At 38.0% G+C, this 115,343-nt stretch carries 112 protein-coding genes, 3 pseudogenes and 1 riboswitch (1 of these 116 running past the window's edge); of the genes and pseudogenes, 79 read left to right on the top strand and 36 right to left on the bottom strand.

Features of this window, described 5'->3' with window-relative positions; all coding sequences use genetic code 11:
- The 5 genes in view from J7E66_RS02370 to J7E66_RS02350 are tightly spaced (at most 45 nt apart) and all read left to right on the top strand, a layout consistent with a single transcriptional unit that may run on beyond the window.
- Nucleotides 1-971 carry the 3' portion of a hypothetical protein gene (locus J7E66_RS02370; protein WP_214997852.1) on the top strand. Its footprint begins 1 nt before the window's first position, so the window shows 971 of its 972 coding nt (coding positions 2-972); the start codon is cut by the window's left edge — 2 of its three bases fall inside, at nucleotides 1-2; it ends in the stop codon at nucleotides 969-971.
- A gap of 45 nt (nucleotides 972-1,016) precedes the next feature.
- On the top strand, nucleotides 1,017-1,175 hold the full coding sequence (locus J7E66_RS02365) for a hypothetical protein (protein WP_214997851.1): 159 nt from the start codon (nucleotides 1,017-1,019) through the stop codon (nucleotides 1,173-1,175).
- The gene (locus tag J7E66_RS02360; protein WP_214997850.1) at nucleotides 1,172-2,407 is read left to right on the top strand and encodes a glycosyltransferase family 4 protein; all 1,236 of its coding nucleotides are present in this window, start codon (nucleotides 1,172-1,174) and stop codon (nucleotides 2,405-2,407) included. Before J7E66_RS02365 ends, J7E66_RS02360 begins: the two co-directional genes overlap by 4 nt.
- Before the next feature lie 21 nt (nucleotides 2,408-2,428).
- Nucleotides 2,429-3,568, top strand: a complete 1,140-nt coding sequence (sat, locus tag J7E66_RS02355; RefSeq protein WP_214997849.1) for a sulfate adenylyltransferase — start codon at nucleotides 2,429-2,431, stop codon at nucleotides 3,566-3,568.
- 21 nt (nucleotides 3,569-3,589) lie between these two features.
- On the top strand, nucleotides 3,590-4,453 hold the full coding sequence (locus tag J7E66_RS02350; RefSeq protein ID WP_214997848.1) for a sulfite exporter TauE/SafE family protein: 864 nt from the start codon (nucleotides 3,590-3,592) through the stop codon (nucleotides 4,451-4,453).
- 165 nt (nucleotides 4,454-4,618) lie between these two features.
- On the opposite strand, the gene J7E66_RS02345 is transcribed toward J7E66_RS02350, so the two are convergent.
- Nucleotides 4,619-4,999, bottom strand: a complete 381-nt coding sequence (locus tag J7E66_RS02345; protein ID WP_214997847.1) for a DUF4183 domain-containing protein — start codon at nucleotides 4,997-4,999, stop codon at nucleotides 4,619-4,621.
- A gap of 278 nt (nucleotides 5,000-5,277) precedes the next feature.
- Here J7E66_RS02345 and J7E66_RS02340 point away from each other — a divergent pair, with 278 nt between their 5' ends.
- From J7E66_RS02340 to J7E66_RS02320, 5 genes are all read left to right on the top strand, one after another.
- Entirely contained in the window at nucleotides 5,278-6,531 is a 1,254-nt protein-coding gene (locus tag J7E66_RS02340; protein ID WP_214997846.1) for a glycosyltransferase family 4 protein, read from the top strand.
- The gene (locus J7E66_RS02335; protein ID WP_214997845.1) at nucleotides 6,506-7,471 is read left to right on the top strand and encodes a hypothetical protein; all 966 of its coding nucleotides are present in this window, start codon (nucleotides 6,506-6,508) and stop codon (nucleotides 7,469-7,471) included. Before J7E66_RS02340 ends, J7E66_RS02335 begins: the two co-directional genes overlap by 26 nt.
- Nucleotides 7,472-7,629: 158 nt before the next feature.
- Nucleotides 7,630-8,271, top strand: coding sequence for a DUF1796 family putative cysteine peptidase (locus tag J7E66_RS02330; RefSeq protein ID WP_214997844.1), 642 nt, complete (start codon nucleotides 7,630-7,632; stop codon nucleotides 8,269-8,271).
- 19 nt (nucleotides 8,272-8,290) lie between these two features.
- Entirely contained in the window at nucleotides 8,291-9,274 is a 984-nt protein-coding gene (locus J7E66_RS02325) for a polysaccharide biosynthesis protein (RefSeq protein WP_214997843.1), read from the top strand.
- A gap of 23 nt (nucleotides 9,275-9,297) precedes the next feature.
- Entirely contained in the window at nucleotides 9,298-10,200 is a 903-nt protein-coding gene (locus tag J7E66_RS02320) for an NAD-dependent epimerase/dehydratase family protein (protein ID WP_214997842.1), read from the top strand.
- A gap of 169 nt (nucleotides 10,201-10,369) precedes the next feature.
- Here J7E66_RS02320 and J7E66_RS02315 read toward each other — a convergent pair whose 3' ends face one another.
- Nucleotides 10,370-11,815, bottom strand: a complete 1,446-nt coding sequence (locus J7E66_RS02315) for a DEAD/DEAH box helicase (RefSeq protein ID WP_214997841.1) — start codon at nucleotides 11,813-11,815, stop codon at nucleotides 10,370-10,372.
- A gap of 375 nt (nucleotides 11,816-12,190) precedes the next feature.
- Here J7E66_RS02315 and desA point away from each other — a divergent pair, with 375 nt between their 5' ends.
- On the top strand, nucleotides 12,191-13,222 hold the full coding sequence (gene desA / locus J7E66_RS02310) for a Delta(5) desaturase DesA (protein WP_214997840.1): 1,032 nt from the start codon (nucleotides 12,191-12,193) through the stop codon (nucleotides 13,220-13,222).
- An 82-nt stretch (nucleotides 13,223-13,304) separates the two neighbouring features.
- Nucleotides 13,305-13,820, top strand: coding sequence for a response regulator (locus J7E66_RS02305; protein WP_214997839.1), 516 nt, complete (start codon nucleotides 13,305-13,307; stop codon nucleotides 13,818-13,820).
- 61 nt (nucleotides 13,821-13,881) lie between these two features.
- On the opposite strand, the gene J7E66_RS02300 is transcribed toward J7E66_RS02305, so the two are convergent.
- The 6 genes from J7E66_RS02300 to J7E66_RS02275 form a co-directional block, all read right to left on the bottom strand.
- Nucleotides 13,882-15,489, bottom strand: coding sequence for a ribonuclease J (locus J7E66_RS02300; RefSeq protein WP_374103820.1), 1,608 nt, complete (start codon nucleotides 15,487-15,489; stop codon nucleotides 13,882-13,884).
- A 215-nt stretch (nucleotides 15,490-15,704) separates the two neighbouring features.
- The gene (gene dapA / locus J7E66_RS02295; RefSeq protein WP_214997837.1) at nucleotides 15,705-16,592 is read right to left on the bottom strand and encodes a 4-hydroxy-tetrahydrodipicolinate synthase; all 888 of its coding nucleotides are present in this window, start codon (nucleotides 16,590-16,592) and stop codon (nucleotides 15,705-15,707) included.
- Nucleotides 16,593-16,722: 130 nt separating this feature from the next.
- Nucleotides 16,723-16,903: riboswitch (Lysine riboswitch) on the bottom strand.
- 98 nt (nucleotides 16,904-17,001) lie between these two features.
- A complete protein-coding gene (locus J7E66_RS02290; RefSeq protein WP_088085274.1) occupies nucleotides 17,002-17,196 on the bottom strand; it encodes a hypothetical protein in 195 nt (64 codons plus the stop codon).
- A gap of 92 nt (nucleotides 17,197-17,288) precedes the next feature.
- Complete coding sequence (locus J7E66_RS02285) at nucleotides 17,289-18,503, bottom strand: MFS transporter (RefSeq protein WP_214997836.1); 1,215 nt, start codon at nucleotides 18,501-18,503, stop codon at nucleotides 17,289-17,291.
- A 13-nt stretch (nucleotides 18,504-18,516) separates the two neighbouring features.
- Nucleotides 18,517-18,900, bottom strand: a complete 384-nt coding sequence (locus tag J7E66_RS02280) for a MarR family winged helix-turn-helix transcriptional regulator (protein ID WP_214997864.1) — start codon at nucleotides 18,898-18,900, stop codon at nucleotides 18,517-18,519.
- 410 nt (nucleotides 18,901-19,310) lie between these two features.
- A complete protein-coding gene (locus J7E66_RS02275; RefSeq protein WP_214997835.1) occupies nucleotides 19,311-20,063 on the bottom strand; it encodes an SAM-dependent methyltransferase in 753 nt (250 codons plus the stop codon).
- Nucleotides 20,064-20,361: 298 nt separating this feature from the next.
- Here J7E66_RS02275 and J7E66_RS02270 point away from each other — a divergent pair, with 298 nt between their 5' ends.
- The 11 genes from J7E66_RS02270 (at nucleotide 20,362) to J7E66_RS02220 (ending at nucleotide 29,764) form a co-directional block, all read left to right on the top strand.
- Nucleotides 20,362-21,327, top strand: coding sequence for a quinone oxidoreductase family protein (locus tag J7E66_RS02270; protein ID WP_214997834.1), 966 nt, complete (start codon nucleotides 20,362-20,364; stop codon nucleotides 21,325-21,327).
- A gap of 371 nt (nucleotides 21,328-21,698) precedes the next feature.
- Nucleotides 21,699-22,562, top strand: coding sequence for a ParM/StbA family protein (locus J7E66_RS02265; protein WP_214997833.1), 864 nt, complete (start codon nucleotides 21,699-21,701; stop codon nucleotides 22,560-22,562).
- Nucleotides 22,555-22,788, top strand: a complete 234-nt coding sequence (locus tag J7E66_RS02260; protein WP_214997832.1) for a hypothetical protein — start codon at nucleotides 22,555-22,557, stop codon at nucleotides 22,786-22,788. The genes J7E66_RS02265 and J7E66_RS02260 overlap by 8 nt, the downstream gene beginning before the upstream one ends.
- Nucleotides 22,789-23,074: 286 nt before the next feature.
- Complete coding sequence (locus J7E66_RS02255) at nucleotides 23,075-23,842, top strand: sugar phosphate isomerase/epimerase family protein (RefSeq protein WP_214997831.1); 768 nt, start codon at nucleotides 23,075-23,077, stop codon at nucleotides 23,840-23,842.
- Nucleotides 23,830-24,789, top strand: coding sequence for a sugar kinase (locus tag J7E66_RS02250; RefSeq protein ID WP_214997830.1), 960 nt, complete (start codon nucleotides 23,830-23,832; stop codon nucleotides 24,787-24,789). The genes J7E66_RS02255 and J7E66_RS02250 overlap by 13 nt, the downstream gene beginning before the upstream one ends.
- 1 nt (nucleotide 24,790) lies before the next feature.
- The gene (locus tag J7E66_RS02245; RefSeq protein WP_214997829.1) at nucleotides 24,791-26,074 is read left to right on the top strand and encodes an MFS transporter; all 1,284 of its coding nucleotides are present in this window, start codon (nucleotides 24,791-24,793) and stop codon (nucleotides 26,072-26,074) included.
- An 81-nt stretch (nucleotides 26,075-26,155) separates the two neighbouring features.
- Nucleotides 26,156-26,788, top strand: a complete 633-nt coding sequence (locus J7E66_RS02240; protein WP_214997828.1) for a bifunctional 4-hydroxy-2-oxoglutarate aldolase/2-dehydro-3-deoxy-phosphogluconate aldolase — start codon at nucleotides 26,156-26,158, stop codon at nucleotides 26,786-26,788.
- Nucleotides 26,789-26,966: 178 nt separating this feature from the next.
- Entirely contained in the window at nucleotides 26,967-27,944 is a 978-nt protein-coding gene (locus J7E66_RS02235) for a LacI family DNA-binding transcriptional regulator (RefSeq protein ID WP_214997827.1), read from the top strand.
- 141 nt (nucleotides 27,945-28,085) lie between these two features.
- Complete coding sequence (gene hxlA, locus J7E66_RS02230; RefSeq protein WP_214997826.1) at nucleotides 28,086-28,727, top strand: 3-hexulose-6-phosphate synthase; 642 nt, start codon at nucleotides 28,086-28,088, stop codon at nucleotides 28,725-28,727.
- Entirely contained in the window at nucleotides 28,721-29,269 is a 549-nt protein-coding gene (gene hxlB / locus J7E66_RS02225) for a 6-phospho-3-hexuloisomerase (RefSeq protein ID WP_214997825.1), read from the top strand. Before hxlA ends, hxlB begins: the two co-directional genes overlap by 7 nt.
- A gap of 153 nt (nucleotides 29,270-29,422) precedes the next feature.
- A complete protein-coding gene (locus J7E66_RS02220) occupies nucleotides 29,423-29,764 on the top strand; it encodes a zinc ribbon domain-containing protein YjdM (RefSeq protein WP_214997824.1) in 342 nt (113 codons plus the stop codon).
- A gap of 39 nt (nucleotides 29,765-29,803) precedes the next feature.
- On the opposite strand, the gene ilvA is transcribed toward J7E66_RS02220, so the two are convergent.
- The 3 genes from ilvA to J7E66_RS02205 all read right to left on the bottom strand — a co-directional run bounded on the left by ilvA (nucleotide 29,804) and on the right by J7E66_RS02205 (nucleotide 34,674).
- Nucleotides 29,804-30,976: a threonine ammonia-lyase gene (ilvA, locus tag J7E66_RS02215; RefSeq protein ID WP_251032720.1), complete on the bottom strand. Its 1,173-nt coding sequence runs from the start codon at nucleotides 30,974-30,976 to the stop codon at nucleotides 29,804-29,806.
- Between the two features lie 313 nt (nucleotides 30,977-31,289).
- Nucleotides 31,290-33,323 carry a Na+/H+ antiporter gene (locus J7E66_RS02210; protein ID WP_214997822.1) on the bottom strand — a complete coding sequence of 678 codons (2,034 nt, stop codon included), beginning with the start codon at nucleotides 33,321-33,323 and terminating at the stop codon, nucleotides 31,290-31,292.
- A gap of 280 nt (nucleotides 33,324-33,603) precedes the next feature.
- Nucleotides 33,604-34,674, bottom strand: a complete 1,071-nt coding sequence (locus J7E66_RS02205) for a branched-chain amino acid aminotransferase (protein ID WP_214997821.1) — start codon at nucleotides 34,672-34,674, stop codon at nucleotides 33,604-33,606.
- Between the two features lie 369 nt (nucleotides 34,675-35,043).
- Between J7E66_RS02205 and J7E66_RS02200 the strand changes: the two genes are divergently transcribed.
- Nucleotides 35,044-35,478, top strand: a complete 435-nt coding sequence (locus tag J7E66_RS02200) for an SRPBCC family protein (protein ID WP_214997820.1) — start codon at nucleotides 35,044-35,046, stop codon at nucleotides 35,476-35,478.
- 64 nt (nucleotides 35,479-35,542) lie between these two features.
- Here the strand turns inward: J7E66_RS02200 and J7E66_RS02195 are convergent, their stop codons facing one another.
- The gene (locus J7E66_RS02195) at nucleotides 35,543-35,707 is read right to left on the bottom strand and encodes a hypothetical protein (RefSeq protein ID WP_168241813.1); all 165 of its coding nucleotides are present in this window, start codon (nucleotides 35,705-35,707) and stop codon (nucleotides 35,543-35,545) included.
- A 134-nt stretch (nucleotides 35,708-35,841) separates the two neighbouring features.
- On the opposite strand from J7E66_RS02195, the gene J7E66_RS02190 reads away from it, so the two are divergent.
- The 3 genes from J7E66_RS02190 to J7E66_RS02180 all read left to right on the top strand — a co-directional run bounded on the left by J7E66_RS02190 (nucleotide 35,842) and on the right by J7E66_RS02180 (nucleotide 38,110).
- Nucleotides 35,842-36,228 (top strand): hypothetical protein, encoded by a 387-nt coding sequence (locus tag J7E66_RS02190; RefSeq protein ID WP_214997819.1) that lies wholly within the window; start codon nucleotides 35,842-35,844, stop codon nucleotides 36,226-36,228.
- Nucleotides 36,229-36,435: 207 nt separating this feature from the next.
- Entirely contained in the window at nucleotides 36,436-36,795 is a 360-nt protein-coding gene (locus J7E66_RS02185; RefSeq protein WP_214997818.1) for a P-II family nitrogen regulator, read from the top strand.
- Between the two features lie 4 nt (nucleotides 36,796-36,799).
- Nucleotides 36,800-38,110, top strand: a complete 1,311-nt coding sequence (locus J7E66_RS02180; RefSeq protein WP_214997817.1) for an ammonium transporter — start codon at nucleotides 36,800-36,802, stop codon at nucleotides 38,108-38,110.
- Between the two features lie 161 nt (nucleotides 38,111-38,271).
- On the opposite strand, the gene J7E66_RS02175 is transcribed toward J7E66_RS02180, so the two are convergent.
- Complete coding sequence (locus tag J7E66_RS02175; RefSeq protein WP_214997816.1) at nucleotides 38,272-39,264, bottom strand: metal-dependent hydrolase; 993 nt, start codon at nucleotides 39,262-39,264, stop codon at nucleotides 38,272-38,274.
- Nucleotides 39,265-39,315: 51 nt separating this feature from the next.
- A pseudogene (locus J7E66_RS02170) lies at nucleotides 39,316-40,458 on the bottom strand (glycosyltransferase family 4 protein).
- A gap of 183 nt (nucleotides 40,459-40,641) precedes the next feature.
- On the opposite strand from J7E66_RS02170, the pseudogene J7E66_RS02165 reads away from it, so the two are divergent.
- A pseudogene (locus J7E66_RS02165) lies at nucleotides 40,642-40,800 on the top strand (alkaline phosphatase); the annotation flags it as partial.
- Nucleotides 40,801-41,084: 284 nt separating this feature from the next.
- Here the strand turns inward: J7E66_RS02165 and J7E66_RS02160 are convergent.
- Nucleotides 41,085-42,794 carry a PucR family transcriptional regulator gene (locus J7E66_RS02160; RefSeq protein ID WP_214997814.1) on the bottom strand — a complete coding sequence of 570 codons (1,710 nt, stop codon included), beginning with the start codon at nucleotides 42,792-42,794 and terminating at the stop codon, nucleotides 41,085-41,087.
- 228 nt (nucleotides 42,795-43,022) lie between these two features.
- Between J7E66_RS02160 and J7E66_RS02155 the strand changes: the two are divergent.
- The 5 genes and pseudogenes from J7E66_RS02155 to J7E66_RS02135 form a co-directional block, all read left to right on the top strand.
- Nucleotides 43,023-43,352, top strand: a pseudogene (locus J7E66_RS02155) (DUF1116 domain-containing protein); the annotation flags it as partial.
- A 93-nt stretch (nucleotides 43,353-43,445) separates the two neighbouring features.
- Nucleotides 43,446-44,609, top strand: a complete 1,164-nt coding sequence (locus J7E66_RS02150; RefSeq protein WP_251032714.1) for an ankyrin repeat domain-containing protein — start codon at nucleotides 43,446-43,448, stop codon at nucleotides 44,607-44,609.
- Nucleotides 44,610-44,785: 176 nt separating this feature from the next.
- Nucleotides 44,786-46,255: an amidohydrolase family protein gene (locus J7E66_RS02145; RefSeq protein ID WP_214997812.1), complete on the top strand. Its 1,470-nt coding sequence runs from the start codon at nucleotides 44,786-44,788 to the stop codon at nucleotides 46,253-46,255.
- Nucleotides 46,256-46,381: 126 nt separating this feature from the next.
- Entirely contained in the window at nucleotides 46,382-47,947 is a 1,566-nt protein-coding gene (locus tag J7E66_RS02140; RefSeq protein WP_214997811.1) for a glutathione ABC transporter substrate-binding protein, read from the top strand.
- A 78-nt stretch (nucleotides 47,948-48,025) separates the two neighbouring features.
- Nucleotides 48,026-49,249, top strand: a complete 1,224-nt coding sequence (locus J7E66_RS02135; protein ID WP_214997810.1) for an amidohydrolase — start codon at nucleotides 48,026-48,028, stop codon at nucleotides 49,247-49,249.
- A gap of 27 nt (nucleotides 49,250-49,276) precedes the next feature.
- Here the strand turns inward: J7E66_RS02135 and J7E66_RS02130 are convergent, their stop codons facing one another.
- The 8 genes from J7E66_RS02130 to J7E66_RS02095 form a co-directional block, all read right to left on the bottom strand.
- Complete coding sequence (locus tag J7E66_RS02130) at nucleotides 49,277-50,728, bottom strand: cytosine permease (protein WP_251032713.1); 1,452 nt, start codon at nucleotides 50,726-50,728, stop codon at nucleotides 49,277-49,279.
- Nucleotides 50,729-50,772: 44 nt separating this feature from the next.
- Nucleotides 50,773-52,080, bottom strand: a complete 1,308-nt coding sequence (locus J7E66_RS02125; RefSeq protein ID WP_214997809.1) for an SLC5/6 family protein — start codon at nucleotides 52,078-52,080, stop codon at nucleotides 50,773-50,775.
- On the bottom strand, nucleotides 52,077-52,769 hold the full coding sequence (locus J7E66_RS02120; RefSeq protein WP_214997808.1) for a response regulator transcription factor: 693 nt from the start codon (nucleotides 52,767-52,769) through the stop codon (nucleotides 52,077-52,079). The genes J7E66_RS02125 and J7E66_RS02120 overlap by 4 nt, the downstream gene beginning before the upstream one ends.
- A gap of 13 nt (nucleotides 52,770-52,782) precedes the next feature.
- On the bottom strand, nucleotides 52,783-53,523 hold the full coding sequence (locus tag J7E66_RS02115) for a sensor histidine kinase (RefSeq protein ID WP_214997807.1): 741 nt from the start codon (nucleotides 53,521-53,523) through the stop codon (nucleotides 52,783-52,785).
- 90 nt (nucleotides 53,524-53,613) lie between these two features.
- Entirely contained in the window at nucleotides 53,614-54,609 is a 996-nt protein-coding gene (locus tag J7E66_RS02110; RefSeq protein ID WP_251032712.1) for an ABC transporter ATP-binding protein, read from the bottom strand.
- The gene (locus J7E66_RS02105) at nucleotides 54,609-55,631 is read right to left on the bottom strand and encodes an ABC transporter ATP-binding protein (protein WP_214997806.1); all 1,023 of its coding nucleotides are present in this window, start codon (nucleotides 55,629-55,631) and stop codon (nucleotides 54,609-54,611) included. The genes J7E66_RS02110 and J7E66_RS02105 overlap by 1 nt, the downstream gene beginning before the upstream one ends.
- 13 nt (nucleotides 55,632-55,644) lie before the next feature.
- The gene (nikB, locus tag J7E66_RS02100) at nucleotides 55,645-56,565 is read right to left on the bottom strand and encodes a nickel ABC transporter permease (RefSeq protein WP_214997805.1); all 921 of its coding nucleotides are present in this window, start codon (nucleotides 56,563-56,565) and stop codon (nucleotides 55,645-55,647) included.
- 22 nt (nucleotides 56,566-56,587) lie between these two features.
- Nucleotides 56,588-57,490 (bottom strand): ABC transporter permease, encoded by a 903-nt coding sequence (locus J7E66_RS02095; RefSeq protein WP_214997804.1) that lies wholly within the window; start codon nucleotides 57,488-57,490, stop codon nucleotides 56,588-56,590.
- A 294-nt stretch (nucleotides 57,491-57,784) separates the two neighbouring features.
- Between J7E66_RS02095 and J7E66_RS02090 the strand changes: the two genes are divergently transcribed.
- The 5 genes from J7E66_RS02090 to fabF all read left to right on the top strand — a co-directional run bounded on the left by J7E66_RS02090 (nucleotide 57,785) and on the right by fabF (nucleotide 66,198).
- Entirely contained in the window at nucleotides 57,785-59,362 is a 1,578-nt protein-coding gene (locus J7E66_RS02090; protein ID WP_374103819.1) for a glutathione ABC transporter substrate-binding protein, read from the top strand.
- Between the two features lie 92 nt (nucleotides 59,363-59,454).
- On the top strand, nucleotides 59,455-60,693 hold the full coding sequence (locus J7E66_RS02085; RefSeq protein WP_214997803.1) for an amidohydrolase family protein: 1,239 nt from the start codon (nucleotides 59,455-59,457) through the stop codon (nucleotides 60,691-60,693).
- A gap of 21 nt (nucleotides 60,694-60,714) precedes the next feature.
- Nucleotides 60,715-61,935, top strand: a complete 1,221-nt coding sequence (locus J7E66_RS02080; protein ID WP_214997802.1) for an amidohydrolase — start codon at nucleotides 60,715-60,717, stop codon at nucleotides 61,933-61,935.
- Nucleotides 61,936-62,184: 249 nt separating this feature from the next.
- The gene (locus J7E66_RS02075; RefSeq protein WP_214997801.1) at nucleotides 62,185-63,378 is read left to right on the top strand and encodes a nucleoside transporter C-terminal domain-containing protein; all 1,194 of its coding nucleotides are present in this window, start codon (nucleotides 62,185-62,187) and stop codon (nucleotides 63,376-63,378) included.
- A 1,578-nt stretch (nucleotides 63,379-64,956) separates the two neighbouring features.
- Nucleotides 64,957-66,198, top strand: coding sequence for a beta-ketoacyl-ACP synthase II (gene fabF, locus J7E66_RS02070; protein WP_214997800.1), 1,242 nt, complete (start codon nucleotides 64,957-64,959; stop codon nucleotides 66,196-66,198).
- A 305-nt stretch (nucleotides 66,199-66,503) separates the two neighbouring features.
- On the opposite strand, the gene rlmN is transcribed toward fabF, so the two are convergent.
- Together rlmN and J7E66_RS02060 are read right to left on the bottom strand one after the other, a co-directional pair.
- Nucleotides 66,504-67,571 carry a dual-specificity RNA methyltransferase RlmN gene (gene rlmN / locus J7E66_RS02065; RefSeq protein WP_214997799.1) on the bottom strand — a complete coding sequence of 356 codons (1,068 nt, stop codon included), beginning with the start codon at nucleotides 67,569-67,571 and terminating at the stop codon, nucleotides 66,504-66,506.
- Between the two features lie 80 nt (nucleotides 67,572-67,651).
- Nucleotides 67,652-68,602, bottom strand: a complete 951-nt coding sequence (locus tag J7E66_RS02060) for a TRM11 family SAM-dependent methyltransferase (protein WP_214997798.1) — start codon at nucleotides 68,600-68,602, stop codon at nucleotides 67,652-67,654.
- A gap of 187 nt (nucleotides 68,603-68,789) precedes the next feature.
- Between J7E66_RS02060 and J7E66_RS02055 the strand changes: the two genes are divergently transcribed.
- Nucleotides 68,790-69,242, top strand: a complete 453-nt coding sequence (locus J7E66_RS02055; RefSeq protein ID WP_214997797.1) for an NUDIX hydrolase — start codon at nucleotides 68,790-68,792, stop codon at nucleotides 69,240-69,242.
- A gap of 79 nt (nucleotides 69,243-69,321) precedes the next feature.
- Here the strand turns inward: J7E66_RS02055 and J7E66_RS02050 are convergent, their stop codons facing one another.
- Complete coding sequence (locus J7E66_RS02050; protein ID WP_214997796.1) at nucleotides 69,322-69,717, bottom strand: hypothetical protein; 396 nt, start codon at nucleotides 69,715-69,717, stop codon at nucleotides 69,322-69,324.
- Between the two features lie 337 nt (nucleotides 69,718-70,054).
- Here J7E66_RS02050 and J7E66_RS02045 point away from each other — a divergent pair, with 337 nt between their 5' ends.
- Both J7E66_RS02045 and bioB read left to right on the top strand, forming a co-directional pair.
- A complete protein-coding gene (locus J7E66_RS02045; protein ID WP_214997795.1) occupies nucleotides 70,055-70,915 on the top strand; it encodes an alpha/beta hydrolase in 861 nt (286 codons plus the stop codon).
- A 354-nt stretch (nucleotides 70,916-71,269) separates the two neighbouring features.
- On the top strand, nucleotides 71,270-72,268 hold the full coding sequence (gene bioB, locus J7E66_RS02040) for a biotin synthase BioB (protein WP_214997794.1): 999 nt from the start codon (nucleotides 71,270-71,272) through the stop codon (nucleotides 72,266-72,268).
- 71 nt (nucleotides 72,269-72,339) lie between these two features.
- On the opposite strand, the gene J7E66_RS02035 is transcribed toward bioB, so the two are convergent.
- Nucleotides 72,340-73,173: an RMD1 family protein gene (locus J7E66_RS02035; RefSeq protein ID WP_214997793.1), complete on the bottom strand. Its 834-nt coding sequence runs from the start codon at nucleotides 73,171-73,173 to the stop codon at nucleotides 72,340-72,342.
- Between the two features lie 180 nt (nucleotides 73,174-73,353).
- Here J7E66_RS02035 and J7E66_RS02030 point away from each other — a divergent pair, with 180 nt between their 5' ends.
- Nucleotides 73,354-73,917 (top strand): LOG family protein, encoded by a 564-nt coding sequence (locus J7E66_RS02030; protein WP_214997792.1) that lies wholly within the window; start codon nucleotides 73,354-73,356, stop codon nucleotides 73,915-73,917.
- Nucleotides 73,918-73,994: 77 nt separating this feature from the next.
- Here the strand turns inward: J7E66_RS02030 and J7E66_RS02025 are convergent, their stop codons facing one another.
- On the bottom strand, nucleotides 73,995-75,158 hold the full coding sequence (locus J7E66_RS02025; RefSeq protein ID WP_214997791.1) for a Gfo/Idh/MocA family protein: 1,164 nt from the start codon (nucleotides 75,156-75,158) through the stop codon (nucleotides 73,995-73,997).
- A gap of 146 nt (nucleotides 75,159-75,304) precedes the next feature.
- Here J7E66_RS02025 and J7E66_RS31530 point away from each other — a divergent pair, with 146 nt between their 5' ends.
- From J7E66_RS31530 to gucD, 11 genes are all read left to right on the top strand, one after another.
- On the top strand, nucleotides 75,305-75,583 hold the full coding sequence (locus tag J7E66_RS31530; protein ID WP_251032710.1) for a phosphodiester glycosidase family protein: 279 nt from the start codon (nucleotides 75,305-75,307) through the stop codon (nucleotides 75,581-75,583).
- Between the two features lie 199 nt (nucleotides 75,584-75,782).
- On the top strand, nucleotides 75,783-76,556 hold the full coding sequence (locus tag J7E66_RS02015) for an IclR family transcriptional regulator (RefSeq protein ID WP_214997790.1): 774 nt from the start codon (nucleotides 75,783-75,785) through the stop codon (nucleotides 76,554-76,556).
- Nucleotides 76,557-76,572: 16 nt separating this feature from the next.
- Nucleotides 76,573-77,346 carry an SDR family NAD(P)-dependent oxidoreductase gene (locus J7E66_RS02010; RefSeq protein WP_214997789.1) on the top strand — a complete coding sequence of 258 codons (774 nt, stop codon included), beginning with the start codon at nucleotides 76,573-76,575 and terminating at the stop codon, nucleotides 77,344-77,346.
- Nucleotides 77,347-77,369: 23 nt separating this feature from the next.
- Nucleotides 77,370-78,311: a fumarylacetoacetate hydrolase family protein gene (locus J7E66_RS02005; protein WP_214997788.1), complete on the top strand. Its 942-nt coding sequence runs from the start codon at nucleotides 77,370-77,372 to the stop codon at nucleotides 78,309-78,311.
- 69 nt (nucleotides 78,312-78,380) lie between these two features.
- The gene (locus J7E66_RS02000) at nucleotides 78,381-79,388 is read left to right on the top strand and encodes a C4-dicarboxylate TRAP transporter substrate-binding protein (RefSeq protein WP_214997787.1); all 1,008 of its coding nucleotides are present in this window, start codon (nucleotides 78,381-78,383) and stop codon (nucleotides 79,386-79,388) included.
- 143 nt (nucleotides 79,389-79,531) lie between these two features.
- Entirely contained in the window at nucleotides 79,532-80,062 is a 531-nt protein-coding gene (locus J7E66_RS01995; protein ID WP_214997786.1) for a TRAP transporter small permease, read from the top strand.
- Nucleotides 80,059-81,342 carry a TRAP transporter large permease gene (locus tag J7E66_RS01990; RefSeq protein WP_214997785.1) on the top strand — a complete coding sequence of 428 codons (1,284 nt, stop codon included), beginning with the start codon at nucleotides 80,059-80,061 and terminating at the stop codon, nucleotides 81,340-81,342. Before J7E66_RS01995 ends, J7E66_RS01990 begins: the two co-directional genes overlap by 4 nt.
- Nucleotides 81,343-81,400: 58 nt before the next feature.
- Nucleotides 81,401-82,303, top strand: coding sequence for a fumarylacetoacetate hydrolase family protein (locus tag J7E66_RS01985; protein ID WP_214997784.1), 903 nt, complete (start codon nucleotides 81,401-81,403; stop codon nucleotides 82,301-82,303).
- Nucleotides 82,304-82,329: 26 nt separating this feature from the next.
- The gene (locus J7E66_RS01980; RefSeq protein ID WP_214997783.1) at nucleotides 82,330-82,635 is read left to right on the top strand and encodes a UxaA family hydrolase; all 306 of its coding nucleotides are present in this window, start codon (nucleotides 82,330-82,332) and stop codon (nucleotides 82,633-82,635) included.
- On the top strand, nucleotides 82,622-83,794 hold the full coding sequence (locus J7E66_RS01975; RefSeq protein ID WP_251032709.1) for a UxaA family hydrolase: 1,173 nt from the start codon (nucleotides 82,622-82,624) through the stop codon (nucleotides 83,792-83,794). The genes J7E66_RS01980 and J7E66_RS01975 overlap by 14 nt, the downstream gene beginning before the upstream one ends.
- 111 nt (nucleotides 83,795-83,905) lie before the next feature.
- Entirely contained in the window at nucleotides 83,906-85,378 is a 1,473-nt protein-coding gene (gene gucD, locus J7E66_RS01970) for an alpha-ketoglutaric semialdehyde dehydrogenase GucD (protein WP_214997861.1), read from the top strand.
- Nucleotides 85,379-85,619: 241 nt separating this feature from the next.
- Here the strand turns inward: gucD and ppnP are convergent, their stop codons facing one another.
- Nucleotides 85,620-85,934 carry a pyrimidine/purine nucleoside phosphorylase gene (gene ppnP / locus J7E66_RS01965; protein WP_214997781.1) on the bottom strand — a complete coding sequence of 105 codons (315 nt, stop codon included), beginning with the start codon at nucleotides 85,932-85,934 and terminating at the stop codon, nucleotides 85,620-85,622.
- Between the two features lie 473 nt (nucleotides 85,935-86,407).
- Here ppnP and J7E66_RS01960 point away from each other — a divergent pair, with 473 nt between their 5' ends.
- The 7 genes from J7E66_RS01960 to J7E66_RS01930 all read left to right on the top strand — a co-directional run bounded on the left by J7E66_RS01960 (nucleotide 86,408) and on the right by J7E66_RS01930 (nucleotide 93,215).
- Nucleotides 86,408-87,355 carry a sugar phosphate isomerase/epimerase family protein gene (locus tag J7E66_RS01960; RefSeq protein WP_214713673.1) on the top strand — a complete coding sequence of 316 codons (948 nt, stop codon included), beginning with the start codon at nucleotides 86,408-86,410 and terminating at the stop codon, nucleotides 87,353-87,355.
- Nucleotides 87,356-87,445: 90 nt separating this feature from the next.
- Nucleotides 87,446-88,522: a sugar ABC transporter substrate-binding protein gene (locus J7E66_RS01955; RefSeq protein WP_214997780.1), complete on the top strand. Its 1,077-nt coding sequence runs from the start codon at nucleotides 87,446-87,448 to the stop codon at nucleotides 88,520-88,522.
- Between the two features lie 68 nt (nucleotides 88,523-88,590).
- Nucleotides 88,591-90,102 carry a sugar ABC transporter ATP-binding protein gene (locus tag J7E66_RS01950; protein ID WP_214997779.1) on the top strand — a complete coding sequence of 504 codons (1,512 nt, stop codon included), beginning with the start codon at nucleotides 88,591-88,593 and terminating at the stop codon, nucleotides 90,100-90,102.
- Nucleotides 90,095-91,102: an ABC transporter permease gene (locus tag J7E66_RS01945; RefSeq protein WP_214997778.1), complete on the top strand. Its 1,008-nt coding sequence runs from the start codon at nucleotides 90,095-90,097 to the stop codon at nucleotides 91,100-91,102. Before J7E66_RS01950 ends, J7E66_RS01945 begins: the two co-directional genes overlap by 8 nt.
- Before the next feature lie 2 nt (nucleotides 91,103-91,104).
- Nucleotides 91,105-92,022, top strand: a complete 918-nt coding sequence (locus tag J7E66_RS01940) for a ribokinase (protein WP_214997777.1) — start codon at nucleotides 91,105-91,107, stop codon at nucleotides 92,020-92,022.
- A 36-nt stretch (nucleotides 92,023-92,058) separates the two neighbouring features.
- Nucleotides 92,059-92,799, top strand: coding sequence for a DeoR/GlpR family DNA-binding transcription regulator (locus J7E66_RS01935; protein WP_214997776.1), 741 nt, complete (start codon nucleotides 92,059-92,061; stop codon nucleotides 92,797-92,799).
- A 113-nt stretch (nucleotides 92,800-92,912) separates the two neighbouring features.
- Nucleotides 92,913-93,215, top strand: a complete 303-nt coding sequence (locus J7E66_RS01930) for an NUDIX hydrolase (RefSeq protein WP_214997775.1) — start codon at nucleotides 92,913-92,915, stop codon at nucleotides 93,213-93,215.
- A gap of 405 nt (nucleotides 93,216-93,620) precedes the next feature.
- On the opposite strand, the gene J7E66_RS01925 is transcribed toward J7E66_RS01930, so the two are convergent.
- The 3 genes from J7E66_RS01925 to J7E66_RS01915 all read right to left on the bottom strand — a co-directional run bounded on the left by J7E66_RS01925 (nucleotide 93,621) and on the right by J7E66_RS01915 (nucleotide 96,439).
- A complete protein-coding gene (locus J7E66_RS01925; protein WP_214997774.1) occupies nucleotides 93,621-93,872 on the bottom strand; it encodes a DUF2535 family protein in 252 nt (83 codons plus the stop codon).
- Nucleotides 93,873-94,071: 199 nt separating this feature from the next.
- Nucleotides 94,072-95,199, bottom strand: a complete 1,128-nt coding sequence (gene nspC / locus J7E66_RS01920) for a carboxynorspermidine decarboxylase (RefSeq protein WP_214997860.1) — start codon at nucleotides 95,197-95,199, stop codon at nucleotides 94,072-94,074.
- 1 nt (nucleotide 95,200) lies between these two features.
- Entirely contained in the window at nucleotides 95,201-96,439 is a 1,239-nt protein-coding gene (locus J7E66_RS01915) for a saccharopine dehydrogenase family protein (RefSeq protein WP_214997773.1), read from the bottom strand.
- A gap of 1,091 nt (nucleotides 96,440-97,530) precedes the next feature.
- Between J7E66_RS01915 and J7E66_RS01910 the strand changes: the two genes are divergently transcribed.
- The 9 genes from J7E66_RS01910 (at nucleotide 97,531) to J7E66_RS01870 (ending at nucleotide 105,241) form a co-directional block, all read left to right on the top strand.
- On the top strand, nucleotides 97,531-98,790 hold the full coding sequence (locus J7E66_RS01910) for an MFS transporter (RefSeq protein WP_214997772.1): 1,260 nt from the start codon (nucleotides 97,531-97,533) through the stop codon (nucleotides 98,788-98,790).
- 26 nt (nucleotides 98,791-98,816) lie between these two features.
- On the top strand, nucleotides 98,817-99,998 hold the full coding sequence (locus tag J7E66_RS01905; protein WP_214997771.1) for a M20 metallopeptidase family protein: 1,182 nt from the start codon (nucleotides 98,817-98,819) through the stop codon (nucleotides 99,996-99,998).
- A 143-nt stretch (nucleotides 99,999-100,141) separates the two neighbouring features.
- Nucleotides 100,142-101,257, top strand: coding sequence for a M20 metallopeptidase family protein (locus J7E66_RS01900; RefSeq protein WP_214997770.1), 1,116 nt, complete (start codon nucleotides 100,142-100,144; stop codon nucleotides 101,255-101,257).
- 88 nt (nucleotides 101,258-101,345) lie between these two features.
- Nucleotides 101,346-101,732: a PfkB family carbohydrate kinase gene (locus J7E66_RS01895; RefSeq protein WP_214997769.1), complete on the top strand. Its 387-nt coding sequence runs from the start codon at nucleotides 101,346-101,348 to the stop codon at nucleotides 101,730-101,732.
- A 60-nt stretch (nucleotides 101,733-101,792) separates the two neighbouring features.
- The gene (locus J7E66_RS01890) at nucleotides 101,793-101,957 is read left to right on the top strand and encodes a hypothetical protein (protein WP_214997768.1); all 165 of its coding nucleotides are present in this window, start codon (nucleotides 101,793-101,795) and stop codon (nucleotides 101,955-101,957) included.
- 120 nt (nucleotides 101,958-102,077) lie between these two features.
- The gene (locus J7E66_RS32530; RefSeq protein ID WP_308162443.1) at nucleotides 102,078-102,206 is read left to right on the top strand and encodes a hypothetical protein; all 129 of its coding nucleotides are present in this window, start codon (nucleotides 102,078-102,080) and stop codon (nucleotides 102,204-102,206) included.
- Between the two features lie 225 nt (nucleotides 102,207-102,431).
- Entirely contained in the window at nucleotides 102,432-102,872 is a 441-nt protein-coding gene (locus J7E66_RS01880; protein ID WP_214997767.1) for a YaiI/YqxD family protein, read from the top strand.
- 136 nt (nucleotides 102,873-103,008) lie between these two features.
- Nucleotides 103,009-103,920: an AEC family transporter gene (locus J7E66_RS01875; protein WP_214997766.1), complete on the top strand. Its 912-nt coding sequence runs from the start codon at nucleotides 103,009-103,011 to the stop codon at nucleotides 103,918-103,920.
- Between the two features lie 136 nt (nucleotides 103,921-104,056).
- Nucleotides 104,057-105,241 carry a sulfite reductase subunit alpha gene (locus tag J7E66_RS01870; protein WP_214997765.1) on the top strand — a complete coding sequence of 395 codons (1,185 nt, stop codon included), beginning with the start codon at nucleotides 104,057-104,059 and terminating at the stop codon, nucleotides 105,239-105,241.
- Nucleotides 105,242-105,373: 132 nt separating this feature from the next.
- Here the strand turns inward: J7E66_RS01870 and J7E66_RS01865 are convergent, their stop codons facing one another.
- The gene (locus J7E66_RS01865) at nucleotides 105,374-105,988 is read right to left on the bottom strand and encodes a DUF2306 domain-containing protein (RefSeq protein WP_214997764.1); all 615 of its coding nucleotides are present in this window, start codon (nucleotides 105,986-105,988) and stop codon (nucleotides 105,374-105,376) included.
- A 21-nt stretch (nucleotides 105,989-106,009) separates the two neighbouring features.
- Nucleotides 106,010-106,444, bottom strand: coding sequence for a DUF2269 family protein (locus J7E66_RS01860; protein ID WP_214997763.1), 435 nt, complete (start codon nucleotides 106,442-106,444; stop codon nucleotides 106,010-106,012).
- A 229-nt stretch (nucleotides 106,445-106,673) separates the two neighbouring features.
- Here J7E66_RS01860 and J7E66_RS01855 point away from each other — a divergent pair, with 229 nt between their 5' ends.
- Together J7E66_RS01855 and J7E66_RS01850 are read left to right on the top strand one after the other, a co-directional pair.
- Entirely contained in the window at nucleotides 106,674-107,360 is a 687-nt protein-coding gene (locus J7E66_RS01855) for a response regulator transcription factor (protein ID WP_214997762.1), read from the top strand.
- Between the two features lies 1 nt (nucleotide 107,361).
- Nucleotides 107,362-108,678 (top strand): sensor histidine kinase, encoded by a 1,317-nt coding sequence (locus tag J7E66_RS01850; RefSeq protein ID WP_214997761.1) that lies wholly within the window; start codon nucleotides 107,362-107,364, stop codon nucleotides 108,676-108,678.
- 195 nt (nucleotides 108,679-108,873) lie between these two features.
- Here the strand turns inward: J7E66_RS01850 and J7E66_RS01845 are convergent, their stop codons facing one another.
- Nucleotides 108,874-109,506 (bottom strand): MOSC domain-containing protein, encoded by a 633-nt coding sequence (locus J7E66_RS01845; RefSeq protein WP_214997760.1) that lies wholly within the window; start codon nucleotides 109,504-109,506, stop codon nucleotides 108,874-108,876.
- 149 nt (nucleotides 109,507-109,655) lie between these two features.
- Nucleotides 109,656-110,516 (bottom strand): diaminopimelate epimerase, encoded by an 861-nt coding sequence (gene dapF / locus J7E66_RS01840; protein ID WP_214997759.1) that lies wholly within the window; start codon nucleotides 110,514-110,516, stop codon nucleotides 109,656-109,658.
- A gap of 371 nt (nucleotides 110,517-110,887) precedes the next feature.
- Here dapF and J7E66_RS31525 point away from each other — a divergent pair, with 371 nt between their 5' ends.
- The 8 genes from J7E66_RS31525 (at nucleotide 110,888) to J7E66_RS01805 (ending at nucleotide 115,242) form a co-directional block, all read left to right on the top strand.
- The gene (locus J7E66_RS31525; RefSeq protein WP_251032706.1) at nucleotides 110,888-111,034 is read left to right on the top strand and encodes a GntR family transcriptional regulator; all 147 of its coding nucleotides are present in this window, start codon (nucleotides 110,888-110,890) and stop codon (nucleotides 111,032-111,034) included.
- A gap of 88 nt (nucleotides 111,035-111,122) precedes the next feature.
- Entirely contained in the window at nucleotides 111,123-112,310 is a 1,188-nt protein-coding gene (gene pdxR, locus J7E66_RS01835; protein ID WP_483861495.1) for a MocR-like pyridoxine biosynthesis transcription factor PdxR, read from the top strand.
- Nucleotides 112,311-112,386: 76 nt separating this feature from the next.
- A complete protein-coding gene (locus tag J7E66_RS01830; RefSeq protein WP_214997758.1) occupies nucleotides 112,387-112,554 on the top strand; it encodes a hypothetical protein in 168 nt (55 codons plus the stop codon).
- The gene (locus tag J7E66_RS01825; RefSeq protein WP_214997757.1) at nucleotides 112,508-112,975 is read left to right on the top strand and encodes a 2-thiouracil desulfurase family protein; all 468 of its coding nucleotides are present in this window, start codon (nucleotides 112,508-112,510) and stop codon (nucleotides 112,973-112,975) included. Before J7E66_RS01830 ends, J7E66_RS01825 begins: the two co-directional genes overlap by 47 nt.
- A 131-nt stretch (nucleotides 112,976-113,106) precedes the next feature.
- Nucleotides 113,107-113,655, top strand: coding sequence for an SMI1/KNR4 family protein (locus J7E66_RS01820; RefSeq protein ID WP_214997756.1), 549 nt, complete (start codon nucleotides 113,107-113,109; stop codon nucleotides 113,653-113,655).
- 182 nt (nucleotides 113,656-113,837) lie between these two features.
- A complete protein-coding gene (locus tag J7E66_RS01815) occupies nucleotides 113,838-113,981 on the top strand; it encodes a hypothetical protein (protein ID WP_214997755.1) in 144 nt (47 codons plus the stop codon).
- Between the two features lie 164 nt (nucleotides 113,982-114,145).
- Nucleotides 114,146-114,379, top strand: a complete 234-nt coding sequence (locus J7E66_RS01810) for a hypothetical protein (protein ID WP_214997754.1) — start codon at nucleotides 114,146-114,148, stop codon at nucleotides 114,377-114,379.
- Between the two features lie 95 nt (nucleotides 114,380-114,474).
- Nucleotides 114,475-115,242 (top strand): DUF2750 domain-containing protein, encoded by a 768-nt coding sequence (locus J7E66_RS01805; protein ID WP_214997753.1) that lies wholly within the window; start codon nucleotides 114,475-114,477, stop codon nucleotides 115,240-115,242.
- Nucleotides 115,243-115,343 lie beyond the last annotated feature (101 nt).

The following is a 115,343-nucleotide window of genomic DNA, read 5'->3' as shown; positions in this document are numbered from 1 at the left end:
TGGAAAAATTCTATATTGTCGGAGCGAAGCAAAAAAACCAAATCCTTAAAGACTGGGAACAATACAAAATGGGATTAATCTTGAAAGTATGTCCAGAACAAGATATAGCTGAAAAATGTGTTGAATATATATCTCCCTCAGGAGTTTGCAGCGAAGAAAACCCCTCTATCTTATTTTCAGCTGGTACAGATCATAATAATTTATTATATGTGGGCACGCAAACAGAAATTTTAGTATACTATCTTCCTGATTTCAAACTAGTCAACTACCTCTCGCTCCCATGTTTTAATGATGTTCATCATGTCCGTCCGACTGCAGAAGGGAATTTATTGGTTGTCATTACCGGCTTAGATACGGTTCTTGAAGTATCTTTTACAGGAGAAATTTTAAACGAGTGGAATGTATTAGGCGGAAATACCTGGGAGCGATTCTCCCGTAACATTGATTATCGTAAAGTCGCATCTACAAAGCCTCATCAATCACACCCAAATTATGTATTTAAAATCAATGATGATATTTGGGCCACCCGCTGTTTACAAAAGGATGCCATATGCTTAACTAACTCCAATAAGCGCATCGATATTGGACGAGCGCTGGTACATGATGGCGTTGTCTTCGAAGACTCCCTTTACTTTACCCAGGTTGATGGACATGTCGTCAAAGTTGACCTTCATAATCATGAAGCCAAACAAACGTATAATTTAAACAATATGACAAACACAAATAATCCACTCGGCTGGTGCAGAGGAATTAAAGTGTTGAATTCTGATAAAGTGGTTGTCGGTTTTACAAGAATACGGCCGGTAAGAAAAACTGCATCTGACGGGAAAGTATTTTGGGAAGGTGAGTACGGAGTTCTTCCGACCAGAATTGCTTGCTATGATTTAAAAAATGAAAAATTACTATGGGAACAGCAACTTGAGGATTATGATATGAACGCTATTTACTCCATTCACAGCGCCAATGAATGACCAATAATAAAATATACAAAGTTATTTAATGAAAGGGTGGCTTAAATGACAGAACAGCAGCAACCTGCGAATTTATCCGTAAAGGATTTTGATCTTTGGAAACATTTAAAGGATAGTTCGGCATTGGAGCTTACTATTCCTGATCCACAACTAGCAGAAACGATCAAAAAGTTTTATCCCCCAAATGAGGGTTTAATAAAATGAAAGTCTTATTGATTTCTTACTATCCACTTCCTGCACTTGGCGGGATTTGGAGGTTTGTATCGCAATTAAAAAATCGGCTTGAACAATTAGGACATACCGTAGATGTACTCAGTCACAACCCTGAAGCTACCAAGTATCGCATCATTGGACGTCAGCCAGAAGTTGAAATCTCCCAGCTTTCTCCTTATATTAAGGAAAAATTAACAGAGGCCTTCCCCACATTACACTCCAACTATTGGATTTACCATACTGAGTTATATCGTTACAGCCTGGAATTATCATCATTGTATTACGGCCTTCACCAATACGATATTATCCATGCACAGGATGTCATAGCGGCACTTGCCATGAGCAGGGTAAAACCAAAGCATATTCCTTTAGTTACCAGTGCACACGGCAACCTCTCAGGGGCAATATTCTACCATTTAAAAACGGGGAACCGCTATTTAACCGAAAATCAAATTAAAGACAGGTTTGAGTATGAGTATCATAAAGCTTTAGAATATTCGGGTTACCATTGTAGTGATTATATCCATACTCAATCAAACTGGATGCGTGAAAAAATTATAAATGAATTTTCCGTTTCAGCTGACAAGCTGTTTACTTTTCCATACGGAATGGATATTGAAGGCTATTTTAAACGTTCAGAAGTCGAAACGTCCATTAGCCGTCCACCTAATAAAAAGGTAATCCTTTTTACAGGCCGCCTGGTTTACCTTAAAGGACTACAGCATCTTATTGAGTCACTTTCTATTTTAAAACTTCACAGAAGTGATTGGGAGTGCTGGATTCTTGGTGAAGGATTGTTACAGAATGAGTTACAAGCACAATGTATTAACATGGGCCTTGAGGGCGATGTCAAGTTTTTAGGAGTATCGGATAATGTCCCGCATTTTCTTAGACAAGCAGATATTTTTGTTCTTCCCGGTCTGCAGGATACTCAGCCGCATTCTGTCATGGAAGCACAACTTAGTGGAGTTCCGGTAATCGTCAGCGATGCAGCAGGACTGCCTGAAATGGTTATAAACGGGGAAAATGGATTAGTGGCAGCGGCAGGAAACAGCCATCAATTATACTTGCACTTAAATTATCTTCTCGACAATCCCGACATCAGGACACAGTTTGCAAACTCCGCGAAGGAATGGGCAAAGGACAGATGGTCAATCGATAAAATGGTGAACAATTTCGTTGCTTTGTATAAGCACGCGATTTCATCGAATGACCATAAATAAACTATGATTGGAGGGCTATACATGAGCCAAATTGCTCCACATGGGGGAACATTGGTACAGTTATTCAATCCAACTTTTGATTATGATTCTATTAATCAAGAAATTGAAATGGATAATATGGCTTTAAGTGATCTGGAACTAATCGGAAATGGAGCCTATAGTCCACTAAAGGGTTTTTTAAATGAAAAAGATTATAACTCAGTTGTAAACTGTATGCGCCTGGCTGATGGAACTGTTTGGAGCATCCCAATTACCCTGCCTATAAGCAATGAGAAAGCAGAGCAGCTAATGGTAGGTGAATGGGTAAAATTGGTGAAAGATCAGACTGTATATGGCGTGTTAAAACTGGAACAATTATATATTCCTGACAAGAAGAAAGAGGCTCAGCAAGTTTATAAGACGAGCGACCTGGCTCATCCAGGTGTTAAAAAATTATTTGCACGACCTACTGTTTATGCGGCTGGTCAAATCCGGCTTGTGAGGAAAACTGAAAAGGGAAAATTCGCTTCTTATCATCTAGATCCCGCAGAAACAAGAAATAAGTTCAAGGAACATGGATGGAATACCATAGTTGGATTTCAAACAAGAAATCCCGTTCACAGAGCACATGAATACATTCAAAAATCAGCGCTCGAAACGGTCGATGGACTTTTTTTAAATCCTCTTGTTGGTGAAACGAAGGCAGATGACATTCCTGCCGATATTCGAATGGAAAGTTATGAAGTTTTATTAGAAAAATATTACCCTCAAAACAGGGTATTCCTGTCAGTGTTTCCAGCAGCAATGCGATACGCTGGTCCTCGTGAAGCGATTTTCCATGCCTTAGTACGCAAGAATTTCGGTTGTACCCATTTTATTGTTGGCCGTGACCATGCAGGGGTGGGAAGATATTACGGAACATATGAAGCCCAAAAAATTTTTAGTAACTTTGAAAATGAAGAGCTCGGTATCACCCCTCTCTTCTTCGAGCATAGCTTTTACTGCAAAAAATGTGAAGGTATGGCTTCTACCAAGACATGTCCACATCCCTCAGAAGATCACGACATACTGTCAGGGACTGCGGTAAGAGAGTTGTTAAGAAATGGTGAATTTCCACCAAGCACATTTAGCCGAAGAGAGGTTATCGAGGTATTGATAAGAGGTTTACAAAAAGGGATTTGACACTTTGAGAGGAGGATGAAATTGAAAAAACTGATAATTTTCGCTTTTATCGGCTTCTTAGCGCAGCTTATAGATGGATCTTTAGGTATGGCTTATGGGGTTACTTCAACTTCATTGTTGTTAGCCTTTGGAGTAACCCCTGTAGTTGCATCTTCATCTGTACACTTGGCTGAAGTAGTAACTACTGCAGCCTCTGGCATTTCCCATATAAAATTTGGTAATGTTGATCGCCGGGCTGTATTTAAATTGATAATACCAGGTTCTATTGGTGCATTTGCTGGGGCTTGTTTTTTAAGCAACCTGCCAGGGGAAATAATAAAACCATATATCTCTTTGTTTTTATTATTTCTTGGAGGTTATGTCCTTTTCCGCTTTATGTTTAAGTTCAATTATACTTGCGAGGATAGATCAATTTCCCTTTCCCATACACAATCGATTTCCTTAGGGTTGGTTGCCGGGTTTGCAGATGCCACTGGCGGTGGTGGTTGGGGACCAATCACAACTCCAATTCTGTTATCTAGAAATGGGATTTCAGCCAGGAAAGTTATTGGTACTGTGGATACAAGTGAGTTTGCCGTTTCTGTTTCAGCCACTTTAGGCTTTCTCATTTCAATAGGTTGGGATGAAGTTGACTGGTTTTGGGTATTAACGCTTATGTTAGGAGGAGTCATTGCAGCACCCATTGCTGCATGGCTAGTAAGAAAATTACCTTCGTATTTATTAGGAGTCATTGTCGGAGGGTTTATTATACTGACCAATGCTCATGCTTTAGTTAATGCATTTTCAATAATGAAACTATGGATGATTATTATTTACTCTTTAATATTAATTTGTTGGACATCAGCCATTATCTATACAGTGCGAAATAACAAAAGAACTTCATAAATAACTGATCATGGTAAAGTCTAACGCAGAAGACCCGTAGGAAAATACTTTAATAGTCTAATATTTTTGAAAAAAATAAGGCTAACTCAAAAGGTGTATATAACGCTTTTTTTAGTAGCCTTTATTTCCTATTCATTTATTTATTTTATGTCATCTTGTGAAGTGTTATGTCTCAAAAGTGGTCTTAAGGGAGGGGTTAAAGTTTATAACTTCTAAAATGATAGGAGTTCCTGCAGCAATCTCCGAACCATCTGGAATTGAAATGAGAAGGTTCCCAATACCTTCTTCGCCAGCTGTATAAGCGAAATTATCATCCATTTGCAAAACACCATTGATATAAACATTAAAATAGCTATTATTTAGATTTAAGGATGGTAATGAATCAACATTATGACCAGAGTCATCTAAAAATCCAGCAGCATCGATTCTCAAAGTGGTTATTTGTGACAAAGGCTCAAGCACTTCATAAAAAAAACGTGTAACTGTGGGGGATATAGCAATTTTAGTATCAGATGTAACGGCAAGCTTAATAATTTTTAGGCCCATTATATTTCCTCCTTATAATATTTCAATACAACATATGTAAAATATATAAAATGAGATATAGATAGACGAGTTGAATTTTATTAAGTTAATACATATGCCCATTTTGCACTTATTCCCTTTGAAATAAAAATAATGGATTATTAAAAAGGGACATCGTTTTTATAAGTCGTTTAAATAAAAAATATATAATATAAAACTAAACTAAGTTAACGGCCTATACCATATTGAGTATCTTCCCATATTGTTATGATATATCAATAGATATAGGAGAGATGTAAATGAAAATACTGCTTGCAACCTATTGGCCTATTCCACATGTAGGAGGAGTATGGAGTTATATGGTTCAACTTAGGAAAAAGCTTGAATCATTGGGTCATGAGGTTGATATGCTTGGTTATGATGAGGATAATATTTCTGTTTACATTGTAAATGAAAACCGAAAAGTAGATAGCGATAAGCTTCTCCCATTATTAAATGCAAAACTAAACGAAAAAACCTACCCCGCAATTTATGCAAATGATTTAGTAAAATATACTGAATTTCACCGATACGTCTATGAGTTAAGCGCTGCCTATTTAGGGTTGGAAAAATATGATGTGATTCATACACATGACGTAATCTCAACTGCCTCCATAGATAGGGTTAGGCCTGAAAAATCCGCTCTGGTTGCTACTCTTCATGGTTCTGTAGCTCATGAAATAAGGCATCAATTGAATACAATTCATAAATCAAATACATCGTATATGGCTAGAGTATATTATGATGAGCTAGAGCGGCTAGGAGCTACATCTGCAGAAGTCACCATTGTTGCAAATGAGTGGCTAAAAAATATATTAACAAATGAATTCCAGGTTCCAAATGAACAAATTAAAGTACTGCATTATGGTTTTGATACTGAGAATTTTATTAAACGGTCGAAGCAAAAATCATCCATAATACGTCCGAAGGACAAAAAAGTAATTATTTATTCGGGCAGGTTGGTAGAACTAAAAGGGGTCGATCATTTAATATCTGCTTTAGGTGAATTAAAAAAAATACGTAAAGACTGGGTATGCTGGATTGTTGGTAACGGCGATAAACAAGCTGAATTAAAAGTACAAAGTAAAAACCTTGGTTTGGAAGATGACATTTTGTTTTTTGGAAAAAGAGATGATATTCCATCCTTGTTAGCAAAATCAGATATCTTTGTTCTGCCTAGTCTCCTAGAAAATCAGCCTTTATCTGTAATAGAAGCCCAAATTGCTGGTAAAGCCATAATTGTTAATGATGTAGGTGGATTGCCAGAAATTGTTGAGGATGGAGTTACAGGGTTGATAACTCCTGCAGGAGATATTAAAATCCTTTGCAAAAAAATAAATTTGTTGCTTGGAGATGAAAAATATCGAAATAGACTTGGGGCCAACGCAAAAAAATGGGGTATGACTCATTGGTCTTTAGATAAAGGAGTTAAACATTTAATCGAAATTTATAAGGGTGCGATTTCCAAACGTGGGAAGGACGAGAGTAATGGAGCATCTGAACCTATTAATTAATCAATATCTACTCGTTTGTTTCTCCAATTGTAAGATTTGGTTGAAAAAAGCCTGGTCAAAGTCTCAAAAAACTTGGTCAAGAACCCAAAAAACGGTGCAATTTAGTCAGCCTTTCGATGATAACTCCAAAATATTTTTAATAAATTCGGATGAATATAATTCTTTGTTTTCTATCCCAGTCTCAAGTCCAAATGTTTTTGTTTCCAGCCTAGAATGGGAAAAAATTATCGATTCGGTTCCCAAAAAGTTAGTTTTCCCTAATCCAGACACATTGAATGCCTTTAAAAAATTAAGAGGCGATGTTTATCATTCCCTTTTTCACACAATGGTACCTTCTCCTAAAGTATTTGTAGATCCTCAAATATGGGAATCTATTGTAAATACTACTCCTGATAACTATATACTGCCAAATCCTTTTATTGAGAGAACCTATAAATCTATGGAAGCCGATTCCTATTCTTCGATGTTTTCAACACCTATAAAATCACCAGAAATATTCGTGGATTCAGAGGTTTGGAAAACCATTAAACATTCTGTGCCTGAAAAATATTTACTTCCCAACCCATTTGCGGAGATGACGTTCAAACCAATGAACAGTGCTTTGTATCATTTATTATTTTCCACAAATACTCCTACACCAAATATATTTGTGGATTCTAAAGTTTGGGAACCAATTAAGGGAGTCTTGACTGAAGACTTTAAGTTACCTAATCCAAAGACCCTACAAATCTTTGAGCCCATGAAAGCCGACCAATATAATTCTTTGTTTGAATCAAAAGTATTCAATCCAGAAGTCGTAGTTGATCATCAAGTCCTTAAGCAAATTAAAGATACCGTACCTGATGATTATCGACTTCCTAACCCATTAATTATGGAGATAACAAGTAGAAAATTTATTAGAAAACATATTAATCAAAACACGAAAAAATTTAATCCTTAAAAAGGTCCGTTATCACTATAAAGTGATAACGGTCTTATATTTTTTATATTAAATTTTTTGAATACAGCGTATTAGCCCTATCATTTATTTTATTTTTGCATTTAATAACACAGGTAAATATTTAATATTTTATTAATGTAAGGAGCTGATTACTTTTTATGAGATTAGAAGATTTAAAAGGAACTTACGATGCGATATATAGTTTGGGGGATTTGTGCCTTGCAGCCCTTCAACTAAGACAAAACAATTTAAGACCTTTCGCGGGACCATTGGACTGGATGTCATCCCCTTCATTGTCTAGCGTTAGTAGTCTATTGAAAAATCGATTCATTGGTTATATGGACCTGCCAAATTTAATACCTTCAGGCTATGCTACTGGTGTAGACAGCTCCGAACCCCATTTTGTTGTAACTGATATGGCCTATCAGATCGTTTCAAGTCATGATTTTAAAGCAAACAAAAACACATTTACAAATTTAGCCACTTACCCTGAGGTAAGAGCCAAATTTGACCGAAGAATTCAGAGATTCTTAGATATACTTTCCAACGGAAAACGTATCCTGTTTATTAGAACAGAAGGAACCTTTGAAGAATTGCTGGAACTTGAGTCAGTGTTATCGAAATTGGTGAAAAATGAATTCCATATTCTTCTTGTAAACCATACGAATACCAAAGACCTTATTGAAAAAGACTGGCCTGTGAAAAATGTATGTGCCATAGAGCTTCCTAATGAAGAAAAATGGCATGGCAATGACCATTACTGGGAAGCCATTTTTAAAGGTATTAATATTAAAGCTTAATTAATAGGAGGATTTATAGATGTTTAAAGACGCAGTCATTTTAGTAACTGGGGGGACAGGTTCCTGGGGGAAGGAGCTTACACTCCAATTATTAACCTATAATCCAAAAGAAATAATCATTTTTTCCCGTAACGAAGATAGTCAAGTTAAGATGAGAAGAGAAATTGAAGACTCAAGGTTAAGTTTTCGGATAGGGGATATACGGGATAGGGATGCTTTATTCCAGGCTTGTAAAGGTGTCGATTATGTTTTCCACCTTGCGGCCTTGAAGCATGTTCCAGTTTGTGAAGAATTCCCTAAGGAAGCACTTAAAACAAACGTTACGGGCACTCAAAATGTGATTGATGCAGCTATATTTAATGAAGTAAAAAAGGTGATTAATGTATCAACTGACAAAGCGGCAGATCCAGCAAATTTCTATGGTTTTACAAAAGCAATAAGTGAAAAATTAATTATACATGCAAATCTATTTAGTACAAAAACGAAGTTTGTTTGTGTAAGAGGTGGTAACGTTCTCGGAACAAACGGAAGTGTTCTCCATTTATTTATCGATCAAATAAAAATTAAAAATGAAATTACCATTACGGATAAACGGATGACACGATTCTTTTTAACTAAAGAAGATGCAATCAAGCTTTTATTAAAGGCCGCTACTGATGGTAAGGGCGGGGAGATCTTTGTCATAAATATGCCAGCATGCAGAATAATTGATTTAGCCGAAGTTTTAATTGAGCATTTTGGAAAAGAAGTCAATATTATTGAAACTGGTTCAAGACCAGGAGAGAAACTGCATGAAGTACTTGTATCAGACCATGAAATAGAGGATACAGTTGTTTATAACCAAGAATATTTGGTTGTTCTTCCTGAGGTAAACATTTCAGAAGTAAGGGAACTGTACTCAAACTGTCAACCAATAAATATGTCATCTTATAGTTCGAATGATGATTTAATGAACCATGAGGAAATAAAAAAATTGTTGATTAAATCAAAATTTTTACAGTAATTTTATCATATGGAGGCAGAATGATGAATCAGAGGCCAAAGTTGCTAATTACTGGGGCAAGTGGTTTTACCGGAGAACATGCATGTAAACATTTTTCCGGATTAGGATATGACATAACAGCTGTTACTAGAAACCGACCTTTTGATGGATGTAAAGGGATAAAAACAGAATACTGTGAACTAACAAATATGAATGATGTGAATCATTTAATAAAAAAAGTAAAACCTGATTTCTTATTACATTTAGCAGGACTCAACCATGTTGGTGATTCTTGGATTGATCCGATTACAACATTAGAAACCAACTTGTTATCATCACTATATATCATTGATGCTACCCGGCAACTAAATCCAACTTGTAAAATTGTCATGGTCGGTTCTTCTCTCCAAACTAGCCCCAACGAAATATCAAATCTCACACATCCCTATAGCCTTAGTAAGACACTTCAGGTACTAATTTCACAAGCTTGGGTAAAATTGTACAAAATGAACATCGTAATTGCAAAACCATCTAATATAATAGGACCAGGTAGTTCTAATGGTGTTAATTCCATTTTTGCCAATAAAATTGCTCAAATGGAAAAGAACATGTTAGACAAAGTGTTGGTAGTAAACAATTTAAATTCTAAACGTGATTTCATAGATGTTCGCGATGTTATAAGCGCTTATGAAGTGCTCTTTAATAAAGGGATTGCAGGGGAAGTTTATGAAATATGCTCAGGAAAAAGCCATTCAATTAGGGATTTGATTCAAATATATAAAAACTTAACAGATATAGACTTTGAGGTTAGAGCGCTAACCGATGGTGTTGATGATCTGGTTGTTGAAGAAAAACCTTTAAAACTAATCCAATTAGGCTGGAGTCCAATATTTTCTATCAATTCTTCCTTAATTGATACTCTTAATTATTTTCGACAAAAAAGTTAAAAAAAGGAAAAACTAATCAAACGTATGATTAAATCAGGTTGAAGCCGTGGTATTAAATAGAGTATTCATATTCTGTTTTATAAATCCCTGCATGAAATTTTTCATGCAGGGATTTATAAAACTCTAAAGGACAATTATGGTCCCATAATCGTCCATAATAAAGCATTTATTATTTAATTGCCTTGCTAACCTTTAACTTCTTTCCTTTAATCGTTGCATTCTCCATCGCCTGTAAGACGAGTGAGCCTTTTCCATTAAGAATATCAACATAGGTCATTTGATCCTGAATAGTGATAATGCCAATATCATCGGCAGTAACTCCTGGAATTTTTGCGATTGTTCCAACGAAATCAACCGCGCGCATCTTCTTCTTTTTACCACCGTTGAAATGGAGTTTCGTGATGCCTTGGTTAATCCGAGCGGTTTTATTATTTCTTACGACGCGTCGTCCGCTGATTTTTTCCTCGAAAGCCTCTTTTGCTCTAGCCACTTCAGCCGGTTTTGGAGCCTCCATTTTAGGAATCTCAAAGCCAATATATCTTTCAATTGCTCGGACAAATTTTCCTTCATACGGTGTGGCGAACGTAATCGCTTTTCCTTCATTACCCGCACGGCCCGTTCTTCCTGTTCGGTGGACATAGCTTTCTTTCTCCATTGGGACGTCATAATTGATGACCAGGGTTACATTATCAATATCAATTCCTCGTGCGGCAACATCCGTTGCGATGAGGTAACGGAAATTCCCCATTTTGAAGCCATCCATAACCGCAAATCGATCTTGCTGTTCCAATCCACCATGGAGTCGTTCACAAGAATAATTGGAGCTTTCCAATTCCGAATATACGGTATCCACATGTTCTTTTGTTCGGCAAAAAATAAGACAGCTGTCTGGATTTTCAACGACCGTCACATCTTTTAGAAGCGATAGCTTGTCTTCTTCTTTTCCTTCAATTAACAGATGTTCGATCGTTTCTGTTGTGATCCCGGTAGAAGCAATTTCGACATTCACAGGATTTTTCATATATTTATGACAGAGGTTTTCAACATCCTTTGGTAAGGTAGCCGAGAATACCATCGTGACTCTGTCTGATGGAAGCTCTTTTATGATGGCTTCCACTTCGTCGATAAAACCCATATTCAGCATCTCATCCGCTTCATCAATAATAAGATACTTTATTTCGTCAAGAACGAGGGTCTCTCTGTCAATATGGTCCATGACACGTCCGGGTGTACCAACCACGACATGGGTTTTTTGCTGCAATTCTTCTTTTTGCTTCGAAAAAGGTTCTTTTCCATAAACGGCCATCGCTTTAATTCGCTTAAAACGGCCGATGTTGGTTACATCTTCACGAACTTGTACTGCAAGCTCTCTAGTTGGGGTAAGAATTAAGGCCTGTGGCTTTCTTTCTTCCCATTCCATCATGTCACAAATAGGTATCGCAAAGGAGGCGGTCTTGCCGCTGCCAGTTTGCGACTTTACGACCAGGTCCTGATTATTCAAAGCTAATGGAATGACTTCCGTTTGAACGTCAGTAGGAGTGTCGTATTTTAAAATGGCAAGTGCTCTTGTGATTTCTTCACTTAAATTATAATCCGTAAAACTTTTTTCGCTCATATATTAACCTCGTTTATTTGTATTATCCGGCTTATCTATAGGATTTCTCGCAAAGAAATATCGTATGCATAATCTGAATATGCTCCATTATACTTGATATACTGTAAAAAACGAACAGTGACTAGCACTGTTCGCTCTAATTTAAATTGGGAAGCGAATTTTTCTGGCCAAAGAAAAGGAAAAATTTATTTTATCAAAAAAAGTGTCATGACCCAGAAGTGCTGCTGCGTCTGGTGTCAGGCACTTTTTTGATGAAAAATTTATCGAAATGTGACATTTGTCATACCCTGTACATGACACCTGCTACTAACATGGACAAATTCCTTCATTTATACTTTGGTTAATAACGAAACGAAGGAAGGGAATTCAAATAAAATGACCTTACAAAATACGAAAACTCTAAAAAAACAAGTTGCTCCCTTTGAACAATCAACGACAAAAGAAAGTGTATGGCAAATTATTAACACGGTTCTACCATTTATTGGCTTGTGGTACCTTGCCTATTTAAGTCTATCCGTTTCCTATTGGTTAGCATTAGTTCCAATTGTGGTAGCGGCAGGATTTTTAACGAGAATTTTCATCATCTTTCATGATTGTACCCATCATTCCTTCTTTAAAAGCCGCCGGGCCAACCGAATCGTTGGAACTGCGATGGGTGTGTTAACGGTTTTCCCGTTTGATCAATGGGGACATGAGCATTCTGTCCATCATGCGACAAGTGGTAACTTGGATAAACGCGGAACCGGTGATATTTGGACACTTACTGTAGATGAATATTTAGCTGCACCAATTAGACTTCGTCTAGCCTACCGTTTTTACCGTAATCCATTGGTCATGCTTGGATTAGGTCCGATTTATGTGTTCCTTCTTAAAAATCGATTTAACCGCAAAGGTGCAAAACAGAAGGAACGTAACAACACTTATTTAACGAATGTTCTAATCGTTGCTTTGATTGCCTTGCTTTGTTGGGCAATCGGATGGCAGGCGTTTCTACTAGTACAAGGTTCAATTTTTATGATTTCCGGAGCTGCTGGTATTTGGTTGTTTTACGTACAGCACACTTTTGAAGATTCTTATTTTGAAGAGGACAAAGAGTGGGAATATGTAAAAGCCGCAGTAGAGGGTAGTTCTTTCTATAAGCTTCCAAAAGTTTTGCAATGGCTCACTGGGAATATTGGTTTCCATCATGTTCATCATTTAAGCCCACGGGTGCCTAACTATAAATTGGAGGAAGCACATAATAATACGCCTCCGTTACAAAACGTACCAACCATTTCTCTTGCTACAAGCTTAAAGTCAATACGTTTCCGCTTGTGGGATGAGGAAAGAAAGAACTTTGTGAGCTTTAGAGAAGTCAAAGCTTTAGCTAAAAAGAGGTTTTCCGTACAAGTTAAACCTGAAATCTAACTAGATCAATCAAGGCTTGCTCCCCTTAATTTAAGGGGAGTTGTTACTTACATAACAGCTGACAGATAAGGAGGGAACTTATATGATTCGAATTGTTATTGCTGAGGATCAGGAAATGCTGCTAGGGGCAATTGGTTCTCTCCTCAATTTGGAAGAGGATATGGAAGTAGTCGGGCAGGCTAGCAATGGGGAAGAAGCCCTTGCACTAGTGCACCGGTTGCAGCCAGATGTTTGTATCATGGATATTGAGATGCCTGAAATGAGCGGTCTTGAGGCAGCTGAGTCTTTAAAGGCATTTGGTTGTAAGGTTATCATCCTAACAACCTTTGCCAGGAGTGGGTATTATGGAAGGGCCTTACAAGCGGATGTAAGCGGGTATTTATTGAAGGATAGCCCGAGTGAGGAATTAGCAGGATCGATTCGCAGCATCATCAATGGACAGCGAATATACTGCCCCGAACTAATCGATGAAGACTCAAACCAAAACGAACAGAACATCGAAGAGTTCCAACCGCTAACCGAGAGAAAAACAAAAATTAGCACAGTCAGAAATTACCTGACAACCATCTTAGATAGAATAAAATTACCAACTGGATAAAAAATGAGGTGTCAGGCACCATGTGAAATCTTCACATGGTGCCTGACACCATTTTTTTGTTTTAAATTTCAATAATAATAGGAAGGATCATTGGCTTTCTCTTTGTTTGGGTGAATACATATTGTCCGACTGATTTTTTTATGTTCTGTTTGATTACATTCCATTGCCGGATATTCTCGCTTTGCAGGTCATTAATGGTTTTCTTAGCAAGGCGGTTAATCTCTTTTAGAAGTTCATCCGAATTTCTTGCGTACACGAAACCACGTGTAATGGTGTCAGGTCCGGATATAATCCTTCGGTCACCTTTACTAATGGTTATCACAATTACGAGCATGCCATCCTCAGAAAGCTGTTTACGGTCTCGTAATACAATGTCCCCGACATCGCCAACGCCCATCCCGTCCACATAGGTATCTCCGGCTGGAATCGACCGAGTCTGACGGGCCACCTGGTTTTCAACATCGACGACATCACCATTTTTGATAATGAAGGTATTTCCCTTCTCTACTCCAACGGACTCAGCTAACAAACGGTGGTGGTGCAGCATTCGATATTCACCGTGAATCGGAATGAAGTAGGTCGGCTTCATTAAGGTAAGCATCAGTTTTAAATCTTCCTGATAGCCATGACCAGAAACATGCATACCGGTTGAACTTCCGGATCCATAGATAACTTTGGCTCCCAGTTGAAATAAATTGTCTATGATCCGAGAAACGTCCTTTTCATTTCCTGGTATTGGAGATGCGGCTAAGATAACGGTGTCTCCGGGATAAACGGAGACATCACGAAAGTTTCCGCTCGCTAGACGAGAAAGGGCAGCCATTGGCTCTCCTTGACTCCCCGTACAAAGGATAACCACCTTTTCAGGAGAAAGTCGATCGACTTCACGTGGTTCGATGATCATCCCATCGGGAATAGTTAAATAACCACGTTCAATCGCAACAGAGACCACATTTACCATACTCCTGCCAAGAAGAGCGATCTTTCGATTGGCCTTTATCGCCGCGGCAACGACCTGTTGAACCCGATTAACATTCGATGCAAAAGTGGAGATAAAGATTTTCCCGTCAGCTTTCATGAAGGCTTCATCCAAATTGCCACCAATCATTTGCTCGGACGGTGTTAGCCCCTTACGCTCAGCGTTCGTACTTTCAGATATTAAAACTAACACACCTTGCTGACCGATATTGGCCATTTTATGAATATCTGAATGTTGATTATTCACAGGCGTTAAGTCAAACTTGAAATCCCCGGTATGAACGACATTACCCTCAGGTGTATGAAAGACAATACCGAGACAATCAGGAACACTATGACTTACTCTGAAAAAAGATACAGTGGTTTCTCCAAACTCAAGTTTTGAATTAGAGTCAATTGTCATGAGTTTGGTGTTTCCATGGAGACGATGCTCGTCAATTTTTAATTCAATTAAACCAAGTGTAAAATGGGTAGCGTAGATAGGGATATTTAATTTTCTTAAGATATAAGGAATACCGCCAATATGATCTTCGTGCCCATGGGTCACAATTAGAGCACGGATTTTCTCCTGATTTTCTTCTAAGTAAGTAATATCGGGGATAATCAAATCAATTCCTAATAAACTTTCATCTGGAAACTTACCGCCGCAGTCAATGATAAAAATATCATCTGCGTACTGAACCACATACATATTTTTACCGATTTCATTTATGCCGCCTAAGGCGAAAATAGATAATTTATTATCATTAGTTCGCAAGTTAATATCCTCCTTATTCCAAGTAAATAAGAATAGTATGCCCCTTTGGATTTACTTTATCGGATAAGGGAGGTAAAACTTTTGTCGACAAAAAAAAACTGCCAAATACCCGGTTTTTTACGGAGTTTGGCAGCTATTCTTATCGGTATTTAGATTAATACTTTAACATTGCTTGCTGGTAGAACACCTTGTAGTGTTCTTTGCTCTTCGGTGGTTAACGGGAGCAATGGCAGGCGAAGACCTCCAACGTTCACTCCATTCATATTCAATGCGGCTTTTACCGGTGCTGGGTTTGGTGCCGCAAATAATGCTTTCATAATCGGGAGAAGACGGCGATGGGCACTAGCTGCATCTTGGACATTCCCATTTTTAAAATGATTAATCATTTCTTGTATTTCATTACCAATGACATGGGAAGCAACGGAAACCACTCCAGCTCCACCAATGGCTAAAACCGGCAATGCTAAACCATCATCACCACTATAAAGGGTAAAATCACTTGGTGCTTGGCTAATAATTTCAGCCATGGCATCTAAGTTACCGCTTGCTTCTTTTAAGGCGACAATATTCTGAATCTGTGAAAGTCGAACAATGGTCTCTACCGGCAGGTTGACCACACTTCGGCCGGGGATATTATAAAGCATAATCGGTAATGGTGTAGATTCAGCAATCGTTTTGAAGTGCTGATACATGCCTTCTTGGGATGGTTTGTTGTAATAAGGAGCAACAAGCATAATCCCATCGACTCCTGTTTCTTCAGCCAGCTTTGTTAAGCTGATGGAAGCTCTCGTGTTATTTGAGCCAGTTCCAGCGATAACCGGAACTCTTCCATTGACAGCGTCGACAACAAATTTAAATAATGCCACTTTTTCTTCCGTTGTTAATGTAGGAGATTCTCCGGTTGTACCAGCAACTACGATTCCATCGGTACCATTTTCGATTAAATAATCTACAAGTATTCTTGTTGCGTTAAAATCTACTTCACCATTTTGATCAAATGGCGTAACCATTGCGGTTAAAACTTGGCCAAAATTCATCATTTCTCACCCTTTAATTAAAATTTTTATAAAATTTAGAGGTGGGTAAAGGCCATTCATAATTTAACGCAAAAAAGCAACAACGAGGGTTCGCTGTTGCAGTAGAAACATAAGAAAAATAAGTTCCCGTGCGTAAGATAGCCCTCCATATAGTTTCCTATATGACAGTTCTGTATTTTTTCAATAGCAGAACCAGCTTCAAGACCAATGAGATTCATTGAAGCTTCGGCAAATTCCCCTTTTCACAATCATCATTGGATCTCATTATCCTCATATTGTGTACTAATGGTCTTTGCGCCTCTATCCTCACTTCAAAAAACAAGAAGTAAGAAAATATTTATTTGATAGTAAATATATCAGAATATTCCTTTTGGTTCAAGGGCAATTGGAACTTTATTTGAAATTCACACTATATTTCTGCCGTTTCTAAACTCAGTTTATCCTTTTCAACTTCTAAGGCAGATACAATATAAGCAAACCCGTTCATAACAAAGTAAATAACATTAGATTGGACCCGTTCCTTTTCTCCCAAATAAGTATTTATGATAATACTGAAGGAAAAAAAGACAACAAATGATAATGCAATTTTATTAAAAATTATCATATCTACCGACCCCTTTAATTAGGATTCTTATGTTTATCATATTGGCTATAAACCGGTTTTATGCGTGCCTTCGATCGGCCGGTTACCTGAAATCAATTAGGGTCGGGGGTTGGTCCAGTCATAATCGTCCTTCCTGAACGTTCTTTCTTGCCGTGCAGAAAATAGTAAAGAATTGAGGTTGCCAGAGCGACAATACCTAAGATTACATACAGGCTGCTAAAGCCGGTTAATGGAATAATGAATCCAAGGATATATGGACCGAATCCAAGTCCTGCATCAAGAAAGATAAAGAAGGTCGATGTCGCCAAACCCATCCGATGCGGAGGAGTTACTTTAACGGCCACTGCCTGGGTGCTTGACTGCATGTTACCGAAACCAAGGCCAATTAGAACTCCTGCTACCAATAAAGTGATGCTAATACTTGCTGAACTTAATAGAAATAAGCCGGCTGCTAAGAGGACAAAGCCCGGATACATTATATAGTTTGCACCCTTCAGGTCCATTAAGCGGCCTGTGATCGGGCGTGATAACAATACTGCGATAGAATAGACTAGGAAGAAGAAACTCGCCGTACTAACTAAGTCGATTTCAATCGCATAGAAGTTAATAAAAGAAAGAACGCTGGAATAACAAAAAGCTACTACCAGTGTAATAACAGCGATAGGCAGTGCTTTTGGCTCAATATAGTTGGAAAGCTTAAATCCCTTTACTTCAGATGTTTTTACAGATACAACTAATGGAGGCACATCGACGAAGAATGCAGTGATCAAACTAATTACCCCTAAAGCAAGGGAGAAGATAAAAATCATTTGGAAATCTGTATGTTGGGTCATATAGAGTCCGATGAATGGCCCGATAGCGGTAGCGAGTGTTGCACTCATGCTGAAGTAGCCAATCCCTTCCGCTTTTCGAGCAGCCGGGATAATCTGGGCCACAATCGTACCTGTAGCAGTCCCGACCATTCCGCCTGCAATCCCATGGAGTAAGCGGGTAATAAGCAGGAAGGTAATCCCGAAGTTCACAAAATACAAAAGAAGCGTCAAAATAAATAAAATGACACCAATGAATAACGTTTTCTTTCGGCCAATTGACTCAATAAACCGGCCAATCAACAACCGGCCAATTAAAGACCCGACAATAAATATTCCTGTTACAAGCCCTGCTTGACTTGTAGAAGCACCAAATTCATCGACTGCATAAACACCGATGATTACGATTAATAAATAAAAGACTAAAGTTACGAAAAAATTGACCGCAGAAACAATAGTGAAATCCTTTGTCCACAGTTTAGCTCTAGGTTGAGTCACTTTTTAAAACCCCTTATTTAATAATATTTTTACGAATTTCCCCCATAATGCGGATAGCCTCGAGCTGTTCATGCTCTGAGATGCCTTTTAAAATGTCCGTTTCATACTGATCAATCGTCACACGGACTTCCGTATATACTTTTCTCCCAAGCTCTGTCAGCTGTGTTCTTTTTTCACGTTTATCATTGCTCGGAACCTGCTCGACATAGCCCAATTCTTCCAAGCGGTTCATGGTCCGGGTGACCGTGGGCTTCTCTACATATAAATAATGAGAGAGTTCCACTAGCGTTGCCGGGCCATTATTGAATAAGTAGTAAAATATGGACCATTGCGCTCTGTGGAGATTATGCTCGGCGAGATGGAAATTTAGTTTATTCTCAAACGGACGGTACAACATCAGGAATTGGTGGAAAAATTTTTGAGAAGTATTTATTTGAAACACCCCTTGTTAAATGGTTAGTTAGAGTAATAATTACCTTGGGTAACTATTATAGTATAACAGAGATGATAACAAAATGTCTAATGTCAGAGGTGGGATGATACTAATTAAACGTTTGATTGGAACGAGATGAGGCCTTGGTGTATATGGATTTTTGGAGGTTAAGGTTTTTTCTGGATAACTAATCAAACGATTGATTAAAAGGGTCTGAGACCTTGGTGTATAAGGTTTTAATGAGGTTGGTAATTTATTATGAAAAAAAATTAATCAAACGATTGATTAAAAAAAGCAGAAAATTTACTTGAAAAAACTAATCAAACGTTTGATTAAATGTGGATGAAGCCTTGGTATAGCTCTATTTTTTCCTATTAGTTATTTCGATACAAATACAAACCAAAGCCTAAGGTATCTCTGCCCCATGTCAAATAGGTCCGGCGCCATGTACGAATTCGCTGCAGCATCGCTTCACAATCGGGATCATCTGAATTTTCAAGACAATAATTCTCGACCGACATCGAATAAAGCCATTCGTAATCATCCCAGTCATCATCATTAGCAACATAAGACCAAAGTGGGATTAAACCTAATTCTTCACCAGCCTTCACAGTGCCTGCATGGCTTTTACATTCCGACTCGTTTGCACCGCCAAGCGCCTCTAAATACTCAGGACTGGGAGTCTGCTTCCAATAGCCTTCACCTATTAAAATATGGCCATTTTTCTTTACAAGACGTTTTAGTGTTTTAAGTGTGGGGTCCATTCCGCCCAAGGCGTGGGTAGATCCGATACAAATCCCAAAATCATACCCGTCTGGCTCACATCTCTCGACCGCCGTACTGGCATCTTCCACGATAAATTCAATACTGCCATCAGGAATTCTATTACTAGCATTCCGCTTTGCTTCCTCAATGGACCCGTTATACAATTCTATTGCAGTGGCGGTTACCTGGTAGTTTTCCACCAACCGAATTAACAATTCGCATTTCCCAGCCCCAATATCAATCACCTTATCTGATGCTTTAGGCGATACAATTCTGAGCATCTTCATGATCTTTGCTTCGCTAATTGGATTACTAAATGCATGGTTACGATGAGCAATTGCTGAAAATTTGTTTCTATCCATAGATAATGTCTCCTTTTCTACTACAAGTGGATGTGGATTATACCTAACGCTAGTCTATTTCATTTATTATCTTTATCCCTTGAATGTCAACATATAAATGTAATCTTCATGTTTTAGAAGACATCGAACCCTTTGAAGTTTATTTTCAACTATAATAAACCAAGCATTCGATTAGGAGGTAATTGTACCCTTGAGTGCGGGAAATTAGAAATAACGGTAACGATTATTTGCATTACCTTTCACGATCTTATTTAATATAAGCGAGTCATAAAAATTTAAATAAGATGAGGTAATTCATTTGAAAGCACTTATGTTCAAAACATTTGGCGGCCCAGAAGTCCTCGAATATGGTGATATAGAGGAACCTGTGATTGGTTCGGACGAAATACTGCTAAGCATGAAAGCAATTGGTCTGAATTTTGCTGATATATATAGAAGAAAAGGAAACTATCATCTAGCCGGAGAGCCACCCTTTATCTTAGGGTATGAAGGGGCTGGAATCGTAGCAAAGACGGGATCAGATGTCCAAGGTATCAGCATTGGCGACCGGATGGCATTTGCCGATGTACCATATGCAAATGCCGAGCTAGTAGCCGTTCCAGTTGAAAAAGCTATACCAGTGCCTGACACCATTTCATTTGCGGAAGCGGCATCCGTATTGCTTCAAGGATTAACGGCTCATTATTTAACGAAGGATAGCTATGCGGTGAAAAAGAATGATACAGTGCTGGTACATGCTGCAGCAGGCGGTGTGGGGCAGCTTCTTGTTCAAATTGTAAAATTACTTGGAGGCACGGCAATTGGCTTAACTTCCTCCATTGAAAAAAGCGCTGCAGCAGTAGAAGCGGGAGCGGATCAAGTCTTTTTATACAAGGATGACTGGAAGGAACAAGTACTCGAGGAGACGAATGGCAAAGGCGTAGACGTGGTCTACGAATCAGTAGGTTCTACTCTTCAAGATAGCTTTGAGGTTACTCGCACCGGTGGAACGGTCGTATTTTACGGAATGGCAGGGGGCGACCCAGCGTTGGTTGACCCAAGGATGCTTATGGATACATCAAAAACTCTGACAGGCGGAGACTTATGGAATGTGCTGACGTCCAGAGAAGAACGAATAGCTCGTTCAAATGAGTTGTTTCGGTGGATGGAGGAAGGAAAATTAATAGTTTCCGAACCAACAGCCTTCCCGTTGCACGATGGCCAAGAAGCACACCGTTATCTAGAAAGCCGTAAGAGCATAGGGAAAATTTTATTAATTCCTTAAAGAAAAAAAGAGGGTCAGGTATCAGTATTATGGCCCAAACTAACCATAGGAAAAGGCGAATATAAAATAAAAACAACTATAAAAGCGGTGTGTTTCTCAGATGAATCACACTGCTTTTTGCGCGTTATATAGGAAGATTATGTTAAAATTTTAAGTTTTAAGATTCCTTTTCGGTATTTCAAAGATGTAAGAATCTAAGCCTTTCATGATTGAGGGATATCCTGCTTTATTGTTTTTTCTTTTTTCCAATCAACAGTATTGTATGACTTGTGTGTGTCACATTTGGGCCTCCACTCATATACTAAGTTTGAAAAAGATTAGTTGTATGACATAGGTGCACTTTCAAAATATTGTTAAAAGGGGTAGAAAAAATGACTCACAAATGGATATTAGCGATTGATGCCGGCGCATACGAGGTGAAAGGAAGAACAAGGGACGATGTGTTTAAGTTTAGGTCAACAATTGGACCTTACCGCCATCTTCATTTGGTGAATGCAGATAGCAGCCAAATGGAAGCCGGCGACTACATCGTCGAGTACGGGGACGAGAAGCTGTTTGTGGGGAATATCGCCTGGCGGGAATGTCATGCAATAAGAGAGCCGAGAGATATTTCGAAGGCGCACGAAGAAACAAAGATCAGGGTACTGGTGGCAGTTCATCAGTATGGTAAAACGGAAGGGAACTGTGTAGTGATTGGGCAGCCGATCCGTGGAATGGTGAATAGAGACAGGGAAAGTATGGAGAAGATGCTGAAAGGGGAACACACGATCACGGTGAACAATGTTAGGAAGACGTTTTACATCGAGGAAGTAAAAGTCGCTCCTGAAGGGTCTGGGGCATACTTCAGCATGGAAGACAGGCCGGAGGACATTGCGAACATCATCGACGCTGGAAGTGGTACCTTCAACTATTTAAGAGTGGAAGATGGCTACTTTATTGACAGGAAAAGCGGGACCCTTGCTTTCGGTGCTGAAACAGACATGGAAATGACAGAAAAACAAATGGCAGTAGCCATCCTGGCGGAACTTCGGGGCAAGTGGAACTTATACGAACCGACCTATCTTTGCGGAGGAATTGCTGAATATCTTTTGCCACATATTAAAGAGCATTTTAGTAATATCAAGCTAATCAGACCCGTCCTCTACCGGACAAATGGACACAAAGCATACAGTCCGCAATATGCCAATGCTTTCGGATTTTATTCTATGGGGAAAGCGGTCTTTGTTGATGAATGAACTGAATCGAAAGATCAAGTCCGTCCCTTTCAACCTCGATGACCCTTATGAAAGAGAGCTTCTAGAACATTGTAACCAGTACATTCACTTTGCGACATATATCAAACGCCTGATCCAACGAGATATGGAACAGGGTGTCGGAGTCATTCGTAAAGAATATGAAAAGGTAGAAATGAAACTAGAAAAATCTATCGACAAGTTGAAGTTGAAAAGCTTCGGTCTCTAACTCCTATATGGGGTCTTTTTTTTGGATTCTATACTTAGGGGTTCCGTACCTTTTACCTTTTCTACATTTTCCTCAAAGTAATTTGAATCCATTTTATGGTGTCAGGCACCAGAGTGAATTATCTATTTTTTAAGGTGTCAGGCACCACAATGGATTATCAATTAAAGAAAAAAAGTTTTTCTTGCAAAAACGCTTTCATTGGGATTATAATATGAATAAATCGATTTACTAAACCGATTTACTAAAACGATTTATCAGAATTACTTTTTAAAAAGGGGTCTTCGTTATGGAAAATGTAATTGTCCCGTTAAATGCTTATGATAGATTTGAAGTGTTGAAGAAGGGGCAAACTTCATTCATTAGGCACATTGCCGAGTCCGGTGCTTTTGGAATTGAAATTCGCCGTGAATTATTGTCGGACCAAGATCTACCTCTAGATAGCATTAGAAAAGAAATAGAACAATATCAACTTTTTACTGTGTACTCGGCTCCGATTGAATTATGGAAAAAAGATTACGGTTTAAATGAAAAGGAATTAAACGAGATCTTTCACGAAGGAATAGCACTTGGAGCTAAATGGATAAAAGTATCACTAGGGCATTTTCATAAAGGTCAATCAAATGTCATCGAGCTGAATACCTTTTTGAACCAGCACCAAGGAATTCAATTGCTAGTTGAAAATGACCAGACGCTTCATGGTGGGAATATCAACCAATTAACGTCCTTTTTTGAAAGCGCCTCCGAGCAGGACACACCAGTAAAAATGACATTTGACGCAGGGAACTGGTACTATTCCGGTCAGGATGTGGACGATGCATTAAGCAAGCTTTCACCATATGTCCATTATCTGCATTTGAAACAGGTAGAAGATGATCATGGCGAGTTCATCACTGTGCCTCTTCAAAAAGATGGGAGTCACAGCTGGGAGAAGGTTATGAATAGTTTACCATCTGAAATCGCAAAGGCGCTTGAGTTTCCTATCGAACCAAAGGAGAAAACAAAAGAGTTTATTCAGATGATAACAGAAAGTGAGGCTTTATCATGCAACAGTTAGATGTGATTACATTTGGAGAAGCGATGGCGATGTTTATGGCTAATCATCCAGGTTCCTTACACGAAGTTGGCCAATTTACCCGTGAGCTTGCCGGTGCAGAAACCAATGTGGCAATTGGGCTTGCCAGGCTTGGTCTCCGCTCTGGTTGGGCAAGCAGAGTCGGAAATGATGCGTTTGGAAGATTTATAATCGAAAGGCTCAAAAATGAAAACGTTGACATTGGCCATGTGTTGATCGACAAAAATTATCCGACTGGATTTCAATTGAAGTCAATGGTATTAGAAGGCGACCCAGAGGTTCAATATTTTCGCAAGGGTTCGGCAGCGAGCCATCTAAATAGTAAGGATTTCAATGAAGATTATTTTCAAAATGCAAGGCACTTGCATATGACAGGAATTCCATTAGCCCTCTCAGAAAGCGCCAGAGCCTTTGCAAGACATGCTCTATCGTTTATGAAAAAGAATGGCAAAAAGGTTTCCTTTGACCCGAATTTAAGGCCAACACTTTGGGCATCACAAGAAGAAATGGTGAAGGAAATGAATGAAGCCGCGTTCCTAGCTGATTACGTGTTACCGGGAATCGCTGAGGGTGAAATCTTAACCGGCTTTAAGGAACCTCGTGAAATCGCTTCCTTTTACTTGGAAAAAGGTGTCGAGCTTGTTGTCATAAAGCTTGGTGCAGAGGGAGCATTTTATAAAACAGCAACTGAAGAAGGAACCGTTCGCGGTTTTCATGTCGAAACGGTTGTTGATACCGTTGGTGCGGGAGATGGCTTTGCGGTTGGGGTGATCAGTGGATTACTCGAAGGTCTCCACGTTCATGATGCGGTTTCAAGGGGAAATGCAATTGGTTCGTTAGCAGTTCAATCACCCGGTGATAACGATGGCTATCCAACCAAAGAAGAGTTAGCAAAATATATAGAAAAAAACTTACAGGGAGTGAAATAACATGAAACAAACGATTGCCAAACAACGATGGTTACGTCTGATTCCAATTGCTTTTATCACTTACAGTCTTGCTTACCTTGACCGTGCTAACTATGGATTCGGTGCAGCTTCAGGATTGGCTGAGGACCTTCACATTACAGCGGGTACTTCTTCCTTACTTGGGTCGCTTTTCTTCTTAGGTTATTTCTTTTTCCAAGTGCCTGGAGCTGCCTTTGCCGAGAAAAAGAGTGCAAAAGTCCTTATTTTCTGGTCATTAATTGCTTGGGGGTTATTAGCTTCTTTCACAGGGATGATCACCAATATTAAATTATTATTTGTGATACGCTTTGCCCTCGGGGTAGTGGAAAGTGCGGTAATGCCGTCCATGCTTGTACTCTTAAGTAACTGGTTTACGAAAGCAGAGCGTTCTCGTGCGAATACGTTCTTAATCTTAGGAAATCCAGCAACCGTATTATGGATGTCAATTGTTTCTGGTTATTTAGTTAACTCTGTGGGCTGGAGATGGATGTTTATTGCCGAAGGTCTTCCTGCCGTTATTTGGGCATTTATTTGGTGGAAAGTTGTAAATGACAAACCAAGAGATGCAAAATGGTTAACCGAACAAGAAAAGAATGAATTTGAACAACAATTAACAAAAGAACAAGAAGGTATTAAGCCGGTTAAAAATTACGGTGAAGCTTTTAAATCGAAACCAGTTATTCTGTTAAGCGCTCAATATTTCCTTTGGAGCATTGGTGTATATGGGTTTGTAATGTGGCTTCCTTCTATTATTAAAGCAGCACCAAATATGGATATTGTAAAAACAGGCTGGTTGTCTTCTGTACCTTATATTTTAGCCATTATTCTTATGTTAGTAGCTTCTTATTTCTCTGATAAAACATTGAACCGAAACGCCTTTGTTTGGCCATTCCTATTAATTGGTGCAGTCGCATTTTATGCCTCTTATGCTATTGGAACGGACCATTTCTGGATTTCATTTGTCTTATTAGTTATTGCCGGTGGTGCCATGTATGCTCCATATGGTCCATTCTTTGCAATCATTCCTGAAATCCTCCCTCGTAACGTGGCTGGCGGCGCGATGGCCCTTATTAACAGCATGGGTGCATTAGGATCGTTTGTTGGCTCTTATATCGTAGGGTATTTGAATGATTCGACTGGTGGATTCGGTGCTTCTTACATCTTCATGGCAGGATCTTTATTCCTTTCCGCTATTTTAACCATTTTGGCGGTAAAAGCGGCAAAAAAGGAAAGAAACAAACCATCTGATGTAAATATGAGTGCATAAAAAACTGTCAACAGCTTTGGGATTTTTCCAAGGCTGTTACCAATTGTATATAACATAAAAGAGATAAAAGGAGTTTTTAAAATGGGAGTAGATGAAATCAAAAAACGGGCGGTTGTTGCGGTCATTCGCGGTGCCAGTTTGGAAACCATCATTCCAATGGCCCATGCCCTAAAAGAAGGCGGAGTCACAGCTCTGGAAATTACGATGGAAACCCCAAAAGCATTAGCGATTATTGAAAAAGCGGCCGATGTGTTTGGTGATGAGATTTTTGTAGGGGCCGGAACGGTTTTAGACGCTGAGACTGCCCGTGCAGCCATTTTGTCAGGAGCAAAGTTTGTTTTTTCACCAACTGTTCGGAAGGAAACGATTGAGATGACGAAACGGTATGGGGTCATTAGTGTCCCTGGTGCATTTACCGCAACCGAAATTCTAACTGCCTATGAGTACGGTGCCGATGTGATTAAAGTATTCCCAGCAGGAAGTGTGGGACCTGGTTATTTTAAAAATCTAGCGGGTCCACTGCCGCATATTCCGTTAATGCCGACTGGCGGTATTGACATGGAAAATGCCAAGGATTATATCCGTGCTGGAGCGGTTGCTGTTGGTGTCGGAAGTTCGTTGGTTAATCCGAAAAAAGCATTAACGGATGATTATTTAAGTTTGATCACCGAGAATGCAAGGAAGTTAATGGAAGAAGTCCAGTCAGTTCGGTAAGCATAAGGGGAGGATGGCCATAGTGGCGAGTACTTGGTTATAAACAAGTGCATTGTCATTTAGGGGGTCATCCTCCTTTGTTTACATGTGGGCGACTTTGAATCGATCATTACTGGAAAATTAGTAGATTTGCCGCTAAAATGAAGTCAGTGAACCAAGAGGAAAGAGGAAGATAGGCATGGAAAAAGTAACAATGGCCGACGTAGCAAAAGCGGCAGGCGTGTCAAAAAGTACCGTTTCTCAATACTTAAATAAACGGTTTGAATATATGGGGGAAAAGACCAAGCTTAAAATTGAAGCGGCGATTGAAGAACTTGGCTACCAGCCCAATTTTATCGCAAGAAGTCTAAAGCAAAAGCGGACCTCTATGGTTGGAATCATTGTTGCAAATATTACGCATTTTTTTTCAACTGAAATCAGCCGTGCCATTGAGGATTTTTGTCATCAACATGATTTGCATGCCATCGTCTGTAACGCAGATGATGATCCCGAAAAAGAGAAGAAATATATTGAAATGTTGAGAGCAAAGCAGGTAGATGGTCTGATCATTTTTCCTACTGGACAAAATAATGATTTATATAAAACCATGGTGCGTCAAGGCTATCCTGTAGTGTTTGTAGATAGAAGAGTCGAGAATCTTGATGTGTTTTCAGTAATTACGGATAATACCGATTCCACTTACAAGGCCTTGCAGCATTTCATAGCGAAGGGTCACAAGAATATTGCCTTTGTGGTGCAGCCGCTATCGGTTAGTACTCGTATCGATCGATTGGCTGGATATAAAAAGGCCGTAACAGATGCGGGATTAGAGGTAAATTCAGATTTCATTATCGAATCAAGTATCTCGGAAATGAAAAGCAAATTAGAAAAGCTTTTTTCATTAGAGGTTAAACCAACAGCAATCTTTGCAGCAAATGATCGTGTTTTTCTCGCGGTTACAGAATTTATTAAGGAAAAGGGAATAAAGCTAGGGAAAGAGCTTGAGTTGATAGTATTTGATAATATTCCATTTGCTCATTTACTAGAGGACCCCATTTCCTTCATTAGTCAGCCGGCATCAGAAATGGGACACAAGGCTGCAGAGCTGTTATTTGAACAGATTAATAAAGAAAACACTTCTCCGGGAGTGTTTGTTTTTCCAAGCAAGTTGGTGTAGAAACGATTCATTAGTGCCTGACACCAAAACTGGTTCGGGCACACATTGTCCATTGAAAAACGCTTACAAATGAAGTATAATCAATTCATAAACCGATTTAGTAAACCGATTTATCTAAACCCCATGTAAAGGAGTTTGATTATGAAAATACAACTTGCTTTGGATCGGATGGAAATAGCTGAAGCCATCGAGTTAACAAGGAGAGTAGAGGATTCCCTTGATTGGATTGAGGTGGGTACTTCTCTAATCAAAGAATTCGGTGTGGCTAGCATAAAAGAGATGAAACAAGCATTTCCAAATAAACAAATAGTAGCTGATATAAAAACGATTGATAATGCCCGTTATGAATTTGAACTGTGTTTTGATGCTGGGGCTGATATTGCTACCGTCATGGGAGTTTCTCCCCTTGTAACAATTGATACCTGCATGGAAGTAGCCCATCGTTATCAAAAAAAGGTCATGATTGATCTGTTAAATACCTCTGATCAACAAAAAAGAGACTTAAGGAAATATAAGGACGCCATATTTTGCGAGCACGTAAGTAAGGACCAACAAGAGGAATTAGGCAGTCAAAATCATGGAACAAAGCCAAGTGATTTTTCAGGATTTCAGGTAGCGGCAGCTGGTGGGATTACTCTAGATTCGATCGAAGACCTCGTAGGGTCTTTAAACCCAGCCGTTGTGATTATTGGCTCTGCTATTACGAAAGCGGATAATCCGTCAGCGTCAGCGGCACAATTTAAACAACTTATTTTACAAACGGAGGGAAATAGAACATGTTAGTCATTCCTACTATATTAAAAGAAGTGGAAACGGTCCTCAGTCAAGTCGAAGAGGAGCAGCTTCAAGAGTTAGCGGTTCAATTGCAAAAAGCCAAGCGGATTTTTGTCATTGGAGAAGGACGGTCCGGGTTAATGGCAAAATCATTTGCGATGCGCTTAATGCATTTGGGAGCAACGGTCTTTGTTGTAGGGGAAACGATCACTCCGTCCATTGATGAAGGTGACCTTTTAGTCGCGATTTCGGGTTCAGGTACAACGAAAAATGTGGTTTGGACGGCTGAAAAAACGCATTCACTTGGTTGTTCGGTAATAGCTGTAACTACAAATCCAGAGTCTCCATTAGCTATGGCGGCAACGCAGATTCTTCATGTACCCGCAGCGACAAAATATCGCCGCGAGAATGAGCTGAAAACGATCCAACCGCTTGGATCTTTATTCGATCAATGCGCTCATATTCTATTTGATACCTTATGCCTGCTTTTCAGCCAGCTGAACGAAGTGGACCACACCCTAGCTTTCGGCCGACATAGCAATTTAGAATAGGAAAAGTGAATGGTGCCTGACACCAATTCGGGGATTACCGAATTGGTGTCAGGCACTCTTTTTTTGAAAGTGTTTTAAAACCAATTATAACCGCCTAGACTAGAAACCCTCGGATGTATTAGAATAACAGGGATGAATGGAAGAAATGAACATATGTCTAATTTGCCAAATTGCCCTAAATGTCATTCCGAATACACGTACGAGGATGGAAGCCTTTTTGTTTGCCCGGAATGTGCTCATGAATGGAATTTAGAATCAGATACAGAAAATGAAGACCAAAATATTGTTAAAGATTCAAATGGAAATGTTTTAACCGATGGGGACTCTATTACAGTCATCAAAGACCTAAAAGTAAAAGGAAGTTCATCTGTTTTAAAAGCAGGTACAAAGGTTAAAAACATCCGTTTAGTGGATGGCGACCACAATATTGATTGTAAAATTGATGGTTTTGGCACGATGAGTTTAAAATCTGAATTTGTTAAGAAGTTATTATAGTGTCTAAGAATGAAAAGGGCTAGGTATAAAGCCTAGCTCCTAGTAATTCCCCATTTCCACATGATAGTTTTTCTCGGTAAGAACTTTATGCAGCTGTTCAATATGATCGTGATTCTTTGTCTCGACTGAAATCTCAATTTGGGCATAGCCAGGATAAATATCTTTGCCAATCCGATGGAGATTAACAGATTGAACGTTGGCGTCTAAATCGGTTATTGAACTCAATACTCGTTGAAGTTCACCAGGTTTATCTTTTAAAGTAATCGTAAAATTAGCATACCTTCCAGATTCAACTAAACCGCGTTCGATAATTCTTGAAATAAAATTCATATCTACATTTCCGCCGCTTAATACAGCAACCACTTTTTTCTCCTTAATATTCAATTTTTCATAAAGTAAGGAAGCAAGTGAGACGGCGCCCGACCCCTCAACTAAAAGCTTATTCCTCTCCAAAACCATTAGCATGGTCCTGGCAATTTCCATTTCATCGACACAAAAAACATCATCCACGTATTTTTGAACGATTTCAAAGGGCCTCAACCCTGGTTTTTTAACCGCGATCCCATCAGCCATTGTGGGTGTGGAGTCAACCATTACAGGTTTATTTTCAAACAAGGACTGCTTCATACTTGGGCAGGCAAGGGCTTGAACACCGTAAACAGATATATGGGGATTTTTTTCCTTTACTGCCATAGAAACTCCAGCAATGAGTCCACCGCCGCCAATTGGGCAAATAACCGCTTCCACATCTGGAAGCTGGTCGAGGATTTCTAACCCGACCGTACCTTGTCCTGTCATGATAGTCTCATCGTCAAAAGCATGAATAAAGGTCGCATCGAGTTGCTCTTTCAGTTTTAATGCATAGGAGAGAGCATCATCGAATGTGGCCCCCTCTAAAATTACTTCAGCGCCATATTGTTTTGTGGCTAGAATTTTACTAAGTGGAGCGCCTTTAGGCATCACAATTTTGCATGGTACGCCAAGCATTTGACTTGAATACGCTACTCCTTGAGCATGGTTTCCAGCAGAAGCAGCGATTACTCCCTTTGTTAGTTCATCCTTTGATAGTGAATTAAGCTTATTGTAAGAGCCCCTTACTTTAAAGGAGCCTGTTTTTTGAAGGTTCTCAAGCTTTAAATAGACTTCATTATGAGCGAGCTGACTAAATGTTTTGGAATAATCAAGGGGTGTCATATGGACAATTCCCTTCATTTTATCCCGTGCAATGATGATATCATCGATGTTCAAGTTTTTCATCCTCCGTCCACAAGGTTCTTCTTTTTAGGATGTACTGGAGAAAGTAAAATATGTCTTGATTAACTCTATGTAAATATCTATTAAACGTTTAAGTCTGCGGGAACTCATTCACTCTAAAAAAGAATTTTTTAAAGCTATTAAGTAAAAAATAAAAATAATAAATATAGGTTGAAAGGGGTGTTAACATGCCTGAACATTATGAAGTTATTCCAAGGAAAGAGGCGGCAGAGATATTGTTCCTGCCGCCTTCGTTCTTCTTGATATTTCATTAATGAGAATGCAAACTACTTTCTTCCATCCAATAGGCTTCCCGTATATTGATCTGCTTACGAATTTTCCGTGTGACATCGATAGTGATTTCACCCTCTTCGTACAAGTTCTGTATTTCATCACGTTCTGCTTGAAAGGCTTTCACTCGTAATTCTCTTTGTAATTGTGTGTAGTGAGTAGAATCTGCGCCTTTTTTGGCTAGTTTTAATTTCATGATTAATTCGCTATATTCTCCAATAATGACTAAATAAATATTGGCATTTTCAGAAGTCATTTGATTCTTCAAATACTGAATAGCTGCTTTCGCCATGTTTACTTTTAGTCGGATGATCTTTTTTATTTGTGCTTGGCGATGTATAAGCCGTTCTTTGTTATTTGGCAGAAAAAGATGTACAACCTGGTACAAACTTCTTTTAACCAAGGTCCAAATAAATAATCTACGGAAGTGGATTCGGTTTGTAACCGCGAGCCTCATCCGATGGATATGTTCTTCAGACATATAAGTCATTTCACGGTCAATTTGTCCCTCTTTTTTCAATTTTTCGATGTAGTTGGCTTCGGCATCAAGGGCCTTCATCCGAATTTCATTTTCTACTAATTTCAGTCGCTCGGAGTTTTCATCACTTACATTAGTTAGGCGATTCCGAATTTGAGTGTATGCTGAAATAACGGAGACAGCTGCTCCACGATTTTCATCATTCATCAATTCCCGAATCGAACGAATCGCGGAGTCAATTGTCCGGAGCATAGCAACCTGTTCCATTTCCTCCTTAAGTTTATCCGTATTTCCTTTATCCGGCTTGGCGAGAATCGGCAAGAAAGTACTCGCTGCTACTAGTGTTACAAGTATTACCCCAGCAGCAATAAAGATGAATAATGAGCGCTGAGGAAAGGGACTTCCATCCTCAAGTACATAGGGAATCGTAAATGCACCGGCTAGTGTAACAGCCCCTCGTACACCTGAAATCGTAATGATGCCAATCGCTCTCATCGAAGGCATTTGGATTTGCTTTTTCAGCCAGCCCCAATGCCAGGCAGCCCCGATCCACAAGAAGCGAAGGACGAAAAGTGAAGCAGAAATGATAAAAATATACTTACTCACTTCCCAATTATTAAACAATGGGTCTTGAAAAATTTCACTAATGACACTTGGTATTTGTAAGCCCAACAGCACAAATACCAATCCGTTCAGAATATAGATAAGTACGGTCCAGGTACTTTGAGAAACCACTTGCAATTGCAATGCAGGGGATTGGTCACGATCGCGATAGATGGTATGAACAATGCCTGCTGCTACGACAGATAAAATGCCGGAGAGATGGAAATGCTCAACCAGGTAAAAAATCACAAAAGGGGTGAGGAGTTGGATGAGCATGTGAATCGTTACATCCTCCATCCCCAGCCGTCGAATAAAGATTTTCAATTGGATAATAAGGACGGCAAGAATGGCACCACCTACTAAACCTCCAATGGAAATAATTAAAAAGCTCCAGCTTGCCTCAGCCAATGAAAAAACACCCGTCACAGTGGCGGCTACTGCAAATTTAAACGCTACTAAACCGGAGGCATCATTCATGAGCCCTTCCCCTTCAAGGATATGCATAATTGTTTGCGGTATCTTTACCCTGCTTGAAATGGCACTCACGGCAACAACATCAGTAGGAGAAAGGATGGCCGCTAACGCAAAAGCAGCAGGCAATGGTATCGACGGGATGAGCCAATAGATTAAGTATCCAATTGCGAATACGGTAACAAACACAAGCCCAAGAGCTAGCAATAGGATTGGTTTTCGTAATTTCCATAATGCGTGCCGTGAAACATTTTTTCCATCATGAAAAAGCAGGGGAGCGATAAATAAAACGAAGAACAATTCCGGCTCCATTGGGATATGAATTCCTATTGGAAGTGCCGCAAGTAAAACCCCTAGTGCAATTTGAACCAGCGGCACTGGTATGTATGGCATAAAATGATGGATGAAACTGGACAAGCCGATAACAGCGAGCAATAAAAGTGTAAGTAGAAAAAATTCCATTTCATGTCTCCTCTCCTAAGTATTTTGTGTAACAAAGATATTTTTCAACACATTAGAGAGGGAAATTTCACTTTTTTAAAAAAAAGACTCAGTTAAACTGGTCTGTTGATTTCCGCTCCAGGCGCTTCGCTTTCCGCGGGCGGTCAGGGGAGCCTCCCGCAGGAGTCTTCGCGCCTTCCGCTCCAATCACATGTGCCAAAATCAACAATGAGCTTTAACATAGCCCCAAAAAATAAGCGAACAGTGAATGGCACTGTTCGCCTTATTTTTAAACTTCCACCTAGGCAACTTTCACTGTCCAGTTAAATGGATCTTCTTTTTTTCCAAGTTGGATTCCGGTCATTTCATCATAGAGGCTCTGAGAAAGTTCGCCGATTTGACCGTCATTTATTGTAATCGCTTGGTCATTCCAAGTTAATTCGCCAACAGGGGAAATAACAGCAGCTGTTCCTGCACCAAAAACTTCTTCAAGCTCGCCGCGCGCATGTGCTGCAAAAACCTCTTCAATTGAAATTTTCTCTTCGCGTACAGGAATATTCCAATATTTTAGTAATTCAATAACCGAATCACGGGTGACACCTGGTAAAATGCTTCCGTTTAATCTTGGTGTTACCACTTCACCATTGATCTTGAAGAAGATATTCATGCTGCCAACTTCTTCGACATATTTCTTCTCTTTTGCATCAAGCCAGAGGATTTGAGCAAAACCATTTTCATCAGCTTTTTCTTGTGCTTTCAGACTAGCCGCATAATTTCCAGCAGTCTTCACATGGCCCACTCCGCCAATAACAGCCCGAACATACTGTTCTTCCACATAAATCCTAACAGGACTTAATTGGTCACCATAATATGCTCCCGATGGAGAGAGAATGACTAGCAATTTATATTGTTTCGCAGGACGAACACCAAGATAAGGTTCGGTTGAGAAAATAAACGGACGAATGTATAGAGAAGTCCCTTCTCCATCAGGAATCCAATCCTTTTCTGTTAAAATCAATTGTTTAATGGCATTTAATAAGAAATCCTCATCAATTTGGGGAATGCACAGTCTTTCGCATGAATCATTCAATCGCCTCATGTTTTTTTCAGGGCGGAAGAGCTGGATCGTTCCATCTGCTGTCTTATAGGCCTTCATGCCCTCAAATATAGCTTGTCCATAGTGAAAAACCATCGCAGAAGGATCGAGTGTTAATGGCTCGTATGGAGTAATTCTCGGGTCATACCATCCGATTTCATGTTGATAATCCATAACAAACATATAATCGCTAAAATACTTACCAAAACCAAGTGAAGCAAAATCAGGCTTTTCCTTTAAAACTTCTCTTTGAATAAATCCAATTTCTTGTTTCATGATTACACCTCTTGTCGATTCTCTACTTTACCTTGTTGAAAAGTAGGCCATATTCATTCGATATTAAACTTTTGAAACGTAAAATCCAAATGGGGAGCCGAATTGAAATTAACTGTATTATCTAACTATAACACTTTAGTAGTACAAACTTCCATCCTCTAAGATTAAGATGAACAAAATCTTACGTAATGGAACCTATTTAAAATGGGCACGACTAAAGGGAGAATGATTGTGGTAATATTTAACTAAATGTAAACAGGAGGAGAATTAGCGATCCCCTACGAGGTGGAAATATTTGCTTGGCACGTTGCTAAAAAATTATGTAGAAAAAATAGATCCTAAAAGTTGAAGGTTACGGAGGTCAAACATGTGGTTGATGTTTTTACAGAAATAATTATCGAACGCCCAGTTGGACAAGTTTCAAAATATGCAGCCAATCCTGACAACGCCCCAGAATGGTATGTTAATATTCAATCAGCCGAATGGCAAACCGAAAAACCATTAACCTTGGGTTCAAGAGTGGCCTTTAAAGCACAATTCCTCGGGAGAGAACTTGCCTATATCTATGAAATTACAGAGTTTATTCCAGAAAAAAAGCTGGTTATGAAAACCGCACAGGGACCTTTTCCAATGGAAACTACCTATACTTGGGAAGCCTTAGAAGTCAATCAAACAAGAATGACCTTAAGGAACAAGGGAAATCCAAGCGGTTTTTCAAAAGTGTTTGCACCGTTTATGGCTCCAATGATGAGGCGAGCAAACATGAAAGATTTAAAAAATATTAAGGATATTCTTGAGTCTTGAAATAGTGTGTTAACAGAGGGTAAAAAAGAAAAACGCCACAATAGGGCGTCTAAAAAATTCATAATTACTGTTCATTGTTTTCAGTGGTATTAGTAAATGCATTGGGGTCGACCGTGTTTGCTCCGTAATCTGGAACATTGCTCGCATGCTCTTTGTGATACTGTGACCCTGAACCTTGTTGATTAGGATTGGATTTCCCTTTTTGCTGGTTGTTTTGCTGATTTGGCATGATCTTCACCTCCTAAACACAAAGAGTAGTATATGTAGTATGGATGTAATTATTCAATGGAGAAACAACAATTTGAAACTTTCTCCTACTTTTTTCGTATACTTAGAACAAACCCTTAAAGGAGATGTGAAGGAATGTTCCTAGCAGAACTTCAGCCAGAGGAGAGGAAGGCGTTTCTTGAACTTGCTGCTCTGATTGCCAAAATTGATGGAAAAATATCTATATTTGAGAATTCCGTACTTATCAGGTGCCAAAAGGAAATGGGACTTGAGGATTATAAAATAAAGGGTCTTGAAATTGGAGAAATCCTTAAAGTATTTAAGAATGAACGCTCAAAAAACATCGTCGTAACCGAACTCCTTCAACTCATCTATTCAGATGGAGTTTTTCATGATCAAGAAAGCGAAACCATCCAATTCATAAAGTCGTACTTCGGCTTCGATTCAAGTGAATATGGGAGTTTCAAGGATTGGATTGTTAAGATAAAGGAATTAACGGTGTCTAAGGGGACATTGAAATAAAAAAACGTACTATTCCTCAGACAAATTAAAAATTATTAGTATAGAAAAAGAAGGATGCCGGTTATGTAACCGCCTCCTTCTTTTTTTATAAACCCAAATCTTTTTAGAATTTTCCGATTTCCATAAATTAATATTGACGGAGAATACCTAGATGTTATATATTTTATCATATTGATGTTAGGAAATATAACACGAGGAGCTGATTCTTTGAAAAAGATTGAGGCAATCATTCGACCGGAGAGGCTCACAGATACAATTAAGGGTTTGAAAAAATTAGGAATTACGGGTTTTACTGTTTCACAGGTGGTTGGAAGAGGGAAACAAAAAGATACGCAAGGTGTGTATCGTGGAAAAAATTATCAAGTGACACTCCATCCAAAAGTAAAAATGGAAATTGTTCTTTCGGACTATTTGGTAGAGTCTACCATCCAGACCATCGTTCATTCTGCCCAGACCGGTGAAGATGGGGACGGTAAAATATATATTTATCCAATTCTAGAAGCTTATAATATTCGGACCGGGACAATTGACTATGATATTGATGATCTAGTGAATGATAAGGGGTGATCTTATGGAATTAATGTATATAAATACCGTGTGGGTCGTCCTTGCGGCAGCCATGGTTTTGTTTATGGAAGGTGGATTTAGTTTACTGGAAGCTGGATTTGTCCGAACGAAAAATGCGGTTAATGTTACGATGAAAATCTTTGTGGACTTAACGATTGGAGCTTTGGCGTTTTGGATTATCGGATTTGGGGTAATGTTTGGAAAAGATGCCTTCGGGTTCATTGGGACCAGTCTTCTTGGAAGTCCAGAGAAAATTGTACTTTCTCTTGAATTGCCAAGTGTTGCTTTCGTTCTTTTTCAAATGGGGTTTGCTGTGGCATGTGTCTCGATTATTTCAGGTGCAGTAGCAGAACGGATGAATTTTAAAGCCTATGTAGTCACTGCTGCGCTCATTTGTATGATTATCTATCCACTTTCTGGACATTGGATTTGGAACAGCGACGGATGGCTAGCAAAGTTAGGAATGAAGGATTTTGCGGGTTCAGCAGCAATTCATGCACTCGGTGGATTTACTGCTTTGGCTATGGCAAAGCTATTGGGACCGAGAAAAGGAAGGTTTAATTCGGATGGCAGCGTTAATGTGTTTGCCCCAAGTAATATCCCGTTAGCTTCAGCGGGAGCCTTTATTTTGTGGTTCGGATGGTTTGCTTTTAATGCAGGAAGTACATTAGATGCCTCTAGCTCAGCGCTGGCGCCTATTGCTATTAATACAATGTTAGCTGGAGCAAGCGGCGGGTCAGCAGCACTCTTTTTGACGATGCGAAAGTTCGGAAAAGCCGATCCAAGTATGACGATAAATGGTGTTTTAGCTGGTTTGGTAGCCATAACGGCCGGATGTGCCTATGTCTCTGAATGGAGCGCAATCCTGATTGGAGCTTTAAGTGGTTTGCTTGTTATTTATGCTACTCTGTTAGTCGATTATTTAAAGGTGGATGATCCTGTGGGGGCTGTGGCCGTTCACGGTTTCGGTGGTGTGTTTGGAACGATTGCTGTTGGATTGCTTGATCGGTCCCAAGGCTTTTTAACGACTGGTGATTTCTCGCTTTTAAAGGTGCAATTACTGGGTGCAGTGGTAGTCATTGTCTGGGGGCTAATTGCTGGAACTTTTATTGCGAAGGTATGCACAATGACAGTTGGTTTCCGAGCAACAGAACGGGAAGAAGACGAGGGCTTAGATATGTCTTATCACGGTATTCCTGCGTACAATGAATTAGAGCGTTTTACCGATATCCCAACTAGCCTATTTAATTTTGAAGAAACAACGGGGATCACCGTTGCATCTCCTACCATTAGGAAAGAGAAGGAAGTAATGTAGTTAGCTAGGAATCCCTTCACGGAGGGATTCCTTATTTTATGCAAACATTTGTTTCGTTGACCTCCGAATCGTTCAGGTAAGATGCAGCTAAGAAATAAATGCGTCCCCCAATATTAAAAGAAGACCTCGGTATTTGAACCAGGGTCATTTTTTATAAACTTTTATTTGATTGATGAAGAGGAATTCGTTAAGCTGCGAAGCACTTTTTTGTATTGTTTTAAAGAGCTTACCTTGCCTATATAGCTATTCTTTCTTTTGAAATCAGAGGAAATAAACATGATGGCAAGGGACGGGAAGAATTTTTTTGTACGAAAACGAAGGTCCTTCCAATAAACAAAGTAGCCGTTTTTTCTAACAGCAACAAAAGGATAAGCGAACGATGTACTGGCAAGAAAGTCTGACACGGACTCGTCATTTGTACTCTCAGAAACCAATACTGGAAAGTCAATATTTTTGGAAAGAGTATGTTCTATGTCGAGTGTATTATCTGAATAAACTCCAAATAAAAAGTCCTCCCTCGTCTCGATAAAAATATCCCATTTAAATAGGGTGATACGCGGGATTAGTTTTATACGGTCAGCTCTAATAAAATGTTGCTGTAGGTGCCTTTTGGTTAATAATGCTGACAGAGTTCGAACAGCCAGGTATAAAAATATGAATACATAAATGATTAAGAAGATAATCCCTGCCTGGTAGAAAAAGAGTAATCCAAACCCTAGAAAATGGATTGTTAAAATGTAAGGGTCCAATAATGGGATAGCGTCAAAGGCAATCCATTTTTGGGAAAAAGGCAGCAGGATTTGCGTTCCATGGACATTGAATAAATCAAAAAGGACATGAAGAATCACTGCTAAGAACGTCCATAAAAAGAGAGGAAGAAATTCTGAAATGGGGAAGAGTGGGTAAAGTAAGCCAGAAACCAGTAATCCCCATAAAGGAAGAGCTGGCAGGGAATGTGACAGGCCTCTGTGATTCCTGAAATAGCTACCTTTTCCTTTTAATCTGTAAATGATATCAAAATCAGGGGCATTTGAACCTATTACCACCCCTAACATGACCGCCTGTGATAGGGTCTGATTAGATGATACGGCAGGGTCGATTTGAGAAAGAGCACCAATGCCAAAGCCTATAACAATATGCGAAAAAGTATCCACTCTATCACTCCTCTACTTTATTAATATATTGGGAAAAAATTGTACAACAAATCAGGCATATTTTTGTATCTTTGGTTCATCGATAACGGCTCGATAATGCCAAAGTAAATTGGAAAAGATTTTATCCCAGCTTTGTGTTAGGGCATAATTTCTCCCTTCTATCCCCAATTGCTTTCTCAGGCTATCATTTTCTAATAACTTCAAGATGGCGTTCGTAAACTCCATTACATTGCCGGTTTCACACAAATAACCTGTTACTCCTGCCTTAATAATATTTTTTACGCCTCCGGAATTGGCGGTAATGGCGGGTGTACCACTTGCAAGTGCTTCAATCACAACATTTCCAAACGTTTCAGTAGGAGAGGGAAAAACGAATAAGTCTGATGCGGAGTAGATTTCCGCTAATTGTTCTCCAGTTAAGTATCCTGTTAATGTCATGTTCGTAGGCGCTTCTATTTGAAGTTCTTCCCTTTGGGGACCGTCTCCGATAACAAACCATTGAACTTCCTCATTGATCTCAGCTGGCAGTGCTTTTGCTACTGCTAGGAGTGTCTGTACATCTTTTTCTGGGGCTAACCTGCCTACATAGGTTAAGAGGTACTTTTTTGAGATCCCCCATTGCTCACGAATAGCTTGTTTTTCGTAATAAGGGTGAAAAAGCTGACAGTCAACTCCACCGGGCCAAACTTCTAAATTAACAAATCCCTGACATTTGAGTTGAGTTAACGTTTCATTAGAAGGGACAAATAATTTTTTAAAGGGCTTATGGAACCAATTCATATATTTCCAAAGGATTTTTGAAAAAAATCTAAGATCATAAAATTTCAAATAATGGTCAAAATCAGTATGATAGGAGCCGACAAGTGGAATAGTTAGTTTTTTTGCAAGATAGACACCACAAAGTCCCATGTTAAATGGTGTAGCGACATGGATGATATTCGGGGAGAATTCTTCTAATTCTGATTTAATACGAGAAAAATTGGGAAAAGCCAGGCGACACTCAGGATATAAGAAAAAAGAGAGACTTTTAATGCGGCGGACGTTTGAAGAAACATATTAGTTTGTAAGAGAATCGGGTGCAAAGACTTTGTACGAGATGTTTTTATTATCCAAGTAGTGAATGAAATATTTAAGCGTCCGAGCAACTCCATTGATATCCGGGTCAAAGGTATCAGTGAAAATGGCGATCCTCATAACCTTTCCTTTCTGACCAATATTGAACTACCGTATTGGGGATACTTTAGATACTTAAACGTCATTCACATCTACTCCCTCCAAATTATAAGCTCCCCTTTATTGTATTAAATAAAGGAAACCAATCTTCTTAAGATTCTGTTAATAAAATGTAAAGATTCTGTATAGTAAAAAAACCAGGCGGCAGGGCATGACAATGATATTGTAGGGGCAATGAGTGAGGTTAAAGACTTTGAAGTCGCGTTTAAAGATGCAGTTCAGTTCGCGTTCAATAGAGAGGATACGATTCTGGTTGCGACAGCTGATCACTCAACCGGCGGGATGAGCATTGATCGAAATGGTAACTCCGGATCGCCATTATTTTAAAATGGCGAACAGCAACTGTTACTGTTCGCCATTGGGATTCCCCCAGCCCCAGCCTTTTCACTGATGTACCTCTTATTATCTTGGGATTTTTTAGAATATCCTGCTTTAATAGTTTATCAAGATAATAGGTTATTATATATCATTCCCATATGTAATCTTCTCTAAGTCTTAGGTCCTATTTCTCATTAAGGGCTTATCGATTTCTTTTTACATGAAATAGACGGGTCCCGAGGTTTCATAGAGAACGGGACCCATCTGATTTAAGAATTGATTGGAAGTTTTTTATTTAAGAGTCTAAATATCTTTAAAGCTAATTGGATTTGCAGCAATTCCTCCGAGTTTTTTAAATCGGTATTTAAGATTTCCTTGATTTTATCGATTCGATAAATAAGCGTATTTCTGTGTAAAAACATCGCTTTTGCTGTTTCACTAATATTAAGGTTATTAATAAAATAGTTCTCTAACGTAATGATATAACTCGTCCCATGTAAATGGTCATGCTCATAGATTTTCCCAAGGCTTTTCATGAAAAATTCTTCTAATTCTATGTCTTTGATATTACTGTCCAAAAAGTGATAGATGGAATGATCTTCATAATGAGATACTCCCCCTCGGATATTAAATTTCTCCATGAGTCGAATAGATTCATTTGCTTCAGAAAAGCTTTTATGAAGGGAATGAATGGTTTCGTAATGACGGCCAATTCCAATTAAGAAGGTTGTGTTATTTATTTCCTTTTCAAATGCATTGTAAATTGTATTTCCGTATTGTTTTACCTCATTTACCGATAGAGAAGGTTTATTTTTATTTTGACCAATCATTATAATTATACGATTGTTTCTATGAAAGCATGTGACCTCAGCTTTTGAATAGTTCGAAAGATTATAGACTAAGTCCACACATTTTCTGGATTTGCTCTCCAACCGAAGCTTCCTTGCTACCATATCATCATAACTGTCATCTTCCTCCGATTCTAAATTTATGACTATACAGTAGTAACTATAACTTGGATTTAATCCATGCAATTCACTATAGGTGTGAATTGTATTGACGGATGTTATTTTTCCAGTCAGCAAATCATCAAAGAAATCCTGTTTGATTTTTAATTTTACCTCCTCGATGTCCTTTGCTTTTATACGTTCCAGTGCCATATTAGTTGACGCCTGCTCTAAAATAAGTAAGTCAAACTCCGTTAAATCTTGGACAGTCTGCCATACAACAATATATCCATAAATATTATTTGCAACTGCGACAGGAAGGATGCGGCATTTTATTTCCATTCCTTCTATGTAATAAATGCGTTGAATACTCTTTTTCATTTCAATTATTTCTTTAGGGACAGAATTAATAAACTCTTTATTGAAAATAGGTCGATTTTTAACCAGAGTAAAGCAGTATGAAAGTGGTACCTTATTATTTAGGTGTTCTGTATAGTGGAGCAGCTTCCAATCCTGGTCAACGAAAATCATTGGATTATTAATAGATACCGATAACATGGAAGAAATCCTTTCAATCCCGCCGCCTTCAAGTGTAATTCGAAAAAATAAATTATGCATGTCTAAGGTCTTTCTATTTAATAAATCATAACGGCCAGATGCTTTCTCATTAATAATAGAAATGACCTTTGATAGGGTATATTCAAAGGGTAACTCAATCAGTGGAAAACCCAATTCATTTGCACGATCAATCATTTTCTGTGGGAGTTTTTCAAAGTATCGTTTCATTTTGACAACTAGTCCTGCACAATTAATAGCTGAAAGTTCGTTAAGTATTCTAATTTGCAAATCCTCGTTATCTTTAAAAATATAACCCGTTGATAATAGGAGTTCATTAGGTGAAAGCCAGTCAAATGCCTCGGGATTTTCGATGATATTGACTATTGAGATTTCATTATCAATTCCTTTTTCCCCAGCAACAATCTTTAAGCCATCAATCGCTTGTATTTCAAATAAATCCTTAACGGTCAGCAAGATTATCACTCCTTTGTCAAAAAATCTACACATTTAATTGTATAACATGCACAAATGATATCTATTTTTTTTGGTTTGCTTAAACGATGATGCTTTTATGCAATCTATCTAAAATAAACATGTAAGGTCATATCTTGTCAAACTGGCACAAGCCCTTCATATGGGTGATGAGTGTCATAACCCAACGTTGCCGGAACAACGCTTTTAATCCAAGCGTTAACACCTTTTATTAGAATTGGTGGATTTGCGATGGCTACAGCTCCTGCAATTGTTGCCCTTGTAGGCGGAACAATAGATGATGCAATCGGCTACTCTAAAAAGATGAAAGAAATTACAACAGCAGAAAATCCAAACGTAACGATTCCATTGCTAAATTTCATGGGTATTCCGACTGGAATCGATGCTCGGAAGGTTGTTCAAACTGGAATCCTGCCAATCATTAATACGGCAATAGCCCATAAGGAAGCAGGAATTGGAATGATTGGAGCAGGAATCACTAATCCTCCAGTTGAAGCTTTTGAAAAGGCAGTGCTAACTTTAAGTCAAAACATTCAATAATTAATTCTGGTCCTAATTTGTTTAGGACCAGAACTGATGCTTTAGTATTTTAATAACTTCCTGTTTGAAATACATCTAAAGGAGAGAATGAACTTGGAAAGTAATACCATAGACAGAGAACTTATTCATGCAAGTGAGCAGGGGGATTATGTTGCTGTAGAAAAGCTCTTTCATGAAGGAGCCAGCATTGATTATAAGGATGCGTCAGGCCGGACAGCCTTAATGGCAGCTGTACAAAAAAACCAAATTGTCGTAGTGAAATTGTTACTAGAGGCTGGAAGCGACGTCAATACGAGAGATATTACCCAATTAACTCCATTTATATGTTCTGGTGCGAACGGATTTCATGAAATTTTAAGTATGATGCTTAAGTTTGGTGCAGACCTAAACAGTGTTAATCGATTTGGAGGTACGGCATTGTTACCTTCTAGTGAAAAAGGCTATTTAAAGACGGTCCAAGTCTGCTTAGATGCTGGAGTTCCGGTAAATCATGTGAACAATTTAGGCTGGTCCGCCCTTCTAGAGTCTGTGATATTAGGTAATGGCGGCAGGCTTTATTCTGATATTATTCAAGAGCTCGTGGAAGCAGGAGCAGATGTAAATCTTCCAGATAGGGACGGGAAGTCAGCGCTGCAGCATGCTCAAGAAATGGGGCACCAAAAGCTTGTAAACATCTTGAATAAAGAATATATCGTAAAAAGTCAATCTATCAAAAAGGCAAAAAAACTTGCCAGAGTTGATAAGTATGAAGAGGCCATCTCAGAAATAGAAAAAGGTCTAGAAGATGATAATCAAAACCTTGATTTGATTTACTACAAAGGCTATTTCTTACAAGAACTAAAGAGATACGAGGAAGCGCTAGAGGAGTACAACAAAGCATTATCACAAGACCCAATGGATCTAGACTTCTATTTCTATACAGCCAACTGTTTAAGAGCAATGAGGAAACCAGAGGAAGCTCTATCGGAATACGATAAAGCCTGTGAATTAAACCCTGTTGATACTTTTTATCGTTATCATAAATCAAATTACTTAAGAGAACTAGGCAGACACGAAGAATCAGTTATTGAAATGGATAAATTGCTGGCACTAAAGCCAAATCGCTACGATTTTTCATTTCATAAGGCAAATAGCCTTAGGTCACTTGGTAAACATCAAGAAGCAATTGAAGCAATAGAGAATGCAATTGCAAATGATCCAGCTAACCCGTTATATCATTTGCATAAGGAGCAATCTTTTGAATTGCTAAGGAAATAAGCAAATTAAACCAAGGGGAAATAGTGATTGTTGCAATTGGAGGAAACTCATTAGTCCGAGAAAATGGTCTTGACTCTGTAATGATTTCGAATATATAAAATAGTAATTTTTTTTATAATGATACTTATGGGAGTCTAAATAAGCTTACTTCTGAATAATGAAAGGAGTTAATTGAATTGAAAACCAAATTAAAGGGAAGGTACGTTATTGGTTACGATGGAGAAGACCACGTCTTAATTGAAAACGCGGAAGTTGTTTTTGAAAATGATAAGATAATCTTTGTCGGCAAAAATTACCTTGGCACAGTAAATAAGGTAATCGATATGGGGAACTCCGTCATTAGTCCGGGGTTTATCGATTTAAATGCATTAGGTGATATTGACCACGATATTTTACATTTAGAGGCAAGGACAAACAGACAGAATAACCTGCTTTGGTCTGAACAATATATAAAAAACGGACACCATGAAGTCATGACAGCTAAAGAAGAAAATTTTAAATCCCTTTATGCCTACTCACAACTGATTCTCCATGGGGTTACTACTGCGATGCCAATTACCTCGGTACTTTATAAAGAATGGGCGGAAACGTATGAGGAGCTTGCTGCTGCAGCAAACCATGCTGGAAGTTTGGGATTAAGAATCTATCTTGGGTCAAGCTACCAATCTGGAATCAGGGTCATAAAACCTGATGGTACTATCCAACTGTACTGGGATGATGAAGCAGGAAAAGCAGGATTAAAAGATGCTGTAAGGTTTGTAGAAGAATTTGACGGAGCTTTTGATGGATTAGTTAAGGGGATGCTGGCACCCGAACGAATTGAGTGTCAAACGTCAGAAAGTTTGACACAAACAAAATACTATAGTGATAAATTAGGAGTGCCAATTAAACTTCATGCAGCACAAGGAACCTATGAATATCATACCATTGTTGAAAAGCACGGTGTAACTCCTATTCGCTATTTATATGACCTTGGTTTTTTAGGGTCAAAAACAGGAATTCCGCATGCTCACTTTATTGCTGGATATAGTGAAGCACATTCAGGTAAAGGTGATGATATAGCACTTCTGAAAGAAACAAATACAACGGTCATTCATTGTCCTTTAATCATTGGCAGGCATGGTTCGGCATTAGAATCATTTGCTAAATATAAACGGGCAGGTATTAATTTAGCGCTAGGAACAGATACCTATCCTCCAGATATATTTCAAAATATTCGAACAGGCAGCATGTTTTCCCGATTCATTGAAAAAGAAGTAGAGGGTTCAACATACGCCGATTTCTTCCGGGCGGCCACACTTGGGGCAGCTACATTCCTGGGGAGAAATGACCTCGGTCGTTTAGCTGTTGGAGCGAAAGCAGATATTATTGCAATTGACTTAAGTGGATATCATCTGGGAGTTCTCGACGATCCCATCCGAACTATGATTGTGAGCGGAACAGGAAGAGACGTGAAACTATCCATTATTAATGGAAGGGTTGTAATGAAGGACCAAAAAATACCTAATTTTGATTTAGAAGAAATGAAAGCCAAGGGACAACAATATTTTAACAAAATGAGAAAAGGATATTTAGAAAGAGATTATCAGCAATTGACAGAAAGAGAATTATTTCCTCCTTCCTTCAAAATAGTGGATTCTATCTGAAATTATCAAAAGTAGTAAAGATATTGAAAAATAAAGTAAAAATTTTCGAAATAAAATTATCTGAATATTTTTTATAATTAGATAAACGGAAGGGAAGATTATAAAAATATTCAGAGGGTGGATTCCATGGTGAAAAAGTGGGGGTTAGGTAGATTTTTTCTGATAATGTTGATCGTGTTTGTCATTACAGGCTGCTCGACAAGTAAAGATGTCAGCACAAAAAGCAATGGTAAAAACACAGAATCTAAGGACGGGGGTACATTAGTGATTGCCCGATTGTCGGACGCTGAAAACTTAGATCAGCATTTTATGTCAACAATCAATGCAGCAAGTGTGACCCATCGCAAAATCTATGAGGGTTTAGTTGGTCGTGATAATAATGCTGAAATCCAACCATTGCTGGCGGAAAAGTGGGAGCAACTAGATGATACGACATGGGAGTTTAAATTACGAGAAGGTGTTAAATTTCACGATGGATCAGCTTTTAATGCCAATGCTGTAAAAGCTACATTTGATCGACTGTTAGATCCAAAGGTGGCATCACCCAGAGCTGTTGTTTTTAAAATGGTAAAAGAAGTAAAGATAATAGATGACTACACCGTTCAGTTTATTTTAACTGAGCCGTTTGCACCATTACTCTCTATTTTGGCTAGTCATGAAGGCGGGATTATTAGTCCAAAAACTATCGAGAAATATGGGAAAAGCATTATTAAAGAACCAAATGGGACAGGTCCATTTGTTTTCAAATCATGGACACCTGGGCAAGAAATTGTATTAACAAAAAACAATAGTTATTGGGGAGATAAGGCGAAGGTCGATAAAGTCGTCTTTAAGGTTGTACCTGAGGAAACAACCAGAATCTCGATGCTAGAAACAGGTGAAGCTCAAATAGCTGAACCCCTTTCTGTACCAATGATGGATACAGTAAAGGCTTCACAAGCAATCGATGTTTACCGTAGTGAAGGATATGGAACAGAGTATATCGGTTTTAATGTTCAAAAGAAGCCATTTAATGATGAAAGGGTTCGAAAGGCCATCGCCCATGCGGTTGAAATGGATTCCATTATTAAAGGTGTCTATAATAATGTGGGAAATAAGGCAAATTCCTTATTAGGCTCAAAGGTTTTCGGTTACCATCCTGATATGAAATCGTATAAATATAACTTAAATGAAGCAAAGAGATTACTAGCTGAAGCAGGTTATCCAAATGGTTTTGAAGTTACACTTAAAACGATGGATAGCAAAGAAAGAGTGAACATGGCAGAAGTACTGCAATCACAGTTAAAAGGAATCGGCGTCAAAATAAAAATAGAGGTGTTGGAGTACGGTACGTTTGTTGACCAAGTAAACAAGGGTGACTCTGAGATGTTTATCCTTAGCTGGAGAAATGCTACCGGTGATGCTGATTATAACCAGTATAACCTTTTCCATACAAGCTCACAGGGAGGAGCGGGAAATACCTTCTTTTACAGTAATAAAGAAGTCGATAGTTTAATAGAAGCTGCACGCCGTGAAAAAGACCAAGAAAAACGAAAAGAATTATATGCACAGTCACAAGAAATAGAAATGAAAGAGGCAGTTTATATCCCTGTTCGAGTTATTGAAAATTTAGCGGCTGTTGGAAAAGATGTAAAAGGTTTTTCTATTAGTCCATCAGGCTATTTAGAAATAAATGATGTGTCAATTAAATAAGACACAGCTTAAAAGAGGGATATCCATTTTGGGTAACCTCTTTTATCGTGGTGATTAACAATGAAAGGATGAATAGAAATGAATAGCAAGTATTGGTTAAAGAATGCACGTATTGAAACAGGGTACTATGAAGAAAATGGAATAGTTGTAGGAACTATGACTGAGATGTGTCATCTGTTAATAGAGGATGGGAAAATTTCAAAAATAATAAAACCTTCTGAGCCATTTGAAGTTGTGTTACCTCTAATAGATGCAAAAGGAATGCTTTTGCTTCCTTCTTTCATCGAAAAGCATGTTCACCTTGATAAAACCTATATGGGTGATAATTGGCGGGCTTGTATCCCGGCATCAGGCGTAATTGAACGCTGTGATATTGAAAAGAATATTCTAGCTTCTATCTCATTTAGCACACAAAAACGTGCTGAAGCCTTGCTTGAAGTATTACTATCATACGGATCCACTCATGTCAGAACGCATGTTGATATATATCCTGAGGTGAAATTGCAAAATTTAGAAGGAGTTCAGCACGCTCTAGTATCTTATTCCAATAAAATAAGCTCTGAAATTGTTGCGTTTGCCCAGCATGGCTTGCTCCGTCCAGGAACAGTACAGCTTGTAAGGGAAGCTTTGAGAAATGGGGCAGGGATTGTCGGAGCTGTCGATCCAGCAACGGTCGACAATAATATTGAAGCATCATTGGTACAGTTAATGGATTTAGCAGTTGAAGGTAATGCCGATATTGATTTGCATTTACATGATCCTGGTCACTTAGGTACTTTCACAATGAAACGTCTTGCCTATTTAACGAAGCAAGCAGGCTGGGAAGGGAGAGTGGCAATCAGTCATGCCTTTGGACTTGGAGATGTATCAAGAGAAGAAGCTGCAGACATGGCCGAGTTATTAAGAGATGCAGGTATTTCAATTGTTACGAGTCTCCCAATTGGCAGAAATATTCCTCCGGTAAGCTTGCTATCAGAATACGGTGTGAATGTAGCCATTGGAAACGATAATATTTTTGATTCGTGGTGGCCGACTGGAAATGGGGACGTTCTTGAAAGGCTTGGCCGGCTAATTGAACGGTGTCGTTGGACAGATGAAGTTTCTCTTTCTCAAGCATTAAAATATATTACTGGTGGTTTGACGCCTTTAGATAGAGAAGGCAGAAAGCAATGGCCTAAAGAAGGGGATGCAGCCAATATGATTTTAGTAGAAGCAAGTTGTTCTGCCGAAGTCGTTGCTAGACGTTCAAACCGTAAGGCAGTTTTTTATCAGGGTAACTTGGTTTCAGGTTCCATTAGCTAGATTTAATTTTAAAGGAGGATGAAAACATCATCCCCCTTTTGTTATATTTGCCAAATCCTTATCTTTTCTACTGGCGTGTAACAGGTTGTTCAAATAAATAAATAGTAAATATAGGACGACTGAAACGATTATCCCAGTAAACCATGAAATATTATAAATCGGCTCAAGGATATCAATAAATCTACCAATCAAGCTAGTACACCCAGCGAATAGAGTGGTAAGCAGTGCAGGCCAGTTTACTCCGTTTGAGAAACGGCCCTTACTATTTGGAAAATATAATTCTTGTAAATTGATTTCTCTTTTCTTGATAATAAAATAATCCGCAAGCATCACACCAATTACAGGACTTAACATTCCACCAATCATATTTAAAAAAGTAAAAATGCTTGTAGGGCTCTCCATCAGCTTCCAGGGCATAATCAGTAATCCAATAATGGTGCCAATGAAGGCACCAGATTTAAAGTTTAATTTTTTCGGGGCTAGGGAGGCCAGTTGATACCCTGCAGGGATAATGTTACCTACAATGTTTACAGATAATGTCGTTAAACAAATGGTAAGTAGAGAAAGGATAATGGCAAATTTGCTATCAAATCGATTAATCACTTCAAGTACATTCCAGATTGGAACTCCGAAAGCAATTTCAGACCCAACGATGATGGTAATACTTGCAACTGCAAACAATAAATAGGTAATTAGAATTCCAACAATTTGTCCGCATGACTGGCCTTTATTGGTGCGAGAATACCTTGTAACATCAGAAACGCTTAGTATTTGTGCCACCCATGCTGCTAATATCGCTGAAATACAGCTTAGGATAATCAAAATACTATTTCCTTCTACACCTTTCTCGCTAAAGTTTAAGATTGGGATGATTCCACCTGCTAAATTAATTGCCCAAATGGACATTCCGCCAAAAACGACAAATACCATTGGAGAGAGTAGCTTAGTTAACTTTCCTAAGGCATCTACCCCTGCAAAAATAAAAAAGACATTAATCACCCAAAAGAGGAGAAGGGATATAAGATTGGCTAAATTTAATCCTAAAAAACTCCAATCTGCTCCTAATGTTGGATAGGGCTCCCAAAATTCTGCAATTAAAATAGTTACGGCAAGGCTTCCAGCATATGTTTGCAGACCGAACCACATAATGGCTGCGATTATCCCCCTTAATACCCCTGGAATAATTGCTCCTTTGCGACCAAAACTGGTCCGGAGCAGGATTGAGAAAGGGATTCCATATTTCCCCCCTGCATGGCCATTCAATGCCATCATTCCGGCGAGTATTATCGATGAAGTCATAATGATAAAAAATACCTGCCATATCGATAAACCTAACGCAAAGAAACCCCCAATGGTAACATAGGATGGAACATTATGAACCGAACCCCATCCAAATGGAGAAGTAATGGCTAAACTTCCATGTTCTAGCTTCTGGTTTTGTTGGTAATAAATCTGTGTTATCCGACAATGAATCATCATGGATGACTTGCTTTTCTCCCAAGGTTGCTTACCTCCAATCTTCCTTAAAGCTTTATCCTAGTGGATACTGTTTGGAAAATAAAAACCAATAAACAAATCAAACCAGAAATTATGAAGCTGATCCAAATGATCGTTAAGTTATCATTCAGGGGAATAAATATATAGCCCCCCAAGGCACCAATCAATGAGGAAAAGGGGATGATTGCAGGAATCGATTTGTTACTTAGAATAATAAATAACATCGGTACAATGATGGCAGCGTAAATATTCCCAGAGAAAAACAATAATTGTAGCGGAGTAGGTTTAAAAATACTCACGATTATTAGTAAAAATATACAAATACTTCCTGAAAAAATATAAGTGAATTTCCATCTTTCGTGGTCAGATAAAGGACGAAATAAATCAATAATATTTTTTACAACCAAGGTAGTCGTCGCATGTAGCTCTGCACTAATTGCTGACGAAATCGCACTAAAGCAAAATAAAACAAATAAAACAATTAGCATGGTTGATTGTATTTTATCAACAAGTTCAAAAAGCAACGAATAAATATCTTTATAGCTTCTGCCAAACATAATAATCATTAGCAGGGAGGTTAGAGCTAGTGGGATTGTGGCCCATATTACTCCTGCTAGAGTAAAGGTCATTTGAATTTTTTCCTTTTTGATGATAAATAATCTCTGCCATGTTGCTCGATCAATTAAGACCTGTCCAAAGCCAATCAAAATCGCTGTGAAAATAAACCAAATCGAATCTGTATTTTTATAGAATAAAATATAAGGATGAAAAAGTTTAATCCCTTCATAAACAGGATGGACACCTTCCTGAATATAAAAATAGACAGGAATGACTAAAACAGCGCCGAAAATCAATGAGACATTAACACCTGATAACTGGTGCATTCGCTGCATTCCACCAACACCGCCTACAAAAAAACAAAAGCCTAAAAACAATAGCATTCCTATAAAAATAGGCATAGGGAACAGGATATGAATGAGGATTCCCGCTCCCATTGCTTGGATAAATAAGGAGTGCAGGCTGGTAATGAGAAGAATTGTAATGACATACCAGTAGCCGCTTGGTGATAATTTTTTTCTCAGTACATCTCCAATCGTTTGCTCATCGGGAAATTTTTCTCTAATGACTTTGGCTAAAAATCCAAACAATATGAGTGCTAAAGCCCCCATTAAAGAATAGCCAATTCCACCAGTTAATCCGTATTTTATTAATGTTTCTGGAGAAGAGAGGATCGTATTGCCTGTTATCCACCTCGATAAAAGACTAACAACCCCAAAGCTTACTCCCAATTTAATCGCACCGCTTATATATAATTGATAAGAACTTCTATTCAACGGTATGTCTCCTTTAAGCGATAGTCACTCGGTGATTGTCCAGTCAATTTCCGAAAGATTTGGCTAAAGTAATGCTGGCTATTAAATCCACATCTTTCTGAAATCGTGCTAATGCTTAAATCAGGATTATTAATTAACATTTTTTGAGCTTGCTTTAAACGATAATCATTTAAATATTCAGAGAAGCCCATCCCTACTTCTTCGTGAAATTTTCTGCTTAAATAGGCAGGGTTAATGTGAATCTTTGAAGCTAAATAATTTAATGTTAATTTTTCACTATATTCCTGATGTATAATTTGTAAGGCGTTTACGATTTGTTCCGTATATCGCCCCAATCGATCATATCTGCTTAATACGTTCAAAAGCTCTTCTTCAATGACAGGCTTCGTAATATAATCAACAACCCCAATTCTTATCGAGATTTGAGCATATTCAAAATTCTGAAAAGCTGTAACCATGATAATATCCATTGAATAATTTCGTGTGAGTTCCATCGCTAATTCCAAACCTGATTTACCTGGGAGCTGGATATCAAGAAATGCAAGAAAGATTTCATGTTGTTTGATGATTTGAATGGCTTGTGAAGCATCTAGAGCCTTAAAAAACTTCCAGTTTGGAAACTTTTTTTGAATTAAATATTCGAGCAGTTCTAATTCAAGTGGTTCATCATCTACTAAAAGAATATTCATTTGGATGCACTCCCTATCCTAGTACAAATGGGAAAACAGCTAAAACACTGGTACCGTCTTCTGAAGGTATTAAGTTTACTGAAGTCTGATCTCCTGGAAAGAGAAGATCAAGCCTTTTTGCAATATTATCTAAACCAAGTCCATCTTTATGAGATTGGACCACCTGTCCTTCTAAGGCATTGTTCCAGACAGTTACATAAACTTCCTTCTCGTTCTTTTCAATGATTATTTTTAAAAAAGCCTCACCAATATGTCTGTCAAATGAATGTTTAAAGGCGTTCTCGACAAGGGTTTGAATTAAAAAAGGGATGATAACAGCCTGTCCCACCGTTGAATCCATTGATATTTCGTAATGAAGTCTGTCACGGAACCTTATTTTTTGTATTTCCAAATAATAATTGATATAGGATAATTCCTCATTAATGGTTATTAAAGGTGTATTCGTCTTATATTTAAATTTTAGCAATTTTGAAAAGGTCTCAATCGAGTGAATCAATTCTGTTTTCCTCTCCAACCTTGCAAGACTTAAAATGGAATTTAATGTATTAAAGAGGAAATGTGGTTGGATTTCCTGATTTAATTGATTATATAGGGCTGTTTGCAGTTCTTTCTCGAGAGCAATTTCCCTTGTTTGCTTTTCTAAAAGATCAATTCGTTTTTCAAATATAAATAAAAACAGCAAAGTAAATGCACCAAGTAAAGGGGCTAAGACACATAACATAATGTAGATGGAGAAAGCTTCAATATTAAGCATTAAACGAGATTCTCCTTTAGATGTAGAAAAAGGGAGTCTAGAAATACTCCCAATCTTAATATTATAAAGTTTTTTATTTCTAATATAACATTATTGTGAAAGTTGTTCTGCAAAATGGCAGCTGACAAAGTGATTCTCAGCTAATTCTCTTAAGGCAGGTTCTTCTAATTTACACTTCTCCGTTACAAACGGACAGCGCGTATGGAAACGGCATCCGCTTGGAGGATCGATGGGGGAAGGGACATCCCCTTTTAAGATGACTCGTTCCCTTTTATGGACCGGATTAGGTACAGGAATTGATGATAACAATGCCTTTGTATATGGATGAAGCGGTACATCGAATAGATCTTTTTTGTTAGCAATCTCAACGACCTTTCCTAAATACATAACCATTACTCGGTCGGAAATATGCCTAACTACACTTAAATCATGTGAGATAAATAAAAAGGTAAGCTGAAACTGATTTTGAAGCTTTTTTAATAGATTTAGGATTTGAGCTTGGATGGAAACATCCAAAGCAGATACTGCTTCATCACAAATAATTAATTTAGGATCGACGGCAAGTGCACGGGCAATCCCAATTCGCTGACGCTGCCCCCCGCTAAATTCATGGGGATAGCGCTCAAGTGCTTCTTGGGGTAGACCGACATACCCCAATAATTCTATCATTCTTTCCATCCTTTTCGATTTTTCAACGACATTTTGAATGGCCATTGCTTCATTTAAAATTTGTTTTACCGTTTGACGGGGGTTAAGTGAGGCAAAAGGATCTTGGAAAATTACTTGCAAGTCTCCTCTTAGCTTTCGCATCTCTTTATTATTGAGCTTTAAAATGTCTTTATCATCATAATATACAGTTCCATCTGTTGGTTCATCGAGACGTAGAATCGCGCGTCCTGTAGTCGATTTACCACAGCCAGATTCCCCAACTATGCTTAATGTCTCTCCTTCGTATAGGTGAAAAGAAATGTCATCAACTGCCTTTACATATGCCTTAGGTTTAAAAATGGAATCTGATTTAACAGGGAAATATTGTTTCAAATGGTCCACTTTTAATAATACTTTTTTCTCTGTAGCAGTCACCATTATTTAACAGCCCCCTCTTTTTCCACATGTCTCGTCCATTCGTCAGTGTACATCCAACAACGTACTTTAACACCATCATTTTGTTCAATTAGATCAGGCTTCTGCAAGTGACACAAAGGTTTCTGATGGGGGCACCTTGAAGCAAAACGGCAGCCTGTCGGCAAATTATACGGACTTGGTACACTCCCTTCGATCGTTTGCAATTCTTCTTGGTCCTCATGGATCTTTGGTAAAGAATTTAACAACCCTTGTGTATAGGGGTGCTTTGGATTTGTAAAAATCTTTTCAGTTGGCGCATGTTCAATAATATTGCCGGCATACATAACGGCAACTTTATCACATGTTTCAGAAACAACTCCTAAATCATGTGTAATCATAATAACGCCCATACCTATCTTTTTTTGTAAATCTTTAATTAGATCTAATATTTGTGCTTGAATGGTTACATCTAAGGCTGTTGTTGGTTCATCGGCAATTAACACTTCTGGAGTACAGGCAAGTGCCATCGCAATCATTACACGCTGGCGCATACCGCCACTTAATTGGAATGGTTCTTGTTTTGCCCTTTTTTCAGGAGAAGGTATTCCCACAAGCTTAAGCATTTCAACGGCCTTAATCCACGCTTCCTTTTTTTTCATACCTTGATGCAATCTTAATGCTTCAGCAATTTGTTCTCCGACAGTAAGTACAGGATTTAATGATGTCATCGGTTCTTGGAAAATCATCGAGATTTCGTTTCCACGGATTTTCCTCATTTCATCCTCTGAGAGTGCGACTAAATCTTTCCCTTTATAAAGAACCTGTCCGCCCGCAATTTTCCCTGGAGGGGAGGGGATTAGTCGTAGTATGGAGAGAGATGTCATACTTTTTCCACAGCCTGATTCTCCGACAATACCTAAAGTCTCTCCCTTTCGAAGGGTAAAATCAATACCGTCAACGGCCTTACTTACACCATGTTTTGTAAAGAAATGTGTTTTTAATCCTTTTACTTCTAAAATTGGATTGTTTTTCTCACTCACCATTATTCACCACCTGTTAATTTAGTTCCATTCGTTTATTAAAGAACCGATAGAATACGTCCACAAATAAGTTCACGATAACAAAGATTAACGAGGCAGCTAAAACTCCCCCTTGAACCACTGGTAAATCCCGCATTCGGATAGCATCAACAATCATTCTGCCAAGTCCGTTAATCGCAAAGATGGATTCAACTAATACAGTTCCGCCAAGCAGAGCACCAAACTGTAACCCAACAACCGTTATTACTGGAATTAAGGCATTCCGTAATGCGTGCTTATAAATAATGACATGTTCGCGCAGTCCTTTTGCTCGTGCTGTACGGATATAATCTTGCCTGATGACTTCAAGCATACTGGAACGAGTCATCCGGGCAACAATTGCTGCACCTCCTGCTCCTAATGTTAGAGCAGGAAGGATGACGTGAAGGATACTATCCCATCCTGCAACCGGAAGAATTTGCAGTTTTACGGAGAAGAAATACATCATCATTAAACCAAACCAAAAGCTCGGTAAGGAAATTCCAAGTAGGGCAACTAGCATAACACTTGTATCTGTAAGTGAATAAGGTTTAACCGCTGAAATAATTCCCGCTGCCATACCTAAAACGATTGTGATAATGATACTAAAAAATGCTAATTCCATTGTGATCGGTAGTCTAACCATTATTTCATCAAGTACTGGCTGGTTATTCTTAAGTGAATTACCAAAGTCTCCTTGAAATACATTCAAAAGGTAGTCAAAATATTGAACCAGTAATGGCCGGTTTAACCCCAATTGCTCGCGAATGGCATTAACTGTTTCTTTTGATGCTCCTTCACCTGCAAGCAAAACAGCAGGATCGCCGGGAACTAGTTGCATGATAAAAAATACGACAAAAGTTACCCCAATTACTACTGGGATCATTTGGATTAAACGGCGTAAAATAAACATCAACATCGTCTGCTAACCTCCTTAAATTTTACTTTTTCATTCTTGGATCAAAAGCATCGCGTAATCCATCACCAAAGATATTAAAACCTAAAACGAGGATAGAAATCGCTAAACCTGGGAAAATCGCAATGTATGGAGCAGAGAATAAGAAATCCCTTCCATTACTTAGCATCGTTCCCCATTCCGGAGAAGGAGGCTGTGCGCCAAGACCAAGAAACGATAAGCCTGCAGCTGATAAAATCGCCGTCGCAAGACGTAATGTCCCTTGGACAATAATTGGAGAAAGAATATTTGGTAAAATATGTTTGAAAATAATTGTAAAATCATTTGCGCCAAGCGACCGTATGGCGTCGATATACTCGAGACGTTTCACTTCTAAGGTAGAACCGCGGACAATTCGTGCAAATAACGGAACGGAAAATGCTCCAACCGCAATCGTAACATTAATAAGACCAGGTCCTAGAGCACTTATGATGGCTAATGCTAGTAAGATTCCAGGAAAGGCGAGCATGACATCCATCAATCGCATAATGAACGAATCAACCCATTTTCCATAATAGCCAGCAACTAGTCCAAAAATGATTCCGAAGAATGAGCCAAAGGCTACAGCAGCAAAACCGACTCCCATCGAAAGTCTTGAGCCATACAGAATACGACTTAATATATCTCTCCCTTTATCATCGGTTCCCATCCAGTGATCACTCGATGGAGGCAGTAATTTATCTCCTAATATAATTTCATATGGATTGTAGGGGGCTAAGAGCGGTGCAAATAATCCGATAAAAATGTAAAAGAGGATAATAATTGCACCGACCATCGCTGCTTTATTAACCATTAAAATAGAAAGGAAGTCTTTTAATTTAGATCGTTTCGGTAGATTAATTGTTTGTGTGATTACAATTGGTTTTTCAGTGTTTACTTCAACTGACATGTAAAACCCTCCTTATTTTAATTTTTTTGAAAGATAAGATGTAATTGATCGTTGCGGTAGACCCCCTTCTAAACTTTCAGACTTTTTATTGGGTTAAGTACAAATTATCAAAATTAGGTGAAAAGTAAATATTTTTTAAATAATATGTCAATATAGTTAAAATTTAAGTAAATATTCTGTAAATATTATTGTCGATTGTCTTTTATAATGCAGATATGTACTAGCGGAGGGATGGTGGATACACGAATGAAGGGTCAGAATTTACAAAATAACAAAATAAGGGAGCATAAAAAAATGGAGAAAAAAGGACGCAGTATGAATAGGGGACTACTATTTGTTCTAATCGGCTTAATGATGATTTTTGCTCAAGCTTGTTCTACAAAATCAACTTCTTCAACTGATACGGCAGGCAGAAAAGAAGCAACCAAACAAGGTGGTACATTGACAGTTGTAAGGCTTTCTGATGCTACAAAACTTGATCCGCATTTTATTACAGATATTCCTTCTGCGAATATCATTTATCAAAAAGTTTATCAGACACTAGTTGCACCAGACAAAGATTTCAAAATTCAACCGCTGTTAGCGAAAGAATGGAAAGTCGTAAATGACACAACATGGGAATTTAAATTACAAGAAGGTGTTAAATTCCATGACGGAGCACCATTCAATGCTGAAGCTGTTAAAAAGACATTTGATCGTTTGTTAGATCCGAAAACGGAATCACCGCAACGCGAGAAATTCTCCATGATTAAGGAAGTAAAAGTTGTTGATGATTATACCGTTCAATTATTACTTGAATATTCTTATGCTCCACTGCTATCTATTTTGGCCAGCCAAGAAGGTAGTATTATTAGTCCGAAAGCGATTACAGAAAATCCAGATGCATTATCACAGCATCCAGTTGGAACAGGTCCATTTGTATTTGAATCATGGAAGACCGGACAAGAAATTTCATTAAAGAGAAATGAAAACTACTGGGGAAAGAAAGCTAATATTGATCGAGTAGTATTCAAAGTCGTTCCCGAAGATGCGACACGCCTGGCTATGATTGAAACTGGTGAAGCGAATATTAATGACCAAGTACCTGTAACCGAGATTGAGCGCATTGAAGCTTCCGACAAAATGGGACTCTATCGTACAGAAGGACTAGCTGTTGAATATCTTGGATTTAACGTAAAGAAAAAACCGTTTGATGATGTAAGGGTTCGAAAGGCAATCAGCCACGCCATTGAAAGAGAAGCAATTATTAAAGGCGTTTATAATAACGTTGGAACCCTTGCCAATGTAGCAATGAGCCCTAAGGTGCTTGGATACAGTGATAAGGTTAAAGCTTACGACTATGATTTGAACGAAGCAAAGAAATTGTTAAAAGAAGCTGGCTATGAAAAGGGATTGGATGTCACTTTATTAACAAGTGACCGAAAAGAACGTATTAACATGGCTGAAGTGATGCAATCGCAATTAAAAGGAATTGGAATTAATGTAAAGATCCAAGTAATGGAATATGGCGCTTATATCGACATGATTGACAAAGGTGAGCACGAGATGGCTATTGGCGGTTGGGGTAATGCAACTGGGGACGGTGATTACAACCAGTATAACTTATTCCATTCAGCATCACAGGGAGCTGCAGGGAACACGTTCTACTATAGTAATCCAGATGTAGACAAAATGATTGAATCCGCACGAAAAGAAACAGATGAGCAAAAACGATTAAAGCTATATGAAAAGGTAATGCAGAAAGAGATTGACGATGCGGTTTATGTTCCTATACGAAATTATGAACATTTGGCTGCCTATAGTAAAAATGTAAGTGGATTTTGGTTAAATGCTGCTAACTATCTAATGATTGATGATGTGGTAATTAAATAGAGGCTTTATGAAGAAATGAATAGTGTCCAAGGTGGAAAAGTACTTTCGTAAAAAAAGTACTTTTACTAGTTCTATAACAGGAGGGAACAGGAATGACCACTTTTTGGTTAACGAATGTCTGCTTAGAAAAAGGGTTCATTTATGAAAATGATCGAATTGTCGCAACCGAGACGGAAATTTGCCACTTAAAAATTGAAGGCGGTAAAATTACTGAAATTACAAATGAAATTCCTGATACAAAGGTTAAACAGCACGATGCGCATGGTCAGCTATTACTGCCATCCTTAAGAGATATGCATATTCATATCGACAAAACCTATTATGGTGGACCATGGAAAGCATGTACGCCCCTTACAAATGGCATTTTCACCAGATTAGAAGAAGAAAAAGAATTGCTGCCAAAGCTCCTGCCGACCGCCCAAGAGCGTGCGGAGAAAATGATTGAATTATATATTAAAAACGGCCATACCCATATTCGCACCCATTGTAATGTGGACCCGGTGATTGGACTAAAAAATCTTGAGGCAACCGTCAATGCCTTGAAAAAATATGAGGATGTTCTTACCTATGAGATTGTTGCCTTTCCGCAGCACGGTTTATTAAAAAGTGACTCAGTTCAGCTCATTCGTGATGCGATGAAGAATGGCGCGACATTAGTTGGAGGTGTCGACCCTGCGACTGTGGATCGGAATATTGAAAAATCTTTAAACACTATTTTTGATATTGCTGTTGAAAACAATAAGGGCGTAGATATTCATTTACATGATCCGAATACATTAGGGGTATTTACATTTGAACGCATGGCTTATTATACGAGGGAATCTGGGCTCAAAGGTAGAGCCACGATTAGCCATGGGATTGCATTAGGTGACATGGATGGTAAGGAACTTAAAGAAATCACCGCTATTCTAAAAGAACAAGAAATGGATGTTACCACTACTGTACCTATAAATCGAGCGACAATTCCGATACCAGCTCTTGATAAATTAGGAATTCGTGTAGCTGTTGGACACGACAGTATTACAGACCACTGGTCCCCTTTTGGAACCGGAAACACGATTCAAAAGCTTGGGATTCTCGCCGAAAGATTTCGTTTGAGTGATGAATATTCATTATCAACTGCCTTAAAATATGGTACTGGCGGTGTAACACCGCTGAATGAAGAAGGTGAGCGTGTCTGGCCTAAAGTTGGCGATGATGCAACGATGATGCTAGTAAAGGCAACTTGTTCAGCAGAAGCAGTCGCAAGAAGAGCGAAGGTAGAAGCATTGTTTTTCAAAGGGAAAAAGGTTGAAAGTAAACTGGAGGACACAGACCTGGTGCGTGTTTAAACTTATAAAGGAGGAGAAAGAATGACTACCTCATATTGGTTGACAAATGTTCGGTTAGAGACAGGCTATGTACAGGATGAAAAAGGAGTTTATGAAACAAAGACAGAGCTTTTCCATTTGAAAATTCAGGGTGGGAAAATAGTTGAAAAGCAAAAGGAGAGTTTCAACATTCCATCTGGTGAGAATACTGTGGATGGAAAAGGTTTTTTGGCGTTACCTACCTTTAAAGAAATGCACAACCATTTGGATAAAACCTATCTTTCACTTGATTGGAAGGCTCCTATACCTGCAAAAAATTTGAAGGACCGATTACGTATGGAGGCAATGGAACTTGAGGAATTGGCGCCAACAACAAAACAGCGTGCTAGTGCCATGATTGACTTATTGCTTTCACATGGATCCACACACATCCGCACCCATGTAAATATTGACCCTTATATTGGTTTGAAAAATTTAGAAGGCGTAAAAGCAGCATTGGAGGATAACAAGGATAAGGTAACCTACGAGATTGTTGCCTTCCCACAGCATGGATTATTAACTGAAAATGTTATTCCACTAATGAAAGAGGCAATGAGAACTGGTGCACAATTAGTTGGTGGGTTAGACCCGGCTGGAATTGACCGCAATATCGAAAAATCACTCTATGAAGTGATGAATCTAGCAACAGAATTTGATGCAGATGTCGATATCCATTTACATGACAAAGGACATGTTGGTTTTTATACGGTAGATAAATTGATAGAAATGGTCGAAGCAGCGAAATGGCACAATCGAGTGGCTGTAAGTCATGCATTCAGTCTAGGAGAGGTGCCGGTTCCACATCAAGAAGAAATTGCCAATAAAATGAGCAAGTTAGGAATGTCGGTTATGTCTACGATTCCAATTACAAATACTCTGCCTCCAATTGATTTATTAGATAGAATGGGAGTAAGCGTGTATTTAGGGTGTGATGGTTTCTATGACTCTTGGGGACCATATGGAACAGGGGATGTATTAGAAAAGGCAACCCGATATAGTGAACTGTACCGGAAAAGTGACGAACGTGCCCTTGCTCAGACACTAAAGTATGCTACTGGGGGACCTACCCCATTAACGAAAGACGGTGAGGTAGCCTGGCCTCTGGTAGGCGATGAAGCAAATCTTGTTCTTGTAAATGCCTCATGTTCTGCTGAAGCCGTTGCAAGAACGCCAGTGCGACAAGCAGTTATTTTTAAAGGTAAAGTTGTATTTGGACAACTGTAAACATTGTTTTTAAGAACTTAATAGTTTGGGAAGAGAAGTCCTTCTCATTTGGATGATCCGCAACTCAAAAAACAACTATTAAATTAACAGTGCAATTCGCAAATGAATTAGCACTGTTTCTTATTTTTATATAAGATTTAATTTATATTTGTGCTCTAAATGGGTTACTAAAACCGCTTACTGAAAAGTTGAGGGATTTTTCTATACAAATAAACTTTCTGGGAATAATAAACCCAAGGAGTTGATAACTTGTATTTTTTGTTTAATGTACTTGGAGTATTAGTAATGCTCGTTCTTATTTATTTTTGCTCTCCTAATAAAAGAAACGTTAAGTGGAAATCCATTTTAACGTTATTGGTTGTTGAATTAGCAATCACATGGTTTATGTTATCGACGAAAATTGGGTCATGGATCATTAATAAGATAGCATCGTTCTTTAACTGGTTAATTGCTTGTGCGAACGAAGGGACTTCATTTGTATTCCCATCCGTGATGGCGAACGAGCATGTGGATTTCTTTTTTAGTGCGTTAATGCCGATTATTTTCATTATTACATTCTTTGATATTTTAACGTACTTTGGAATCTTAACATGGATCATTGATAAAGTGGGCTGGCTCATTTCAAAAGTATCTGGATTGCCAAAGCTAGAGAGTTTCTTCTCAATCCAGATGATGTTTCTTGGAAATACAGAAGCCCTGGCCGTTATTCGTCAGCAGCTGACCGTATTAAAGGAACATCGCCTGCTAACGTTTGGAATCATGAGTATGAGCAGCATTAGCGGTTCGATTATTGGGGCTTACTTAACAATGGTTCCAGCGACATACGTATTTGTCGCAATTCCGCTGAATTGCTTGAACGCGCTTTTGATTGCGAACATGCTGAATCCGGTTGAGGTGAGTAAAGAGGAAGATATCGTTTATGTCCCTACAAAAGAGGAGCGAAAAGATTTCTTTTCAACCATATCAAACAGTATGCTAGTCGGAGTGAAAATGGTCATTGTCATCATGGCAATGGTAATCGGTTATGTTGCCTTAACTGCTGGTATAAATGGGATCTTAGGATTCGTAGTGAAAGGGTTGACCATCCAAAAAATCTTCTCAATAATCTTTAGCCCATTCGCGTTCTTGCTTGGTTTAGCTGGTGATGATGCGATGTATGTGGCGCAACTAATGGGAATAAAGCTAGCGACCAATGAGTTTGTTGCGATGTTGGACCTAAAAGGTAAAATAAGTGGACTTGCTCCGCATACAGTCGCTGTTGCCGTCACGTTCTTAACTTCCTTTGCAAACTTTAGTACAGTCGGGATGATTTATGGAACGTTTAATTCGATCCTTAGTGAGGAAAAATCAAGTATCATCGGAAAAAATGTCTGGAAGCTGTTGGTCAGTGGAGTGGGAGTATCATTATTGAGTGCGATGATAGTTGGATTATTTGTTTGGTAGTGGAGTTTTCTACTGAGCACTAGTCGTTAAGGTGAATCTGGGAACGGAAACCATGCGTTAAAAGGCGAACAGTTAGTTCGCCTTTTTTAGCTTAGGTAATAGTTGTGCCTTATATTTCGTATAAAAAGGACAAAGATAAAGGAGCAAAACAAAGAGCAAAGTAGTTGAAAATGTATCGAACGAGGGCTATTGGAGACAAAAATTAGAGCAAAGTAGTTGAAAATGCATCCAATGAGGGCTATTGGCGACAAAAGTCAAAGCAAAGTAGTTGAAAATGCATCCAATGAGGGCTATTGGCGACAAAAGTCAAAGCAAAGTAGTTGAAAATGTCACCAATGAGAGCTATCGGCGACTGTATTCCCGATGAAACAGTGGGGGGCCAGACGTTCTTAAAAAAGTAAATATTGAGATTCCTAACGCTATGAAACAGAGGATTTCTCCACACAAGTCAATATTATTCTGGATTTCTAGTCGTACCTAAGCTAAAACCAAGGATAGATCGGCAACTTGAATGCAAATCACTTGTTTATGCAGCATTAGCCCCCGAATTGTAAAAAGCCGACTTAGTAAAGGGAAAGTTTTATTATTGGATGTAAATAAATAATTACACTTACTTACAATTAGTGACTGGCGCTGTTCGTTTTGTACCTATAACCAAGATGTCCCCAGTCCTAATGTTTGTCTTGAGGACAAGGGCCGTTTTTATTTTCATAATGTAGAAAAGTACTTAAAATAAATTATTCCTCCTCTGTATAGGCTTCAGTGGTCGTATCCATACACTCCCAACACTCACTTCTATTCCGTTCAAACTTGGACAATTCACTCCCACAAGATATGCAAACATCCATAAGAATTGATTCCCCTTTCAAGTGAAGATTTTTAATAATTTTAACGCTAGATATTTATTTATATTCCGACATAGCTTGTTAGAGAACCTTCTACTGTATAGCAAAAATAAAATCATCGTTTCAACCACTTTTAACACATACGTGTATTTGCTAGTGCTAATGGATAGTTTTCCTAAACGACATACAAACCTCCCACCTTTTTTAGAGAACAAGTCTAATCAGGTTTTTATATTTATTCATATTAATATAGTAGTAAAATTATAGGAGGTGTAAATGATTGAAACGTAGTAAAAAGAGCCTGCTGCCTCTTTGTCTTTTTCCGGGTTATCGATGGTGTGGGCCAGGATGCAGCGGGCCGGGTAGTCCAATTAATGATGTAGATAACTGCTGCTACCAGCATGATCGCTGTCTGAGCCGAGGGAATTCCCCATGTTATTGTGATAAGCAATTTATGAAATGCCTTGAGTCAAAAATTAATCCTCAAACCCAAAAAGGTAGAAATGCACGCTTAATGTACGGGTTCATGAAACTGAAAACAACCTTCACTTGTCCAAAATAGAGATGTGTGGTTAAACCGTGATTTGCTTAACCGACATCCATTTCCTTCCAAAAAATAAACTTAAATCTAAAGATAGCTCGATATCAATTTGTCCTACCACTCTGAATTAGTTAAACTATAGATTAAGAATCATTTATAGTTACTTAAAAAATGGGTGGGAGACAGCATTATATGAATAAAAGAGTAGTGATTACAGGTATTGGAGCAGTCACTCCTTTGGGGAATGATGCTCATTCAACATGGGAACAGATTAAAAGGGGTATATCAGGTGTTGGTCCAGCAACGATATTTGATGTGGAAAAAGTGGATATCAAAATCGCAGCAGAAGTAAAAGGCTTTGCACCAGAAGAATTTATGGATAAAAAAGAAGCGAGAAGAATGGGGCGTTATAGCCAGTTCGCAGTTGCTGCAAGTCAAATGGCTGTCAATGATGCAGGAATCCAAATCGGTGAGAATGTTCAACCTGAGCGAGTGGGCGTTTGGATCGGATCAGGGATTGGTGGGCTAGCTGAATTCGAGGAACAACATAGGAAATTTATTGAAAAAGGTCAAAGAAGAGTCAACCCGTTTATTATTCCTATGTTTATCCCTGACATGGCGGCTGGACAAGTTTCGATTGCACTTGGAGCAAAAGGAATCAACAATTGTTCGGTTACAGCATGTGCGTCAGGCGCCAATTCAATCGGTGATGCATTCCGCGTGATTCAAAAGGGGAATGTGGATATGATAATCGCTGGTGGAACAGAAGCAACGATTACAGAAATGACCGTTGCGGGATTTTCTAATATGACTGCTCTTACAAAAAATCCAGATCCAAACACAGCCAGCCGGCCTTTTGATAAGAATCGTGATGGATTTGTCATCGGGGAAGGCGCAGGAATTGTGGTCCTAGAAGAATTAGAGCATGCTTTAGCCCGTGGTGCGAATATATATGGGGAATTGATAGGATATGGAGCTACGGGTGATGCCCATCATATTACTACACCTGCACCAGACGGAGATGGACCAGGGAGAGCAATGAAATTAGCATTAGAGGATGCTGGGATTTCCCCTGAACAAGTCGACTATATCAATGCTCATGGGACCTCGACTTATTATAATGATTTGTATGAAACGTTAGCCATTAAAGAGGTTTTCAAGGAACATGCCTATACTTTATCTGTAAGTTCCACAAAATCGATGACAGGCCACATGTTAGGAGCGACAGGGGCAATTGAAGCCATTTTTTCTGTTTTAGCGATCAAGGAAGGAATCATCCCTCCAACCATCAACTATGAAACACCTGATGAACAACTTGATTTAGATTATGTCCCCAACGTAGCAAAGAAGAAGGATGTTCAAGTGGTTTTATCAAACTCATTAGGATTTGGCGGGCATAATGCCACATTGATTTTTAAAAAGTTTACCGAATAACTAAAACGAAGGTGTCTAAATATTATTTAGATACCTTTTTTGTATGTTGTTTTTCCGCTATTAAAATAAAAAACAAGTCGATAAAAGGACTTTTATCGGTAATAAATCACACTTTGACAGGTTTCCCGATAATTCCTTACTAACCAAACGTTTGATTAGATTCTATATAAACCCTTTTATCAACAGGACTTTTTCCCGGGAAATGGAGAAAAGAATGTCGAAATCGGCACAGACATAAAATGCGGATAAAACTAAAAAGGTTATGTTAAACCAAAGACCTTGTTTAACATAACCTTTTAATGAAATTACTGTACTTCAGCTTTTTTGATTTGTTTGCTTCGTAACTGTCCGCACGCCGCATCAATATCTGTTCCGTGTTCTTGGCGGATTTTACAATTAATCCCGCCCTTTTTCAACGTATCATAAAATGCCAGGACTGATTCCTGTTCACTTCTTTGATATTGACTATGTTCATCGACCGGATTATATGGAATTAAGTTTACATAGACTTGCTGTCCGAGAGGGCGAAGAAGTTCGGCCAGTTGCTCGGCTTCTTGCTTATGATCATTTACATCACGCAACAGAATGTATTCAATGGTAATCCGACGGTTTGTCTTTTCTACGTAATACTCCATCGCCTGCATTAATTTTTCAATCGGAATCGCACGGTTAATTTTCATAATCCGCGTACGAAGCTCATTATTTGGCGCATGCAAGGAAACAGCAAGATTTACCTGCAGCCCCATTTCCGTGAACTCAATAAGCTTGTCCGCGAGACCGCTGGTTGACACGGTGATCCGTCTAGCCGCAATCGCAAGCCCTTTATCATCTTTAATCACCCTGATAAAGTCTATTAGGTTTATAAAATTATCAAATGGTTCACCAATCCCCATCACGACTACGTGACTGACCGTTTCACCTTGTCCTTTGTTGTCCAAATGCAGTTGAACGTTCATAATTTGCTCGACAATTTCCCCACTGGTTAAATCACGGCTCTTCGCTAATAAACCACTCGCACAAAAACTGCAGCCAATGTTACAGCCTACTTGTGTTGTCACACAAACAGAAAGGCCATATTTCTGGCGCATTAAAACCGTTTCAATCAAGTTGCCATCCTGAAGTTTAAACAAGAATTTAATCGTTCCATCAGCTGATTCTTGTTTAATATGCTCCTGTAAGGTTTGGATTTCGAAGTTGTCTGCCAGTAATTGAAGACACGCTTGATTTACTTCTGTCATTTCAGAGAAAGCTGTTACACGCTTTCGATAAAGATATTCCCATACTTTTTGTGCTCTCGACTTCTTCTCACCGTGCTCGGTAAGCCAATTAGCCAATTGATCTATAGTTAATCCGTATATGGACTGTTTATTCATACATTCCCCTCTTTTCGTAACGATAAAACTTAATAAAGATTACGTTATATTATTAATGAATAGGCAAAGATGGAGCCTTATCAATTACATACTATCACTTCTCGTATAAATAACCCTTTTTTAGCAACCGCTCGATCAATAATCGTAAAACCAGTTTTCAAAAGAACTTCATCGACAGGTTCAACGGTAACGACGACCACTTTGTCAGCAAACCTACGTGCACTTTGGAGCATTTCCAGCTGCTCGTCAGGGGTTATCACCGAACACAAATTATAAGGCAAATCAATGATGGCTACATCATAATGATTGGTGATCTCGCGAATATCAGCTAAGTGTATTTCTCCGCTAAGACCAAAGTGTATCATATTTTCTCGTGCTCCAGGAAGAATCAACTGATTGCGGTCACTTCCGACAATATCAATTCCCATCGACCTAGCTTCAACTAGGACGGTTCCAATTCCACAACAAGGATCAATGGCCTTAATTCCGTTTGGATTGGGGATGGCGATATTTACCACTGCTCTAGCCACACGTGTGTTGAGCGCTGTGGAATAACCGTTTGGCTTCTTTTGATGCCGAAACCAAACCGACTCACTTTTTACATACTCACCGAAGACCCAACTTCCGTCTATATTCATGACGCCAAACAATCGATTAGGATGACGAAGATCTGCTTGACCATTGATGTGTAAGCCAAGCTCTCGTTCAATGGCACGTCGGTTTTCGAATCCTTCTTGTTCACTGTTTGCCTGACCACTATTTTTTACATAGGTGACTTTAAACGTTGCTCCACTTAGTTGTAAAGTTTCTACCTGTATAAAAAGATCCTCAAGGCTTTCCACCTCATATAGCACCGTGATTCTTTCTTTAATAAACGGGCTTCGACTTGGATCGATTTTTATGAAACTTTCCAAAACATTAGATTGAGACACCTCACCGAATAATGAGCGCATTTCCAAAGCACACAAAGAGGTTTCATCCTCAGCATAGGCGTAAGTATATATATAGGTCGTACCTTTTTGGAGAGTCATATCCAAATCTTTATCATACTTTAATTTATTTATTTCATCTTCACCTCAAGTTTATCTAAAAAACATAATCTATTATACCAAGAAAAGACGCATTTTTAAAAATTTCCTTTAATTGGGTGTCGAAATGAGTGTCAGGCACCAATTCGCTAGATTATAATGATTATGAGGCAATTTATGGAGGTTAATGATGGGATACATTGAAGATTTACGAAAAATAGTCGGGAACCGGCCACTTATTTTAGTAGGTGCGATGGTGTGCGTAATTGATGATCAGGGGAAAATTCTTTTACAAAAAAGACCTGAAGGCATGTGGGGACTTCCAGGCGGGCTATTAGAATTAGGTGAGTCTGTCGAGGAGGCCGGAAGAAGAGAAGTGTTTGAAGAAACAGGCGTTGAAATTGGCCAACTTCAGTTAGTAGAGATATTTTCAGGTAAGCAGTATTTTCGAAAGCTGCCAAATGGCGATGAATTCTATCCAGTCACGATTGCCTATGTATCAAAAGATATAAAAAAGAATACAATCAAAATCGATGGGAAAGAGTCGATTGATGCTGGATTTTTCCCGTTACATGAGTTACCGGAACAAACCAGTCCGTTAGTCAGGAAGATGATTCAACAATATCCTAATATACTCAAATAGACCTTTCATAAGAAGGTCTATTTGTAGGTATGGTGTAATCATAGTATTCGTCTCCATGGACATCATATTGACAGAATAATTACATTTTCTCATTCGCAGCAAAAGCTGGTAATTTTTTTAGATTTGATATCCACTCGTTGTAGTGGCCTTCACATAGCCCTCTAAGAAAGTGGTAATTTGAACAATTTTTAACTCCACATAATTTTATTACTTTTGGCATATGCGGGTAGCCTAATTTATTGTAAATGTAGTTATGATGTTCACAGTATCCATTTGCAAAATAAGGTTTGGAACAGTCTACAGCCAGACAATGGTCAATTGAGCAAGCTTCTACCCTAATAGTGTCTATTTTTCCGGACCTTCTCATTCTTACATAATGCTTATTACATAACTGTCGTGCTTTTATTTGTTCATCGCATCCCTCTACCGTACATATACCCTTTGTTGAATACCGTTTATTTCCAAGGATTTCCAATCTTACTCACCTCCCGTACATACTGTCGAATTTTTATAGACATTTTTCCTATCAAATGGCTGTTTATATTTTTGTCGAAATTTCTTTAATTTTTATATTATTGAAATAATAATACAATTTCTTAGGTTTGTATATATACTTTATAATATTCAAAGTATTAAGATTTGTAAGCGATTTTTTAGACAAACATAAGGTGCCGGAGGATATAGCTGTGGTTTCCAAAGTCCAAGTTTTTTTGCGGTTATTTTTGCATTGTTTTATAATAATAGAAACTTAAAATGCTTTCTAAACTACAATGACTTGTTTTAATATTGTTTGCAACTGGAGGATTACATGCATGACAACAGAAGGGACATTTAATGGTGTCGATGGAACGGAACTATTTTTTCAAGTGATCGAACCATTAACGGCTCCAAAAGCGGCAGTTATTTTAGTTCACGGACATGGCGACCATAGCGGAGGGCTCCAGAATCTAAGTGGAAGCTTGGTTGAAAAAGAATATATTGTTTATGCCTTTGATTTGCGCGGTCATGGAAAAAGTACTGGTAAAAGGGGATTTATCCGGTCTTGGGATGAATTTAGGGGGGATTTACACGAGTTTCGAAAGCTCGTTTCTCTAGATCAGCCCGAATTGCCATTGTATATTGTGGGACATAGCATTGGCGGCCTGATTACCCTCGACTATTGCTTAGATCATAGCGCAGGTATCTCAGGCATTATTGCGATTTCTCCTGCTATCTCTTACGAAGTGACACCGATAGAGCAGCTAGGCATTAGCTTAATGGGGAAGGTTAAACCAGACTATAGTATCAATAAATCTCGAAATTTTCGATTGCTAAGGAAAAATTCAGCCGTGCGTGCTAAATATTATTCCGACCGTTTACGTCACAATATCGTTACACCTGGTTTGGGACATAGCTTAATCCAAGCGACTTCACGCGTCGTAAATAAAGCAACGTCGATTAGTCTTCCGTTTTTATTGCAATACGGACTTGACGATAGAATTACACCACCAGCAAAGCTGAGCCAATTTTTTCAACAAGTTGCTTCAAAGGATAAACAGCTATATGAGTACTCTTTAGTCAAGCATCGCCCCTTTGATGGAGTGGGAAGAGAGAGGTTTTTAGGAGATTTGGTTGGCTGGTTAGACAAACAGATGGATAAAAAACAAAAGGTGCTATATAAAGAGATCATTTAAAGTCCATTTCCTGCTATTTTATGAGGAGGTGGACTTTATTTGAGTTTTTTTGGCGGAAGGAAAAAACTCCTGCCGCTTTGATCCAATACATTAATACTGTAATCTCCTTTCATTATCCGTTCGTACCCCCAAGCGCAATGCAGTAGTTTTCGGGAATAATCTAGAAATAGTCTTTCATTTGGACATAAGAAAAATTTTCCGAACTTTATTAATAGAATAATTTAACAATTATATGATTTAATTGTTAACCTTTTAATGATTTTAGTTTACAATTAGAGGAACATAGGTTGGAACTATGGATAGTGATTATTTATCGGGTAGATACGGTAAATGAAATAAAATGGAGGGATAAAGATGAGTAAATGGATGGAACTTGCAGATCGTATGTTAGATGGGGAGGAAATAACAAATCAGGAGGCACTTTCAATTTTAGATTGTCCTGATGATGACGTACTTTTACTAATGCATGCTGCTTTTCAAATTAGAAAGCGCTATTATGGGAAAAAAGTAAAGCTTAATATGATCATGAATGCAAAATCTGGACTCTGTCCCGAAAATTGTGGCTATTGCTCGCAATCTTCGATTTCGACAGCACCGATTAATTCTTACAGAATGGTAGATAAGGATACTATAATTGAAGGTGCAAAACGTGCACATGATTTAAATATAGGGACGTATTGTATTGTTGCTAGTGGTAGAGGGCCATCTAATAAAGATGTAGACCACGTAGTGGAAGCAGTTAAAGAAATAAAGACAACATATGGATTGAAAGTTTGTGCCTGTCTAGGGCTGTTAAAACCTGAACAAGCAAAACGATTAAAAGAAGCCGGGGTAGATCGTTACAATCATAATATCAATACATCTGCGAGCAATCATGAAAACATCACAACTTCACATACATACCATGATCGAATCACTACGGTGGAAACGGTAAAGGAATACGGAATGTCCCCATGTTCGGGTGTTATTGTAGGGATGAAGGAGACAAAGCAGGATGTAGTCGATATGGCTAACAGCTTAAAAGCTCTTGATGCGGATTCAATTCCCATTAATTTCTTACATGCGATTGATGGTACTCCATTAGAAGGAGTAAAAGAATTGAACCCACTTTATTGTTTAAAGGTTTTGGCGTTATTTCGTTTTATCAATCCAACAAAGGAAATTCGAATATCAGGTGGACGAGAAGTCAACCTTCGTTCACTCCAAGCATTGGGTTTATATGCAGCCAATTCCATCTTTGTCGGTGATTACTTAACTACTGCTGGACAAGATGAAACGGAAGATCACAAAATGTTACTTGATTTAGGATTTGAAGTAGAATCCGTAGAAGAAATGAAAGCTAGCCTTAGCTAGAGGGTTTATTACCAAATCAAAGCAAGAGACACCTTGACAATTAGGTGTCTCTTTTTTTAAACATAAATCCTTTATAACCATCCGCCAATTTCTAATATCGTCAGACCAATCTCAACAACAATTAGAGTTACTATGATCCATTCCACGAATAGTCCCCGGATCGAATGGCTAATTGTCGAAAAACCATCCATGATGTTATATAAAATGTCCGTTTTGCTTTTCAAAATTTTATAGCGATCATTTAACTCAAAAAACTCGACCATCTTGTCGTAAAATTCGCTGGCCGTGCTGCTCGTCCATGTAATATCAGGCTTATCCAAAATCATGATATAAGCAAGCGTATTATACTCGTGACGCACGATTTTCGCGGTTGTCCGTGCCAATTCCTTGTTGCCGATTCGCAGTCTGCCTTTCTCCAGCCTATCGATCATGGTTTCGAGTTTGTCATGGATTTTCCCAAGTTGTTCCTCTGTTTTCTCAAGCGCCACCGATTTTGCAATGACAGTAGAAATCAATTCAGGGTAAAAATCCTCATATTCTGGTACAACCACATATTCATCGGTTAATTCAAGGTTCTCCGTTTCAGTAATATGAAGGCAGTAGTCGTCTGTATATCTGTCGGTCTGTTCGATTTCAAAGTCTGGTTCAAAGGAATGGATGTAGTGAAATAGGACTGTTATCTCATCCATGTGTGAGTGATTAATGAAGACAATGCTGCCAAAAGAAAAGACTAATACCATTTGCGAATCATCTACATTTTGGTGGAGGATCGATTCTAGAATATCGCCTCTTAGGATTAGTGGCTGTTCCCAGGTGAATTTTTTGGGAATACCGCAATGGATGGCGATTTTGTTCAAATCAATTTCATGGGTAATGGCAAATGCTTTAAAGGTAATCTCTTTCACTTTTATCACCTTTCCAGTGATTTGTCCTTTTCTTGATTTTATTCTTGTCCTATAAAAAACATGCTTGAACAGTTCTTTCAGTTATTTATTTGGATAGTGCTTGGTCTATTATTGAAATATTCTAATTTCGGTAGGACAAATATATACTGTATAATAGATAAAAAATTAGGGAGGCAGGTTATGAAACGATTAGCAGTTTTTTGCGGTTCAAGTTTCGGTGCTTCTGAGGCTTATAGAGAAGGAGCAATTCTATTAGGAAAAGAGTTAGCAAAACGAAATCTTACTTTAGTATACGGCGGTTCGAGTAATGGTTTGATGGGTGCAGTTGCAGATACTGTATTAAAAGAAGGCGGTCATGCGATTGGTGTGATCCCTAAAGTATTGGAGGAACGTGAAATATCTCATAAAGGCTTAACGGAGTTAATTACCGTTGAAACCATGCACGAGAGAAAGGCAAAAATGGCTGATTTGTCTGATGGATATGTGGTCTTGCCTGGTGGAACCGGTACACTTGAAGAGTTTTTCGAAATGTTCACGTGGGGTCAGATTGGCTTGCACCAAAAGCCTTGTGGTCTTCTAAATATTAATCATTATTATGACCCATTGATCAGCTTGTTTGACCATATGATCGAACAAAGATTCCTCCAAGAGAAATTCCGTTCGATGGCAATTATCGCAGAACAACCAGATGTATTATTAGATAAATTTTTAGACTATATACCTCCGACGATAAAAACCTACTGAGAAAAGGCGAACAGTGACAGGTACTGTTCGCCTTGTATTGGTTTAGAAATCGTTAAAATCTCTCATTGTTGTAGTACTTAATGCGTCCCAGAAACATCTAAAGTAGTGTTGGTGACGGACTTTTTCTTAAATGTGGAAGTGTTGATTTTTTCTTGTAATTTTTCATAATAAAGGTCTGGATTCACTGGCAATTCTACCCTTTCGTTTAACCAAGAAGATAAGTAAATGGCATTTGAAATTTCCAACGCCTTTATGCCTTCTGTACCCGGTGCCAATAATGATGACCCTGTAACAATCGAATCAATCCAATTTTGAACAATCATGGAGTGATTTGCATTTTCAGACTTTACAGGAATTACGACTTTCTGCCATTCAGGCAACCCGAAACCGCCAGTATATGAAGCATTAAATTCACGTTCAGATTGTGTTAATCGGTAAAAAGTAATTTCTTCATTTTCTACAATGATTTTCCCCCGATCGCCAACAACCTCATAGCGATCCGATCCCGGAGCTTCTCCAGTTGAAGCGATAAACACACCTGTCGCTCCATTTTCATATTCCAAAAATGCGGTTACATCATCTTCCACTTCAATATCATGATACTTTCCTATACTGCACATGGCACGAATGCTCTTTGGCAGAAATCCTGTTGTCCACTGGCAAATATCTAAATGGTGTAGTGCCTGGTTTAATAGAACACCGCCTCCTTCACCCTGCCATGTGGCTCTCCATTTACTTGAATCGTAATAGCTTTGTGAACGGTAAATATCCGTAACAATCCAGTTGATCCGTTTGATATCGCCAAGTTCACCTGAGTGAATAAGGTCCCGCAAATTTTGATAAAGCGGGTTGGCCCTTTGGTTATACATGATGCCAAATACTTTTCCACTATACTTCGCTGCCACATTCATTTCCAGTACATCTTTTGTATGGACGCCTGCCGGTTTTTCAATGAGGACATGTATTCCTTTCGCAAAGGCCTTTTTGGCGAGTTCCGGATGACTGTAATGTGGTGTGGCAATAAGGACGGCATCAATTCCCGACTCATTAAAAAAGGTCTCTACGTCCCGGAAAATTTGCACATTACCTTGCATATTATTTTTCACCCATTCGGTTCGACTTGCATTACTACTGCAAATCGCCGTTAAAGTTGCTCCTTTGATTTGTCCTTGATCCAGCATTTGTACATGGGAACTGCCCATATTTCCTATTCCAATCACGCCAACTTTAACTAAGCCCATCTCTATCCCTCATCCACTATTAGATTCTTTCTTTAATATGAAAATCCGAGGATTTATTTGAAAATGTTCTTTATATAGTATTGATGATAAAATAATTAACCGCATTGTGGTACAGTTGTATCGTTTTTATAACTTTAGTATAATGAATGGTAGAAACAGATGTCAATGAATATCTTTATCCATTTATTTGCTGTTATTATCAAAAAGCATTGAATCGAAAAAGTAATCTTTCGATCAGGAAATTGAGGAAAAAGGAAAAAGGAAAAGGAAAAGGAAAAGAAGCTGATCTGGGCTGTAAAGAGACATATAACCTTGATGGCGGCGGTTCATCTACGATGTATCTTAAGGGAAGAGTGGTAAATAACCCGCTTGGTAAAGGGCAAGAACGTGGAGTAAGCGACATTTTATATTTTGACAAAATCTAGCAAACTTAGAGGTGAGAGGTACTGAAAAATTCGGAAAATTTAAAATACACCTCTTGCCTAGTTAAAACCTCCATGATATATTAAATGTATAGAAAATATAAAACTTGGTTTATCCTAATAAACCAAGTATATTTTTTAGATTAATTATAAAACTCGGTTTAGTATAATAAACCGACGAAGTTGAAAGGATCTTGGTGACATGGAGAAAAAGTATTGGGTCCCAGCTATTGAACGTGTCGATAACATAGTCGATATGATTGCTCACCACCCGGAAAAATATCGATTGATTGATATCGCAAATGAATTAAACATTAATAAAAGCTCGATCTTTTCCCTATTAAATACGTTGGAGGTATTAAATTGGGTGAAGAAAGAGAAGGATGGTACATATTCCCTTGGAACACGACTAGGAATGCTTTCTCCTTTATATTTTAAACAATTTGATTTTATTGATACGTTTAATTTGACAGCGCTTCCAACCCTTGAGAGGTTGGATGAAACCCTTCAGCTTTCCATATTGGATGGAACGGAAATTGTGTACCTTGCAAAAAAAGAGGGATCATCTCCCGTGAGTATTACCACCAACCCAGGAATGAGATACCCAGCCCATGCCACAGCTATGGGAAAGGTTCAGCTTTCCCAATTTACGTACGAGGAATTTAAAGGATTATATCCGGAAGATTCCTTGAAACCGAAAACCCAATATACAGTTAGAAATTTAGCCGAGCTATGGGACCAAATAATGAGTGTCAAAGAAAAGGGGTTTTTTATGGAATACCAAGAGGCTGTGGAGAATTTCTATTGTGTCGCCGCTCCGATTCTAAATCATGAAAGCAGAATGATTGCTTCCGTTAGTGCGACGGTGCCGATTTCTAAGTGGGACGAGAAAAAAGAGAAAGCTCGAGCAGAAATTATAAATTTAGCAAAAGAAATTTCTTTAAGAGCTGGATTTGTGGCTTCAATTAAATTTTGATGAAAGAGGGATAGGAGTGAGATTAAAAAATAAAGTGATATTAATTACCGGGGCTGGTTCAGGGATTGGCAAAGCGACCGCTATTGTTTTTGCGAAAGAAGGCGCCTATGTAATCGTGAATGATTTATCGAGTAATGCAGGAAATGAGACTGTGGAGGAAATCATCGAATTAGGTGGTAAAGCAGCATTTATGCAAGCAGATGTAACAAATGCCACGGATGTAGAACGAATGATTAGTCAGGTGGTGGAAGACAAAGGTAGGATCGATGTTCTATTTAATAATGCTGGAATATCCGGTGTTGGGGCAGTGCATGAAACAAGTGAGGAATTATGGGATCGGGTGGTAAATGTCAACATAAAAGGTGTCTTCTTGCCATGTAAGTATGTGCTGCCGCACATGATGCAGCAGCAAGGGGGTACTATCATTAACATGTCCTCTTGTATTGCTGAAATTGGCCTAGCGCGCAGAGCCTCTTACTCTGCAACAAAAGGAGCCATTCTCTCTTTATCAAAATCCATGCAAGTCGATTATGCCCCATACAACATTAGAGTGAACGCTCTTTTACCAGGGACAATCCTAACACCATTTGTTGAAGACTTTTTGAAAAACTCTTATGACGATTTTGAAGAAGGATTAAATGGCATTAGAAAAAGACAGCTAAGTGGAGATTTAGGTCGTCCGGATGATGTGGCAAAAGCAGCTCTATTCCTTGCATCGGATGAATCGAAGTTTATGATGGGTTCTCCTCTGTATATTGATGGAGGCGTGACATTTGGAAAAAATGCTTAAAACAATATGGGAGGGAGATTAATATGAAACTAGTAAATTATAATGTTAGTTCGAATGATGAATTTAAATTTGGTGTGAAAACAGATGCAGGTATAGTAGACATTGTCAAAGCGTGGGAAGCAGCTAATGAACCTCATAATATTCCTCTTTCTTTAGAACAGTGGTTAGAAGCAGATAAAGACTCTAAAGATTTATTTCAACATTTTGTAAATTCCAACAAGAATAACAGCCAATTAACCCTTCAAGAAGATCAGATTGAATATGGTCCATGTGTACCGAAAAGTGCAAAAATCATTTGTGTGGGCCTAAATTATCGAAGGCATGCGGAAGAATCAAAAATGGAACCGCCTAAAACCCCTGTACTTTTTAACAAGTATGGCAATTCCCTTGCCGGTCATGGCGAAAAAGTGGAGATTCCCGCGGATGCGAAACAAGTTGATTATGAAGCAGAGCTTGGAATCGTGATTGGAAAAAAAGCCAAAGCGGTACCGAAGGAAAGTGCACTGGATTATGTGGCAGGATATTGCAATGCTAATGACTTATCCGCAAGGGACCTTCAATTCCGCACGAATCAATGGCTTTTAGGAAAAGCCTGTGATGGTTTTTGTCCAGTTGGTCCATATCTCGTAACTTCTGATGAAGTCGGCGACCCGAATCAGTTGAAAATTGAAACAATTGTAAACGGGAAGGTTAGACAATCTTCCAATACATCTGACATGATCTTTTATTGCAATGAGATTATTAGTTATATTTCTACCTATATGACATTAGAGCCAGGAGATTTAATTATCACTGGAACACCAGAAGGAGTAATATTTGGACTTCCAGAACAAGAACAGGTCTGGCTGACAGATGGAGATGAAGTAACCATTAAGATTGAGAAACTTGGTGTGTTAACAAACCAGCTGACATTACCGTGTGTCAAAACCGAAGAGCAAAAGCAATCAGTCACTAACAAGAATTAAATGTTTCATTACCGAACGAATGTAAGGGGTTACAGGGGAATTATACTATTACATTAGGGGGAAGAAGGAATGAAAAAAAGAGGTTCAGCGATTCTATTAGTTTTATGTTTGTGTATTTCAATGGTATTAGTGGGCTGTGGGAAATCAAAAACTGCTTCAAAGGAAAAGGATGTTTACACCGTTAAAATCGGCTATGAAAATCAGCCTGGAGAGCCGGTAGATTTAGCTGCACAGGAATGGAAAAGGCTTGCTGAGGAAAAAAGTAAGGGAAAACTTAAGGTTGAGCTTTATCCTAGTTCCCAGCTTGGTTCAAAGGCAGATGTTATTGAACAGATGAAAACAGGCGCCAATATTATTCATATTGCAGATGCCAGCTTTTTAATGGATTACGTTCCAGATATCGGAATTCTTTCCGCTCCATATTTAACTGACAGCTATGACGATTTGTTTAAAGTAACAGACAGTGATTGGTTTAAAGGCTTAGAAAAGGATTTACAAGGTAAAGGCCTCCATATCGTCTCGACAAAATGGATATACGGCGACCGTCACTTAATCACAACGAAGCCAGTGAAGGAACCGAAGGATTTGAAAGGGCTTAAAGTACGTGTCCCGAGTAATCCGTTATCGATTAAAATCATGGAAAAAATGGGGGCAACGGCTACTCCGCTGCCACTTGGAGAGGTTTATCCATCTATCGCTCAAGGTGTCATTGACGGAATGGAAAACCCGCTTCCTGTTATCCAGGGGTCCAAAGTTTACGAGAAAGCGAAATTTCTTTCTTTATCAGCACATACGAATATGATTATCCAGTGGGTTGCCGGTCAGTCTTATATAGACACACTGCCTGCTGATGTAGCGAAAGTGTTAAAGGAAACCGGGGACGAAGCCGGTAAATTCATGGGAGAAAAAGTTAAAGAATCTGAGAAATCTGTACTGAAGGACTTAAAAGATGCTGGGGTAGAAGTTATTGAGCCAGACCAAGAAGCCTTCAAAGAAGCTACAAAGTCAGTCTATAAAGAAATGGACGAGTGGAGTCCAGGACTGTATGACAAGGTTCAAAAGATTATTAAAGAATAATAGATAGCGAGGCTAAGGTGTTAATTATGAGGGATGGAATCAATTATCCCATCCCACATATCTAACCCTGTTGTTTCTTATCAATGGATCATGCTGATTGTAGGTAGCAGCATAAATAGCAAAATAAAGAGGTGACAAAACAAATGGTGAAACGATTAGGTCGTTGGATAGTAAATCTAGATAGCGTATTCGCCTCCATTTCCCTTGTTTTAATTATTAGCGTTTCAGTTGTCGGGGTATTTATGAGGTTTGTATTAGGGGAACCATTACAATGGACTGAAGAGATGACCTTGGCTTTATTCGTTTGGTTTACCTTCCTCGGTGCAAGTGTTGTTGAAAAAGAAAATGGACATGTGGGCATCGAATATTTTGTCGAAAAACTAAATCCTTCATTAAAAATAATTGCCGATTTGTTTAGGGAAATTGTTCTAACTTTTATTAGTTTATTCGTCTTTGTTTACTTAGGCAGTCAGTTGACAGCACAGGCGGCATCGAGATTAACTCCTGTACTCAGAGTTAGTTATATCTACATTGATGTCGCTGTTGTTTTATGTGGTATATTCTCAGCGATACATCTTACTTCCCGTATCAGTAAGATGAGGAAAAAATTTAAAATCAATGCTGAGCAAATAAAAGATTATCAAACTGCATCCCACAAGGAGGCGAAGCTATGACAATCGCAATTACATCCATCTCCTTATTCACCTTGTTTTTGATTGGTATTCCTGTCGCCTACGCGATTATCGGAAGCTGTTTACTCTATTTTTTACTTTCTGTAGATATCGAGCCAATGCTGCTAGCTCAAAGAATGATTGCCGGTATAGAATCTGTCCCACTTCTAGCCATCCCCTTTTTCGTCGTTGCCGGCGTTTTAATGAACTATACGGGAATTACGCGCCGAATCGCTGATTTTGCTGAAGTGATTACCGGACATCTTCCTGGAGGAATGGCTCAAGTTAGTATTGTGTTAAGTACGATCATGGGCGGCCTATCAGGATCTGGTTTAGCAGATGCAGCGATGCAAGCGAAAATTATGCATCCGGAAATGATTAAAAAGGGATACGCTCCTGGCTTTTCTGCCTCTGTCATTGGCGCATCATCCCTTATCACACCATTAATTCCCCCGGGGATTGGTATGATCCTATATGGTTATATCGGAAATGTTTCGATTGGTAAGCTATTCATGGCCGGAGTTGTTCCTGGCTTGATGACATGTGTGCTCATGATGATTGCCGTTCATTTCGTTGCTAAAAAAAGGGGTTATCTTCCCGCTAGAGAAAAGATGGCACGGCCGAAAGAAGTGGCTGTTGCATCGAAGAACGCTATTCTTGCATTATTACTGCCAGTCATCATCATTGGCGGGATCCGAATCGGTGTTTTTACACCCACTGAAGCAGGAGCTGTGGCAATCGTCTATGCCTTACTGATTGGATTCTTATTTTATCGAGAAATGAAAATCCCTCATTTAAAAGAAGCTCTTAAAGAATCTGTTTCTACATCTGCCTCTATATTAATCATTATTGCTGCAGGTTCTGCTTTTGGCTGGATACTTACTTGGGAAAGAATCCCGCATATTGCCACTCAATATGTAACAGATATGGTAAGTACACCAATTGCCTTTCTATTAATCTTGAACGTCTTTTTATTAATCTTAGGGATGTTTATCGAAGGAAATGTCGCCATTGTTATTTTAACACCTCTGATTATACCAATGGGTCAAGCATATGGAATTGATCCTGTCCATTTAGGAATGATCTTCTTATTTAACATTGGAATCGGGACGATTACCCCGCCACTAGGAACAGCCATTTTTACAGTTTGCTCTACAGCTAATGTAAAGATAGAGGCATTCTTAAAAGAAGTCATCCCATTTTATATAGTTTTAATCATCGCGTTATTGCTTATTACCTTTGTCCCGACGATTTCCATGTGGTTACCAGGTCTAATGATGTAATTTTACAGAATATTCAATCTAAAATGACTAGAAATTGAGTAGAAAAAGGAGAATGAATATGCGGGTTATTCGGTACCAAAATGAAAAGGGAACACCTGTATTAGCAGCTTTAACTAATCAATTGGAGGTTTACCCTCTTGCATATCAGGATTTTATGGAGTTAGTGGAGTATGCGCAGAATACCAAGCAGACACCATTGTCCCTCATTCAAGAAGTAATCAAAACGGAACAGCCAGAAAAGTTGGAGTTAGCGTCTCTTACCTTGTTGCCGCCAATCGCAGCCCCGGAAGTATGGGCAGCAGGCGTCACGTATGAAAAAAGTAAAGAAGCAAGAAATTATGAAGCGACAGCTGGAAAACTAGATGCCAAGACGTTTTACGATAAAGTCTATGATGCAGACCGCCCAGAACTATTCATGAAATCGACAGCTGCTAGATTAGTAGGTCCTAATACAGAAGTGTATATCCGCAGTGATTCCAACTGGCAGATACCTGAACCAGAACTGGGGCTAGTCATCAATAAGAAAGGTGAGATCCTTGCTTACACGATTGGAAATGATATGAGCTCTCGGGATATTGAGGGAGAAAATCCGCTGTATCTTCCCCAGGCAAAAATTTGGAAGAATTCATGCTCTATTGGTCCAGCTCTTTTGCTTGCAGACGCAGTAGCAGACCCTTACCAGCTTGATATTATTTGCAGAATTTATCGTCAGGACCAAAAAGTAGTGGAGGGATTTGCCAACACCAGCCAATTAAAAAGAAAATATGACGAACTAGTTTCCTATCTTTTAAGAGATAATGAGATTTTCGATGGAACAGTCCTATTAACCGGTACCTGCATTGTTCCGCCCAATGAGTTTACGTTGCAGGATGGCGATTTAATCGAAATTGAAATTCCTGAAATTGGAGTGTTAAGCAATCCGGTCAAAGCACCGGTAAAAAAGCACGCTGCTCTTTATTAATAAATGGAAGAAGGAGCCTTTACAAAATGGAGAATACCTATAAAGCTGTGATGATTAGACCAACAGATAATGTGGCAACTGCCATGGAGAATATTCCTGCTAATGCAACCGTAACGCTCACTTGTCAAGATAAGACCGTATCCGTAATAGTAAGGAAGGATATTGAATTTGGTCATAAGTTTGCCATCACGCTGATCTTAAAAGAAGCGAATATCGTAAAATACGGTGAAGTGATTGGCAAAGCCGTTAACGATATTGAACCAGGAGAACATGTTCATATTCATAATATTGAAGGAATACGTGGAAGAGGTGATCAAGTTGGAATTAACTAACAATAAATTTTGGGGATATAGAAGAGCGGATGGAAGAGTTGGGGTTCGGAATCATGTATTAATTTTACCAACCATTACTTGTGCTACCCAGGCGGCCAAACAGATTACAGAGTTGGTTTCAGGAACGGTATCATTTATTCATCAGCATGGCTGTGCTCAAGTCGGTGTTGATTATGAACAAACGTTTCGGACGTATGTAGGGATGGGAGCCAATCCCAACGTATATGGAGTCGTTGTGCTAGGTCTCGGCTGTGAAACGCACCAAGCTCGAAGTGTAGCAGGAGAATTAGCCAAAACCGGTAAACCTGTTCAAGTAGTTTCCATTCAAGACCATGGAGGTACATTATCCGCGATTGCGGAGGGAGCAAAGATTGCTGCCAAAATGGTTCAGGATGCATCTGCACTAATGAGAGAGCAATGTGATATTAGTGAACTTATCATTGGAACAGAATGTGGTGGATCTGATGCTTGTTCCGGTTTATCAGCAAATCCAGCCGTTGGATCTGTCAGCGATATGATTATTGAGCGTGGTGGAACAGCTATTTTAGCGGAAACGACAGAATTAATTGGAGCCGAGCATTTATTAGCTGAGCGGGCTGTCGATGATAAAATCGCCAAAAAGGCGTATCAGATCATTCATGCGATGGAAAACCGATCACTAAAAATGGGTGTCGATATCCGAACAGGAAATCCGAGCCCTGGGAATAAAAGGGGAGGTCTAAGCACACTAGAGGAAAAATCCTTAGGTGCTGCCACGAAAGCAGGAAGCAAACCATTGCAAGAAATTATTGATTATGCCGAGCAGCCTACGAAAAAAGGTCTGGTTTGGATGGATACCCCAGGACACGATATTGAACAGATGACAGGAATGGTGGCCGGCGGGGCTCAAGTTGTTCTTTTTACAACTGGAAGAGGAACGCCTACAGGTTCTCCGATTGCCCCTGTAATTAAAATATCGACCAATACCGGTATTTTTGAAAGAATGTCAGAAAACATTGATATGAACGCAGGAACGATTATCGAAGGAAAAGAATCGATTGATTCTGTGGGTCAACGGATTTTTGATGAAATTACGAAAGTTTCATCAGGTAAATTAACAAAGGCTGAAATTTTGAAACAGCACGATTTCGGTATTTGGAGAATCGGACCAACTTTCTAATAGGTTTTTTGGAGTTGGTGGGAGCACGGTTTATCAGCGAACCTACATAACTCATCGACGCAAAAACATTTTATTTGCGAATCAATACTGACAAAAAAGGAGATGTGAATGATGCAAACAATATACAAAATAGAAACATATAAAAATTTTATCAATAACGAGTGGGTAGAATCTGCCTCACAAGAAGTTATTAAAAGTATTAATCCTGCCAACAAAGAGGAAATCGTAGGATATGTACAAAATTCTACAAAAGAGGATTTGAACAAAGCAGTAGAATCTGCACATCGGGCAAAAAAAGTGTGGCGAAAGCTTGGTCAAGCGGCAAGAGGACAACTGCTCTTTAAGGCAGCCAATATCTTGGAAGAAAATCTTGATGATGTTGCTGAAACAATGACAAGAGAAATGGGGAAAACACTGCCTGAAGCAAAAGGGGAAACTGCTAGGGGCGTTGCCATTCTCCGTTATTATGCAAGCGAGGGTATGCGTAAAGAAGGGGATGTCATTCCTTCTTCAGATAAAGATGCATTGATGTTTACAAAACGATCACCACTTGGTGTAGTTGGGGTCATTACCCCATGGAACTTTCCAGTGGCTATTCCTATTTGGAAAATCGCGCCGGCCCTTGTATATGGAAACACGATTGTACTTAAACCAGCGACAGAAGGAGCAGTGACAGCGGCTAAAGTAGTAGATTGTTTGGTGAAAGCCGGTCTTCCTGAAGGTGTTTTGAACTTTATCACAGGTTCCGGGTCTGTTATTGGCCAGGCATTAATTGAACACCCTCTATTAAATGCGATCACCTTTACTGGATCTGAAGGCGTTGGTAAAAATGTAGCTAAAGCAGCAACAGAGTGTGGAATTAAATTTCAAATGGAAATGGGTGGGAAAAATCCAGTCATCGTTACCAAAGATGCTAATATTGACTTGGCAGTTGAAGGCGTAATTAGTGGAGGCTTTCGCTCATCCGGGCAAAAATGTACGGCTTCAAGTCGGGTTATTGTCGAAAAATCTGTATATGATGAATTTAAAGAAAAACTGATCCAAGAAACAAAAAAAATAACAGTGGGTAATGGCTTACAAGATGGTATTTGGATGGGGCCATGTGCAAGTGAAGCCCAGTTTAACACTGTACAAAAATACATTGGAATTGGCAGAGAAGAAGGGGCAATCCTAATCTTGGGCGGTGAAGTTTTACAAGGAGAAGAATATAAGAACGGATTTTTTATTACTCCAGCTATCTTTGAAAATGTAACACCACAAATGGCTATTGCCCAGGAGGAAATCTTTGGCCCAGTCATCGCGTTAATCAAAGCTGATTCATTAGAAGAAGCGATTGAATTTGCAAATGATACAAAATATGGCCTAAGTGCCTCTATCTTTACATCCAACATCAATTCATTATTGAGCTTCGTCGATGATATTGAAGCAGGTCTCGTAAGAATCAATGCAGAAAGTGCTGGTGTAGAACTCCAAGCCCCATTCGGTGGAATGAAAGCATCAAGTACAGGTTCCCGCGAACAGGGAGAAGTAGCCAAAGAATTCTTTACCGCCATTAAGACGGTGTTTGTAAAAGGGGATGCTTAAGGGATATGGTGTGCTAGGAATGTGAAGCTCGGTTCGCTTTTTAGAAGGGTTCACAACTAGGTTTGTATGTTAAAGAAAATCAGTATACCGGACATGTTATGTTATAAAATTAGATGATCATAATGAACAATAAGAAACCTCGATCTAATCGAGGTTTTTTAGATTTATATACCATAATGAGTTCGTTTAAAAACCGAAGAACGTATTTTTCGTTTGCTTCGAATAATAGAATGTTTGATTGCTATTCAGGTAGATAGGAGCAGCAATAATCAACAATAGAATGAACCTTTAATAAAAAGCTTTCATTTGCAGGCACATAAAATACACCTTGATTTTGAATTAGCTCCCAATCCTGACCCTTTAATTTATATTCCAGTTTTCCCGCTTGAATTTCCATCTCTTCTTTTTGAGATGTAGAGAATTCATATTCGCCTGGAAGCATAACACCTAAAGTTTTTTGGGTTCCGTCCTGAAATTGGATCGTCCTGCTTGTAACCTTTCCGCCAAAATATATATTTGCCTTTTTGGTGATTGTTGCATTTGTAAAGTGTGACATTGAATTCATCCTCTCGTTTTACTGCTATCATTTAAACATAAAAACCTCCCGATGGGAATCAAAAATAAAGAGTATAGTTAAAATATTTTAAAAAATGAAAATTCCATTTGCCATCGAAAAACTTTCCTGCAAACCTCCTGCCGTGCAACCATAAGCTTAAAACCCATTGCCAGCAATATAGTAGTTAAGAGCCTCATAAAAGAGGATGTTAAAGAAGTGCCTTATTCGGGTTTTTTGTGTGAATATTAAAATAATTAATAATTGAAACTAGAACAATTAGACGTTTTTCAACCTATTAAATAAATATGGTAAATTTATAATTTTTTTAAAATTTTCGCGAAAAGGATGAAATAAATTGAAAAAATTTAAAAAATAATGAAAAAATATTAAAAAAAATAGTTGAAAATGAAAAAATATGATGTTAAATTAAAGGAGAAGAAAAAATACTATGAAAAGTTAAGAGGAGGACAAAAATGAAAACGGCTACTAAACTAAAATTGGCTACCCGAATTAATTCCATTCTTCCAACAGTTAATAATGATATTCTTCTAGCGATAGAATCCATTTCAAAAATTGATGGAATCACAAGTGTTGATCTTAACTACCCAGAACATTTTGAAAATCATTCTTTACAAGCAATACAAACGACATTATCAAATGCGGGTTTAGAAGTGAATGGTTTGGCATTGCGTTTTAGAAGTCAGTTTATAAATGGGGAGTTAGGAAACAAAAACTCTAGCATTTCAATGGAAGCGTTTCAATTATGCTGTGAGGCAGCCGATATCTGTCGCAGTTTAGGGGGAAAGGTTTTAACTATTTGGTTAGGTTATGACGGTTTTGATTATCCTTTTCAAGTAAACTATCAAGAAGCTTGGAATCAAGTTAAAGAATATTTTTGTAAACTTGCTGACTATGCACCAGATTTGAGGATTAGTATTGAATATAAACCTTTTCAGCCAAGGGCTTATTCACTAATCGATAGTGTCGGGCTTTCCTTGTTGATGGTAAACGAAATTGGACGACCTAATGTGGGAGTAACGCTTGATTATTGTCATATGTTAATGAAACATGAGAATCCAGGATTTGGACTAACGCTAGTAGCGAAGCAAGACAAACTTTACGGAGTACATATCAACGATGGCTACGGTTTAAATGATGATGGTTTAATGGTGGGTACTTCTTCATTCTTGCAAACTTTAGAATTTATCTATTATTTAAAGAAATTCAAATATCAAGATGCTATCTATTTCGATACTTTTCCTGTTAGAGAAAACCCAATCGAAGAAATTAAACAGAATGTTAAATTAATAAATAAAATATTCTATCTCGTTGACCAAATTGGTCTAGAGAGAATCGAACAAATCATCGAGGAAAATGACGGAGTTGCTGCTACACAATTGCTATTGGAATGTTTGAAATAAATAACCCTATAAACTAGAAAAACAAAAAAGGTATTTGCCTAAAAATTTTTTATATGAATGAAAACGGTTACCTATTATAGGAGGGTTCACATGTTGAAAAAATTACCTGTTTTATTGTCAGTTGTTTCGTTATCTATTGGTCTTGCAGCATGTAGTAGTCAATCCAGCGGAAGTGCAGATAAAGCAAATGCAGGTTTTAACCCTGATGAGGCAAAAGGAATTGAATTTAAAGAACTTAGAAGTAGTCTTGGCGATATTCCAAAACCTGAGGGCCAAGTGAAGTTCGGAGCTGTTGCAAAAGCATTTGAAAATGAATATTGGAGAACCTTGAAGGAAGGGTATGAAGAAGGCGTAAAGAAACTTCAAGATAGGGGATACAAAGTATCCATCGATGTGAAATCTGCACAAGGTGAAGGTGATGAACAGGGACAATTATCGATTGTTGAAGATATGGTAAACAAGAAATACACTGCCTTATTATTATCTCCAATATCCGATAGCAATCTTGTTCCAGGTGTCGAAGAGGCTAAAAAAGCAAAAATTCCTGTTTTTAATGTTAATGATGGATTAATCAGTGAAGCTCCAAATTATGTTGGTCCTAAGGCTATTCAAAATGGTGAATTGGCTGCTGAATGGATTGCGAATAAATTAAACAGTAAAGGTGAAGTTGCCATCGTCGTAGGGATGCCAAAAGCCTTTGCTGCAAGACAAAGAACAACCGGTTTTGAAAATTATATGAAAGAGAATGCACCAGATATTGAGATTGTTGCAAAACAGAATGCGGACTGGGATCGTGCAAAATCAAAGGATTTAGCCGAAACATGGATCAAAAAGTATCCAGATCTAAAAGCAATTTTCTGTAATAACGACACTATGGCGTTAGGTGTTCAAGAAGCGATTAATGATTCTGGTAAAGATATACTTGTTGTTGGTGTAGATGGTATTGGTGAAGCGTATGATTCAATCCGCAAAGGTGAACTGGATGCAACGATCGATTCATTCCCAAGATTTAAATCTCAAATTGCTATTGAAGCGACATTAAGAGCTTTAGGAGGACAAAAAGTACCACGCGTTGTATGGACTCCGCAAGCATTAATTGATAGCACAAATGTTGATAAGCCTGCAGAGGAAATTATTCAATGGACAGAGCCGCAGTTTGCTGAGTAGAAAATCAAATTATTAATACCAAAGTCGAATCATTTGATTCGACTTTGGTAATAAAGGGGAAACAAATAATGAAAAGAAGGTCTGAAAACATTATTAATTTTGAAAATATATCAAAAACTTTCCCTGGTGTTAAAGCCTTAAAAGGAGTTAATTTTAGTATTCAAAAAGGAGAAATACATGCACTCCTAGGGGAAAATGGGGCAGGGAAATCTACTTTATTAAATATTCTTCATGGAGTTTACTCTGAATACGAAGGTGTAGTTAAAATAGATAATGCTGTTGTTTCATTCAAAAATACGGATGATGCCATAAAGCAAGGAATCGCAAAAGTTCACCAGGAAGTAAATCTAATCCCACACATGACAATTGGACAAAATATTGCTCTTGGATATGAACCAAGAAAAGGGCCTTTTATTGATTTTAAAAAGATTCACAATAAAGCAAACGAATTACTAGAAAAACTTAATTGTAATTTTCGGAGTGAAGATCTTGCTTCGGAGCTTAGTACAGGTGAGATGCAGATGGTTCAAATAGCCAAAGCTTTGTACCATAATGCTAAAGTTATCTCCTTTGATGAACCAACTGCTTCATTAACGACTAATGAAACGGATGCTTTATTCAAAATTATCCAAGAACTCAAAAATAATGGCATTACGATTCTTTATGTTAGTCATCGGCTTAATGAGATATTTGAAATTTGCGATCGGGCTACGGTTTTACGCGATGGAACATTTATTCAAACATTAGAAATTGCTGACATTACGAAAGAGGATTTAATCAGGTACATGGTTGGTCGTGATGTTGCTGCCTTTGCAGTTCGTACTAAACCATCCAATGTACGCGATGAGGTTGTTTTAGAGGTTGACAATTTATCGATAAATGGAGTGTATGAGCCAATTTCCTTTCATCTAAAAAAGGGGGAAATCCTAGGCTTTGCAGGACTAGTGGGTGCTAAAAGAACAGATGTTGTACGGACTATTTTTGGTGCTGATCAAAAAGATAGTGGAACAATCAAGATAAATGGAAAAACTGTTGAGATTAAATCACCAACCCATGCACTTAAATATGGAATTGGATTAATCCCGGAGAATCGGAAAACGCAAGGATATATCAAAAATTTTGATAATGCAAAAAACATTGGTATTGCCAGTTTAGATAAATTTTTAAAGTATGGGTTTGTAAGCTACAAGAGGCTAAATGAAAATTGCGATAAGTTTATGAAGGAAATTGATTTAAACCCGAAGGATCCTAACTATTTAACCAATGATTTAAGTGGTGGTAACCAGCAGAAAGTAATCTTATCAAAATGGCTTTCTTCTGATGCTGATATCTTAATTTTAGATGAACCAACAAAAGGTGTAGATGTGGGTGCAAAGGCTGAAATTTATCGAGTTCTAGAGGATTTAATCGAAAAGGGTAAGTCCATTATCGTGGTATCTTCTGAATTACCAGAAATTATTGGATTGTGTGATCGAGTGGTAGTAATGAGGGAAGGTAAAAAGGTTACGGAACTTAAAAAAGCTGAATTAAATGAAGAACGAATTCTTCAATATGCAATGGGGGTAAGCGGAAATGTTTAATTTAAAGGGTTTAAGTCGTGAATTTAGTATTGTCATTGCCTTAATCATTATGATGGTTATTTTTTCTATCATTGATCCAATCTATTTAAGCTATAACAATCTCATTGATATCGTTGATCAGAGCGTAATCAATGGATTGTTAGCAATCGGGATTACCTATGCGATTATTACCGCAGGTATAGACTTATCCATTGGTTCTATTTTTGCGATTGTTATTGTTGTGGTAGGGGATTTACTGGTTAGAGGGGTCAATCCTATTTTAGCGATAGTAGCCGGTGCGATCATTGGTTTCATCCTAGGAGCTATTAACGGTTTACTTATTACAAAACTAAAATTACAGCCTTTTATTGTTACGTTAGGAACGATGAGTGGCTATCGAGGGTTAGCTTATATTATAACTGGGGGATGGCCAGTATTAAATATTCCTAGTGATTATAGAACCTTCCTCGACGGAGATCTCTTTGGAAGTATCCCAGTTTCTGTCATCCTCTTATTTGCGTTTGCGATTGTCAGTCATATTATCTTAAAGTATACCAAGTTTGGAACTTATATATATGCACTAGGCGGGAATGAAGAAGCTACTAGACTATCAGGAGTTAATGTAACTAGAATAAAAATATACACATATGCTTTTTGTGGTGTTGCTGCTGCGCTTTCTGGAATGATCTTATTAGCACGTTTGGGAAGTGGAGAACCAACAGCTGGTCAATCTTATGAATTAAATGCAATCGCTGCGGCAGCGATTGGAGGAGCAAGTTTAGCAGGAGGAAAAGGGAACATCTTAGGGACACTTCTTGGTGCTTTACTCTTGTCGGCACTTAAGGTTGGACTTGTTGTAGTAGGTGTTGATGCGTTTTGGCAATATATAGCTACAGGTGCTATTATTGTAGTAGCAGCATATTTTGAAGTGATTCAAGAGAAACTTCAAAAATTAAATCGTAAAAATACACATGTGAAAACTAATATTAAAAATAATCTTTCTGAAAAGGTTGGTAGCTAATCATGAGTGGAGGATTTGTAACGGTTGTCGGCAGCTTAAATTTCGATATCATTTTTAAACAAAAGAAATTACCAGCCATAGGGGAAACCTACTCAGCCGATAATATTTCTTTTTGCAGTGGTGGAAAAGGAGCAAACCAAGCCGTACAATGCGCTAAATTGGGTTTGAAAACCTATTTGGTTGGAAAAATTGGTGAAGATTATTTTGGAGAGGTTCTAAAGCAAAATCTTTCAAAATATGGTGTTGATACCACCTATATTACAACGGTTCCAACCAATACAGGAATAGGTGTTGTAAATTCAATCGAAGATGGAAGTTTAGTTGCTACAATTGCTAAAGGGGCAAATTATTCATTAACACAAAAAGATATTGATCAAGCTGAAACAATAATTGCCAATAGTAAAGTGGTGATTCTACAATTAGAAGTTCCGATTGAAGTGGTGGAATATACGATAAAAAAGGCAAAAAAATATAACTGTTACGTGATTTTAAATGGAGCTCCTGCTAGTGAGATTTCTGAAGAGGCATTAAAGATGGTTGATTGTTTTGTGGTAAATGAGTCAGAAGCAAGTTACTATGCAGGAAAAGAGGTCTCAAGTTACCAGGAGGCTGAAAAAGCATGTGAACTACTTCATGCTAAAGTAGGGCAGCACTTAATCATAACCCTTGGAGCAGAAGGAAGTCTAATCTTTAATGGTACAGAAAAGCTTTTTATCCCACCTAATAAAGTAAAAGTGGTCGAAACAACTGGTGCAGGGGATTCCTATATAGGGGCTTTTGCCTATGGGAAGATTAATGGAATGGATCTTCGCGAAGCGGGTAATTTTGCTTCGAAAGTTAGTTCATTAACGGTTTTAAACATCGGCGGACAGGATGCTATGCCTACCATAGATGAAGTGAAAAGCAGTTCATTTGTATAGTTAATATTTCGAATAATAAAAAATGGGGCTTGGAGTATGATACCTTATGTACGGCAAAAAAAAATTGTAGAAGAACTAGGAAAGAAGGAAATTGTATTTTTAGAAGACTTAGTCGGGCTTTTTTCCGAAGTATCAGAGTCGACGATTAGGCGAGATCTAAAAATGCTCGAGGAAGAAGGACAAATCCAAACGCTTAGGGGCGGAGGAGTGAAATTAAAAGGTAGTTCCTACGATATCCCAGTGATAGAAAAGAAAGAAATGTACAAGGAAGAAAAAGAACGGATTGCCAGATTTGCTGCATCATTAGTTAAGGATAATGAAGTGGTTTATATCGATTCAGGTACGACCTGTTTGCAAATGATTAAATATCTAAAAGATAAAACCATTACAGTTATTACTTCTAATATACAAGTTATTTATGAGTTGGATAGTCCTACCATAAATTGTATTGTTCTTGGTGGAGAAGTAAATAAAACACTAGACTCTATTTCAGGACCATTGACAGAATTGACTTTAAAAAATCTATATTTTGACAAGGCATTTTTGGGAACATCAGGGTTTAGCGTGGAAAATGGGATAAATACACCTGATTTTAGAGAAGCGAATAAAAAAGCAATTGTAAAAGAAAAATCAAAAGAATGCTATGTATTAGCTGACAATTCAAAAAGTGATAAAAACACATTATGTAAGGCATTCGAATTAGATGAATGCATCATAATAACAGATAAGTCTTCTAGGTTATTAGAAAATCATGCAAAGTATTTTATTGCAGATTAATTACCACTCTAGGGGTTGAGAATAGTGGAATTGGACTCAATGGTGGAATTGGTTATATTGAGGACAAAGAGAATACAGTTTGTGAACTGAACCGTGAACGTCATACATCAAGAATGATTGCTTACAATGATTCAGGGAAAATTGCTATATTGGACCTTAGAGGGAAAGATGAATATAACGTTATTCGAGAGCATCTTGAAACTCCTGGGGGTAAAATTGAATGTCACGAGACTCCGGAAATAGCTGTTATCCGAGAAGCATTAGAAGAGTTAGGGGCTAAGGTTGAGATTCAAAATAGATTAGGGATCGTAATCGATATAAACTATTTTCTAAAAGCAAGAACCTTCTCACATTATTTTGTGGTTAAGATTAAAGAGTTTACTAGTCAGAAATGGACCCTATTGAGAAGAAATTAATCCATGAAATAAAGTGGTTCACCTTAGATGAAGCACGCAAAACTTACGAAAGCTACAGTGTTTCTGGAATGGGAAAACACATTCATGCAAGGGATATGCTCGCTCTAAATAAGTTGCATACAGTATGTGAGTGTATAAGGAAGTCATAATGCATAAAAAGAGATTGGTTTCAAAATGAAACCGGTCTCTTTTTAAACTGCTTTTTAAAATCGTGTCTGAATGCATGCCTTATTCCGACAAGGAAAGGAGAAAAAAACCTGATCTTGTCCGAATGTATCCGGTCTATAGCGATGGTCACAAAACCTCTCAAGCCAAAAGTGATTAAAATCAATCGCTTGTACATCCAACTTATTCCATTCATAAATACTGCTTTATGTATTAATTCTTTCAATCACTAAATGAAAATTAAGCGTTATTTCTAAACTCCATCATACGAAATAAATCTTGGTAATCGGGCCAACTCATTTTTCGTTTCAAATATTCACGAAAAGAATAGCAGCTTTTTTCGTGAGGTTTATTATAAAGATAAGAAATAAACATTTGTAAACGAACTTGTATCATAAAATAATAGCGATTATTTGTTTCTAACACAGGAATTTCAATGACTTTTATCTTCTGTCCATAAACATTTTTGAACTCTAGGCTCTTACATAACAAAATATCATCTTCTTTTTACGAGTTTCTTTCGATTATAACCTATTATCCACTTAATATCTAAATATTAAGTGTTCAAAAATAATTCAGACTTTTTAATAAAAACCAGATTCATCTTTCAGAATCTGGTTCTTTCAATAAATATTCAGGAAGGAGAAGCTACAACTTCGTAATCGTGCTTCTCTTCATAGATAGTAGTCTTTTAAGCTAGTCGCATCTTAAAATCTTGATAGCCAAATTCACGCACGACACGACAATCTCCATCTTTATCTTGAATAGCGATGGCTGGTAATGGCATACCGTTAAAAGTGGTGTTTTTGACCATCGTATAAATCGCCATATCACCGAAAACTAAGCGGTCGCCGCTCTTTAATGGCTGATCAAAAGAATAATCTCCGATGACATCGCCTGTCAGGCAGGTTTGCCCGCCAAGTCGATACGTAAATGGCTTTTCTCCAGCTTCCCCTGATCCAAAAAGAGGGGGACGATAAGGCATTTCCAATACATCAGGCATATGGCAGGTGGCAGACGTGTCAAGAATCGCAATCTCCAATCCGTTTTGATGTAGATCAAGTACGGATGTAATCAAGTATCCTGCATTGAGTGCAATCGCTTCTCCCGGCTCAAGATAAACTTCTAAACCGTAGTTTTCCTGCATTCTCTTAATACACGCTTCTAATCTCGGAATATCATAATCTTCTCTTGTAATATGATGACCGCCGCCAAAGTTGATCCATTCCATTTGCGGGAGCCATTCACCAAACTTTTCTTCCACTGCATGAAGAGTGGTTTCTAAGTCGTCAGAATTTTGTTGACAAAGTGTGTGAAAATGCAGCCCTGAAACGCCATCAAGCAAATCAGGACGAAAATGCTTTTTTGTTACACCAAACCTTGAACCTGGTGAACAAGGGTCATAGATGGCATGTCCAATTTGTGTAGAGCATTCAGGATTGATGCGCAATCCTACTTTACAACCAGCTTGAAGGGCTTTATCTTTAAATTTTTCCAACTGTGAGAAGGAATTAAAGATAATATGGTCGGAAATGGAGACAATTTCATCGATTTCATCTTCACGATAGGCAGGGGCAAAGACATGATTCTCTTTGCCCATTTCCTCATAACCTAGACGTGCCTCGTACAAGCCGCTTGCTGTTGTACCGCTTAAATACTTTCCAATGAGAGGATACATGGTTGTCATAGAAAATGCTTTTTGCGCCAAAACAATCTTAGCTCCTGTCCGTTCCATGACTCCGTTCAGGATTTTTAGATTTTTTTCGACAAGACTTTCATCGACTACATAACAGGGTGTTGGTAATTCCTCAAACCGCATCTTACCGAACAAGCTCCGGCTCTTTTACCTTAATAGGCTCAGAATCTACTAGCTCTGGATATAAGTCTTCTTGCCATGGAAGTCCCCACTTGTTCAATGCATCCATAAATGGATCTGGATCAAATTCTTCAATATTGAATACGCCTGGTTTATTCCATTTACCAGTCATCAGCATCATCGCACCGATCATTGCAGGAACACCTGTTGTATAAGAAATTGCTTGAGAACCGACTTCTTTATAGCATTCTTGGTGGTCACAAACATTGTAAACGTAATAAGATTTCTCTTTTCCGTCCTTTTTACCTCTAAAGATACAGCCGATGTTTGTTTTTCCAACTGTACGAGGTCCAAGTGAAGCTGGATCTGGTAGCATAGCCTTCAAGAATTGAAGTGGAATGATTTGTTTTCCTTCGTATTCAATGGGCTCAATGGAAGTCATGCCTACATTCTCAAGACATTTTAGGTGAGTAATGTAGCTTTGGCCAAATGTCATGAAGAAACGGATCCGCTTAATGCCTGGGATGTTTACAGCAAGAGATTCAAGTTCTTCATGATAAAGCAAATACATATCTTTCTCGCCAACTTCAGGGAAGTTATAGACGCGTTTGATTTCCATTGGCTCAGTTTCGATCCACTCACCGTTTTCCCAATATCTTCCGTTAGCAGAAACCTCGCGGATATTGATTTCAGGATTGAAATTAGTCGCGAAAGGATAGCCATGATCCCCGCCATTACAGTCAAGGATGTCGATGTACTCGATTTCATCAAAGTGATGTTTAAGCGCATGGGCAGAGAATACGCCTGTTACACCAGGGTCAAAGCCGCTTCCTAAAAGAGCCGTAATACCAGCCTTTTCAAAACGTTCGCGATAGTCCCATTGCCATTTGTATTCAAATTTCGCCGTATCTTCTGGCTCATAGTTTGCTGTATCCATATAGTTTGTTTTTGTAGCCAGACAAGCATCCATGATCGTTAAATCCTGATACGGTAATGCTAAGTTCATCACGATATCTGGTTTTACTTCTTCAATTAAAGCAATCAACTCATCAACATTGTTTGCATCAACCTGTGCAGTTGTAATTTTCGTTTTGCCGCTATCTAGTTTGGCTTTTAAGTCATCACATTTTGATTTTGTCCGACTTGCGATACAAATCTCTTCAAATACCTCACTGTTTTGAACACATTTATGGATGGCTACTGATGCCACTCCACCACAACCAATAATAAGCGCTTTTCCCATTTTCCTATCTCCTAACTTAATAGACTTTTGACCGTGCAAAGAGGAGTTCTATAACAATATTTCAATGGTTTGAACGATAATAATTATTGTCATAACCCCTAAAAAAACTGTCGAAACGCAACAAAAAAAGCAAGTGCAAAGCGCATAATCGCGCACAACACTTGCTTTCGATATAATCATCAATATTAAAAAAGCATAAGTATACCGTAATGAAAATCATATGTATACTTTTACCAAAAAGGTCCGAGGACATTTGTAAGGAAGCTCTATAATATTCAAAATATATCATAATAGGATCAGAGTCTATATAGCAAATAATCACTTTTACTACTCTTATTGACCGTTTCACAAGTTGTATGCATATGCACTGGTTGTAAAGTAACCAACTTATAAAATTTGAGCTTTTAACTCAATCAATAAGGCAACTAAAGTTGCCATTCGGCATTTGACCCGGCTGTCCGTATGGCCTTAACTTCTTTGAGGAAGTGGTCAAAAGTTATCTGCTTGGAAAGATCCAGACATATTGAATAATCGCTTTCCAAATTACGCACTTTTTATATTAGCAGTATATAAAAATAATGGCAATAGGAAAAAAGAAAAAAATATGACAAATTTCGACTATCTTTTGAAAACCATTGAAAATGCCGATCGCATTTTAGTGATAAACAAAGGTGAAATCATTGAGCTGGATGGTTTTATAAAAATTTATTAAAGAAATAAGATAAAGTCCCGAATAAACCCACCGTTGATCCGAGAAAAGATTGGTTAAAAGGATATACAAAAAATAATATGTAGATACTGTAAAAATTTTTTTACAGTATCTACATTCTTATCATTCATTAATTATAAAGTTTATAGTGCTGAAAGTTAAAGAATAATAGGATTTAACAGCAAAAATCAGACAAAATTAAAAAAGAAAGCTTAGTTGGCACAAAATTTGCATAATAAAAAATCATAAGAAAAATGTCTCTTTTTGGCCGATGATACTAGGAAGCGCTTACAAGAAGATGATAAAAGGAGGGATTTTATTTTTAGTTAAAATAGATTTAGGGCAGTACAGCTAACAATATTAACAAAGGGGATGGTATGTTGTGAACAACAAGGGGAAGATTTTTTATGGTTGGTGGATTGTAGTAGCAACTTTTTTGATTATGATGTTCATTTATGCTCCGATTGCTAACTTAGTTTCACTATTTACTCTGCCTGTTACCAATGAACTCGGATTCGAACGGTCCCAGTTTATGACGTATTATACGATTATGGCTTTAGCTGCAATGGTTGTAGGCCCTATAGCAGGTAAACTAATGAAAAAGATGGACATTAGGATATATTTAACATTATTTATCTTAATAGGAGCTAGTGCATTTGTTGGCTTCTCATTTTCAACAAAACTAATTCATTTTTATTTATTTGCAGTACTTATGGGTGCATCCCTATCAGGTGGAGCTATGATTCCAACTTCCGTTCTTATCACAAATTGGTTTAATAATAAACGTGGATTATGTTTGGGTTTAGCGTTATCAGGGACTGGTTTCGGCGGTGTCATCCTGAGTCCTTTAGTTAACTGGCTCATTACAACCTACGGATGGAGATCAGCCTATCTTGTTCTAGGGATTTTAATAGGTGTGGTATTAATCCCATTTGCAGTATTTGTAATAAGATTAAATCCAACTGATAAAGGTTTAATGCCATTAGGTGAGGCAAAAACTTTACATCCTACGAAAAAGAATGTATTAACAGGTACAACTCAAGGACAAGCACTTAAGTCAGTGTCATTTTGGAGTCTTTGTTTCGCCGTCTTAGTAGGCGGCATTGTGGTTAATAGTATGCTGATCAATCTTGCCCCATATTTAGCAGATATAGGTGCCACTGCTAAAACAGCGGTATTGCTATTATCAATAGGTTCGGCCATGGTGATCATCGGAAAGCTACTAGTCGGGCGCTTATTTGACAAGTTAGGATTATTCACCACCTTATTTATTATTTCTGCAGGAAGTTTGGTAAGTTTTATATTCCTAATGAAAGGGAACATTCTATTACCTGCCATTCTTTATACCGTTTTTTCAGGTATAGGTGCAACGGCTGTAACTGTTTCACCTGCTTATCTTACTGGAGCGCTTTTTGGTGAGCTAGAATTTGGTGCAAAATATGGGGTAGTATCAATATTTATCTCATTAGGTGCAGCGATCACTCCTATCGTATCAGGTGCGATATTTAATTTGAACCATTCCTATGAATTATTACTAGATGTTTTAATTGTGCTTTCTGTTGTTCAATTCGGATTGTTCTTCGTTTCCATTAAATTGAAGCCTAAATTTTCTAAAAATTCATTGGATGAAGATGCAGCCTAATTTAAAAAAGGGAAAGGGGTATTTTTATGAATAAGACGATAAACATGGCTAACACTATATCAAGCGCAGTTGAGATCAAGGATGAACTAATCAAACACCGGAGACATCTTCACGAAAATCCTGAACTTGGATTTGACTTACCAAATACAGTCGCATACGTGAAAGAAACATTAAAAGGTATGGGGCTCGAGCCCACAAAGGTCGGGAAAGCAGGACTAGTTGTAACTATAGGCAAGGGAAATGGAAAAACTCTTTTGTTAAGAGGAGACATGGATGCTTTACCTATAAAGGAAAATACCGATTTGCCGTTTAAATCGACGAATGAATTTATGCATGCTTGTGGTCATGATATTCATACGACATTCATGCTCGGTACAGCAAAGTTATTAAAGGAAAGAGAAAATGAAATCAACGGAACGGTCAAAATCATGTTTCAACCAGCCGAGGAAATTGGCGCTGGAGCGAAGGATATGGTGGCCAATGGGTTAATGGAAAATCCAAAAGTAGATGCAGCACTTGCCCTTCATGTTGACCCAGGCTTGGAAGTGGGGAAATTCGGATATAAACCAGGCATTGCTGCTTCATCATTAGATGGATTTTTCCTAAAAGTACAAGGAAAAGGCGGACATAGTTCTGAACCTCAAAAAGCCATTGATCCATTGATGATTATCAACGCAATCTACAGTCAATTAAATACGTTAGTGGGGAAAGAAATAGATCCAAGTGAAAGAGCCGTTCTTGTTGTTGGGAAGATGGGTGGCGGTACGGCTGCAAATATTATTCCTGATTCCGCACATCTTGATGCAACCTTACGGACGTTAAATCCTGAAGTTAGGGACCATCTATTTAAGAGAATCCCAGAAATCATTGATGCAACGGTGAAAATGATGCGTGGTACCTATCAGCTTGAAACACTATCAACACCCTCGTTATATAATAATGCAGAATTATGCGAACAAATGTCACCATATATAAAAGAAGTTATTGGAGAAAATAACCTCGAAGTTAACAATGAACCATTATCCGGTACAGAAGATTTTTCCTATATTAGTAATCTTGTTCCAACGATGTTTATGTGGGCGGGTGCCAACGGACTAGAAGATCGTAATTATCCCCTTCATAATCCGAATGTCGTCTTAGACGAAGGCGTTATACCATGGGGAGTAGCTGTCGCTGTGCATACAGCAATAAATTGGATCAATAATTAAACAACCTATTAAAAAAGGTAGGTGGAGTAAAATTTTTTTTACTCCACAACAAAAAAATTTTACATTAAAAATGATTGCTGGAATTTCTCTAGTAATATATTAGAACAGCCAGGGATTACCTTTTATTAGAGGAGGCAGTGAAATTGGAAAAGAAAAATCTTGAATTGGCGATTCAACTTCGTCATGAGCTCCATGCTCATCCAGAATTATCAAATCATGAAGTTTGGACGAAACAGCATTTGATTAATTTTCTTAAAGCAAACACAAATCTTGAGATCGTTGATAGAGGCCTTTGGTTTTATGCCATCTATCGTTCCAATGTGGGAAGAAGAAACGTAGCATTCCGCGCGGACTTCGATGCACTTCCAATAGACGAAGTGATTGATCTGCCGTACGGTTCCCAATATCCTGGAGTTTCTCATAAATGTGGACATGATGGACATGCTGCAACCCTTTGCGGTTTTGCTCTGGAAATTGACCAGAAGGGCTGTGACAATAACGTCTTTTTCCTGTTTCAGCACGCTGAGGAAACAGGTGATGGTGCTGCACAGTGTTCTGTTTTCATAAAGGAAAATAGCATTGATGAGATCTTTGCTTGGCATAGTATGAGTGGTCTTAAATACAATACCGTATATGTAATCGATGGAACAGCGCATTGCGCTTCCAAGGGTATGACGATCTATATGGAAGGTGTTCCTTCTCATGCCAGTGAACCGGAGAAGGGAATAAATCCATCCTTTGCAATTGCGAAAGTAATTGATGCCATTCCTGGATTCATTGATCCTGCAAACAATAGGGGGTTAGTTCTCTGTACTGTTGTTCAGGTTGACATTGGTGCAAAAGCATTCGGTGTCAATGCCAGCAGGGGTGTTCTTCGAATGACCATTCGTGCACTTTACGAGGATGAACTGGACAGACTTCAGAAGAATCTAGAGGGTTTTGCGAAGGCTGAAGCTGAGAAGTATGGATTGAAAGTAAGCTTTGAATATCAGGATGAATTCCCGGAAACTTCTAATCACAAAGAAAGCTCTAACAAAATTCGTCAGGTCTGCAAACAAAATGGGCTTCAGATGTTGGAGTTACCTGAAGCATTCCGCGGTTCCGAAGATTTCGGTCACTACACGAAACTCACAAAAGGTGCCTACGCCTATATTGGAAACGGTGAAGATTATCCGAACCTGCACAGTTACGAATTTGACTTCAGGGACAATCTCATTGAAACAGCTGTAGAACTGTTCGAAGGACTAGCTGTATTATAAGGTGACATTTGGTGCCTGACCCCCGTTACTGGTGGCGATGAAATGATTACCGTGGTTGGAAGTATCAATATGGATTTGGTAGTTGAAAGTGAAAAAAAATCCAACACAGGGAGAAACACTTTTAGGGAAGTCCTTTTCAACCTTTCCAGGTGGTAAAGGAGCGAATCAAGCCGTCGCAGCTGCTAGGTTAGGCAGCTGTGTGAATTTTGTTGGGAATATCGGTAAGGATATTTTTGGGAAAGAACTCCAAGAGAATTTAACTAAAGAGGGCATTAGCATTGAACATATTAATATAGTAAAAGATCAATCCACAGGTGAGGCAAATATCATATTAACTGAAAATGATAATCGTATTATTGTCGTTCTAGGTGCTAATTTTAGTTTATTTCCTTCGGATATTGAAAAGGTAATAGAATTTTTTGCAAAAAGTGCAATTGTCATCGTTCAGTTAGAAATTCTACCAAAGGTATGTTGAAATATTTAAATAAAAAACGAATTATTGCGGATAATTTATATAAATGGAAGGAGGAGGACAATGGAAACCAACAATAATGATAAAAATCTTACAAACAAGAATCAAGAAGAAAGCTTGGAAATTAGTTCTACAGGTTATGGATATGAATCTGTTACAACAGAAACAAGAGCGGAAAAAACAAAACAACAAGCAAAAGGGACGAGACAATCTTGTGGAGATTTGTAATTTCTCCTATTTGATTATGAATCCTTCTTTTTTTATTCTAAAATGCTTAAACATAGTAAAGAACTGTACGAATGGCTTCAAAAAGGTGCTTATTTCTACGTTTGTGGAGATAAGGAATACATGGCGAAAGACGTCCATGAAACGCTTAGCAGCATAATTGAAAAAGAAGGTGCGATGAGTCGCGATGCAGCAGAAGCGTATCTAAAAGATATGCAGAAGCAAGGGCGTTATCAACGTGATGTGTATTAAAAGGTCTTAAGTAAATAAATCTACAATCCCTTCGTTCTATATAGGACGAAGGTTTTTGAAATATAATATGACATTTGGTGCCTGACCCCCGTTGAGTTAAACGTTAATATACTGGGGGTCAGGCACTTTGCAACAGCAACGTCCCTGTGCTTACATAGTTTGACAAAAGCTGAATTTAGCAATAGTATCACTATTAATTCGAACTTTTTTACAGGGGAGATAAAGATGAAAATTTATGTTGATGCAGATGCTTGTCCGGTAAAAGATATTATTATTTCGGAAGGAAGGAATGCAGAAATTCCTATTATACTTGTTACGAGCTTTTCTCATTACTCTAATGCGGAACAACCATCAGGAGTGGAAATCATTTATGTTGATTCTGGAGCGGATGCTGCCGATTATCGGATTATGAAGTTAGCCGAATCAGGAGATATTATTGTTACGCAAGATTACGGACTTGCATCGCTAGGTTTAGCAAAAGGGTGTATGGTCCTTCACCATAAAGGGTTTAGCTATACGAATGAAAACATTGACGAATTATTACAAACACGGTATTTAAGTGCTATGGCTCGAAAAAGCGGAAAGCGAACAAAGGGACCCAAGCCTTTTACAGAAGAAGATCGAGAGCAATTTAGGAGGCTTTTTAAACAAGTTATTTTTAATTAGAGTGTTGACTTAGACAACACTCTTCTATTCATTATTAGACAGAGACGATCTTCATGAAATGACTGGATGAATTTGCACATTTTGTTACTTATAGAAACTCAAATTTAGATACTTCTTAGAGGAGCTTATTTTTTTAATGAATCAGGAATTTCTTTATATTATTATTATCATTGCCCTTGGGTATCTATTAAAACGTTTAAATATTTTACAAGAAAAAGATGGAGTAGTCATTTCGAAAATTATTTTTAAAATTACCCTTCCTGCCTTAGTTCTTGTCACATTCGATTCTGTAAAAATAGAAACTTCTTTAATTCTGTTACCAGTTATCGTACTTGTTTATGGAATCATAGCAGCATGTCTAGGCTTCTTAGTTTTTAAAAATGAGGAAAGAGAACTGAAAGGTTCTTTTCTGATGCTTTCTTCCGGATTTAATGTTGGCTTATTTGCATTTCCTTTAGTTTATGCAATATGGGGAATGGATGGATTAACCTATTTTAGTATGTTTGATGTCGGAACATCATTTGTCGTTTTTGGAATTGCCTATATTTTAGGAAGTTATTTTTCAGCAGAAGGACTTAGGCTTAAACCATTAGAAATTCTAAAAAAACTTGCCAAGTCTATTCCGTTAATGACGTATCTTATTGCTAGTCTTTTAAATTTTAGCCACCTCCATTTACCTGATACAATCATTAATGTTGCAAGTACAATCTCTGGTGCCAATATGCCGTTATCATTATTATTATTAGGGCTCTATTTGAATTTTAAATTTGACAAACAATTGATTAAACCAATGTTGAAATATTTAACCTTCCGATATGGTTTAGGTCTACTTTTTGGATTTGGTTTATACTATATTCTTCCGTACAATCAGATGTATCGATTTACAATATTGATCGGTTTGTTACTACCTGTTGCAGCATCCGCCTTAACATTTGCAGTTGAATTTAAATATAGCACCAGCAGCACCCGTTTAATCGCTACTATATCAAATATTACGATTTTAATTAGTATTGTCATTTTATATATTTTTGCAAACTTTATATTATAAAGCTTTGAATTAAAAGATCTGATCCATTTGATGGGTAAATTCACTCGAAATTGGAAAGAAAATTGTGAAAAAATACACAACAGATTTCCCAAATCAATGTTAAAATGTATATATTACTTTTGGAGGTTAAGAACCCATGCAAAATACTTTGGATAACACTAAAACTGCCCAAAAAGACAAACTGGTTCAAACAACATTTTCACGAACAAATCCGTTTCAAGCAAAAATTCTTAAAAACATTAATATAAATGGGGCGGGCTCTAGTAAAGAAACAAGGCATATTGAGTTATCACTAGAAGGATCAGGCCTTTCTTATGTGCCAGGTGATGCCCTTGGCATTATCCCTTCAAATGATCCAGAACTCGTAGCTTCCCTTCTTGATGAAATGCACTGGGATGAAAAAGCGCTTGTAACGATCAATAAGCAAGGTGAGACACTTCCACTGAAGGAAGCGCTAACCACCTATTTTGAAATTACACTACTATCAAAAAAGGTTTTACAGCAGGCAGCTGCCTTTACAGAAAACGAAAAGTTACAAAAGCTTCTCTTGGTTGAAAATACAGCTCAATTGAAAGAATATTGCTATGGGCGAGATTTACTTGATATGTTACGTGAATTCGCTCCATGGAAAGCTACTGCTCAGGAAATCGTCTCTATCTTAAGAAAAATGACGCCGCGCCTCTATTCGATTGCAAGCAGCATTGCAGCTAATCCAGATGAAGTTCATTTAACCATCGGTGCTGTGCGCTACAATGCTAATGGCCGCGAGCGTAAAGGGGTTTGCTCTGTATTATGTGCTGAACGTGTAAATGAAGGAGATACGCTTCCAGTCTTTATTCAAGCAAATAAACATTTTTATCTGCCAGAGTCTCATGATATTGATATTATTATGGTCGGACCTGGGACCGGTATTGCACCATTCCGTTCATTTATACAAGAGCGTGCAGTGAATAAAGGAACAGGGCGGTCATGGCTATTTTTTGGAGACCAGCATGCAGCTTCTGATTTCCTTTATCAAGAAGAGTTGGAACAATTTAAGCAAGATGGGGTACTTTCCAAATTAGATACGGCCTTCTCTCGCGACGGAGCTCAAAAAGTCTATGTTCAGCATAAAATGCAAGAACATAGTAAAGAACTGTTCGAATGGCTTCAAAAAGGTGCTTATTTCTATGTGTGTGGAGATAAGGAATATATGGCGAAAGACGTCCATGAAACGCTTATTAGCGTAGTTGAAAAAGAAGGTTCAATGAGCCGTGATGAAGCAGAAGCGTATTTAAAAGATATGCAGAAGCAAGGGCATTATCAACGTGATGTGTATTAAAAGATAAGCTGGAAGAATCTTTAATAACCACCCTTCGTTCCAGTTAGGACGAAGGGTTTTTTATCATGAGTTAAATTTGAATTCATTGACTTTATTGGGCAATATTCATTTACTTCTACCATGACTTTCTCATTAAAATAATATTTTCTTCTTTATTACGAATTCAGCGAAAAGTAGGTTTATCATCCAACATAACCAAACCGCTGCAGTGTAGGAATTTCCATAGGAAAAATTCATTAGGTCATGTGTAATGGCGACGATTATATAAATCGTCATATTGGCAAATGAAAGAAAGAAACTTCTAATCATCCAATGGATATGTAAAATCATTTTTCCTCCTTTGACATACAGATAACCAAGGATCGTTGTTCCCAGCCATAACGTATTTAATAGGAGAAAACCTAATGTACTTAACCACCCCCCTGTTGCAAAGAATGAAACATAAACTCCAGGAAGGAAATTGAAAAGGATTGCTAGGACATATATACGGCCATTCCAACGGTGAAAGGAACTTGATTTAACTCGAATTGCTTTCATAACACCAAGAGGACCAGTGATAAGAGAAATCAGGGCCAGCGAGATATGAATACGAATCATCAATATCCATAGGGATTCATTTGTTAGAATTTGATCCTTTCTAGAAATAAACTTTTCAAACGTTGGGTCTACGATAAAATTCTTTGAAAATGTATGAATTACCCACATGATCGAAATGAACACGAGGATTACTTTGATTACCTTTTTCATGACACTTTTCCTCCGTCATTTTTATGAAAATAAATTTCGATTAATCATGATAAAGGCAGCAAGAACTATTAAGGTAAATTTCATCCACCCATACCATTTTAACTTCAGCATGTTATCTACTAACTTCTTTTCTGAGCTTTCTGTATGAATAATCGATTTCATCTCTTTATTCATCATTCCTATGAGACCACCAATAAGAACAAGCAGTACAAATGCAAGGGCTACCCATAAAATGGAAGTTTGAATGGAATAAGCCATGACCATCCAGCCACCTGTAATCATTAAAAACACTAATGCAAAATGTCCCAAACGAGTGTAGATTAAAATGATCTTAAGTGATGCTTTTAATGGATGGCCTGATCTAGAGGGGAGTTTTTGAAAAACAAAAGGTAAAGCAAGATAACTCCCTAGGAAAAAAGCACTTATTACATGTACAAATACCAACAATGAATACATATTTTATCACCCCATTTCGATTTGTAGTAAATATTCGCCATTTGTCTACATGAAAAGAATAACCAATGAGAATCTCAAATGAAGATACAAAAAGTCACAAAACCATCACAATCCATCACAAAAATATGTCTACGCTTGCTCCTTGTTTGTAAAATGATAAACTAAAAATGGATTTCGATTGAAAGATTCATGACTAGTAAGAGGCTTCGGAGAAAAAGGGGGGATCTACGTGAAGGAAATACATACTATTCTTGTCGTAGATGATGACAAAAGCATTGTCGAACTTTTAAGGGACTTCTTAGAGAATGACGGTTTTAATGTGAAAATCGCCTATAACGCAGCTCAGGCACTAGATGTGATGAACAAAGGAATGATTCATGGCATTATCCTTGATATTATGATGCCAGGACAAAATGGATTTGATTTATGTCGAAAGATACGAACAGAAAGCAATATTCCTATTCTTTTTTTTAGCGCCAAAGGTGATGATGTTGACAAGATAAGGGGGCTTGCACTTGGAGGCGACGATTATATCGTTAAAACAGCATCCCCTGGAGAGATTGTTGCTAGAGTAAAGGCTGTGTTAAGGCGGGCAAGTTCACAACAGGGATTTATTCGAAGGGTATTGAAATATGGAAGACTCACTTTGGATTTGTCCACAAGAGAAGTATTTATAGATGAAAGAATCGTCTCACTCACACCGAAAGAATATGAATTACTACGTTTGTTTGCCGAACATCCAAAATATGTTTTTTCATACGATCAATTACTCGAAAAGTTTTGGGAGGGAGTGGGTGACAAACATACCGTTCGCGTACATCTTAGCCGACTTCGAGAGAAAATCGAGGATGACCCGAACCATCCAGAATTCATCATCAATGTATGGGGAATCGGTTATCGTTTCAAGGGAGATTAACATGAAAAACATTCACATTCGTAAGTTTACTATACTCTGTCTACTTTTCATTACACTATTACCATGGTTATTTTTTGTAACCGCACACCTTATTGAAACAAAAACGCTCGATTTTGGCATGAGTCATTTACAAAAGGAAAACTTGAAAAAGACCATTCAATTGATCGAAATGAATTCCGAAAACTGGACGAGCTCTGCTTGGCAAAAACAACTGAATAGACAGTTACAGAGAACGAACATGGATGTATCAATTCAATCTGGAAAAGAACAGGTTATTTATCAACCCCCCTCTAACATTCATCACTCATTTAGGCGCTCGGAACATTTTTCCATCATTCAGGGCGGGCGAGTAATCGGAAAGGTTGCCCTATATTATTCGAATTCTAGAGTCATTCCGATGATAGCGGCAGTCATTGGCCTATTGTTAGCTTTTATTATTGTCGCCTATGGAATGCGAAGATATATTCTTATACCTCTAGAAAAAATGAGCACTTGTGCTCGACAAATAGCGGAGGGAGATTTGGACGTTCAATTACCTTCGTCCAAAATGGCAGAAATTGCTGAGGTAGGTGACGGATTTAAAGTGATGGTGGATGGCCTAAAAGAATCATTTCAGAAACAAGTTGAATTGGAAGGCGAACGGCGATTCGTTATTGCTTCTGTCGCCCATGACTTACGGACACCGTTATTTGCCTTACGAGGCTATTTGGATGGCTTAGAGCAAGGTATCGCCGATTCACCAGAAAAACAAGCAAAATATCTTGCGGTTTGTAAGGAGAAGTCAGCTCAGTTGGACCGGCTTGTGGAGGACCTTTTCACATTTACAAAGACGGAATACTTGGAAATCGACCATAACATAAACAAAGTGGACCTTGCAAGTGTACTAAAAAATGCTATAGACAGCATCAAGCTGCAAGCCGGGCAGAAGCAGATCTCGATAATCAAGGACGGTTTTGCAGATGATTGCGTTATTGAGGGTGATACACACTTATTAGAGCGTGCGATGAATAACTTATTAGACAATGCTGTAAGGCATACACCCCATCAAGGTAAGATTCTTATTCAATGCTATAAGGATATGGACCGAGTTTGTTTTACCATTCGAGATACAGGTGAGGGATTCTCTTCGGAAGAACTTAAACATGTTTTCAAACCACTATATCGTGGTGAAGTATCGAGAAACTATGACACAGGTGGATTCGGATTAGGTTTGACCACTACACAAAGAATCATAAGGCGGCACGGTGGTGTCATTATCGCGGAAAATTATATAGATGGAGGTGCACAATTGACAGGTTGGATTCCCTTGGCTAGTTAACTGCTCTTTTTTTTAATGAGTGAAACTTCCGTCATTGTGATTGTGAACACAACGGGTGAAAGAGATAAGGGTAAGAGCTGTCTATTTTGGCAGCTTTTCTTGTTTCACTACCGGGCAGGATAGTTGAACAAGGATACACAAAAATCCTAGCTTTTTAGTCTAGGTTTTTTGTGTACCTACGATTTTTGAAAAGAATCATAACAATTTTAAAAATCTATTTCTCCAGTCCTCTGCAAGAGCATCAACCGTCAATATTTTTTCAATGGATGTTTTATCTTGTTGTTGATGAAAAAGAATTTGTGTAGCAAAAGAAACGGATATTTCTTTAGAGTCTTTTTCCACTAGATTTATTTCCGAATCGCACTTCATGGCCCCCTCTTCCAATACTCGAAAAAAGTAACCAGTTAGAGTCGTTTCAACCACTTTCTTTAAAAATTGTTTTTCCTGATTATACTTGGAGATAGTTGCACAAGGTACCCTTCCTTGGGTAACTTGAAGAATAGTATCCCCTATTTTAAATATATCGCCTATATAAACCTGTTCTTCCAACATCCCTGTTGCTGTAATATTTTCCCCGAAAGCAGGTGGAGCTAGTTTTTTTTGAAATATCTTTTCCCAATAAGAGTAATGCTCAAATGGATATAAACATACCGCACGATCAATACCACCATGAAACTTGTGGTTTGCAACATCATCACCTACAAAACCGGATTTTTTCAATTCAACAACTTGTACAAAAGATTTTCCTATGGCCGAAACCTCTTTTTTATTATTCCAATCATATTCCTTCGGTTTTCCAACGGCCAATGTAATAATTTTTCGATCCAATGCGAATTTACCTCGCTTTCATATAATTTTTATAATCAAACAATGTATCTTTAGTTCAACTTTATAACAAGATTTTAAAATCAAATATCTTGTGTTTTATGGTTAATTGAATTTCTTAATAGGGGAGTTTTCCTTAATTAGTAAACAATTTAAGTTACGTAATAATAAATCCCATGACAAACTATATTAGCACAACCAGTCATCAAGACATCTCCTTGCTCTGTCCAAGTAATTTTCAAATCACCCCGGGCTAAATGTACGGTTACTGACATGTTTTTGCTTGTATAGCTATTTAAGATGGAGGCTACAACTGCTGCGCAGGCACCAGTGCCGCAAGCTTGAGTGATCCCTGATCCTCGTTCCCATACGCGATAATGTAGTTCCATTTCATTTAACACTTGCACAAATCCAACGTTTATACCCATAGGAAACCGATTGTCTTTTTCAACAATGGCACCTAATGTTGTAAGAGGTGCTTTTTCAATATCATCTACATAAAAAATAATATGAGGGTTTCCCATTGATACAAGCGTTGCTGTATATGTCTTATTACCAAATCTAATGGGTTCTGCTACTACTTCATGTTGATCGATACCAAGCATTGGTATTTCTTTTCTGCGAAATCTTGGCCTTCCCATGTTAATTGTCACTTCAAGAATGTGAGTACCTTTTACATAGACATGTGCTTGTACAGTTCCTGAAAGAGTTTCGATTGTAAAGTTCTCTTTATTTACTAACTTATTTTCGTAAGCATATTTGGCAACACACCTTAATCCATTCCCACAATTTTCTGCTTCAGAACCATCACTATTAAATATTCGCATTTTTAAGTCTGCTTCTGTCGATGGACAGATTAAAATTAAACCATCAGACCCAATACCTGTATGAACATTTGAGATATCAACAGCAATAGATGCTAGCTCATGTTCAGCAATTAATTCTTTAAACATATTTACATAAATATAATTGTTACCTAAAGTGTGCATTTTTGTAAATGCAAATTCTTTCATATTGTCACCTATTATTCTATATTTTGTGCAATGCGCTAGTGGATACAAAGAGTTTATTACAATATTGTCCCTAAGAAAAGGTACAGTTTCTAAAAATATGATAGGGTCAGAGGGAAGGGATATAGTTGATTTTATTACTCCGAACTATTCTGTGAAGACATAGAAGTTTGTTTCTTTATTTTCTGTCCCTTTTATAAAAAAGCGTTGGTTTGGTCCTTATCTGTACCAATTTGCTCAAATCATTATACAGTTTTAACAAATGCATCCCCCTTATAATTCCTACTCAGCCAATAGGTTATAATAATTGTATTGGAATATTGTCCTTGAAAATGTCAGCTTTGGAGAACTACATATAGTCAGCAGGAGGTAATATGTTAGAGTTTATTCCTTTACTAGATAAGCACAGTAGTGTTCCTATTTATGTACAGTTGTATCAATACATAAAACAAAAAATAGAAGACGATGACATTCCCGAGGGAGCACTTTTACCTCTATTCGGTATTTATCAGGCCATTTAAAAATTAGCAAAAACACGGTAGAAGGTGCGTATCAACAATTGTTAGCAGAAGGGTATGTATCAAGTAAGGCTAGGGTAGGGTAGGGCTAATTGTACTCCCATTAGAGCAACCCGTCCTATCTCCTTCTTTACAGGAAATTAAATATAAATCAAAAGTACCCATGGATAAGAAAGAAGAAACATTTGAATATGATTTTAAGTACGGTGATATAGATATAAACTCTTTTCCAATCCACATTTGGAAGCGCTGTTTAACTCAAGCTTTGACGGATGAACTTGAACAATTATTAAGTCCAGGAGAAAGACAGGGAGATGTGGGCCTACGTGAAGAATTAATGAATTATTTATTTCAGTCACGGGGAGTTGTCTGTTCAGTGGAGCAAATAGCTATTTGCTCTGGCACTCAACACGCAATCAGTCTTATTCTCCAATTACTTTCTAACGGAGAGCGTTCAGTCGCTATGGAGAATCCGAGCTATGATGGGGCGCAATCCGTTTTCAACAACCATGGATGGTCAGTTAAACCTATCCGACTTGAAAAAGATGGCATAGATATAGAACAGCTAAAAAAGGTCGAGGCAAAGGCAGCCTATATTACCCCTTCTCATCAATTCCCGTATGGAATGGTACTTCCTATCCAAAAGCGATTGTTATTATTAGAGTGGGCAAATCAAAACGGTAGCTTTATTATTGAAGATGATTATGACAGTGAATTCCGATACCAAGGTCAACCGATTCCTTCTTTAAAAGCCTTAGATGCAAAAGAAAATGTAATTTATTTAGGTACATTTTCTAAATCTTTTTCCCCGGCCGTGAGAGTAAGTTACATTGTTTTGCCACAAAGCTTAATGGATGCATACAATCATATGTATGGTAATTACTATCAATCCGTACCGTCTATTGTTCAAAAAGGATTATATATACTTATGAATGAAGGACATTTTACAAGTCATATTCGAAGAATGAGAAAAGTGTACGAGAACAAACATAAAACACTTGTGAATGCATTAAATGAATATATGGGAAAACGTATAGAAATTATTGGACAAAAAGCAGGGCTTCATCTGTTAATAAGAGTTAAAAATAGGTCTACAAAAGAATTATTGGAGCAGGCGAAGAAAGTTGGTGTAAAAGTTTATGACCCAACTTTTTATTGCCTCAATGAAAGAGAAGTTAAACCATCGTTAGTTATGATTGGTTTTGGAGGGGTTTTAGAAGAAAAAATAGATAAAGGGATCATGTTACTCCAAAAAGCTTGGTTCCCTAATGAAAGTTAAAAATAAAAAAACATCCGTAACAAAATATTGTACTGATTCAACACAGAAGAGTTTGTGAAGGATTGTAATTAAACTAATGGGTGCAAGAGGTGAAGATATTTATAGTGCTGCCATTGTTGGTGACTTTTTACTTATTGTGCTAACAGGTAGTTTAGCTGAAGAAGGAAATAAGGGACCATTAGATCGGGGTGATATGAATGATATTAGTAAGTTCTTGTTTAGCGGGTTTAGAAGTAAGATATAACGGTACTCATTGTTTAAATAAAAAGATACTTCAAATGATAGATGACAACAAAGTAATAACTGTATGTCCTGAATTGCTCGGTGGTTTTTCAATTCCTAGAGAACCTGCTGAGATAATAGGTGGTGACGGAGGCGATGTCCTTGATGGTAAAGCTAGGGTAATCGAAAAATCTGGCAGAGATGTTACTGAACTATACATAAAAGGAGCTTATTTTACACTAAGAAGGGCTCAAGAGCTTGGTACAACCGGGGTTGTACTAAAAGAGTTTAGTCCCTCCTGTGGAAGTTCAATGATTTATAATGGGGAGTTTCAAGGTCAGAAAATACTTGGAGATGGAGTAACAGCTGCCTTACTTAAAAGAAATGGAATAAAAGTAGTTTCAGAAGAAGGACTTGCTGATTTACTTCAGGATGAAGGTTAATGAATCTTCAACTATTTGATGCTTACTTTAATAGAGGCAAAGCCTTTTTTTCTTATTCAAGTAACCCTGCAGGATAGTTGAAGAGGAAGACCGAATTATTGTAAGTACATTGTTAAAAAAAGGTGGTATTTATGTTTGAATTTCTTAGTAAAGAACTAAGTGAGATATACGGGGAGGATAAGAAAAGATTACGAACTGACAGTATCTTTTATGGACATCTAGGAGAAGGTCGTTGGCATAGTACACTTCAAACTCCATTAACAAATGAGTCTATTATTCAGTTTGAAAAAGATTTAAAAAAAGAGTTTCCTCCTCAGTATAAAAAGTTCTTGTCAACTCACAATGGATGTTATTTATTTGATTTATTAAGAATTGCAGGAAAAAGACCTGATACATATAAGGGCTTGAGTATAGAGGAACAGAATGGCACACCCTTCCCTTTAGATACTATGCAGAACCTATATCAAAGAAAGCGCACACCCAAAACCCATTTCATTTTTGCTGATTCAATTGTAAAAAACACTTATTACGTCATTGATAGTGATGAAAAAATATTAGAAATAGACTATCGAACCAAAAAAATTATCAATTCTTACGAAGACCTTAAAATTTTTATTGACGAATTCATATACGAAGGAAAAGAAAATTTAGAAAATGGAATATTTTTTGAATTTGAGTGATGAAAGATGTTTATCCTCTTCAACTAACGAGGTGCTTGAGTTAAACAAGAGGTTGCTGCGGGAGCCTTTTTTCTTGTTTCACTAACGTCGCAGGTTAGCTTAACAAAGACCAATTTGATATTACAGAATTACCCAAATTGGGTTATTATTAATTTAATATATTGAATGAAGTGGGTGTGAAAATGGATTTACTGGTTGGATTCTTAGTATTTGCGGGGATTTTTGCGGTTTATGATGCTTTAAGAAAAGTGAATAATAATATCTTAGACCAAACTGAAGAGATAAAAAAATTACGTGAAGAATTAGCCAAAGATACTAAAAACTAGAATTTCCTCTAGGTGCAAGAGTTAAAGATGGAGGAGATCGCTGCGGCTATCTTTTTGCTTGTTGAACTGACGTGGCAGTTTAATTAAAGAAGGAAAATTTGGGATATTTGTGGAATAAGGATAATTTCTAATTATTAAAAAATTCAGGGATGGAGGAACTTCATATGAAATATTCAAAAACCACAAATTTCGCTATAATTACATTTCTTATCGTTTCTATTTTTGTACTCGCTTTGAATAAGGTTGGTCCATTTCAAGGGCAATTACGTACGCTAGGTTTCTCTGTATTTACTTTGCTATGTATATGTATCGGTATTATCATTAGAAAATCCCCCTGGAGGGTGGTTGGGACAATAGCTTATTGGTTAATTTTTGGACTCACGCAAATGATTAAATGATTTCAGACCTCTCTTTTAATTCAATAAAAACTAATAATGTGAAGTATTGTACTTACGCTAACGGGTGCTTATGTTAAAGATGGGGGTAGCAACGTATGGGGACAAAAATACAGTATCCTCGTTCAGGTTTACGGGTGAAGTGTGAACAAGGTGTTAACCCAAATATAAGACAATCTTGTTTAGATTTTGCCAAATGGTTGAGGTTATATATGGAATTTCCAATTAGAGTGGTTGTGTATATTAAAAAAGCTGTTCAAATAAAAACAAAAGACAGGCTGGAAATGGTTAGTGCTACCTTTTTGGGTCCCTATTCTAAAGATGAAGAGCCCTACATTAGAATGGCAACGGGGGATTTCGAAGAACTGGTTTCGAACCGAGGAGAAGAAAATGCTATTTTTGCTATTTTAAATAGTATGGCTCACGAAATCATTCATTACCAACAATGGCTTAAAAATCCAGATTTGGACGAAGAAATAGCAGAAACTGAAGCCGAGCTCGAAGGCACAAGATTAGTTGAAGAATATTTAGGCAATAACTTCATCAATGAAATTATTGAGCATCAGAAAGTTTGGACAATAGAAAGTGAAGATGGAGTACCAATTACTACAAGTGATGGAGAAGATTCTATGCCATTTTGGTCATCAGAATTAAGGACTAAGGAAGTTATAAATAACGTAGATTTTTATCGTGAATACCATTCTCTTGAAATATCATTGGAGGCTTTTATTAATAACTGGTTACCAAATCTTGAAAAAGATGCACTGGTTGTTGGAGCTAATCTTAAAGGAAAAAGTTTAACTGGTCATAATTGGAATCCAAAAGAGTTACTTGAGCAAATAAAAAATGAAATGGACGTTTATTAAACAAGAAGGGCTTGATTTAAAATATTGTGAACGATTGTACTTAAAGTAACGGGTGCATTACTGGAAAAACGGTAATGCTTTTTTCTGTGTGCCAGGCATGT

The sequence above is a fragment of the Bacillus sp. ISL-7 genome (genome assembly GCF_018613065.1).
The sequence above is the reverse complement of the archived record's forward strand: the minus strand, read 5'-3'. Positions and strand labels throughout refer to the sequence as shown.

Excerpts from the sequence above, each read along its gene's own strand:
- J7E66_RS02365 (WP_214997851.1), top strand. The coding sequence starts at position 1,017 with ATGACAGAACAGCAGCAACCTGCGAATTTATCCGTAAAGGATTTTGAT.
- J7E66_RS02360 (WP_214997850.1), top strand. The coding sequence starts at position 1,172 with ATGAAAGTCTTATTGATTTCTTACTATCCACTTCCTGCACTTGGCGGG.
- sat (WP_214997849.1), top strand. The coding sequence starts at position 2,429 with ATGAGCCAAATTGCTCCACATGGGGGAACATTGGTACAGTTATTCAAT.
- J7E66_RS02345 (WP_214997847.1), bottom strand. The coding sequence starts at position 4,999 with ATGGGCCTAAAAATTATTAAGCTTGCCGTTACATCTGATACTAAAATT.
- J7E66_RS02340 (WP_214997846.1), top strand. The coding sequence starts at position 5,278 with ATGAAAATACTGCTTGCAACCTATTGGCCTATTCCACATGTAGGAGGA.
- J7E66_RS02335 (WP_214997845.1), top strand. The coding sequence starts at position 6,506 with ATGGAGCATCTGAACCTATTAATTAATCAATATCTACTCGTTTGTTTC.
- J7E66_RS02330 (WP_214997844.1), top strand. The coding sequence starts at position 7,630 with ATGAGATTAGAAGATTTAAAAGGAACTTACGATGCGATATATAGTTTG.
- J7E66_RS02325 (WP_214997843.1), top strand. The coding sequence starts at position 8,291 with ATGTTTAAAGACGCAGTCATTTTAGTAACTGGGGGGACAGGTTCCTGG.
- J7E66_RS02320 (WP_214997842.1), top strand. The coding sequence starts at position 9,298 with ATGAATCAGAGGCCAAAGTTGCTAATTACTGGGGCAAGTGGTTTTACC.
- J7E66_RS02315 (WP_214997841.1), bottom strand. The coding sequence starts at position 11,815 with ATGAGCGAAAAAAGTTTTACGGATTATAATTTAAGTGAAGAAATCACA.
- desA (WP_214997840.1), top strand. The coding sequence starts at position 12,191 with ATGACCTTACAAAATACGAAAACTCTAAAAAAACAAGTTGCTCCCTTT.
- J7E66_RS02305 (WP_214997839.1), top strand. The coding sequence starts at position 13,305 with ATGATTCGAATTGTTATTGCTGAGGATCAGGAAATGCTGCTAGGGGCA.
- J7E66_RS02300 (WP_374103820.1), bottom strand. The coding sequence starts at position 15,489 with ATGTATGTGGTTCAGTACGCAGATGATATTTTTATCATTGACTGCGGC.
- dapA (WP_214997837.1), bottom strand. The coding sequence starts at position 16,592 with ATGAATTTTGGCCAAGTTTTAACCGCAATGGTTACGCCATTTGATCAA.
- J7E66_RS02290 (WP_088085274.1), bottom strand. The coding sequence starts at position 17,196 with ATGATAATTTTTAATAAAATTGCATTATCATTTGTTGTCTTTTTTTCC.
- J7E66_RS02280 (WP_214997864.1), bottom strand. The coding sequence starts at position 18,900 with ATGTTGTACCGTCCGTTTGAGAATAAACTAAATTTCCATCTCGCCGAG.
- J7E66_RS02275 (WP_214997835.1), bottom strand. The coding sequence starts at position 20,063 with ATGGATAGAAACAAATTTTCAGCAATTGCTCATCGTAACCATGCATTT.
- J7E66_RS02265 (WP_214997833.1), top strand. The coding sequence starts at position 21,699 with ATGACTCACAAATGGATATTAGCGATTGATGCCGGCGCATACGAGGTG.
- J7E66_RS02260 (WP_214997832.1), top strand. The coding sequence starts at position 22,555 with ATGAATGAACTGAATCGAAAGATCAAGTCCGTCCCTTTCAACCTCGAT.
- J7E66_RS02255 (WP_214997831.1), top strand. The coding sequence starts at position 23,075 with ATGGAAAATGTAATTGTCCCGTTAAATGCTTATGATAGATTTGAAGTG.
- J7E66_RS02250 (WP_214997830.1), top strand. The coding sequence starts at position 23,830 with ATGCAACAGTTAGATGTGATTACATTTGGAGAAGCGATGGCGATGTTT.
- J7E66_RS02245 (WP_214997829.1), top strand. The coding sequence starts at position 24,791 with ATGAAACAAACGATTGCCAAACAACGATGGTTACGTCTGATTCCAATT.
- J7E66_RS02240 (WP_214997828.1), top strand. The coding sequence starts at position 26,156 with ATGGGAGTAGATGAAATCAAAAAACGGGCGGTTGTTGCGGTCATTCGC.
- J7E66_RS02235 (WP_214997827.1), top strand. The coding sequence starts at position 26,967 with ATGGAAAAAGTAACAATGGCCGACGTAGCAAAAGCGGCAGGCGTGTCA.
- hxlA (WP_214997826.1), top strand. The coding sequence starts at position 28,086 with ATGAAAATACAACTTGCTTTGGATCGGATGGAAATAGCTGAAGCCATC.
- hxlB (WP_214997825.1), top strand. The coding sequence starts at position 28,721 with ATGTTAGTCATTCCTACTATATTAAAAGAAGTGGAAACGGTCCTCAGT.
- J7E66_RS02220 (WP_214997824.1), top strand. The coding sequence starts at position 29,423 with ATGTCTAATTTGCCAAATTGCCCTAAATGTCATTCCGAATACACGTAC.
- ilvA (WP_251032720.1), bottom strand. The coding sequence starts at position 30,976 with ATGAAGGGAATTGTCCATATGACACCCCTTGATTATTCCAAAACATTT.
- J7E66_RS02210 (WP_214997822.1), bottom strand. The coding sequence starts at position 33,323 with ATGGAATTTTTTCTACTTACACTTTTATTGCTCGCTGTTATCGGCTTG.
- J7E66_RS02205 (WP_214997821.1), bottom strand. The coding sequence starts at position 34,674 with ATGAAACAAGAAATTGGATTTATTCAAAGAGAAGTTTTAAAGGAAAAG.
- J7E66_RS02195 (WP_168241813.1), bottom strand. The coding sequence starts at position 35,707 with ATGCCAAATCAGCAAAACAACCAGCAAAAAGGGAAATCCAATCCTAAT.
- J7E66_RS02190 (WP_214997819.1), top strand. The coding sequence starts at position 35,842 with ATGTTCCTAGCAGAACTTCAGCCAGAGGAGAGGAAGGCGTTTCTTGAA.
- J7E66_RS02180 (WP_214997817.1), top strand. The coding sequence starts at position 36,800 with ATGGAATTAATGTATATAAATACCGTGTGGGTCGTCCTTGCGGCAGCC.
- J7E66_RS02140 (WP_214997811.1), top strand. The coding sequence starts at position 46,382 with ATGGTGAAAAAGTGGGGGTTAGGTAGATTTTTTCTGATAATGTTGATC.
- J7E66_RS02135 (WP_214997810.1), top strand. The coding sequence starts at position 48,026 with ATGAATAGCAAGTATTGGTTAAAGAATGCACGTATTGAAACAGGGTAC.
- J7E66_RS02130 (WP_251032713.1), bottom strand. The coding sequence starts at position 50,728 with ATGATGATTCATTGTCGGATAACACAGATTTATTACCAACAAAACCAG.
- J7E66_RS02120 (WP_214997808.1), bottom strand. The coding sequence starts at position 52,769 with ATGAATATTCTTTTAGTAGATGATGAACCACTTGAATTAGAACTGCTC.
- J7E66_RS02115 (WP_214997807.1), bottom strand. The coding sequence starts at position 53,523 with ATGCTTAATATTGAAGCTTTCTCCATCTACATTATGTTATGTGTCTTA.
- J7E66_RS02110 (WP_251032712.1), bottom strand. The coding sequence starts at position 54,609 with ATGGTGACTGCTACAGAGAAAAAAGTATTATTAAAAGTGGACCATTTG.
- J7E66_RS02105 (WP_214997806.1), bottom strand. The coding sequence starts at position 55,631 with ATGGTGAGTGAGAAAAACAATCCAATTTTAGAAGTAAAAGGATTAAAA.
- nikB (WP_214997805.1), bottom strand. The coding sequence starts at position 56,565 with ATGTTGATGTTTATTTTACGCCGTTTAATCCAAATGATCCCAGTAGTA.
- J7E66_RS02095 (WP_214997804.1), bottom strand. The coding sequence starts at position 57,490 with ATGTCAGTTGAAGTAAACACTGAAAAACCAATTGTAATCACACAAACA.
- J7E66_RS02090 (WP_374103819.1), top strand. The coding sequence starts at position 57,785 with ATGGAGAAAAAAGGACGCAGTATGAATAGGGGACTACTATTTGTTCTA.
- J7E66_RS02085 (WP_214997803.1), top strand. The coding sequence starts at position 59,455 with ATGACCACTTTTTGGTTAACGAATGTCTGCTTAGAAAAAGGGTTCATT.
- J7E66_RS02080 (WP_214997802.1), top strand. The coding sequence starts at position 60,715 with ATGACTACCTCATATTGGTTGACAAATGTTCGGTTAGAGACAGGCTAT.
- fabF (WP_214997800.1), top strand. The coding sequence starts at position 64,957 with ATGAATAAAAGAGTAGTGATTACAGGTATTGGAGCAGTCACTCCTTTG.
- rlmN (WP_214997799.1), bottom strand. The coding sequence starts at position 67,571 with ATGAATAAACAGTCCATATACGGATTAACTATAGATCAATTGGCTAAT.
- J7E66_RS02060 (WP_214997798.1), bottom strand. The coding sequence starts at position 68,602 with ATGACTCTCCAAAAAGGTACGACCTATATATATACTTACGCCTATGCT.
- J7E66_RS02055 (WP_214997797.1), top strand. The coding sequence starts at position 68,790 with ATGGGATACATTGAAGATTTACGAAAAATAGTCGGGAACCGGCCACTT.
- J7E66_RS02045 (WP_214997795.1), top strand. The coding sequence starts at position 70,055 with ATGACAACAGAAGGGACATTTAATGGTGTCGATGGAACGGAACTATTT.
- bioB (WP_214997794.1), top strand. The coding sequence starts at position 71,270 with ATGAGTAAATGGATGGAACTTGCAGATCGTATGTTAGATGGGGAGGAA.
- J7E66_RS02030 (WP_214997792.1), top strand. The coding sequence starts at position 73,354 with ATGAAACGATTAGCAGTTTTTTGCGGTTCAAGTTTCGGTGCTTCTGAG.
- J7E66_RS02025 (WP_214997791.1), bottom strand. The coding sequence starts at position 75,158 with ATGGGCTTAGTTAAAGTTGGCGTGATTGGAATAGGAAATATGGGCAGT.
- J7E66_RS31530 (WP_251032710.1), top strand. The coding sequence starts at position 75,305 with ATGGTAGAAACAGATGTCAATGAATATCTTTATCCATTTATTTGCTGT.
- J7E66_RS02015 (WP_214997790.1), top strand. The coding sequence starts at position 75,783 with ATGGAGAAAAAGTATTGGGTCCCAGCTATTGAACGTGTCGATAACATA.
- J7E66_RS02005 (WP_214997788.1), top strand. The coding sequence starts at position 77,370 with ATGAAACTAGTAAATTATAATGTTAGTTCGAATGATGAATTTAAATTT.
- J7E66_RS02000 (WP_214997787.1), top strand. The coding sequence starts at position 78,381 with ATGAAAAAAAGAGGTTCAGCGATTCTATTAGTTTTATGTTTGTGTATT.
- J7E66_RS01995 (WP_214997786.1), top strand. The coding sequence starts at position 79,532 with ATGGTGAAACGATTAGGTCGTTGGATAGTAAATCTAGATAGCGTATTC.
- J7E66_RS01990 (WP_214997785.1), top strand. The coding sequence starts at position 80,059 with ATGACAATCGCAATTACATCCATCTCCTTATTCACCTTGTTTTTGATT.
- J7E66_RS01985 (WP_214997784.1), top strand. The coding sequence starts at position 81,401 with ATGCGGGTTATTCGGTACCAAAATGAAAAGGGAACACCTGTATTAGCA.
- J7E66_RS01980 (WP_214997783.1), top strand. The coding sequence starts at position 82,330 with ATGGAGAATACCTATAAAGCTGTGATGATTAGACCAACAGATAATGTG.
- gucD (WP_214997861.1), top strand. The coding sequence starts at position 83,906 with ATGCAAACAATATACAAAATAGAAACATATAAAAATTTTATCAATAAC.
- ppnP (WP_214997781.1), bottom strand. The coding sequence starts at position 85,934 with ATGTCACACTTTACAAATGCAACAATCACCAAAAAGGCAAATATATAT.
- J7E66_RS01960 (WP_214713673.1), top strand. The coding sequence starts at position 86,408 with ATGAAAACGGCTACTAAACTAAAATTGGCTACCCGAATTAATTCCATT.
- J7E66_RS01955 (WP_214997780.1), top strand. The coding sequence starts at position 87,446 with ATGTTGAAAAAATTACCTGTTTTATTGTCAGTTGTTTCGTTATCTATT.
- J7E66_RS01950 (WP_214997779.1), top strand. The coding sequence starts at position 88,591 with ATGAAAAGAAGGTCTGAAAACATTATTAATTTTGAAAATATATCAAAA.
- J7E66_RS01945 (WP_214997778.1), top strand. The coding sequence starts at position 90,095 with ATGTTTAATTTAAAGGGTTTAAGTCGTGAATTTAGTATTGTCATTGCC.
- J7E66_RS01940 (WP_214997777.1), top strand. The coding sequence starts at position 91,105 with ATGAGTGGAGGATTTGTAACGGTTGTCGGCAGCTTAAATTTCGATATC.
- J7E66_RS01935 (WP_214997776.1), top strand. The coding sequence starts at position 92,059 with ATGATACCTTATGTACGGCAAAAAAAAATTGTAGAAGAACTAGGAAAG.
- J7E66_RS01930 (WP_214997775.1), top strand. The coding sequence starts at position 92,913 with ATGATTGCTTACAATGATTCAGGGAAAATTGCTATATTGGACCTTAGA.
- nspC (WP_214997860.1), bottom strand. The coding sequence starts at position 95,199 with ATGCGGTTTGAGGAATTACCAACACCCTGTTATGTAGTCGATGAAAGT.
- J7E66_RS01915 (WP_214997773.1), bottom strand. The coding sequence starts at position 96,439 with ATGGGAAAAGCGCTTATTATTGGTTGTGGTGGAGTGGCATCAGTAGCC.
- J7E66_RS01905 (WP_214997771.1), top strand. The coding sequence starts at position 98,817 with ATGAATAAGACGATAAACATGGCTAACACTATATCAAGCGCAGTTGAG.
- J7E66_RS01890 (WP_214997768.1), top strand. The coding sequence starts at position 101,793 with ATGGAAACCAACAATAATGATAAAAATCTTACAAACAAGAATCAAGAA.
- J7E66_RS32530 (WP_308162443.1), top strand. The coding sequence starts at position 102,078 with ATGGCGAAAGACGTCCATGAAACGCTTAGCAGCATAATTGAAAAAGAA.
- J7E66_RS01880 (WP_214997767.1), top strand. The coding sequence starts at position 102,432 with ATGAAAATTTATGTTGATGCAGATGCTTGTCCGGTAAAAGATATTATT.
- J7E66_RS01875 (WP_214997766.1), top strand. The coding sequence starts at position 103,009 with ATGAATCAGGAATTTCTTTATATTATTATTATCATTGCCCTTGGGTAT.
- J7E66_RS01870 (WP_214997765.1), top strand. The coding sequence starts at position 104,057 with ATGCAAAATACTTTGGATAACACTAAAACTGCCCAAAAAGACAAACTG.
- J7E66_RS01865 (WP_214997764.1), bottom strand. The coding sequence starts at position 105,988 with ATGAAAAAGGTAATCAAAGTAATCCTCGTGTTCATTTCGATCATGTGG.
- J7E66_RS01860 (WP_214997763.1), bottom strand. The coding sequence starts at position 106,444 with ATGTATTCATTGTTGGTATTTGTACATGTAATAAGTGCTTTTTTCCTA.
- J7E66_RS01850 (WP_214997761.1), top strand. The coding sequence starts at position 107,362 with ATGAAAAACATTCACATTCGTAAGTTTACTATACTCTGTCTACTTTTC.
- dapF (WP_214997759.1), bottom strand. The coding sequence starts at position 110,516 with ATGAAAGAATTTGCATTTACAAAAATGCACACTTTAGGTAACAATTAT.
- J7E66_RS31525 (WP_251032706.1), top strand. The coding sequence starts at position 110,888 with ATGTTAGAGTTTATTCCTTTACTAGATAAGCACAGTAGTGTTCCTATT.
- J7E66_RS01830 (WP_214997758.1), top strand. The coding sequence starts at position 112,387 with ATGGGTGCAAGAGGTGAAGATATTTATAGTGCTGCCATTGTTGGTGAC.
- J7E66_RS01825 (WP_214997757.1), top strand. The coding sequence starts at position 112,508 with ATGATATTAGTAAGTTCTTGTTTAGCGGGTTTAGAAGTAAGATATAAC.
- J7E66_RS01820 (WP_214997756.1), top strand. The coding sequence starts at position 113,107 with ATGTTTGAATTTCTTAGTAAAGAACTAAGTGAGATATACGGGGAGGAT.
- J7E66_RS01815 (WP_214997755.1), top strand. The coding sequence starts at position 113,838 with ATGGATTTACTGGTTGGATTCTTAGTATTTGCGGGGATTTTTGCGGTT.
- J7E66_RS01810 (WP_214997754.1), top strand. The coding sequence starts at position 114,146 with ATGAAATATTCAAAAACCACAAATTTCGCTATAATTACATTTCTTATC.
- J7E66_RS01805 (WP_214997753.1), top strand. The coding sequence starts at position 114,475 with ATGGGGACAAAAATACAGTATCCTCGTTCAGGTTTACGGGTGAAGTGT.